This window comes from Sphingomonas sp. CFBP 13603, from assembly GCF_014892665.1.
Classification (GTDB): Bacteria; Pseudomonadota; Alphaproteobacteria; order Sphingomonadales; family Sphingomonadaceae; genus Sphingomonas.
Map to the genome: position 1 here is coordinate 170,152 of NZ_JADBIA010000001.1, position 111,763 is coordinate 281,914.

Here is a 111,763-nt window from a genome sequence, read left to right on the forward strand (position 1 = left end):
AGCCTGGTTATGCTCGATGGGCTGGGTCACTCGCCGCAGGTCGAGGACCCCGCGCGATTCGAGAAGGCGCTGCTTGCGGTGCTCGGGACCCGACCACGGTAGAGGAGCTGCGATCCTCCCCCGCCAGGGGGGGGGGTGGCTGGCCCTTGCCAGACGGAGGGGGAGGAAGGGGTAACGATCGTTACGTGTTCCTCTCTCTCCGTTACCTGCGGTGCCACCTCCCCCTAGCGGGGGAGGATTAGAAGGGGGTCGGCGGTCTCGCGTGAGCAATTGTCTCCGCCCACGAAACCAATCACCTACCCGCGCCCAAACCGATTCCGCCCCGTTGACCCGAGCCCCGTCCTGACCTATAGGCGCGGCCTGTTCTTCGGGAGTGTTTCCCGCCGGGCATGCTTGAACATTGCTGGATGCATTCCAGGACCTGAGGGGCGCTCCCGCGTTCCTATGGTCCTTTTTGTATTCTCAGGCGCCTCATGGCTCCAGCAAAGTAACCACTTGAAAGGTGAAGGCTTCAATGCCGACGATCAACCAGCTGGTCCGCAAGGGCCGCGATCCGCAGAAGGCCAAGTCGAAGGTCCCTGCGATGGAAGCAAATCCGCAGAAGCGTGGCGTTTGCACGCGCGTCTACACGACGACCCCGAAGAAGCCGAACTCGGCTCTGCGCAAGGTGGCCAAGGTTCGCCTGACCAACCAGCGCGAAGTCATCAGCTACATCCCGGGCGAGGGCCACAATCTTCAGGAGCATTCGGTTGTCCTGATCCGTGGCGGTCGTGTCCGCGATCTTCCCGGTGTTCGCTATCACGTCCTGCGCGGCGTGCTCGATACACAGGGTGTGAAGGACCGGCGTCAGTCGCGTTCCAAGTACGGCGCCAAGCGTCCGAAGTAAGCCGGTCAGGTATCTGATCATCAAGGCTGAAGTTTAGAAGGAATACAAAATGGCACGTCGTCGTCGTCCCGAAAAGCGGGTCATCCTGCCTGATCCCAAGTTCGGGGATGAGGTTCTGTCGAAGTTCATGAACAGCGTCATGCTGGACGGCAAGAAGTCCGTCGCAGAGCTGATCGTGTACGGTGCATTCGAAACCGTCGAGCAGCGCGCCAAGCGTGACCCGATCGGCGTTTTCCACGATGCGCTGAACAACGTGAAGCCGGGCATCGAAGTCCGTTCGCGCCGCGTCGGTGGTGCAACGTACCAGGTGCCGGTCGAGGTTCGCCCCGAGCGTGCACAGGCGCTGGCGATTCGCTGGCTGATCGGTGCGGCGCGTTCGCGCAGCGAGAACACGATGGCCGCACGGCTGTCGGGTGAGCTGATGGATGCCGCCAACAACCGTGGCAACGCGGTCAAGAAGCGTGAAGATACGCACCGGATGGCGGAAGCCAACCGTGCATTCTCGCACTACCGCTGGTAACAGCGGGCTTCCTGCCGCTGGTAACAGCGGGCTTTGAAGCCTAGCATTGCTATCCGTGTGACGGGCGGTCTTTCGTCTGTCACGCAAACACCTATATATTGGGGAGCCGGCACGTTCGGCTCCCCATATCCTTAAGGAAGCACGATCATGGCCCGCAGCCATCCGCTCGACCGTTACCGCAACATCGGCATCATGGCGCACATCGACGCCGGTAAGACGACGACGACCGAGCGCATCCTCTATTACACCGGCAAGTCCTACAAGATCGGCGAAGTGCACGAAGGCACCGCGACGATGGATTGGATGGAGCAGGAGCAGGAGCGCGGGATCACGATCACGTCGGCTGCGACCACCTGCAAGTGGCGCGCCGAAGAAGGTAAGGGCGAAGAGCACCTTATCAACATCATCGACACGCCTGGCCACGTCGACTTCACGATCGAAGTCGAGCGTTCGCTCCGCGTGCTCGATGGCGCGGTCGCATGCTTCGACGGCGTTGCCGGCGTCGAGCCGCAGTCCGAGACCGTGTGGCGTCAGGCCGACAAGTACGGCGTGCCGCGCATGTGCTTCGTCAACAAGCTCGACCGCACCGGCGCTGATTTCTACTTCTGCGTGAACTCGATCATCGATCGTCTCGGTGCGCGTCCGGCCGTGCTGTATCTTCCGATCGGCATGGAAGGCGGCTTCAAGGGCCTCGTCGATCTCGTCGAGAACCGCGCGATCATCTGGCTCGAAGAGAGCCTCGGCGCGAAGTTCGAATATGCCGAGATCCCTGAGGATCTGGTCGAGAAGGCCGCGAAGTATCGCAGCGAGCTGATCGAGATGGCCGTCGAGCAGGACGATGCCCTCATGGAGGCCTATCTCGAAGGTAACGAGCCGAGCGTCGCCGACCTCAAGAAGCTGATCCGCAAGGGTACGCTGAGCATGGCGTTCGTCCCCGTCGTTTGCGGTTCGGCGTTCAAGAACAAGGGCGTTCAGCCCCTGCTCGACGCCGTGGTCGACTATCTGCCTTCGCCGCTCGACGTTCCCGCGATCCAGGGTCTGAAGCTCGACGGCGTGACGCCGGACGAGCGTCCTTCGTCGGACGACGTTCCGTTCTCGGCACTGGCGTTCAAGATCATGAACGATCCGTTCGTCGGTACGCTGACCTTCGCCCGCATCTACTCGGGCAAGCTGGAGACCGCATCGCAGGTCACCAACTCGGTCAAGGACAAGAAGGAAAAGGTCGGCCGCATGCTGCTTATGCATGCGAACAGCCGTGAGGACATCCAAGAGGCTTTCGCTGGCGACATCGTCGCTCTCGCGGGTCTCAAGGATACCACGACCGGTGACACGCTCTGCGCGATGAACGCACCGATCATTCTCGAGCGGATGGAATTCCCCGAGCCCGTGATCGAGCTGTCGGTGGAGCCGAAGACCAAGGCCGACCAGGAGAAGATGGGCGTCGCGCTCAATCGTCTCGCACGCGAGGATCCTTCGTTCCGTGTGTCGTCGGACCCCGAGTCGGGCCAGACCATCATCAAGGGTATGGGCGAGCTCCATCTCGAGATCCTGGTCGATCGCATGAAGCGTGAGTTCAAGGTCGAGGCGAACGTCGGCGCTCCTCAGGTCGCATATCGCGAGTATCTGAAGAAGCCGGTCGACGTCGACTACACGCACAAGAAGCAGTCGGGTGGTACCGGCCAGTTCGGTCGCGTGAAGGTCAAGGTCACGCCGGGCGAGCGCGGTTCGGGCATCACGTTCAAGGACGAGATCAAGGGCGGCAACATTCCGAAGGAATATCTGCCTGCGATCGAGAAGGGCTTCCGCGAAACCGCCGCTTCGGGTTCGCTGGTCGGCTTCCCGATCATCGATTTCGAGATCGTGCTGTATGACGGCGCGTATCACGACGTCGACTCGTCGGCACTGGCGTTCGAAATCTGTGCACGTGGCGCGATGCGCGAAGTCGCACAGAAGTCGGGCATCACGCTGCTCGAGCCGGTCATGAAGGTCGAGGTCGTCACCCCGGAGGATTATCTGGGCGACGTCATCGGCGACATGAACAGCCGTCGTGGTCAGATCCAGGGCACCGACAGCCGCGGCAACGCGCAGACGGTCGAGGCGATGGTCCCGCTGGCGAACATGTTCGGCTACGTGAACTCGCTCCGCTCGTTCACGCAGGGTCGTGCGCAGTACTCGATGCAGTTCTCGCACTATGACGAAGTGCCGCAGAACGTTGCTGACGAGGTGAAGGCTAAGCTGGCGTAAGCCCGAGGCGCACCGAGCCGGGTTTTCCTGGCTCGGAGACGCCGAAAGGCCGGCTGGCTTCGGTCAGCGACCGAAGTTCGACGACGCGGAATTTACCTCCGCGTCGGCCTCTCCCCAAGCAGGGGCTGGCGCAACGCTTTAACAGCCGCTATTGGGCCGCGTTCGCGCGGTTCCCGGGGTGGCACCGGAATACGAATCAGAAGGTAGGAAACAATGGCCAAGGCAAAATTTGAGCGGAACAAGCCGCATCTCAACATCGGCACCATCGGTCACGTCGATCATGGCAAGACGTCGCTCACCGCTGCGATCACGAAGGTTCTGGCAGAGACGACCGGCGGTACCGCCGTCGACTTCGCCAACATCGACAAGGCTCCCGAGGAGCGTGAGCGCGGCATCACGATCTCGACCGCACACGTCGAGTACGAGACGGCCAACCGTCACTACGCGCACGTCGATTGCCCGGGCCACGCCGATTATGTGAAGAACATGATCACCGGCGCAGCCCAGATGGACGGCGCGATCCTCGTCGTTTCGGCGACCGATGGCCCGATGCCACAGACCCGTGAGCACATCCTGCTCGCACGCCAGGTCGGCGTGCCTGCCATGGTAGTGTTCATGAACAAGGTCGATCTGGTCGACGACGAGGAAATCCTCGAGCTGGTCGAGATGGAAATCCGCGAGCTGCTCAGCTCGTACGACTTCCCGGGCGACGACATCCCCGTCATCAAGGGTTCGGCTACCTGCGCACTGTCGGGTTCGAACCAGAAGCTCGGCGCCGACGCCGTCACCGAGCTGATGCAGGCTGTCGACGACTACATCCCGCAGCCAGAGCGTCCGCTCGACAAGCCGTTCATGATGCCGATCGAGGACGTGTTCTCGATCTCGGGTCGTGGTACGGTCGTCACCGGCCGCGTCGAGACCGGCATCGTCAAGGTTGGTGAGGAAGTCGAGATCGTCGGCATCCACCCGACCGTCCGCAAGACCACGGTCACGGGCGTCGAGATGTTCCGCAAGCTGCTCGATCAGGGCCAGGCTGGCGATAACGTCGGCGCACTGATCCGCGGCGTCGCACGCGACGAAGTCGAGCGTGGCCAGGTGCTCTGCAAGCCAGGCACGATCAAGCCGCACACCGACTTCAACTCGGAAGTGTACGTGCTGTCGAAGGAAGAGGGTGGCCGTCACACGCCGTTCTTCGCCAACTACCGCCCGCAGTTCTACTTCCGTACGACGGACGTGACCGGCACCGTCGAGCTGCCTGAGGGCACCGAGATGGTCATGCCAGGCGACAACGTGTCGCTCGGCATCAAGCTGATCGCACCGATCGCCATGGACGTGGGCCAGCGCTTCACGATCCGCGAAGGCGGCCGTACCGTCGGTGCAGGCGTCGTGAGCCAGATCGACAAGTAAGCGTCACCTCCTTCTGGAGTTGATCGAAGAGCCCGGCTTCTCGCGAGAGAGGCCGGGCTTTTTCGTGTTTGGGGAAGGAGGGTGAAAGTTAGTTCGGCAAGCTTGTCGAGGTGGTCCGCTTGCGCCCACAACCAGACATTAAGCTTCCCGTTACGGGAGGTGAAACAAACGGGGGCGTCGAGTGGACCTTTTAGGAAAAAGCACTGCGCTAGCGGCCATCATTGCGCTATCGCCGGGCTGCTCGCCCAAATGGCCCTCCGAGCGTTTTCCCCCTGAACTGGAGGTAAAGCGGACACTGTTCGTGGGCGGTCAGGGAGGGCTTCGAGAAACCTGCGAGGCCATGATCGTCGAGATTACGGACAGGTCTGCTAGCCGCACGTTCCGACTGAGAACGTCTAAGAATGGGATCAAGGCAGTGCTGCCCGCTGACTGGAAGAGCACACCTATAGCTGCCGGTGAAGAGCCGGCGTTCTACGAGGGCGCGTTCGGCGGCTGCAACAATAGCGGCGGCGTACCGCTTGGAGATCTGCCGGGTTGGCTGAAGCGCCCGGGCGCCTTCTACAAGGTTATCAACGGCGGCGAAGGCGTTGCGATCATCGTCCCACGAAGCAAGTTGGCCGGCTTTTATTACGTTGGCTGACGAGGAAGGGGCAACGTCCGCTTCCTCTCTCCAACTCATCCATCCAGCTTTTGGCTCAATCCTCCCCCGCTAGGGGGAGGTGGCGCCGTAGGCGTCGGAGGGGAAGGGGGCAATTAGCTCTCGATGGAGGTTCGGCGTTGGAGTGCGACGGACGTGATCTGGCGGACGACGTCGTCGAGGTTGGCCAGCATTTCGCGAGCTGGGTAGTGGGGGACGCGGATGTCTTGCGCGACCAGCCAAGCGTCGCGCGTTACGTCTCGGTCGGGACGATCGCCTCGGTTGTGAGCTTCGCCGTCAACTTCGATCGCGAGTCGGGCTGGGGCGCAGTAGAAGTCCAGGACGTAGGGGCCTGCTGCGTGTTGTTTACGGAAGCGGAGGCCTTCTTCATTGCCTCGTAGCGCCAGCCACGGGGCTATCTCTGGCGGGGTCATCTGTTTTCGCAGGCGCTTGGCGTTGCTTTGATCGTGTAGGGATCCTTCGAGCCGCATCGCATGCCTCCCCCTCCGTCGCCGTTGGCGACACCTCCCCCTGGCGGGGGAGGATTGATGAGTAGCATTTGTCGGGCGAGTTGAGCCGGAAAACCCTCTCCCCCCGGTTGCATTTCGCCCGACTCTCCCGTAATGGCCCGCCTTCGGTTTAAACATCAACCAGCAAGAGCCCGGAAACGGGCCCGCTCTTTCGCATCGGTAGGGACTATGGACAGCAATATCCGCATTCGTCTGAAGGCGTTCGATCACCGTGTGCTCGATCAGGCCACTGGCGACATCGCCGACACCGCACGCCGCACCGGCGCGCTCATCCGCGGTCCGATTCCCCTTCCGACGCGCATCGAAAAGTTCACCGTGAACCGCGGCCCGCACATCGACAAGAAGTCGCGCGAGCAGTTCGAGGTGCGTACGTACAAGCGTATGCTGGATATCGTCCAGCCGACGCCGCAGACGGTCGATGCGCTGATGAAGCTGGACCTCGCAGCAGGGGTGGACGTAGAGATCAAGCTGGCCTAAGGGCTGGCGCGGCGCGGTCGACCAGCAATGGTCCCGCGCCGCTCTACATTGGGATACCGCCGTCGGTGAAAACCGACGGGGCAGCGTCCCCCGTCACGCTTCCGCATTTGCAGAAGCACCAGCCCGGGACGGGGGCACGTTTCGTATTTACCGGGTTGAACCGACTCCATTCAGGGCTTTTGCCGGGGATGGGGTCAGGTGGACGCATCATGGAGTTCGCTCCGGACATGGTCCGCAAGCCCCCGAGGAATAGTCCGACGGGGCCTCTGTCTAGGAAGGGACAAGATCATGCGTACTGGCGTGATCGCGAAGAAGATGGGGATGACCCGCCTGTTCCAGGAAGATGGTCGGCACGTGCCGGTCACCGTTCTGGCACTCGAAGGCAATCAGGTCGTTTCCGTTCGCGAAATGGATCGTGACGGCTACACTGCCGTCCAGCTTGGTGCAGGTGTCGCCAAGTCGAAGAATGTCGCAAAGCCGCAGCGCGGCCATTTCGGCAAGGCCGAAGTGGAGCCCAAGGCTGTCGTCCATGAGTTCCGTGTGAACGCAGACGGCCTGCTCGACGTCGGCGCCGAGATCTCGGCCGACCATTACGTCGCAGGCCAGATCGTCGATATCCAGGGCAAGACCCAGGGTAAGGGCTTCCAGGGCGGCATGAAGCGTTGGGGCTTCGGCGGTCTGCGGGCAACCCACGGCGTGTCGGTCTCGCACCGTTCGCTCGGTTCGACCGGTCAGCGCCAGGATCCGGGCAAGGTCTTCAAGAACAAGAAGATGGCCGGCCACATGGGCGACAAGTATCGCACCCAGCAGAACCTCGAGATCGTGTCGACGGACGTCGAGCGTGGTCTCCTGTTCGTCAAGGGTTCGGTTCCTGGCTCCAAGGGCGGCTGGCTCTTCGTCAAGGACTCGGTGAAGGTTGCGCGCCACGCCGACGCACCGTTCCCCGCCGGTCTCAAGACCGCAGACAGCAACACCGCAGCAGACACGCCGGCCGAAACGACCGACGCACCTGCAGCCGACGGCCAGGAGGGCTGAGCGTGAAGATCAAGGTTTCATCTTTCGCCGGCACTGACGCAGCGGACATCGAGCTCAACGACGAGGTCTTCGGCCTCGATCCGCGCGCCGACATCCTGCACCGTGTCGTCACCTGGCAGCTCGAGAAGCGTCGCGAGACGGCTCGTGGCACCCGTGAGCGCGCAGACGTCGCACGCACCGGCAAGAAGTTCGGTCGCCAGAAGGGCGGCGGTACGGCTCGTCACGGCGATCGTCGCGCACCAGTGTTCATCGGTGGTGGTAAGGCTCACGGCGCACGCGTCCGTGACTTCAACCCGTCGCTGAACAAGAAGGTTCGCTCGCTCGGCCTGCGGATGGCTCTCAGCAGCCACGCCAAGGCGGGTTCGCTGGTCATCATGGACAGCCTGGCTGTCGAGGGTGGCAAGACCAAGACGCTGCAGGGCGATCTCGCAAAGCTCGGCTTCGGCAAGCGTGCGCTCGTCATCGACGGCGACATGGTCGACACCAGCTTCGCATTCGCTGCGGGCAACCTGTACGAAGTGAACGTGATGCCGGCTGCCGGCGCGAACGTTTACGACATCCTGAAGCATGACACGCTGGTGCTGACGCGCGCCGCTGTCGAAAAGCTGGAGGCGCGCTTCCATGGCTAAGAAGCAGAAGGCGGGCATCGATAATCGTCACTACGACGTTATCCTCGCCCCGCACATCACCGAGAAGACGACGACCCTGTCGGAGTTCAACGCGGTTGTGTTCAAGGTATCGAACGATGCCACGAAGCCCGAGATCAAGGCGGCCGTTGAGGCGCTGTTCGACGTGAACGTCGTCGGCGTGAACACGCTCGTCCAGAAGGGCAAGACCAAGAAGTGGAAGGGCACGAACTACTCGCGCTCCGACATGAAAAAGGCAATCGTGACGTTGAAGGACGGTCAGTCCATCGACGTGACGACGGGGATCTGAGGCCATGGCACTCAAGCATTATAATCCGACATCGCCGGCACGCCGCGGTCTCATCCTGGTCGACAAGTCGTCGCTCTGGAAGGGTCGCCCCGTCAAGGCGCTGACCGAAGGTAAGCACAAGACCGGCGGTCGTAACAACAAGGGCCATGTGACCTCGCGCGGCATCGCCGGCGGTCACAAGCAGAAGTACCGCTACATCGACTTCAAGCGTCGCAAGTGGGACGTCGAAGGCACCGTCGAGCGGATCGAGTATGATCCCAACCGCACCGCGTTCATCGCCCTGGTCAAGTACCCGGACGAGGAGCTCGCCTACATCCTGGCGCCACAGCGTCTGGCCGTCGGCGACAAGGTTCTCGCGGCCAAGAAGACCGACGTGAAGCCAGGCAATGCCATGGAACTCGGTCAGATGCCGGTCGGCACCATCGTCCACAACGTGGAGATGAAGCCGATGAAGGGTGGCCAGATCGCCCGTTCGGCCGGCACGTACGTGCAGGTCGTCGGTCGTGACAAGGGCATGGTGATGGTCCGCCTGAACTCGGGCGAGCAGCGCTACATCCGTAGCGATTGCATGGCGACGGTTGGCGCGGTCTCGAACCCCGACAACCAGAACCAGAACCTGGGCAAGGCAGGTCGTTCGCGCTGGATGGGTATCCGTCCTCTGACGCGCGGCGTCGCCAAGAACCCGGTCGACCATCCGCACGGCGGTGGTGAAGGCCGTACCTCGGGTGGCCGTCATCCGGTTACGCCTTGGGGCAAGCCGACGAAGGGTGCGCGCACGCGTCATAACAAGTCGACCGACAAGATGATCATCCGGTCGCGTCATTCGACGAAGAGGAAGGGCTAACATGGCTCGTTCAGTCTGGAAGGGCCCCTTCGTGGACCTTCATCTGCTCAAGAAGGCAGAAACCGCCCAGGACACCAACGCGCGTTCGCCGATCAAGACCTGGTCGCGTCGCTCGACGATCCTGCCGTCGTTCGTGGGTCTCACGTTCAACGTCTATAACGGCCGCAAGTTCGTGCCCGTCTCGGTCAACGAAGACATGGTCGGCATGAAGCTCGGTGAGTTCGCGCCCACGCGCTACTTCCCCGGCCACTCCGCCGACAAGAAGGGCAAGCGCTGATGTCTAAGCAAGTCAGCCCGCGCAAGGTCGCGGACAACGAGGCGCTTTCGGTCGGTACGCAGATCCGTGGTTCTGCGCAGAAGCTCGGCCTCGTGGCTGCGCTGATCCGTGGCAAGAAGGTCGGCGATGCGATGAACATCCTCGCCTTCTCGACCAAGGGCATGGCGATCGAAGCGCGCAAGGTGCTGGCCTCGGCCATCGCCAACGCCGAGAACAACCATAACCTCGACGTCGACGCGCTCGTCGTCGCCGAGGCTTCGGTCGGCAAGTCGATCACGATGAAGCGCTTCGCTACCCGCGGCCGCGGCAAGTCGACCCGCATTCTCAAGCCATTCAGCCGTCTGCGCATCGTCGTGCGCGAGCAGGAAGAAGCATAATGGGTCAGAAGAGCAACCCCATCGGTCTGCGTCTGCAGATCAACCGTACCTGGGATAGCCGCTGGTACGCCGAAGGCGCCGACTATGGTCGGCTCCTGCTCGAGGATCTCAAGATCCGCGCATTCATCATGAAGACGCTGCCGCAGGCCGCGATCTCCAAGGTGGTCATCGAGCGTCCGGCCAAGCTGGCCCGCATCTCCATCTTCGCTGCACGCCCCGGCGTGATCATCGGCAAGAAGGGTGCGGACATCGAGAAGCTGCGTTCGACGATCGGCAAGATGACGTCGTCGACCGTGTCGCTGAACATCGTCGAGATCCGCAAGCCAGAAGTCGATGCGCGTCTCGTCGCGCAGGGCATCGCCGATCAGCTCGAGCGTCGTATCGCCTTCCGTCGCGCCATGAAGCGTGCGGTCCAGTCGGCGATGCGTCTCGGTGCCGAGGGCATCCGGGTGAACTGCGGTGGCCGTCTTGGCGGCGCCGAGATCGCACGGTCCGAGAGCTATCGTGAGGGTCGGGTTCCGTTGCACACGCTGCGCGCGAACATCGATTATGCCGAGGCTACGGCGCATACGTCCTACGGCGTTTGCGGCGTGAAGGTCTGGGTCTTCAAGGGCGAGATTCTCGGCAACGATCCGACGTCGTACGACCGCATCATGATGGAGGCTCAGACCTCCGGCGTGCGGCCGCAGCGCGACGATCGTCGCTAAGGGGCAGGAACAGACATGCTGCAACCAAAAAAGACCAAGTTCCGGAAGGCCTTCAAGGGCAAGATTTCGGGCGATGCCAAGAGTGGCTTCTCGCTCAATTTCGGCTCCTACGGCCTCAAGGCGATGGAACCCGACCGGATCACCGCACGCCAGATCGAGGCGGCCCGCCGCGCGATCACGCGTCACATGAAGCGCCAGGGGCGTTTGTGGATCCGCATTTTCCCAGACCTTCCGGTCTCGGGAAAGCCAGCCGAAGTCCGCATGGGTAAGGGCAAGGGCGCGCCGGAATACTGGGCCGCTCGCGTCAAGCCGGGTCGGATCCTGTTCGAGCTCGACGGCGTCGACGGCAAGATCGCCGCCGAGGCGTTCGAGCGGGCGGCCATGAAGCTGCCGATCAAGGTAAAGGTCGTTGCCCGCCTGGGCGACACCTCGCATCTGGGAGGCGAGTAAGATCATGGCTCGTATCGACGACATGAAGACCAAGAGCGACGACCAGTTGTCGGAGTCGCTCGGCGAACTGAAGCGCGAGCAGTTCAACCTGCGCTTCCAGGCCGCCACGAACCAGCTCGAAAAGCCGAGCCGCGTTCGTGAGGTCCGCCGCGACATCGCTCGCATCAAGACCCTGCAGGCTCAGCGCACCAGCGCTGAAGCCGCGAAGTAAGGAACGTATCATGCCGAAGCGCGTGCTGACCGGTCTGGTCGTGTCCGACAAGGGCGACAAGACGGTGGTCGTGAACGTCGAGCGTAAGGTGAAGCACCCGCTCTACGGGAAGATCATCCGTCGCTCGAAGAAGTATCATGCTCATGACGAGAGCAACGAGTTCAAGCAGGGCGAGACCGTGCGGATCGAAGAGACCGCACCGATCTCCAAGCTGAAGACCTGGAAGGTGATCGAGCGGGTCAACACCCACGCGACGCCGGAGCGGGCTTCGGCCGAGGGCTGAACTGGTACGCTCCAAACCCCGTCATCCCAGCGAAAGCTTGGATCTCGTGGTGAGGGGCGATCGGCTCGAACAGGGATACCCCGGCTTTCGCTGAGGTGACGGGTTTGAGTTAAGAGGGCAGGGGGGAAACCTCCTGCGCTCTTGTTTTCGTAAACGGGAACGGCTAAGCGGCCGCTCCTCCCCGCTGCGGTTCGTCCGTGGCGGGGTGATTTTTTAGGCGGGGTTCGGTCGGTATCGACCCCAGAGACAGAGAAGGGATACGGATCCATGATCCAGATGCAGTCCAATCTCGACGTCGCTGACAACAGCGGCGCGAAGCGGGTGCAGTGCATCAAGGTGCTTGGGGGTTCCAAGCGTCGTGTTGCAGGCGTTGGCGACATCATCGTCGTCAGCATCAAGGAAGCGCAGCCACGTGGCCGTGTGAAGAAGGGCGACGTTCACCGCGCGGTGATCGTGCGTACCGCCAAGGATATCCGCCGTGCAGACGGTACGGTCATCCGCTTCGACGGCAACGCCGCGGTGCTGGTCAACAAGAACGAGGAGCCGATCGGCACCCGTATCTTCGGCCCAGTCGTTCGCGAGCTGCGTGGCAAGAAGCACATGAAGATCATCAGCCTTGCGCCGGAGGTGCTGTAATGGCGTCGCAGCGTATCAAGAAGGGTGACAAGGTCATCGTCCTGTCCGGCAAGGACAAGGGCAAGACCGGTGAAGTCACCGTCTCCATGCCGAAGACCGACAAGGTCGTCGTATCGGGCGTCAACATCGCCGTGCGCCACACCAAGCCGACTCAGGGTGACCCGCAGGGTGGCCTGATCCGCAAGGAAGCACCGATGCACGTTTCGAAGGTCGCGCACGTGACCGCCGACGGCAAGCCGACCCGCGTCCGCTTCGAGGAGCAGGACGGCAAGAAGGTCCGCGTCGCCGTCAAGACCGGGGAGAAGATCAATGGTTGATCAGAACACTGGCGCTGAGAACACCGGCACCGAGGCCGTCTACGTCGCGCGCATGCGCAAGCTGTACGACGAGACGATCATCAAGGCGATGACCGAGAAGTTCGGTTACAAGAACGTCATGGAGATTCCGCGGCTCGACAAGATCGTGCTGAACATGGGCGTCGGCGAAGCCACGCAGGACAAGAAGAAGGTCGACCAGGCTGCTTCCGAAATGGAGCTGATCGCCGGCCAGAAGCCTGTCGTGACGAAGGCCAAGAAGTCGATCGCACAGTTCAAGCTGCGTGAAGGCATGCCGATCGGCGTGAAGGTCACCCTTCGTCGTGAGCGCATGTACGAGTTCCTCGACCGTTTCATCACGATCGCTCTTCCCCGAGTCCGCGATTTCCGCGGCCTCAACCCGAAGAGCTTCGATGGCCGTGGCAACTATGCCTGCGGTATCAAGGAGCAGATCGTGTTCCCAGAAATCAGCTATGACCGGGTCGACAAGGTCCGCGGCATGGATGTGATCGTGACGACGACCGCAAAGACCGACGACGAGGCTCGCGAGCTTCTCCGTCTGTTCGGTTTCCCGTTCCCGATCGAAGACGACGCTGCCGACGAGAAGAAGGCAGCTTAATCTAAGTCCCCCTCCCGCTTGCGGGAGGGGTCAGGGGAGGGGCCTCGCGCCTAACAGGCGTTGGTCCTTCCCTCCCCCAACCCCTCCCGCAAGCGGGAGGGGAGCTAGCAAAGAAAGAACTTAAGTCGATGGCGAAACTGAGTTCAGTCAACAAGAACGAGCGCCGCAAGCGCATGGTCAAGCAGTATGCCCCGAAGTACGCGGCACTGAAGGCAATCGCAGCGGACAAGACGCTCGACGACGGTGAGCGTCTGATCGCTCGCCTCAAGATGGCGGCACTGCCGCGCAACGCGAACCCGACCCGCATCCGTAACCGGTGCGAGCTGACCGGTCGCCCGCGCGCCTATTACCGCAAGTTCCGGCTCTGCCGTATTCAGCTGCGCGATCTGGCCAACAAGGGCCTCATCCCCGGCGTCACGAAGTCGAGCTGGTAAGGACTAAATCATGGCAGTGACCGATCCCCTGGGTGATTTGCTCACCCGTATCCGTAATGGCCAGCGCGCGAAGAAGGACTCCGTCCTCACGCCGGCGTCGAAGCTGCGCGTCCGCGTGCTCGACGTTCTGCAGCGCGAAGGCTATATCCGTGGCTATAGCGAAGAGCAGATGGGCCCCGCGGCCGGCCTTCGCATCGAGCTCAAGTATTTCGAGGGCCAGCCTGCGATCAAGCATGTCGCGCGCGTCTCGAAGCCCGGCCGTCGCGTCTATTCCGGCTCGCAGGAACTCCCGCGCGTCCGTAACGGCCTCGGCATCACCATCGTCTCGACGCCCCGCGGCGTGCTGTCGGATTCCGAAGCACGCGAGCAGAACGTCGGCGGCGAAGTCCTCGCGGAGGTGTTCTGATGAGCCGCATTGGTAAGAAGCCGGTCACCGTACCGGCGGGCATCACGCCGACCATCGAAAACAAGCAGCTGACCATGAAGGGCCCCAAGGGTACCCTCAAGATGCCGCTTCGCGACGAGATCAGCTACACGATCGAAGACGGCGGCATTTCGGTGCAGCCGGCCAACGACACCAAGCGCGCTCGCGCGTTCTGGGGCATGCAGCGGACCATGGTGCAGAACCTGGTCACCGGCGTGTCGGAAGGCTTCACCAAGAAGCTGCTGATCACCGGCGTCGGCTATCGTGCCGCAGCGCAGGGTCGCAACCTCAAGCTGCAGCTCGGCTACAGCCACGACGTCAACATCGACGTGCCGGAGGGGATCGAAGTCAAGACCCCCGACAACACGACGATCGAGATCTCGGGTTCGGACAAGCAGATGGTCGGTCAGCTGGCCGCGGAAATTCGTCAGTGGCGCAAGCCCGAGCCTTACAAGGGCAAGGGTATCAAGTACGACGGCGAGTTCATCTTCCGCAAGGAAGGGAAGAAGAAGTAATGACCAAGGGACTTTCTCTTTTCGCCAAGCGGCGTCGCCGCAACCGTACCGCGCTCCGCGCACGTGCAGGCACCCGTCCGCGGTTGTCGGTGCATCGCTCGGGCAAGCACATCTATGCCCAGGTGATCGACGATGCCGCCGGCACGACGGTCGCATCGGCCTCGACGCTGGAGAAGGACGTGCGCGGCACGTCCGGCGCCAACATCGACGCGGCGACTTCGGTCGGCAAGCGCGTCGCCGAGGCTGCCAAGGCAGCGGGCGTGACCCAGGTCGTGTTCGATCGCGGCGGCTTCCTCTACCACGGTCGCGTGAAGGCTCTTGCCGATGCCGCGCGCGAAGCCGGATTGGAGTTCTAAGACATGGCTGACGAAAACAACACGCCGGCAGTAATCGCTCCCGAGACGACCGCACAGGACGTCACGGCCCAGAACGTTCCGCAGAGCACTGGCTACCAGGGCAACAACGGTGGCGGTCGCGGTCGCGGCGGTCCCGGCGGCGGCGGTGGTCGTGGTGGCCCCGGCGGCAACCGCAGCGGTGGCCCAGGCGGCAACCGCGGTGGTCGCGACGGCGGTCGCGGTCGCGACAATCGTGGCGGTCGTCCGGGTGCGGACGATGGTGGCGAAGAGCTGATCGAGAAGCTGGTGCACATCAACCGCGTCTCGAAGACGGTCAAGGGCGGTAAGCGCTTCGGCTTCGCAGCGCTGGTCGTCGTCGGCGACGGCAAGGGTCGTGCAGGCTTCGGTCATGGCAAGGCACGCGAAGTGCCGGAAGCCATCTCGAAGGCGACGGCTGCTGCCAAGAAGAAGATGGTTCGCGTTCCGTTGAAGGACGGTCGCACGCTGCATCATGACGGCAACGGTCACTTCGGTGCCGGCAAGGTCACGCTGCGGTCGGCACCTCAGGGTACGGGCATCATCGCCGGTGGCCCGATGCGCGCAGTCTTCGAATCGCTGGGCGTTGCGGACGTTGTGACCAAGTCGGTCGGCACGTCGAACCCCTACAACATGATCCGCGCCACGTTCGAGGCCCTTGGCGAGCAGACCTCGCCCAAGGCCGTCGCACAGCGTCGCGGCAAGAAGATCGCCGACCTGCTCGGCCATGGTGGGTCTAAGACCGCCGAGGCCGATGCAGCTGCGATCACGGAGTAAGCGATCATGGCAACCATCAAGATCACGCAGACCGGTTCGCCGATCCGCCGCGAGAAGGACCAGCGCGCAACGCTGATCGGTCTCGGTCTCAACAAGATGCACAAGACCCGCGAGCTGGAAGACAGCCCAGAGGTCCGCGGCATGATCCGCAAGGTGCAGCACATGGTGTCCGTCGAAGGCTGAGCCTTCACGCTACCTAGTGACAAATACCGGGAAGGGGGCTAACGGCCCCCTTCCTTATTTCCGGATTCGAACCCGGCGATTTCAAACCAGCGCGTAACAAGCGAAAGCGAGTGCATTACCATGAAGCTCAACGAACTCCGCGATAACGAAGGTGCCCGTAAGTCCAAGATGCGCGTCGGACGCGGCATCGGCTCGGGCAAGGGCAAGACCGCAGGCCGCGGCCAGAAGGGCCAGAAGAGCCGCGAGGGCGTGTCCATCGCCGGCTTCGAAGGCGGCCAGATGCCACTGCACATGCGTCTGCCTAAGCGCGGCTTCAACAACATCTTCCGCAAGGACTTCGCAGAGGTCAACCTCGGCGCGATCCAGCTCGCTGTCGATGCCGGCAAGATCGAGGCTAACGCCACGCTCGACCACGACGCGCTGAAGGCCGCTGGCCTGGCACGCGGCGGCAAGGACGGCGTCCGCCTCCTCGCCAAGGGCGAGCTGACCACGGTCCTCTCGTTCACCGTCGACGGCGCGTCGAAGGGCGCGATCGAAGCGGTCGAGAAGATCGGCGGCAAGGTCGAGGTGATCCACTTCGTCCCCGCAGCCGAGAAGGCTGCCGCCAAGAAGGGCGTGAAGTACAAGGAGCGTGCGGCGCACAAGGCGTCGTTCAAGGCCTGACCTTGATGGGGGAGGGGGTGCAGAGTGCGCTCCCTCCCTTTTTTGTTAAGTCCCTCTGAGTCGCTCCGCCGCGGCAACCCATACGATCTCTCCCCCATCCCGTTCGTGCCGAGTAGAGGTCGAGCGCAGTCGAGAACTCGTATCGAGGTACAAGACCCAAGCGGGTCAGTCCTTCGATACGCCGTCTCGACAAGCTCGACGGCTACTCGGGACGAACGGAATGGGGTGAGGGCAACAAGGCGGCGGAATTGAATGGACGAGGTGGTTCCGCCACCGATCCATATCCCACCTAGCCATTAGACAAGCGCGCCCGTGCGCCTATATGAGCGGCGGGGGCGGTCACAACGCATCCCGCCTTCTTTGTTTCCAGGACGATCACACGCATGGCATCCGCAGCCGACCAGATGGCGCAAAGCATCAGCCTTTCGAAATTCGCGAAGGCGACCGACCTCAAGAAGCGGTTGTGGTTCACGATCGGTGCGCTGATCATTTTCCGCCTGCTCAGCTATGTCCCGCTGCCGGGTGTCGACCCGACCGCGCTCGGCCTGCTCTCGCAGCAGACGCAGGGCGGCGTGCTCGATTTCTTCAACACCTTCTCCGGTGGTTCGCTCAGCCGCATGTCGCTGATCGCGCTCGGCGTGATGCCCTACATCACTGCCTCGATCGTGGTGCAGCTCGCGACGTCGCTGTCGCCGACGCTCGCCGCCATCAAGAAGGACGGCGAATCGGGTCGCAAGCGCCTCAACCAGTATACGCGCTACGGCACCGTCGGCCTGACCGCGGTGCAGGGCTATTTCATCGCCGTCGGCCTTGAGACGCTCGGCGCGGCGCAAGGCATCCAGGCGGTCATCGAGCCTGGCATGATGTTCCGCGTCGCCGCGGTCATCTCGCTGATCGGCGGTACGATGTTCCTGATGTGGCTCGGCGAGCAGATCACCAGCCGCGGCATCGGCAACGGTGTCTCGCTGATCATCATGGCCGGCATCGTCGCGCATCTCCCCGTCACGCTCGTCAACCTGCTCGAAGGTGGTCGCTCGGGCTCGCTCGACCCGATCAAGCTGATAGGCATCGTCGTCGCGGTGGTCGTGCTGATCCTCTTCATCTGCTTCATGGAGCGCGCGCAGCGCCGCATCCTGATCCAGTATCCCAAGCGCCAGACGCAGCGCGGCATGCAGGCCGATCGCAGCCATCTCCCGCTGAAGATCAACACCGCCGGTGTGATCCCGCCGATCTTCGCGTCGTCGTTGCTGCTGATGCCGCTGACGATCTCGCAGTTCGCCGGGCAGCGCGTCGCTGGTGAATCGAAGTGGGGTGACTTCATCATCACGCTCAACCAGTACCTTCAGCACGGTTCGCCCGTGTACATGCTGCTGTACGGCGCGGGCATCATATTCTTCTCGTTCTTCTACACCGCGGTCGTCTTCAACCCCGAGGAAACCGCCGACAACCTGAAGCGCAATGGCGGGTTCATCCCCGGCATCCGCCCTGGCAAGAACACCGAGAACTACTTCGATTACGTGCTGACGCGCATCACCGTGATCGGTGCGGCGTATCTGACGATCATCTGCCTGTTGCCCGAATATCTGGTGACCGCGTTGCAGATCCCGTTCTACCTCGGTGGCACGAGCCTGCTGATCGTCGTCAACGTGACGATGGACACGGTGACGCAGATCCAGTCGCACCTGCTGGCACACCAGTATGGCGACCTGATCAAGAAGGCGAAGCTCAAGGGCAATCGACTTCGTTAAGCTGCCGGTCTAACGCGGTAAAAATCCTGCACGAACGAGGGGAGTGCGTTTCGTGAATATCATCCTTCTTGGACCGCCCGGCGCGGGCAAGGGCACCCAGGCCGCTACGCTCGTCAGCGAGCGCGGTATGGTCCAGCTTTCGACCGGCGACATGCTGCGTGCAGCGGTCGCCGCCGGAACGCCGGTCGGCCTCCAGGCGAAGTCGGTCATGGAATCGGGCGGTCTCGTGTCTGACGAGATCGTCTCGGGCATCATCGGCGAGCGTCTCGATCAGCCGGACACGGCGAACGGCGTCATCTTCGACGGTTATCCGCGCACCGCGGCGCAGGCCGAAGCGCTCGACGGTCTGCTTGCCGATCGCGGTCGGACGCTCGACTACGTCATCGAACTGGGCGTCGACGAGGCCGCGTTGATCGACCGCGTCGTCGGCCGCTACACCTGCGCCAAGTGCGGCACGGGCTATCACGATCGCTACAAGAAGCCGGTCGTTGCCGGCGTCTGCGACGTCTGCGGCTCGACCGAGTTCAAGCGCCGTCCGGACGACAATGCGGAAACGGTCCACAACCGCATGGCCGAATACCGCGCGAAGACGGCGCCGATCCTGCCGATCTATGACGCGCGTGGCTTGGTGCACCGGGTTGATGGGATGGCGGATATTGCGCACGTCGGCTCGGCGATCGCTGCGATTCTAGACAAGAAGTAAGCGCGTTCCGCCCCCCTCTCCGTCATCCCGGCGAACGCCGGGACCCACGGATACGGCGGACCATGTGATGGCGCGCGACCACTACCCACTCCGCAACCATGGGTCCCGGCGTCCGCCGGGATGACGGGGAGGGGCATCGTGTGTCCGCGTCTTGAAATGCTTTATCTAACAACATCAACATGACGAAATTGTCACCCCTCGGTCATCGCCCTGACCCCCGCCCGATCCTAGAACGAACACGTGGCCAGCAACGGCAGCATGAGTTTCCAGAGATCGGTGCCCGTCACTCCCGGGGGTACCGTGGGGGCCGGCGGGAAGGGTTCTTTCCGCCGGCCTTTCCGTTTATAAGGGCAGGAGATGGTGACCGAAATCGGTGGCAGGGAAGGTGATACCGCGTTGAGCCGCAAGATCCTGATCGTCGAGGACGACGCCTCGACATCCGCCTATCTTGCCAAGGGCCTGGCTGAGGCCGGCCATGCAATCGAAGCCTGTGCAGACGGCCGCGACGGCCTGTTCCTCGCCAGCGAGGGCATTTTCGACCTTATCATCGCAGACCGCATGCTGCCTGGTCTCGATGGCCTGTCGATGGTCAGCGCGATCCGCGCCGCCGGTATCGCCACGCCCGTCCTGATCCTGTCCGCGCTCGCCGCCGTCGACGATCGCGTCGATGGCCTCAAGGCCGGCGCCGACGACTATCTGTGCAAGCCCTTCTCGTTCGCCGAGCTCTCCGCACGGATCGAGGCCATGCTGCGCCGCTCCGACCGTGCCGCGACGGAGCCTCAGAAGACCAAGCTTTCCGTCGGCGACTTGGAGATCGACCTGCTCGCCCGCGCCGTCTCCCGCGCCGGCCGCTCGATCCCGCTTGGCGCCCGCGAGTTCAACCTGCTCGAATTCCTTGCCCGCCATGCCGGCCAGGTGGTGACGCGCACGATGATGCTCGAGAAGATCTGGAACTACCATTTTGACCCGGGCTCGAACGTCGTCGACGTCCATATCGGTCGCCTCCGCCGCAAGCTCGAGGAAGGTTTCCCGACGCCGATCCTGCACACGGTCCGCGGCGCAGGCTATCGACTCGCCGTAGAAGGGTGATTCGCCTTTCGGTAACAGCCCGAATCGCGCTGCTCTCGATCGCGCTGGCGCTGATCTCCAACCTCGCGCTGGTCGGCTTCGTCTGGAAGACCACCAGCGCTGACGCGATCGACGCGATCCGGCGCGAGACCACCGAACAATCGGAAGCCCTCCGCGCGGTCTGGCGTAACGGCGGCCTCCCCGCGATCCGTCAGGCGATCGACAGCGCGGTCGTCCCCGGCGATGTCTCGCTCGTGCTTGCAGTGGTCGACCCGAAGGGCAGGGCCGTCGTCGGCATTGCGCCCGAACGCCTCGCGGTCCCCCTTCGCATCACGCAGTTCCGGATCGCACGACTCGGTGCGGACGAACTCTGGTCCGCGCGCGAGACCGGGTACGCGCTCCACCCGCTCGGCAGCTACTGGCTGCTGACCGGTCGCAATCTCGACCTGATCGCCGCAGAGGAACGCGCGATCGAGCGCGCACTCGCGGTTGCCGTGTTCCTGTCGCTCGCGCTTGGCGTGGTCGGAGGGCTTGTCCTAACGCGCTACGTCAGCCGCCGGCTTGACGGCATTGCAAAGGCGATCGAGGCGGCTGGCGAGGGCGATCTGTCGCGCCGCGTCGACATGATCGCGGGTGGCGGCGATGCGTTCGATCGTCTTGCCGCCCGCCTCAACGTCATGCTCGGCAAGCTCGAAGGCGTGATGGCCGAACTGCGGATCGTCACCGACAGCCTCGCGCACGACCTCCGCTCGCCGCTCGCGCGCTTGCGCACCAAGACCGAGCAGGCGGTGCTGATCGCCGATCCCGACGCTCGGGAAGCGGCGCTGGGCGGCCTCCTGGTCGAAACCGACCTGGTGATGCGGATGCTCACGATGGTAATCGAGATCAGCCGCTCGGGCTCGGTCTCACGCGATCGCTTCATCGAGGTCTTGCCCGCGAACCTGCTGGAGGAGATCGGCGAACTCTACGCGCCCGTCGCAGAGGACGCTGGCCTCGTCTTCACGATCGCGATCGACGACCGCCCACCGCCGATGAAGCTCCACCGCGAACTCATCAGCCAGGCGATCACCAACCTGATCGACAATGCGCTTCGTCACGGCGCTGGCGGCGGAGAAGTCACGCTGCGGATCGTCCACCGCACCGACGGCGTCGCGATCCAGGTCGAGGACCGAGGCCCCGGTATCGCGGCATCCGACCGAGCCCAGGCGTTGAAGCGCTTCGGCCGGCTCGACAGCGCCCGCTCGACCCCAGGCGCAGGACTCGGCATGGCGCTGATCGAGGCGGTAGCGCGGCTCCACGATGGCCATTTCGAACTCGCCGACAACGCCCCCGGCCTCGTCGCGCGGATCGTCCTCCCAGTCTGATCCTGCCCCGCAGGGGGGAGGTGGCTGGCGCTTGCCAGACGGAGGGGGAGGAAAGGCTAACCTCGGTTGCGTGTCCTCCCCCTCCGTCGCTACGCGCCACCTCCCCCTGGCGGGGGAGGATTGTAAGCGCAATCGGTTGACCGGAACCGCCTCCCCGGCGAGACCATGTCCATGACGACGCTCGCTTCCCATCGCCGCATCCTCGCCGCCAGCCTGGTCGGCACCGCGGTCGAGTTCTACGATTTCTATATCTACGCGACCGCCGCGGCCCTGGTGTTCGGGCCGCTGTTCTTTTCAGGCCAGTCCGCATCCGCGCAGTTGCTGCTGAGCTACGCTACGTTTGGCCTGGCCTTCATCGCCCGCCCGGTCGGCGCGATCGTGTTCGGGCATTTTGGCGATCGGATCGGACGCAAGTCCACCCTCGTTGCATCGCTGTTGCTGATGGGCGGATCGACCGTCGGTATCGCCTTCTTGCCAACCTATGCACAGGTCGGCTGGATCGCGCCGGCGCTGCTGTGCCTGATGCGGCTGGGGCAGGGGCTGGGCCTCGGCGGCGAATGGGGCGGGGCGGCGTTGCTGGCGGTCGAGAACGCGCCGCCGCACCGAAGAAACACCTGGGGCATGTTCCCGCCGCTCGGTGCCCCGGTGGGCTTCCTTGCCGCGAATGGGCTGTTCCTGATCATCGGTCTCGTGCTCGACGAGGCGCAGTTCCTTGCCTGGGGCTGGCGGATCCCGTTCCTGCTCAGCGCGATCCTTGTTGGACTCGGTCTGTGGGTACGCCTGAAGCTGACCGAGACGCCCGCCTTCCTGGAAGCCGAAGCTACCGAGGCGCTCCCGAAGGTGCCGATCGCGACCCTGCTGACGAAGCACCTGCGCGCGACCTTGGCCGGCACATTCGGGGTGATCGCGTGCTTCGCGCTGTTCTACCTCGCGACCGCGTTCGCGCTTGGTTACGGCACGAAGACACTCGGCTATTCACGCGAGGCGTTCCTCGGTGTCGAACTCGTCGCGATCTGGTTCTTGGCAGGCGGCGTGATCGTGGCCAGCGTGCTCGCGGACCGGCACTCGGCAACACGGATGCTCGCGATCGGGTTTGCCGGGTGCATCGGCGTCGGCGCGCTGATGGGGCCGATGCTGGGCTCGGGATCGCTGTTCACGGTGTGGCTGTGGCTATCGGGCGCGCTGTTCGCGATGGGGTTCGCGTACGGCCCGCTCGGTGGCTGGCTGCCGAGCCTGTTTCCGGCGGGGGTGCGCTACACCGGCGTGTCGATGACGTTCAATCTTGGCGGCGTACTCGGCGGTGCGCTGGCGCCGATCGTCGCGGAGGCATTGGCCCCGCATGGGTTGTGGCTGGTCGGCGGGTATCTGATGGCGGCCGGGGTGCTGAGCCTTGGCGGGCTGCTGATCCTCGGCCGCACGACCGACAGGTAGAACGCTCTCCCGCTTCTGCGGGAGAGCATTCCTTCACGCGGACACTGGCCGCAACAGCGTCAGCCGGGCCTTACCGTGCACGCGCGTGGCGTCGACCTCGAAGCCGGGGAGTTCGACGACCTCGGCCTTCGCCGTCTCCAGGCTGATCCATGTCGCCGGCCCGACCCAACCCAGCCGCGACAGCTTGTCGAGCGCGACCAGTCCGGCACCGGTGTTGTAGGGCGGATCCATCAGGATCACGTCGAGCGGCGCCGGTGCGGGCCCGAGCGCCATCACCGACGTCGCGCGGACATCACCGCGGATCTCCAGCTTGGCGAGGTTGGCCTTGAGCGCGTCGACCGCCAGCTTGTCCGATTCGACGAACATGCACGTCCCCGCGCCGCGCGAAAGTGCCTCGATCCCCAGCGCGCCCGAGCCTGCGAATAGATCGGCGACCGCCAACCCCTCGAAGCTCCCGACGCGGCTCGTCAGCATCGAGAACAACGTCTCGCGCATCCGGTCGGCGGTGGGACGGGTGGAGTCACCCTTGGGCGCGACGATCGGGCGACCGCGCCATTGGCCTGCGATGATCCGCATCAGCGCTTCCCTCCACGTGGTGCACGGGGCGGATGACCGCGCCCTCCCGACGGACCCTTGCCGGGCGCAGTAGGCCGTGTACCGCGTTCAGGCCGCGCCGGACCCTCCGAACGCACGGGCCGTGGCTCGGCACCCGGACGCCCGCTGGCACTCCGCGCCGCGCGCTTGTCGAGTGAACTGCGCCCCCGCGAATCGTCCGCCTGCGGACGGAAGCCCCGCGGCTGTTCCTGACGCTGGACGGTAGCGCCCGCACCGACTCGCGACGGCGCAGCGCGCTCCCGCGGTGGCTTGGCGGCGCGGAAATGCTTGATCTTGGGGTTCGTGCTCAGCTCCTCGCCGCGATCGGCACGCTCCTGCCGCACGTACGGCTTGGAGGTCTCGCCACTCGTCGGCCGGGCGTGATGCGTTCCCGTCGGCCGAGCGGCATTCCGCACATCCGGCCGCGCCCAGGGATCGTTGACGTCGCCGCGCTGCATCGCCGCGGTCGGACGGATCCGCTCGGGCCGCGCCGGTCGCGAAGGTCGATCGGTCGGTACCGCGCCGCTCGAAAAGCCAGAGCTTGCAGGTGCCGCATACGGACTGCGAACCGGCGTACGCACGCCAGTAGTAGGCCGCGCGCCCGAAACTGGACGCGCACCCGGCGCTGGCCGTGCCGTCGGTGCAGGCCGCGGCGCATTGCTGCCCCGCTGGCTAGACCGCGCGCCGATCCCGGCCCCCGCACCGGCACTCGCGCTGATCCCTATGTTCGCGCGCGCGCCCGGACCCTCGGGTCGACCCTTCGCGAGTTCCTTCTGGAACGCGACGACGTCGTGCTGCAGGACTTCGCCGATCTGCCCCGGCGGCAGGTCGCCGAGCACGAACGGGCCGTAGCGCGTCCGGATCAGCCGCGAGACCTGCAACCCGAGATGCTCCAGCACGCGGCGGACTTCGCGGTTCTTGCCCTCGGTCAGGATCATCTCGATCCAGACGTTGGCACCAGTACGCCGCTCGATATTCGCGTTGATCGAGCCGTAGCGGACGCCCTCGATCTCGATACCCTCGATCAGTTCCTCGAGCTGCGGCTGCGTGATATTGCCATACGCACGCGCACGATAGGCACGCTCGACACCCGTCGCGGGCAGCTCGAGCTGGCGCTTGAGCCCACCATCGGTGGTCATCAGCAACAGCCCCTCGGTGTTGAGATCGAGGCGGCCGACCGGCACCAGCCGTGGCAGATCCTGCGGCAGGCGGTCATAGATCGTCGTACGGCCGGCGGGATCGCGCTCGGTGACGAGCAGCCCGGTCGGCTTGTGATACAGGAACAGCCGAGCCGAACTCGGAGCCTCGACCGGGTCGCCATCGACCGTAACGCCGTTGAGGTTGCGCAGGATCGTCGCCGGCGTGTCGAGAATGCTGCCATTGAGCGCGACTCGGCCCTCGGCGATCATCCGCTCGATATCGCGGCGCGAGGCGATCCCGGCGCGTGCGAGCAGCTTGGCGATACGGTCCCCCTTGATCGGTGCGGCCGGCGTTTCGGGGGAGGTTGCGGGCGCGTCGTTCGACGGGCTGGCAGTCGGGTTATCGTCTTTTGAAGTCGTCATGGCGCGGCTGATACTATGGATCGGCGTCCAGCGCGAAAATATTTGCGACCGTTCGCCCGCAAGCGCGTTAGGACACGCGAGCGTAACGATCCTTCGTGCGCATCCGGGGGTCTTTCGGCGATGTTGTTCGGGAAGAAGAAGCGGCAGATCGTCCGGCTCCTCGTGGTCGAGGACGAACCGCTGGTCGCGTTCGACACCGAATATTTCCTGACCGACGCGAAGTTCACGATCGTCGCGACGATCGACCGGGTCGCGGAAGCCTTGCCGATCCTCGCCAGCGACACGGTGATTGACCTCGTGTTGGTCGACGTGAATCTAGCGGACGGGTCCGGCATCGACGTCGCGCGCGCGGCACAGGCCCGCGGCGTGCCGGTGATGTTCGTGACGGGAAGCTGCCCGGTCGAGGCGACCACGCTCGCCGCCGGTTGCATGGCCAAGCCGTATATGCCCCGCGACCTGATCGCGGCGATCGAGGCGATCGAGGCGATGCTCGGTGGCCGCAAGCCGACGCGCGTTCCGTCGGGTTTCACGTTGTTTCCGCGGACGGCGTGACGTTTCCCCACGCTCCGTCGCCTGACGGGTAGCGCATCCGCGATTTCCCGTTAGGGTCCCGCGCAAGCGAGTGGGAGCGTAAGTGCGATGAACGGAACCGTAGGCAAGCGCTGGAGCGACGGCTTCCGACCCTATGCGGAGAAGGCACCGCTGGCAGCATTGGCGCTCGGCATATCCTCGGGCTTTCCGTATGCGATGATCGGCGCGACGCTGACGACGCGGCTCGCGGCCAGCGGTATCGACAAGAAGACGGTGACGGCGTTCAGCCTCGCCTTCCTCGTCTACAACCTGAAGTTCCTGTGGGCGTGGGTGGTCGACGGCGTTCGGCTTCCGATCATCGGGAGACTGGGTCAACGCGTCTCGTGGCTGATCGTGACGGCTGCGCTGGTAGTTGCCGCGGTAGTCAATCTCGCTCTGATCGACCCGGCGGCCAGCATCACCTCCACCGCAACCGCAGCGATCCTCGTTGGTGCGGCTGGCGCAACCTTCGACGTCGTGATCGACGCATTCCGGATCGAGACGCTCGAACCGCGCCAATTAGGCGTAGGCTCCGGGATGAGCCAATATGGCTGGCGGATCGGCTCGGCAGGCTCGGGTGCGCTGGCGCTGGTGGTCGCCGAACGCGCCGGTTGGAACGCGGCCTATCTGGCGTGCGTCGTCTTTGCGTTACCCGCGGTCCTGGCGGGCCTAGTGCTGGGCGAGCCCGAACGCCGCCGTCCGCCAATCGAACGCCGCGGGCTCGCGGAGGGCTTTCGCGCGATCTGGGGGCCGTTCGTCCAGTTCTTCTCGCGCGAAGGGGCGTTCATCGTTCTCGCCTTCATCCTGATTTTCAAGGTCGGCGACACGCTCGCCAATCTGACGCTGCGACTGCTGTTCGACGACCTCGGCTTCACCGGCGACGAGATCGCGTTCTACGATGTCGGGATCGGTTTCATCGCCTATCTGGTGGGCATCTTCATCGGTGGCATCCTGTACGCGCGGATGGGCATGAAGCGATCGGTGCTGCTGTCGCTGGTGCTGATGGGCGTTTCGAATCTGTCGTTCGCGGCGCTGGCCGCCGCCGGGCACTCGAACTTCGGCATGGCGTCAGCGATCGGCTTCGAGAACGCGTCGAGCGGTTTTGGCGGCGTCGTCGTGATCGCGTACTTCTCGGCGCTATGCGATCTGCGCTTCACCGCAGCGCAGTTCGCGCTGATCTCGGCAGCAGCAAGCATCGTCGGACGGATCGTCACCGGCACCACTGCCGGCGCGCTGATCGAGGCGTTCGGCTATGTGGATTTCTATCTACTGACGACCGCCCTCGCGCTGCCGGGCATCGTCCTGTTCTGGTGGATGAGCCGGTCGGGGATGATCGACCGTTCGATCGGCAGCGCGGGCGTCGAGGGTGAAGGCGACGCCCGCGCCGGTGATCCGGTCTAGCCCGCCGCTACACCGTGATTGGGCGTCCCTCGTCGGCAAACGCCGCTGCGACCGCGGCGGCGCTGGCGAGGACGCCGTCGATGCGACGGACGCCGAGCAGGTCCGCCATAAGATAGCGTGCGATCTCGGGCGCAGTCTCGACGCGCGCGAGCACCGACAGCATCGCCGATTCCGCCGGCGTCATCCGCGCGCAGCAGCACGGGGCGATCGCGATCGTCCCCGCCGAAGTACCGGCAAGGTCCGCCATCAGTGCCCTCAGCAGGACCAGCGGGCGACGGAAGCCTTGTCCGAACGCAGTGAACATCGTGTGCGAAGCGCGGGCGTCGGCGAGGCCGTGTGCGCCCATCCGCCGCATCGCGAACAAGGCTATTCGCGCGTTTTCACAAGGCGGTAGCGCATGGGGCAACAGCGAGGTCGCGCTGGCGATGGTCTGTGTCGAGGCGGCCGTCGAGTTGGTCGTCGAATTGGGGCGGGTATCGGTCATTCACGCGACTCCGTGGTGGTGCCCACAAAGTCGCCTGTTGGTTATTGATAGTCAATAGCAATAAGAAGTCAGTCCGGCGGTTGGTCGTTTGCGGCGAGCACTTCACCGGCGAGGTAGAGCGAACCGGCGATCAGCACGAGTTGCCGCTGGTCGGTTGGTGCGGCGATCGAGGCTAGCGCTTCACTGGGCGTGGCGGCTGTTCCAGCGGTCTTTCCGAACGATCGGGCGAGCGTCGCAAGTGCCTCGGGCGCGTGATGAGCGTGGCCGGGGACGGGGATGGCGATGACGTGGCCGACCGATGGTGACAGGATGCGGATCACGGCGTCCGCATCCTTATTCGCGAGCATGCCGAGGATCAGTGTCACCGGCCGGCCCTTGGCGAGCGTCCTTAGCGCACGCGCGACCGGTTGCGCAGCGTTGGGATTGTGCGCGCCGTCGAGCCACAACTCGCTGCCCTCGGGCAATCGCGCGAGCAGCGGGCCATCCGACAATCGCTGCATCCGCGCCGGCCAGTGCGCCCAGTCCGCGGCGGCGCGCATCGCCGCTTCGGGAATGTGCAGTGCGCCCTGGTGACGAAGCATCGCGATCGCGAGCGCGAGGTTGCGCGACTGGTGCGCGCCGACGAGCCGGGGGCGGTTGGTGACGACCGAAAAGCCGGTATCCTCGTAGCGGACGGTCGATCGTGCGGTCTCGCTCGTCCAGGCTGTGCCGCGGGCGAACACCGGCGCGCCGGCGGCATCGGCGACCGCGGCAATCTTCGCGCGGAGGGCCTTGGGATAGTCCATCGTGACGAGCGGCACGCCGGACTTGGCGATGCCCGCTTTCTCGCCGGCGATCTCCAGCAGCGTGTCGCCGAGGAACGACTGGTGATCGATGCCGAGCGCGGCGATGCCGGTGACGACCGGATTCGGGATGATGTTGGTTGCGTCGAGCCGACCGCCGAGACCGACTTCGACGATCGTCGCTGCGGCGGGCGTGCGGGCGAAGGCGAGGAAGGCGGCGGCGGTGGTGACTTCGAAGAAGCTCGCCTGGAGGTCGGCGGCTTGGTCGAGCACTTCCGACAGCAAGGCGGCGAGCAACTCGTCTTCGATCAGCGATCCTGCGAGGCGGATGCGTTCGTTGAAGCGGACGAGGTGGGGCGAGGAATAGACGTGGACGCTGTGCCCGGCGGCTTCGATCGCAGCGCGGAGGAACGCGCAGGTCGAGCCCTTGCCGTTGGTGCCGGCGACGTGGAACACCGGGGGGAGATCGAGGTGGGGGTCGCCGAGCCGGCTTAGGAGCGCGGTGATGCGCTCAAGGCCGAGGATGTCGGCGCCGGGCGACAGTGCGGTGAGGCGGTCGAGTTGGGCCTGTACCGCGGGCGAGGAAGAAACGGCGTGGTCGGGCATTCTAGGCTCCCTCTCCCCTCCGGGGAGAGGGCTGGGGTGAGGGGCAGTTCCGAGCGCCGCGTCTGTGGCTGCCCCTCACCCCGACCCTCTCCCCGAAGGGGAGAGGGAGTGCGTTACGCGGCCTCGCGCGCGCTGAGATACCCGATCACCGTACCGAGCTGCTCGCGCAGGTCCTTCCGGTGGACGACCATGTCGATCATCCCGTGCTCGAGATAATATTCCGACGTCTGGAAATCCTCGGGCAGCTTCTCGCGGATCGTGCTCTCGATCACGCGGCGACCGGTGAACGCCAGCGTCGCCTTGGGCTCGGCAATTTGCACGTCGCCGAGCATCGCATAGGCCGCCATCACGCCACCCGAGGTCGGGTCGGTGAGCACGACGATGTACGGCAGCCCGGCATCGTGCAGCATCTGGATCGCGACCGTGCTGCGCGGCATCTGCATGAGGCTGAGGATGCCCTCCTGCATCCGCGCACCGCCGCTTGCCGTGAAGATCACGTAGGGCACGCGGTCCTCGATCGCCGCCTCGACGCCGCGGACGAACGCCTCGCCGACGGCCAGGCCCATCGAGCCGCCCATGAAGCCGAAATCCTGCACGCCGACGACGACTCGGTGGCCGTCGATCGCGCCACGTGCGTTGATCAGCGCATCCTGCTCGCTATTGTCGGTCCGCGCCGCCTTGAGGCGATCGGTATAGCGCTTCTGGTCGCGGAACTTCAGCGGATCCTCGGGCACTTTCGGTGCGGGGAGTTCGCTGCAGCTACCCTCGTCGAAGAGCTGCGCAAAGCGGATCTTCGGCCCGATACGGTCGTGATGATCGCATTTCGGGCAGACGTACAGATTGTCCTCGAGCTCCTTGGTGAAGACCATCTGCCCGCAGCCCTTGCACTTGTGCCAGAGATTCTCGGGCGTTTCGCGCTTCGCGACGAAGGGCAAGACGTTGCGGACGCTGTTGAGCCAGCTCATGCGGAGACCTTTCGGGCCGAGGCAACGGCGTCGGCGAGAGACTTGATATAGGCGCGGACCGGCTCGGCCGCAGCTGCACCGTGCTGCGCGACCAGTTCGACGATCGCCGAACCGACGACGACGCCGTCCGCGACGCGGGCGACGTTCGCCGCCTGCTCAGGTGTGCGGATGCCGAAGCCGACCGCGATCGGGATGTCGGTCTGCGCCTTGAGGCGAGCGACGGCGTCCTCGATCGAGGATTGCTGCGCCTGCTGGAGCCCGGTGATGCCGGCGACCGAGACGTAATACAGGAACCCACTCGCGCCATCGAGCACGGTCGGCAGGCGGGCAGCATCGGTGGTGGGGGTGGCGAGGCGGATCAGGTCGATCCCGGCGGCACGCAACTGAGGGCCGAGCGCATCGTCCTCTTCGGGCGGCACGTCGACGCAGATCACACCGTCGACACCGGCGTTGGCAGCCGCCTCGGCGAACCAGTCCGCGCCGCGCCGGAGCATCGGGTTGCCATAGCCCATAAGGACCAGCGGCACGTCCGGATGGCGTGCGCGGAACGCGGTGGCAGTGGCGAGGATGTCGGCGGTGCGCGTCCCTTGCGCGAGGCTGCGGATGTTTGCGGCCTGGATCGCGGGGCCGTCGGCCATCGGATCGGTGAACGGCATGCCGAGTTCGATCGCATCCGCGCCGCCTGCGACGAGCGCGTCGAGGATCGGGCCGGTGGCCTCGGTGGTGGGATCACCCGCGGTCACGAACGCGACGAGCGCGGCACGCCCGGCGGCGGCGGTGCGTGCGAAGGTATCGGCGAGGCGGTTCACAGCTCCCCTCCCGCTCGCGGGAGGGGTTGGGGGAGGGGCTGACATAGCCGCACATCCAAGGTCCGAGGAGCGAACAGGCCCTCCCCCGACCCCTCCCGCAAGCGGGAGGGGAGCAGAAGTGCGATCATATCGCCACCCCGAGTGCTTCGGCGACGGTGAAGATGTCCTTGTCGCCGCGGCCGCACAGGTTGGCGAGGATGATCTGGTCCTGCCGCATCTCGCGCGCCTTCTTCGTCACGGTCGCGATCGCGTGCGATGGTTCGAGCGCGGGGATGATGCCCTCGGTCCGGCACAGCAACTGGAACGCGTCGAGCGCTTCGGTGTCGGTGGCGCTGTCATATTGGACGCGGCCGATATCGCGCAGCCACGCATGCTCCGGGCCGATGCCGGGATAATCCAAGCCGGCCGAGATCGAATGCGCCTCGGTGATCTGGCCATCCTCGTCCTGCAACAGATACGTCTTGTTGCCGTGGAGCACACCCGGGAAACCGCCCGCAAGGCTCGCCGCGTGCTGCTTGTCCAGCCCATGACCCGCCGCCTCGACGCCGAGCATCTGCACGTCGGCATCGTCGAGGAACGGATGGAACAGTCCGATGGCGTTCGAGCCACCACCGATCGCGGCGACCAGCATGTCGGGCAGGCGACCGACCCGCTCCAGCATCTGCGCGCGTGCCTCGGTGCCGATCACGCTCTGGAAATCGCGGACCATCTCCGGATACGGGTGCGGGCCCGCGGCGGTGCCGATGATGTAGAAGGTGTCGTGGACGTTCGCGACCCAGTCGCGCATGCCCTCGTTCATCGCGTCCTTTAGCGTGTGTGCGCCGCTCGTCACGGGGCGGACTTCGGCGCCGAGCAGCTTCATGCGGAACACGTTGGGCGCCTGCCGCTCGACGTCCTTCGCACCCATGTAGATCACGCAGGGCAGGCCGAAGCGCGCGCAGACCGTGGCAGTGGCGACGCCGTGCTGGCCCGCGCCGGTCTCGGCGATGATCCGCGTCTTGCCCATTCGCATCGCGAGCAGGATCTGACCGATGCAATTGTTGATCTTGTGCGCGCCGGTGTGGTTCAGCTCGTCGCGCTTGAACCAAACCTGCGCGCCCCTCCCCTCGGGAGCGGACTCGCGGAGCGCCTCGGTCAGGCGCTCGGCGTAGTAGAGCGGGCTCGGGCGGCCGACATAATGTTCGAGCAGGTCGTCGAACTGCGCCTTGAAGGCGGGGTCGGCCTTGGCCGCGCGATACGCCTCGTCGAGTTCGAGGACGAGCGGCATCAGCGTCTCGGCGACATAGCGACCGCCGAAGTCGCCGAAATGGCCGCGCTCGTCGGGCTGGGCGCGGTAGGAGTTGGGGGCGAGGGTGGGAGCGTTCATGAGTGGGCGTTTAGCACTTCGTAAATCGCTGTCACCCCTTCCGTTTCCGCTAAAGGCCACCCCGGCGGAGGCCGGGGCCCGATTGGGAAAGGCTTTTTGGAGAGTCGGATGCTCCGTCACCTCGACCTTTCCAATTAGGCCCCGGCCTTCGCCGGGGTGGTGCTAGCGCGCGGCGACCGCCTTCAGAAACGCCGCGATCTTGGCTTCGTCCTTCGTTCCGGGCTCGCTTTCGACGCCTGAGGAGACATCGACCAATTCCGCCCCTGTCCGCCGGATCGCTTCCGCGACATTCGCCGGATCGAGCCCGCCCGACAGCGCCCAAGGCAGCGGATGCTTGAACCCGTCGAGCAGGTCCCAGTCGAACCGCAATCCCATTCCGCCGGGCAGCGCGGCCGAGTCCGGGGTCTTCGCGTCGTACAGTATCCGGTCGGCGACCCCGACGAACCCGTGCGCCGCATCCAGATCACCGCGCGTGCGAACAGCGACCGCGACCCAGGTCTCGATCCCGAACTTAGCGCGGATCGCGGCGGCGCGTGGCGGTGTCACCTTGTGGAGTTGCAGCACGTCCAACGCCGCCGAGCCGACCGCCTGTTCGAGCATGTCGTCCTCCGGATCGACGAACACGCCCACCTTGGCGACATGGCCCGGTACGCGCGCGGCAAGTTCGGCCGCCTTCGCAAACGTCACGTGGCGAGGCGAGGCGGGAAAGAAGACGAACCCGACATGACTCGCCCCGTGCCTGATCGCAGCGTCGAGCGTGGCGGGCGTGGAGAGGCCGCAGATTTTCGTTTTCTTCATGCGCGTCTTGCTAGTGCGTTCGTGGAGGCCAAACCAGTGCAGTCTGATCAAGACCATTCCACCGACCTGTCCGAATATCGTCAATTCGCGACGGGCGCGGGGCGCTGGATACTGCCGGTCGTCATCATCCATCTAGCCGCGATCGATGGATTGGTGCGGATTTATACCGGCTATTCGCTGACGTCGTGGTTGCCAACCGATCGGCTGGTAGCGTGGGCATGGGTAAATGGCGGTATGTTCACGATCGCCGCGTTCGCGGTTCGGCGGGGCCACTGGAACGTCGGCGCTGGGGCGTTGCGAGGCTGGCGGGCGCGGATGACGGCCATCACCTGGATCGCGCTCTCGGCCGTGTGGTTCTGCCTTCCCGAGATACTGACTGCTATCCGCGCGATTGCCGTCCCAACTGGTAACGGCGGCGAATGGTAAAGGGGGCTAGGTACGCCCCCTCGTCAGAGCGTCGCGGCCATTGCGCGGGCGGCGGTGTCGGGGTCCTCGGCCTGCGTGATCGGGCGACCGACCACCAGGATCGAGGCGCCGGCGTCCATCGCCTGGCGCGGCGTGACGACGCGTTTCTGGTCGCCGATCTGGCCATCGGGAAGGCGTACGCCGGGGACGACGAAGAACCCCTTCGGCCAGATCGCCTTGGCTGCCGCGACTTCGGCACCAGAGCATACGATACCGTCGACGCCTGCCTCGCAGGCAAGCTCGGTCAGGCGCGTGACCTGGTCGTGCGCGCTGCCGACTACGCCGGTCGCGGCGAGATCGGAGGCGTCGAGGCTCGTCAGCATCGTCACCGCGATGACCTTGGTGCCGATCGGGGCCGCTGCCTTGGCATCCTCCAGCATCGCGCGACCGCCGCTGGCATGGACCGTCAGGATCGCTGGTTCGAGCGCGCCTAAGGCCTGCACCGCCTTGGCGACCGTGTTCGGAATGTCGTGCAGCTTCAGGTCGAGGAAGATCGGCAGGCCGAATTCCGCCATCGCGTGCACGCCGGGCTGGCCATGCGCGGAAAAGAATTCGAGGCCGAGCTTGATCCCGCCGACATGATGGCGAACGCGGGTAGCGAGGGCCTTGGCGCGGGCGAGGTCGGGCGTGTCGAGCGCGACGAAGATACGGTTGGTCATCAGGCGACGCTCGGCGGAATGGTGGTTGGTGTAACGGTGGGCGGCGTCACGATTGCGGGGAGCTCTCCCGGCACCGCGACCGACGGCACAGCAACTACTGTCTCGGGCCGCGGCGTACGCAGGTCCGCCAGCGAACGCTCGCACGTCGCGAGGCGCTGACGCAGCCGCCACCGGATCGCGTGATTGTAGATCATCGTCGGGACGAACCCGATCAGGAACGTCACCAGCAGCAGCAGCGGCAGGTTCACGTCGGCGATCAGCCCACCCCAGAGCTGGATCTGCACCGCGTTCCAGTTGCTGATGGTGAACACTGCGGCGATGAACGCCAGCAGGCACCAGAACAGGATTTTCAGGAACTGCATGTGGCCACCTCTATCGCGTCCCTCGGTGCCGAAGCGCCGATGGGGACCCGAGAGCTACCGCCAGATCGCCCGTTTGGCCAGTCTCATGCCGAAGAAGTGCGGCCGTCAGCCGATTTCGGTCCGCAACTGCGCGATCAGCGGCAGTATCGTGGTCAGCCTCGGCTCCTCCACGTCGAGGATCGCCAGGAACGCGGAACGCTTGATCGCGGCAACGCGGCCGGGCTTCATCCGCACCGTCTGCGGCAATGTCGAGACGGTGATGTCGATCATGCGCTCGGCCCCGTGGAGGCGCCCCCAGAGATAATCATTCTCGCGGTAGGCGCGACTGAAGAACGCGCCGAACGTGCCGAACTGGATGCCCTTCAGCGTCGTCTCGGCTCCACCCGAGCGGATCGAGGTCGCATCGTCGGGCGCGATCCGGTCGACCTTGATCGGGTCGAACTCGTCGAGGCCTTCGCCTTGCAGCAGCGGCAGGGTCGCCGTGTCGAAATACGGGAAGCCGAGATAGGCGAGCAACAGCGTCCGCCGTGCAGGCTTCGCGAGTGCGGCGAACGCCTCCGCCAGCCGCAGGTCGGTCTCCGCATCGAGCCGGTCCAGATCGAACGTCCTGCCGAGCGTTTCCAGTACGGCGGTGGCGTCGCCTCTCATGGCGCGCACCGCGTCGTGCAGCCCGACGTGCATCTCGCCCCGCAGACGATCGAGGTAGGGAGACAGCGACTCGTAGATCGCGTCGCGCATCGGCCCCAGCTCGGGCTCGTCGGCGGCCGTTTCCACCTCCGACAGGCGCCGCGCCATCAGCCGCAGCCGGCGGATGCGAAAGCCGATGTCGAAGGTTCGCAAGAACGCGATCGACGCAGTGCTTGCCCCGCCCGCGTGCCCCGAACCGAGCAGGTCGGCGCCCGACGCAGCGACGTGCGCGACGATCGCCGCCCGGATCTGTGCCAGCCGCCGGGGCCGGTGGTGCTCTCCGGCATCGAACAACAGCAACGCCAGCGTCTCGATCACCGCGCTGCGTTTCAGATGGCCGTACGCGACGAAGCCATAGCCGGAACTTACGGCGGCCGCCTTCTGCGCACGCCGCCGCCATGCGATCAGCCGTGGCGCGGTCGGCCGGTCGAGGAACAATGTGTGGCCGAACAGTGATTCGACGTCCGCCTCCACCTCGGGGCGGATCGCGGTCAGGATCCCGCGCATCCGGTCGATCCGCGCCGAGCGTTCGGCGATCGCCTCCAGATTGTCGCGGATCGGCTGCTGGCGGGGAATGTCGCTGATCGCGCCGATGATCGTCTGGAAGAACCCCGGCGTGCCTTCGCCGCGATTGAGCCGGAGCTTGATGCCGGGGGAGGGGTCTATGTAGATGAAGCGCCGATCGATCTGACGGCGTGCAGGGCGTTCCTTCAGCGCATCCAGCGCCGGTCGGAACGGCGCGTTGGCGAGCACCGAGCCATCGATCAGCACGGCGGTCTCGGCGGCGTTGGCAGCGGTATGGCGGGGCAGGACGCGCGCAAGGAAGTCGCGGCGTTCGGGCCAGGCGATGTTGCGATCCTTCAGCACGCCGTCGAGTTCGGCCACCGTGAACGGCGGGAACGCGCCCGGAAAACTCGACGTCGCCCGCGCCGCAAAGGCGAGTTCGCCAGCAGGCGCCAGGGTATCGCAAACGCCGCCATTATCCGTGAAATCGACGACCAGGCGGTGTTCGGTCTCGACCACTTCGGGCGGGGAGTTGAGCTGCAACCGTTCCGGATGGCCCGAAAAATCCGTCACCGTCACGAACAGGTCGAGCGGCTGGCCCGGCGGCAACAGCCGCGGTCCGCGTTCGCTCGCCGCCATCGCATCGAACGCGTCGAGCAGCAGGTTGGTGAAGGTCTTCCCCCCGAACGGCGGCTCGAACCAGCGCGATCGGATGAAGTGCGACAGCTTGGTCCGCACCTCCTCGCGCGTCGGCTCGTCGAGCGCCTCGACCTTGTCGGTGCTGCGCCCTGCCGCCATCCACGCCAGCGGCATCGCCCAGGCCTTCGAGAATCGCGACTTGGGTGCCGCCTCGGTATCGATCAGCGCCTCGACGTCCGCCGACGTCATCCAGAGGTCGGTCAGCGGATCGAGGCTCTGCCCGGTCGCGATCGCCTGCGCGAGGAAGATGCCGTTGATACCGCCCGCACTGGCGCCAGCGATGATGTCGGCGAGCACGCGCACGCGGATCGATGCATGCTCTTCGATCTCCTGGAGCAGCGCGTGATAGACGCCCTCGCTGCCGCCCTTCGGGGTTTCGCCGTCGTGGAACGCGCGGCTCGCGCAGACCAGCCGCCAGATTTCCTTGGTGATGCCGTGCATGTAGACTGCCAGGCTGATCCCGCCATAGCAGACGAGCGCGAGGCGCAGTTCTTTCTCGCGCATTCTAGATCCTCGTCCCGTCTGCTCGTCGGTGTTCGATTATACGGGCTCCAGCATAGCCCAGATCGGTAGATGATCCGACGCTTTGCGCGCTGCCGCGCTGGCGTGCACGCCGCAATCGACGATCTTGAGGTCCCGCGACACCATGATGCGGTCGAGCCGTGCGACCGCGCGCCGCGAATGAAAACTCGCACCGGTTTCGGCAAACGCATAGTCGCGTCCGAAATCGCGCAAGCAGCCGGCACCCGCACTCCATTCGTTCAGGTCGCCCATCAACACGGTCGGATGACGATGCGCGCAGGTATCGACATGGTTCAGGATCGCCGCCGCCTGCTTGCGCCGCCAAAGCCCTGACAGATCCAGGTGCATGCCGAGTACGCGGATCGTATCCTCCGCGAGCCGCACGTCGGCCATTACCGCGCCGCGCGGTTCGAGTGCCGGCAGATGGATCGCCTCGCCGTCGACGACCTTTGCAGACTTGCGGACGAGAATGACGTTGCCGTGCCAGCCCATGCTTAGCGACCGCAGGCCGAAATCGACCGGCACCCAGTCGCTATGCTCCTCGAGCAGATGGTGCGGCAGGACGCAGGCCTTCGCGCCGAACCGCCGATCGGCCTCCTGCAACGCGATCACGTCCGCATCGATCTCGCGCAGCACCTCGACCACGCGCTCGGGGTTACGCCGTCGATCGAGCCCGATGCCCTTGTGGATATTGTAGCTGGCGACCTTGATCATGCGTGCGGCGTATAACGCCACGGGCGCGATCCGGGTTGCAGAATGAGGCTCGCGGACCGAAAAAGCGCCGGCCCCAGGCTTTATCTCGCAGCAGGATGCGTGGGGTGGAGCAGGGGCCGGCGTGCTGCGTTGTGCATTCTTAGGCCACGGGTCAGGTCATTGGGGGGAAATTTTGGTGCGTATTGTTTCGATCGGTGCATCGCTGCTGGCGATGACGGCTGCGCTTTCGGGCTGCGAGGTCAAGACGACGACCGCTGCGAACCAGCAGGTCCCTGCGGCGGCTGCGAAGCCGGCAGGCTGGACGAAGACGACCGCCGAGCAGTTGCGCAAGGCGATCGCGGCGCGTGGTGCCCATGGTCTGGACCGGATGAGTTTCGATGCGAGCGCGCAACCCGGCGCTGGCGACGCGGCGCTGACCAAGGCGGCGATCGCCTACGGCACGGCTTTGGCGCAAGGCGCGACGGACCCCGCCAAGCTGTTCGACGTGTACACCGTTCCCCGATCGAAGGTGGATGTCGCGCAAGGGCTGGCCGCCGCGCTTCAGGCCGGGGATATCGGCAAGTGGCTGTCGAGCCTCGCGCCACAGGACGACAATTACGCGCGGCTGTCGAAGGCCTATCTCGCATTGCCCAAGCAGGAGCAGCCGGCGGGTGAGGTCATTCCGGACAATGGCGAGGCGATCAAGCCGGGTCAGGCCGACCCTCGCGTGCCCGCGATCGCACAGCAGCTCGTCGCGTTCGATTATCTCGATCGTGCGGCGGCGCAGGGCGATCGGCTGACCCCCGCGATGATCCTCGCGATCAAGAAGATGCAGGCGGATTACGGGATCAAGCCCGATGGCATGATCGGCACCGCGGCGCTGGGCATCCTGAACTTGTCCGATGCCGACCGTGCGCGCGCGATCGCGGTCAACATGGAGCGGCTTCGCTGGCTCGATCGCAATGCGCCGGGAACGCGGATCGACGTCAACCTCGCCGCCGCCCGGCTGAGCTACTGGCGTGACGGCAAACTGGTCGACAGCCGCAAGGTCGTCGTCGGCGAGCCCGACAAGGAAACGCCGCAGCTCGGTTCGCCGATCTTCCGCCTCGTCGCCAACCCGACCTGGACGGTGCCGCGGTCGGTCGAGAAGAAGGAGATGGCGGGCAAGGGGGCCGCCTATCTTCGCGCCAACAATCTGGCGTGGAAGGATGGTTGGCTCGTCCAGCAGTCGGGCCCCAAGAACTCGCTCGGCCTCGTAAAGTTCGACATGACGAACGATCACGCGATCTACCTCCACGATACGCCCGCCAAGCAGCTGTTCGCCGAAATTCAGCGCCAGCGCAGTCATGGCTGCGTTCGCGTCGAGGATGCGCTCGGGTTCGCCGAGATGCTGGCCAAGGACGAGGGCGTCACCGATCAGTGGAATCAGGCGCGGGCGACCGGCAAGGAGACGTTCGTGAAGCTGCCCAAGGAAATCCCGGTCAGGCTGCTGTACCAGACGGTGCTGTTCGACGATGCGGGCGAACCGGTGATCCGCGCCGATCCCTATGGCTGGAACGACCGGGTCGCCGTAGCGCTCGGCCTCGGTTCGAGCGCGACCTACAAGCCGACTGCGCGCGACGCCGACGTCGGTCCGTAAATCCGCCGATCGATCGAGGAGGGGAGGGCCGGCGGCCTTACCCCTCCAGCGTGGTGGTCGACGGGTAGTGCTTGTCGAGATGGCGCTTGATGATCCGCAGGTTGCGCGTGTTCGAGCGGAAGAAGAAGTCCGGGATCGCGCCGACGAACGGGATCATCCCGAATGCCCAGTCGATGCCGATGTTGCCGAACATCCGCGCCATCTGGATCTTCGACATGCCGATGTTGCGGGCTTCCCATGCCATCCACGTGCCGACCGCGGCGGCGATCGTGCTGCCGGCAAACGGTATGATGTCGAGTATGACGTCCATGCCGACCTTGCGGTTGGTGCCGGGGATGACGAACAGCCCCTCCATCACGCGCTCCATCGCTTCGACGCGGCGGCGGACGGACAAGGCGTCGCGGCCCATGGGCAGGGCATTGAAGGTGATGCCGGGCGTTATGCGAGTTGCGCGTGGGTTCATGACTTCTAGTTGGTGTCGGCGCGCAACCGGTTCAACGGGTGCCACGCGCGACTATTGGCCTGCCACTGGCGAAGCCGGGCAGCGACCAGCGACCAGCGCAGCGGGCGGGCCAGCGGGATGAACGCCACGTCCTCGTTCATCGCCGCGTCGGCTGCCGCGATCCGCACGCCGCGTTCCGCCAGCGTCGGCGCTTCGCGCGCGGCTTCGAGCGCGGCCTGTGCGGCATCGCCACACGTCACGCAGGCGGTGGCGAGATACCAGCGCGCACTGTCGTAGGGCGCGACCGCATCGACCAGCTTCAGGTCCGCGGCATCGTCGATCCCGACGCGCACGGGCGTGATGCCGATCGCCATCAGCGAGGCGGCGACCTGTGCGTACAGCAATGTCGCACCCGGCCCGACGGGGAGCGCGATCCGCACCGTGATCGGCCCGCCCGTCCACGCCGCCACCCGCCGTCGCGCGGCGACGCGGCGTTCGTCCTGCGTCAACAGCGTCCAGGCGGGGACCTGCGGCAAGGATGCGGAGTCGAGGATGTCGGGCAGGATGCGGTCGGCGGGATCCCACGCGGACGCGATCGCCGTCGTGAGCGCGGTCCGATCGATCGCCTCCGACACTGCCGCGCGGTTGCCGGCATCGGCGAGGAAGCCGTCGCGGCGGACGATCGCCAGCCCGAACAGGCCGACCGCAGGGTCGACGCGTACGCTGGCTGGCGCCACGTCCGCGGTCGCCAGCAGCGGCCAGTCGACGAAACTGCCGCCGCTGACCAGATCGGAGTCGCGATTGGCAAAGCGCGCGATGGCGCGGGCGGCGCGTTCGCCGATCAGCCGCACGTCCTCTTGTGGCCGCGCTCCGCGCTGATCGTCGGGATCGGCCTGGCCTGGATCGAACGCAGGACGCAACAGCGGCGCGCGCCCGCGCTGCGCGATCCGGAACGGCCCGGTACCTCCCGAGGGTCGAAGTCGGAGCAAGGCGAGTTCGGGTTGCGCGAACAGCTTGAGCAGATCCGGGCGAGGTCGCGACAGCCGCACCTCTATGACCTGCGGGGTCATCACGACGATCTCGTCGATCGCGGTCAGGAATGGCGCCAGCGGGTTACGCGAATCATGGTGGCTGCCTCCAGCAGCGATCGCGCCGCCGATCTGGCGCTGGAGCATGGCGACGACCTGCTCGGCGGTGACTGGCGTGCCGTCTCCCCAATCGCCCTCGCGCAGGCGGAAGATGTAGCTCATGCCGTTGTCGATCACGATCCAGCGCTCGGCGATGCCCGGCTCGATCTGACCCGCGGCATCGAACCGGACGAGCCCTTGCGCGGTCGAATCCATCATCAGGCGGGCAGGGGTGTCGAGCGCGACGCGGCTGGCGTCGGCGAGGCGTGGCGCGGATCCGATCGCGCTGACGATCACCGCACCGGTATCGGGCCGCCGATCGCATCCGGCCAGCATCGTGGAGCCGGCCAGCATCAGGCTGCCGGCGAGCATCAATCGACGCGTACGCCGGGCAACTCGAATGGTGCGGACGGCGGGACTCGAACCCGCACTCCTAGGGAGGGAGATTTTAAGTCTCCTGCGTCTACCGGTTTCGCCACGTCCGCACACGGGCCCAACAAGACGAGGTCGCGCGCAGGGTCAACCCATCTTGCTCGAAGCGTCGCATATTCTCTGCCCCGACGCGCGCGCCGCGTTCGGGGTTGGTACCGCTCACACGTTGAGGCGCGAGCGCATTTCCTTGCCGGGTTTGAAATACGGCACGCGCTTGGCCTCGACCTCGACGACTTCGCCGGTTCGCGGGTTGCGACCCGTCCGGGCATCGCGTGCGCGCGTTGAGAATGCGCCGAAACCGCGCAGTTCGACCCGGCCGTCGGCGGCCAGTCGCTTCGATATCTCGTTGAAGAAGGTGCTGACGATCAGCTCCACTTCGTTAGGCTGTAGGTCCGGATGCGCCTCAGCGATCTTAAGGACCAGTTCAGATCGGATCATTCGAGCCCCCGCCCATCTAAAGCGCTTACTAATTGATACAAGTCAATCTGCGAGTCATTAGCACCAATTCGGGGACAGTCAAAAACCAAAAGCACTCAGACAAGAAAAAGCCCGGCATGTTCGAGACATGCCGGGCCAAATCTTCGTTAAGCCGTTGAGCTTACTTCTTCTCGGCGTCCGTGCGGGCCTTGAGAGCCTCGCCCAGGATGTTGCCCAGAGTCGCGCCGGAGTCCGACGAACCGTACTGAGCGACAGCCTGCTTCTCTTCCGAGATCTGCATAGCCTTGATCGAGAAGGTCGGCTTCTTCGAACGATCGAAGCCGGTGACCATCGCGTCGAACTTCTGGCCGACCTGGAAACGCTCCGGACGCTGCTCGTCGCGATCGCGACCCAGATCCGTGCGCTTGATGAAGCCGGTCGCGCCATCGTCGCCCTGCTGTACTTCGAGGCCCGCGTCGCGGACTTCGAGAACGGTCACGGTGACGATCGCGTTCTTGTTCAGCTTGTCGCCTGCTGCTGCTATGCCACCGGCCGATGGCCCGCCGCGCTCGAGCTGCTTCATGCCGAGCGAGATACGCTCCTTCTCGGCGTCGATGTCGAGCACGACGGCCTCGACGGTCTCACCCTTGCGATGCAGGTTGAGCGCGTCCTCGCCCGAAACACCCCATGCGATGTCGGACATGTGGACCATGCCGTCGACGTCGTTGTCGAGGCCGATGAACAGACCGAACTCGGTCGCGTTCTTGACTTCGCCTTCGACGGTCGAACCGATCGGATGAGCGGCAGCGAATGCCTCCCAGGGATTGGCCTGAGCCTGCTTGAGGCCGAGCGAGATGCGACGCTTCTCGGAATCGACTTCGAGGACCATGACGTCGACTTCCTGCGAGGTCGACACGATCTTGCCCGGATGGACGTTCTTCTTGGTCCAGGACATTTCCGACACGTGGACGAGGCCTTCGATGCCCGCTTCCAGCTCGACGAACGCACCATATTCGGTGATGTTCGTGACGCGGCCGGTGAGCTTCGCGCCGACCGGGTACTTGACCATCGCGCCATCCCAGGGATCGCTCTCCAGCTGCTTCATGCCGAGGCTGATGCGCTGGGTGTCCTTGTTGATGCGGATGATCTGCACCTTGACGGTGTCGCCGATGTTCAGGACTTCGCTCGGGTGACCGACGCGCTTGTAGCTGAGATCGGTGACGTGGAGCAGGCCATCGATGCCGCCGAGGTCGACGAACGCACCATAATCGGTGATGTTCTTGACGACGCCGTCGATGATCTGGCCCTCGGCCAGGCTGAGGATCAGGCCCGAACGCTGCTCTGCGCGCGTCTCTTCGAGAACGGCGCGACGCGACACGACGATGTTGCCGCGCTTGCGGTCCATCTTCAGGATCTGGAACGGCTGGGGGATATCCATCAGCGGGGTGACATCGCGCACGGGGCGGATATCGACCTGCGAGCCGGGCAGGAACGCGACGGCGCCGTTCAGGTCGACGGTGAAGCCACCCTTCACGCGGCCGAAGATCACGCCTTCGACGCGGGTCGTCTTGGAGAATTCGGTTTCCAGCTTGTCCCATGCGGCTTCGCGACGGGCGCGATCGCGGCTGAGCATCGCTTCGCCGTGGACGTTCTCGACACGGTCGACATAGACTTCGACTTCGTCGCCGACCTTGAGGTCAGCCTTCTGGCCCGGCGCTGCGAATTCGCGAAGCGGCACGCGGCCTTCCGACTTCAGACCGACGTCGATGACGGCCATGTCGTTCTCGATGCCGGTCACGGTGCCATGCACCACGCGGCCCTCGAAGCTGTCGGCGTCGCCGAGCGTTTCGTTCAGCATCGCCGCGAAATCGTCGCGGGTCGGCATTACCTGGGTTGCCATAGAATTCAGTAATCCTAGTCTGTTTCCGGCCAAGCGGTTGGGTCCGCTGGTCTTGGCCTTCGTTGCCGCGACGACCGAACGCCGGCGCAGCATCCGGACGGCACGAGGCGCGGAGGACGTAGACGCTGAATGCGAAAACGGCGCGTGAGACTCGAGGGTCTCCGCGCCTTCCTCCACGAGCATCGCTCGCCGGACGGTTCCGTATAGCCGAAACCCCGTCTCGGAGCAAGTTCGCCGCTGCTTCGTTAGGGGCCGCTCACAACAGGAGCGAAGATTTGAACGAACGCGGCATTCTCGTGCTGGGCTGGGTCGCCACCGTGACGGCGATCGTGATGTACCTGTCGTACATCGACCAGATCATGCTGAACCTGTCGGGTCAGAAGGGGTCGGTGGTCCAGCCCTTCGCGACGATGGTGAATTGCGCGCTGTGGGTCGGGTATGGGTTTCTCAAGGACAAGCGGGACTGGCCGATCGTCGTGGCGAATGCGCCGGGGGTGGTGTTCGGGGCGGTGGCGCTGGTCACTGCGCTTTAGGGCAGGGGTAACGGCGCTGTCCGCGGCGGGGATCGAAACTGGCGATAGCGCCAGCTTCCTTGTTCTCCCCCGAAGGCGGGAGCCCAGTCTGGGTCCCCGCCTTCGCGGGGAAACAATATTGAGCGCGTTAGCTCACCCCAACAGAGCAACCACCCCGGCGAAGGCCGGGGCCCAGTTGGGGGACGTTGCTAACGAACGATGGTCCGCTGTTACTGCGACCTTTCCACCTGGGCCCCGGCCTTCGCCGGGGTGGAGCCTTCTGGTTGGTAAGGCGTGGACGAAGGCCCTAAACCGAAGCAGCCTTCTTCGCCCGCTGCGCCTCAACCAACGCAACCGCCCTCTGCACCGAAGCCTCGATCGACAAAAAACTAGTATCCAGCAACGCAGCATCCGCCGCCATAACCAGCGGCGCAGTAGACCGCCCACTATCCCGAGCATCCCGAGCCCGAATATCCGCCAGAACCCGATCCTTGCTCGCCGTCCCGCCCCGAGCCTGCAACTCCGCATGCCGCCGCTGCGCCCGAATATTCGGCGTGGCCTTCACGAACAGCTTGGCGTCCGCATCCGGCGCGATCACGGTACCGATATCGCGCCCGTCGAGAATCGCGCCGCCCTCCTGCGCCGCGAACCGCTTCTGGCGGTGCAGCAACGCCGCGCGGACCAGCGGATGCGCCGAAACCACCGACGCAAGCGCGCCGATATCGTCGTCACGCAACGCCGGATCGCTCAACAGCGCATCGCTGAAATCGCACGCCGCCACCGCGTCGGCCTCGGTCTCCGGATCGAGCCCCATACGCGCCACGCTCAACGCGACCGCGCGGTACAACAGCCCGGTATCGAGATACGGCAGCTTGTAATGTTTGGCCAAGGCACGCGCGATGGTGCCCTTGCCCGATGCCGCCGGACCGTCGACTGCGATGATCATCTTAATTCCCCCGGCCGGTAAGCGCATCGAGCGACCGGAAGAACACGGGATAGCTCGTCGCCACCGGCGATACATCATCGATCGTGACGGGCTCGCGGCTCCCAAGTCCAGCCACCACCATGCTCATTGCGATGCGGTGGTCGAGTTTCGAGGCGATCCGAGCGTCACCGCGAATCGCCGCGCCGCCCGACCCGGTGATCGCCATGCCGTCCTCATACTCTTCGCAAGCCACCCCGCAGGCTTCGAGCGCGATCCGCATCGTCGTGATCCGGTCCGATTCCTTGACCCGCAACTCGTGAGCGCCGCGCGCGATCGTCGTCCCAGTCGCGAAGGCAGCGGCCACGAACAGCACCGGATATTCGTCGATCATACTCGGCGCGAGATCGGCCGGCACCTCGATCGCGGTCAGCGGTGCATGCCGCACCCGCAGGTCGGCGACCGGCTCGCCGCCAACGGTGCGCGGATCGAGCTCGGTAATATCCGCGCCCATCATCCGCAAAGCCGTGACGATCCCGATCCGCGTCGGGTTCAGCCCGACGTTACGCACGACGATGTCCGATCCCGGCACGATCGACGCCGCGACCAGCCAGAACGCCGACGACGATGGATCGCCCGGCACGACGATATCCTGCGGCTTCAGGTCCGCTTCGCCCGTGATCGATATGACGCGGCCCTGGTTCGTCTCCTCGACGGTCAGCTTCGCGCCGAACCCGGTCAGCATCCGCTCGCTGTGATCGCGCGTCGCGACCGGCTCGATCACCCGCGTGATCCCCGGCGTGTTCAGCCCCGCCAGCAGGATCGCCGACTTCACCTGCGCCGACGCGACCGGCAGCGTGTATTCGATCGGCACCGCCGGGCAGATCCCGCGCACCATCAACGGAAGCCGCCCGCCCGGCGACGACGTGATGTCCGCTCCCATCTGCGACAGCGGCTCGATCACGCGCCCCATCGGTCGCCCCGACAGCGACGCGTCGCCCGTAAAGGTACAGGTAATCGGATGGCTCGACACGAGGCCCATCAGCAACCGCGTCGACGTCCCCGAATTGCCCATTTCCAGCGCGGTCTCGGGCTGGAGCAATCCGCCGACCCCGACGCCGTCCACCACCCAGATGCCGTCCTCGCCACGCTCGATCGTCGCGCCCATCGCGCGCATCGCGGCCGCGGTGGCGAGCACGTCCTCGCCCTCCAGCAGCCCCTCGATCCGGCTGGTGCCAACCGCCAGGCTCGCGAACATCAAGGCGCGGTGACTGATCGACTTGTCGCCGGGGACCGCGATCGAACCGGTCAGGGGACCGCGCGCGACGACGTCCATCGAAGTGGGGAGGGGGTGTGCCATGGGGCCGGGCTTTTGACAGTGGCCTTGCGCTATGGCAAGGCGCGCCCACTTTGCGAGGGTATCCCCCCGCAATCCATTCATCCGAAAGGTTCTATCGGCATGATCAAGCCGGAATGGGGCACGAAGCGTTCGTGCCCGAAATGCGCGACGCGTTTCTACGACCTCGAAAAAGCCGACCCCGTGACCTGCATCGAATGCGGGTATGCGTGGGAGCCCGAGCCCATCCTGAAGTCGAAGCAGCCGCTGCCGTTCGAGGTCGCCAAGCCCGACACCAAGAAGCCCGACGCGGATCTCGAGGGTGACGAGGAAGAGGACATCGCCTCGATCACCGGCGAGGACGAAGAGCCGTCGGCGGACGACGAAGTCGATCTCGGCGGCGACGACGACCTCGGCGTCGAGACGCCGCAGGACGAGCACGAGCGTTAATCAGAATAAATTTGGCAGGTGGCATTTACGCCGCTTGCCAACCCGGGCGGGTCCGGTTAGTGACCCGCCTCCCAACGGGAATGGGGCCGTAGCTCAGCTGGGAGAGCGTTCGCATGGCATGCGAAAGGTCAGGGGTTCGATCCCCCTCGGCTCCACCATTTCCGTTGATGACCGGTCCGCCGGGACACCTTTTTACATAGCGTCAGTCGAGATCGTCGGCACCGGCCCCCGCCGCGTGCAGGTCCCTGAACGTCTCCTCGATCGCCGCGACCATGACGCTTCCCTCGATGCGCGAGGCGGAATCGCTCGCCACCAGCACACCTACGCGCCGCGTCGGATCGAAGCCCGTCAACCGAATCATCGCGATGCCTTCGCTCGCAAAACTCAAGGGCATGACCGTCATTCCCAGCCCTGCACGGACATAGGTCAGTGCGCGGTCGTCGCTGACGGTGCGGGCGGCCATGAAGGGGCGCACGCCTCGGGCGGTGAAGAAGCGGCTCGTTTCGGCCAGCGCTTCGCAGTGGCGGCGGACGATCATCGTTTCCTCCGCGACGTCGGCGACCGCGAGCGTGGCGCGTCCGGCCAGTCGGTGATCGTTCGCCACCGCGACCGCGAAGCCTTCCTCGAACAGCACGCGACCGCGCGCGTCGTCGCCGATCGCGCCGAGCATCACGTCGATCCGCCCGCGATCGAGCAGCGCGACGAGTTCGCTGCTCCGTCCCTCGACCACTTCGAGGCGTTCGGTAGTGGAGGCCCGTCGCGCCTGGCCCAGCGCGGCCGCGATCCTGGACGGCGGCAACGTCGTCGCGATCCCGAGCCGGACGAGCTTGGTCGGAGCCGTGTCCTGCAAATCCCGCTCAGCGGCGGCGAACTCGGCTTCGATCCGACGCGCGTGCACCGCGAACCGCGTGCCCGAGGGGGTAAGTTCGATCCGCCGGTTGGTCCGCAGGAACAGCGTCTGCCCGAGCGATGCCTCGAGTTTGGCGATGCCGACCGACAGCGTAGGCTGCGAGATCCGGCACTGCGCGGCGGCACGCGTGAAATTGCCCTGGTCGACGACCGCCAGGAAATAGCGCAACACATAGCGTTCGATCATCGCGGTACGACCATAGACACGATCTATCGCATGTGTTCGGTCGTATCAATTTCTCTGGAGGGCCGCGACCGAGTATCATGCCAGCAACGCAAGGTCTGGAGAGGCTGCAATGATACCCGATTTCGATTTCGCGCTCGGCGAATCCGCGGACATGATCCGCGAGAGCACGCACCGCTTCGCCACCGACAAGATCGCGCCGCTGGCCGCGAAGATCGACGCCGACGACTGGTTCCCGCGCGAACTGTGGCCGGCGATGGGCGAACTGGGGCTGCACGGCATCACCGTCGAGGAGGAGTTTGGCGGCCTCGGCCTAGGCTATCTCGAGCATGTCGTCGCGGTCGAGGAAGTCTCGCGCGCGTCCGCCTCGATCGGGCTCAGCTACGGCGCGCACTCGAACCTGTGCGTCAACCAGATCCGCCGCTGGGGCAATCCCGAGCAGAAGGCGAAGTATCTCCCCAAACTCGTGTCGGGCGAGCATGTCGGCAGCCTCGCCATGTCCGAGGCGGGCGCCGGCTCCGACGTCGTCTCGATGAAGCTCAAGGCGGTGAAGACCGACACCGGCTACGTCCTCAACGGCACGAAGTTCTGGATCACCAACGCGGCCTATGCCGACACGCTGGTCGTCTACGCGAAGACCGGCGAGGGTTCGCGCGGGATCACCGCGTTCCTGATCGAGAAGGACATGCCGGGCTTCGCGATCGGCCAGAAGATCGACAAGATGGGTATGCGTGGCTCGCCCACGGCGGAGCTCGTCTTCACCGATTGCGAGGTCCCGTTCGAAAACGTCATGGGTCCCGAGAATGGCGGCGTCGGCGTGCTGATGTCGGGCCTCGACTACGAGCGCGCGGTGCTCGCGGGCATCCAGCTCGGCATCATGCAGGCCTGCCTCGACGTCGTGATCCCCTATGTGCGCGAACGGAAGCAGTTCGGGACGGCGATCGGCCAGTTCCAGCTGATCCAGGCGAAGGTCGCCGACATGTACGTCGCGCTGAGTTCGGCGCGCGCGTACGTCTATGCGGTGGCGAAGTCGTGCGATGCGGGCAAGACCACGCGGTTCGACGCGGCAGGCGCGATCCTGCTGGCGAGCGAGAGCGCGGTGAAGGTCTCGCTCGAATCGATCCAGGCGCTGGGTGGGGCAGGGTACACCAAGGACTGGCCTGTGGAGCGGTTCATGCGCGACGCGAAGTTGCTCGACATCGGCGCCGGGACGAACGAGATTCGCCGGATGCTGATCGGCAGAGAACTCATCGGAGCCGCTCCGAAGGTGGCGCAGTGATGGCCACCGCAAATCCTCCCCGGCACGGGGAGGGGGACCGCGCAGCGGTGGAGGGGGCTCACCCCGCGCGCAACGCCGGCGGAAGCCCCCCTCCACCCTTCGCCCAAGCGGACGAACGGTCCCCCTCCCCGTGCCGGGGAGGATTGGCATGACCGCGCCCGTACTCACCTCCGCGCTATCCCCCGACAGCGAAACCTTCGGCGCCAACGCGACCCACAATCGCGCACTCGCCGAAACCCTCCGCGAAGACGTCGCCCGCACCGGGCTAGGCGGCAACGCCAAGTCCCGCGAGCGCCACACGTCGCGCGGCAAGCTCCTCCCACGCGACCGCGTCGAACGCCTGCTCGACCCAGGCTCGCCCTTCCTCGAAATCGGCCAGCTCGTCGCCAACGGCCTGTACGACGACGAAGTCCCCGGCGCCGGCCTGATCATTGGCATCGGCCGCGTCTCCGGTCGCCAGTGCATGATCGTCTGCAACGACGCGACCGTGAAGGGCGGCACCTACTACCCGCTCACCGTCAAGAAACACCTCCGCGCGCAGGAGATCGCGCAGGAAAACCGCCTCCCCTGCATCTACCTCGTCGACAGCGGCGGCGCCAACCTGCCGCACCAGGCGGAGGTCTTCCCCGACCGCGATCATTTCGGTCGCATCTTCTTCAACCAGGCCACCATGTCCGCGCTCGGCATCCCGCAGATCGCCTGCGTCATGGGGAGCTGCACCGCGGGCGGCGCGTATGTGCCCGCGATGTCCGACGAGACGATCATCGTCCGCGGGCAGGGGACGATCTTCCTCGCAGGCCCACCCCTCGTAAAGGCCGCGACCGGCGAGGTCATCTCGGCGGAGGAACTGGGTGGTGCCGACACGCACGGTCGCCGATCAGGCGTGGTCGATCACGTCGCCGAGAACGACGAGCACGCGCTGACGATCGTCCGCGACATCGTCTCGACGCTGCAACCCCAGGCGCAAACCGCGGTGAACCTCCAGCAACCCAGACCGCCGAAGTTCGCCCCCGAAGAGCTGTACGGCATCGTCCCCAGCGACGTCCGCGCGCCCTACGACGTCCACGAAGTCATCGCGCGCCTCGTCGACGGCAGCGAGTTCCACGAGTTCAAGGCGCTCTACGGCACCTCGCTCGTCTGCGGTTTCGCGCACATCTGGGGCATCCCGGTCGCGATCCTCGCCAACAACGGCGTGCTGTTCAGCGAAAGCGCACAGAAGGGCGCGCACTTCATCGAGCTCGCCTGCCAGCGCCGCATCCCGCTGCTGTTCCTCCAGAACATCTCTGGCTTCATGGTCGGCGGCAAGTACGAGGCGGAAGGCATCGCCAAGCACGGCGCCAAGCTCGTCACCGCCGTTGCCACCGCGACTGTCCCAAAGATCACGGTATTGATCGGCGGCAGCTTCGGCGCGGGCAATTACGGCATGTGCGGCCGCGCCTATTCGCCGCGCTTCCTGTTCACCTGGCCCAACAGCCGGATCAGCGTGATGGGCGGCGAGCAGGCCGCCTCCGTCCTCGCCACCGTCCACCGCGACGCGGACAGCTGGACGCCCGACCAAGCCGAAGCCTTCAAGGCGCCCGTCCGCCAGAAATACGAGGACGAGGGCAACCCCTGGTACGCCACCGCGCGGCTGTGGGACGACGGCATCATCGATCCCGCCCAAACGCGGGACGTACTCGGCCTCGCCTTCGCCGCGACGCTCAACGCTCCCATCCCCGAACGCGCCGCGTTCGGCGTGTTCAGGATGTAACCCGATGATCCTGCTGTCTCTTCTCCTCGCCGCCGGACAGATCACCCCGGTCCAGCCGATCGTCAAGGGCACCGGCCTGCCGCCAGCCGTCGCAACCGAGGAAGCCGGCGTCATGGTCCCGATCGACGCGCTCTTAGCGGCGCTCGCCGCGCGCGACGGGCAGGCCATCCTCGCCCAGGTCCGCCCGGACGGCGGCGCCACCGTCGCCGAGGAAAAGGCCGACGGCACGCGCACCGTCCGCCGCATGGCCTGGCCAGCGTTCGCCGCCACGATCAAGCCCGGCCCCGAACGCTACGCCGAACGGCTGACCGATCCCGCGGTCGACATCGACGGCGATATCGCGATGGTCTGGTCGCCCTACGTCTTCACGATCGATGGCAAGGTCGCGCACTGCGGCACCGACCATTTCGACATGGTTCGCGAAGCCGGCCGCTGGAAGATCGCCAACATCACCTGGTCCTCGCGCACCACCGGATGCGCGAACTGACATGCTCTGTCCTACACCGCCCGCATCGGCCTATGCCGGGGTCGCCATGCTGAAACAGCCGATCCCGTCCGTCGAAACCCGACCCCGCGCCGCCGTTTCCAACAGGAAGTATACATCGCGTGGGCGTCTACACTTTCTATACTTCACTCGGCTGAACCGATGATCGAATCGCTCCTGATCGCCAACCGCGGCGAGATCGCCTGCCGCATCATCCGCACCGCAAGGGCGCTCGGCATCCGCACGATCGCAGTCTATTCGGACGCCGACGCGAACGCACTCCACGTCCGCCAGGCCGACGAAGCCTTCCACATCGGTGCGTCCCCGGCGCGCGAAAGCTACCTCGTCGGCGACCGGATCATCGCCGCCGCGAAGCAGACCGGCGCCGAGGCCATCCACCCCGGCTACGGCTTCCTGTCGGAGAATGCCGACTTCGCCCAAGCCGTGCTCGACGCCGGGCTGGGCTGGGTCGGCCCCAACCCCGACAGCATCCGCGCGATGGGTCTGAAGGACGCCGCCAAACAGCGCATGATCGCCGCGGGCGTGCCCGTTACGCCGGGCTATCTCGGCGATGACCAGTCCCCCGAACGTCTGAAGGCGGAGGCCGACGCGATCGGCTACCCCGTCCTTATCAAGGCGGTCGCCGGCGGCGGCGGCAAGGGCATGCGCCGCGTCGATACGGCCGCAGAGTTCGCCGACTCCCTCGTCTCGTGCCAGCGCGAGGCGGCATCGTCGTTCGGCAACACCGACGTGCTGATCGAGAAATACATCCTCTCGCCGCGCCATATCGAGGTGCAGGTCTTCGGCGACAGCCACGGCAACGTCGTCCATTTGTTCGAACGCGACTGCTCGCTCCAGCGCCGCCACCAGAAGGTGATCGAGGAAGCCCCCGCACCCGGTATGGACGCCGCCACCCGCGAAGCGATCTGCGCCGCCGCGGTCAAAGCCGCCAAGGCAGTCGATTACGTCGGCGCCGGCACGATCGAGTTCATCGCCGACGCCAGCGAAGGCCTCCGCGCCGACCGCATCTGGTTCATGGAAATGAACACGCGGCTCCAGGTCGAGCACCCGGTCACCGAAGAGATCACCGGCCAGGACCTCGTCGAATGGCAACTCCGCGTCGCGTCGGGCGAGTCGCTTCCCAAGCGGCAGGATGAGCTGGCGATCGACGGCTGGGCGATGGAAGCGCGGCTCTATGCGGAAGATCCCGCCAAGGGTTTCCTGCCGTCGATCGGCACGCTCGAACGCTTCGACCTCGGCACCTCGGCTCGCGTCGATACCGGGGTAGAGCAGGGAGCTGAAATCTCGCCTTTCTACGACCCGATGATCGCCAAGGTCATCGTCTGGGGCGAAGACAGAGAGACTGCGCGCGAGGCCTTGGCATATGCGCTAGACGGTGCGGTCGTCTGGCCGGTACGCTCAAACGCGGGGTTCCTCGTCGAGGCGCTCGACCATCCCGACTTCGTAGCGGGCACGCTCGACACCGGGCTGATCGCCCGCGAAGGCGACGCGCTCATGCCGCCGACGCACCCGACCGAGGAGGCGTTGGCTGAGGCCGCCGGCGCGCTAGTGTCCGCCGATCTGATCGCCGGCTTCCGCCTCAATGCCGCGCCGCGCCGTAGTGCGACGTTTCTACTGGACGGCGAACCGGTCGAGGTCGATCTCGACGGACAGGCCAGTACGACGTCGGCGTTCGAAGACGTCCTGATCTCCGAAGCCGGCCAGACCTGGCAGCTCAAGCCGTGGCGTGCGTCGGGTGTCGCCGTGGGTGGAGCAGCGGACGGCGCGATCCTGTCCCCAATGCCGGGCCGCATCATCGCGGTCGACGTCGCAGCGGGCGATATCGTCGCGAAGGGCCAGAAACTCGTCACGCTCGAGGCGATGAAGATGGAGCACTCCCTGACAGCTCCGTTCGACGGCACCGTCGCGAACCTCAACGCAATCGAGGGCGGACAGGTGACCGAGGGCACCATGCTCGTCCGCATCGAGAAGGATTCCTAATGGCCGGCCGCTATTTCGACGACTGGAGCATCGGCGACCGGATCGAGCACGAGATCCGCCGCACGGTGACCGAGACGGACAACCTCCTGTTCTCGACGATGACTCACAACCCGCAGCCGCTGCACCTCGACATCGAGGCGGCGAAGGCGAGCGAGTTCGGCCAAATCCTCGTCAACGGCACCTTCACCTTCGCGCTCATGGTGGGACTGTCGGTCGGCGAGACGACGCTCGGCACGCTCGTCGCCAATCTCGGCTACGACAAGTTGATACATCCGAAACCCGTCTTCATCGGCGACACGATGCGCTGCGAGACCGAAGTCACCGAGCTGAAGCCCAGCAAGTCGCGCCCGAACGCGGGCATCGTCACCTTCACGCACCGCCTCATCAACCAACGTGACGAGATCGTCTGCCAATGCCTGCGCACCGCCCTGATCGCGCGGCGCGTAGCGGCTGGATAGCGGGTAAAGGTCGCCCGTTCAGCTCCGGACAGGTAAGATCAGGCACGCGGCCAGACCGCCAAGTTCGGCGGACCGGCCGAGCGTGAGTTTACCGCCGTTCAACTCGGCTAGCTCGCGCGCGATGGACAGGCCGAAGCCGTGCCCCCCCTCGCTCTCGTCGAGGCGGCGACCCGGCAGCAGCGCTTGTTCCACCGCGATCTCGTTCAGACCAGGTCCGTCATCGGCAATGGCGAGGGAGACGAAAGCGCCCTCCGCCACGGCAGTCAGCGCGATGGCCGTCGATGCATGGCGCCAGGCATTGTCGAGCAGATTGCCGATCATCTCGTCCAGATCCTGCGGATCGATCGCGACCGACATCTCGTCGGCGACGGCAATCTCGATCCGGAGCGGCCGCTCGGCGTGGATACGGCGCAACACGGCGACGATGTCGGTAATCGCGGGGGCGAGCGCGGTCTGCACGCGCGCTCCGCTGCCCGCAGCGTCGGCGCGAGCGCGGCCCAGATGATGGCGTATCCGACGATCGATTTGGTCGACCATATCGCGAACGTCGTCGTCCGCGTTCGCCTCTGCAAGCTTCAGCGAAAGCGCGGCAAGGGGGGTTTTCAGGCCATGCGCCAGATTGGCGACATGCTGGCGGGCATGCGCGAGCCCGGCGGCGTTCTGGTCGATCAGCGCGTTCAATTCGGTGACGAGAGGCTGTAGTTCGCCGGGCTGGTCGGCGGGCACGTGACGTTCGGTGCCGGCGCGTACTGCGGCGAGCGAGAGGCGCAGATCGCGCAGTGGTCTGAACCCGATCCGCAACTGCAAGAGCGTGGCGAGTGCCAGGCCGAGCCCAAGCAGCGCGAGCGAGCCAAGCAGCGGGATCATCGCTTCCCGTAGCGGCGCCTCGACGATCCGACGCGGGCCGAACGCCGCTATCGTCACGGGGCCGATCCGGGTCGTCACCGTCAGCGTTCGCGAATGGAGCCGTTCACCACGCATTCCGCGGCCTTCGCCGGGACGTGGGCCATTACTGTCGCGCCGACCGTCAAGACGTGGTGGCCCCGGCGCGATCTGGCCCGGCGCCATCCGGAGCGACATGACGGTGCTCCGCCAGCTGCCAGCGGGTCCTTCGACCTGCCAAGCCCACCCCGAACCGGGCTGGTCGAAACCGGGCAGGTTGACGATCCGGGTGCGGTCGAGGGTCGCATCCGGGCGGACCGCGCGTGCGAGCACCGACACCTGCGCATCGAGCCGGTCGTCGAGGCCGTGCATCACGAACCGTTCGAGGACGTGGCCGATCGTCACGCCCGCGAATACCAGCGCAAGCAACGTCGAGATCGCCGATATCGCGAGCATGCGTCCGAACAGCGACCGGGGAATGACAGAGCGGCGGCGCATCGTCATGGCGCCGTATCCGCGGTCAGGCGATACCCACGGCCGCGGACCGTCTCGATCATCTGCGGACCGATCTTCCGCCGCAGCCGGCCGATGATGACCTCGATCGAGTTCGAGTCGACGTCCGCATCGCCTTCGTAGACGCGTTCGATCAGATCTGCGCGCTCGATCACCACTTCCCGTCTCAACATCAGCGCGGAGAGGACGCGCCATTCGAAGGCGGTGAGTTTCAGCGGCAGGCCGTTCAGCTCGAACGTGCCGAGTTGCGCATCGAACGTCAGCGGCCCGCAGGTGACTCGCGATGCCGCGTGGCCGGCGGCGCGACGGACCAGTGCGCGGAGTCGCATGACGACCTCTTCGACGCGGAACGGCTTTACGACATAGTCGTCCGCGCCGGCCTTGAACCCCTCGACCTTTTCCGACCAGCCGTCGCGGGCGGTGAGGATCAGGACGGGCAGGTCGCGTCCCGCCGCGCGCCAGTCGCGCAAGACCGACAGGCCGTCGCGTTTGGGCAGGCCGAGGTCGAGCACGGCTGCGTCGTACAGTTCGGTCGCCCCCAGATGCCCGCCGTCCTCGCCGTTGCTGGCGACGTCCACCGCGAAATGCTCGGCACGCAACGCCCGCGCCAGCCCGTCGGCGATCGCCGCATCGTCCTCGACCAATAATACCCGCATGCGTCTGTCCCTATCCCTGAGACCCCAACGGAATCTGAACGGCTTGGTTCAGCGGGCGTCGGCAGCGCGGGCCTAGACGGTGATTCGTCAACCAACGAGAGGAACGACCCAAGTGACCGACCATTCCCATACCGCCCCGAAGACGCGCTTCGACTTCCGCCGCAACCGCCTTGCGCTCGCCGCGGCCGGCCTGCTCGTCGTCGGTGGTGCAGCCGGTGCCGTCACCGTCGCCGCCACGCGCCCGAGCGTGACGATGGCGCCTGCCACGCCAACCGCGATCCGCTCGCTCCAATCCGACGGGATCGTCACGATCCGCGGGCGGGTCGCCGAAAAATACGGCAACAAGTTCGTGATGGCGGATAGCACCGGCCGCGCGCTGGTCGATCTCGGACGTGATGGCGAGGGCGGCAATCTGGTTGCGGCCGGTCAGCCGGTAACGATCCAGGGCCGGTTCGAGGATGGCTTCGTCCACGCCTCGTTCCTGGTCGCGCCCGGCGGCAAGGTGACGGCGCTCGGCCCGGTCGGGGGCCCGCGGCATGGCCCGCATGGGCCTGGCCGCGATGGGCCTGATGGTCCCGGCCGAGATGGGCCAGATCGTGATGGACCCGGCCGCGATGGTCCTGGTGGTCCGGATCGCGGTCCGGGTGCTCCCCCGCCGCCGTCAGCCGGTATGGCACCGGCTCCGTCGACGGCGAATGGTGCAGTCGCTCCGGCGCCAGTTGCTCCTGCGGGGACGCCGGCGACTGCACCCGCCCGGCAGGCCACACCAGCGACCTGACATCAGCGCGGGGCCGGTATCATGCCGGCCCGCATTATCGGCGTATCGGTGCAGTCCGGAGTTGTTGGCGGCGCAGCACCGGTTCGGGCGCGCGGACCCAGTAGCGGCCGGTCACGACCAGCGGCAGCGCGAGCAGCAGGCCTGCGCCGACATCCCAGACGCCGTCACCGATCAGGCCTGCCCCGAGCCCGGCAACGGTCGACACGCCAAGCAGGATCGGCAACGCGAAAATCTGGCCGTTGGTCTTGTGAGTCATGCGATTTCTCCCGCCATCACGACTTCGCGGACGCGCTGGTCGCTCGGACCGCCGCGACGACGCAGCCAAAGATACAGCCCGCTGCCGAGCACGATGATCGTCAATATGTCGAAGAGCGCCCAGATGATCTTCATCGCGAGGCCGCCGTAATTCCCGAAATGCAGCGGCTGTGCGAGCAGCATCGCCTGCATGTACCACGGCATCGGCACGACCGCGTCGAGCCGTCCGGTCGCGGCATCGACGAAGCCGGGCAGCAACATCTTCGACGTCAGCGGCGTCGCGCCCTTCAGGAAGACGGCATAATGGTGGTGGCTGCTGAAGACGACGCCGGGAAAGGCGATGAACTGCGGCTTCATCTCGGGCGCCTTGCGTTGCACCGCGTCGAGCGCGGCCTGCACCGAGGCGCGCTGGGCGGGCAATGGCGTCCGCGCTTCGCTGGCGATGATCTCGGCAAGGCCGTTCGCCTTCCAGATGCCGGTGATCGGCACGACGAAAGTGTTGATCGTACCCGTCACGCCGACGACGCTAGCCCAGGCGAGCGTCACGATGCCGAGCAGATTGTGGCGATCGAGCCAGCCGAGCCGCTTGCTGCGCCCGCGACGCAACGTGCCGAAGTCGAGCTTGGCCATGAACGGGGCGTAGAGCACCACGCCCGATACGATCGCGGCGAAGAACAGCAGGCCCATCACGCCCAGGAAGATTTCCGCCCAGAAACCGAGGAACATATCGGTGTGGAGCTTCAGGATGAACGCCATCACGCCAGGGACATAAGGGGGCATCTTGGTACCGGTGCGCGCGTCGAACGCGAGGAAGTGCATCGCTGCGGGAGCTGCGTCGGGCGTCGGGCCGGTCGTCACGTAGACGATCGGGCGCTCGTCGTCGAAGCTGACGTAAAGCGGAATTTCGCCAGGGGCCGCCTTCGCCGCTCTGGCCAGAATGGCGTCTAGGGACAGCGACGGCGTGTTTGCTGGCAGCGTCGCCATCGGCGCCGGCGGGTCGAGCCAGCCGTCGATTTCCTCGTCGAAGATCAGCGGCAGGCCGGTCACGCAGAGCATCAGCAGGAACGCGGTGCAGATCAGGCTCGTCCATTTGTGGACGAGATACCAGGTCTTGATCGTGCCGCGAGTCATGCGCGGGGCGCGGTCTTGCCGAGGGGTATGATTTGCTGGGCGGTCACCAGCGCACAGGTACAGATTTGATAACGATGTGCAATAGCGGGATTGAGCGGGCCTCTTAGCTATCCTCCCCCGCCAGGGGGAGGTGGCACCGCAGGTGTCGGAGGGGGAGGAACGCGCAACGACGGTGATCCTTGCCTCCCCCTCCGTCTGGCAAGGGCCAGCCACCTCCCCCTTGCGGGGGAGGATAAGGGGGTCAGGCTACCCCAGCGCCGCCGGTAACGCCGTAGACTTCACCGGTGATGTAGCTGCCTTCTTGCGAGGCCAGCAGCACGTACACCGGCGCGATCTCGACGGGCTGGCCCGGACGGCCGAATTGGCTCTTCGATCCGAACGTCTCGACGGACTCCTGCGGCTGGCCACCGCTGGGCTGGAGCACCGTCCAGAACGGCCCCGGTGCGACGACGTTGGCGCGAATGCCCTTCTCGATCAGCTGCTTGGCGAGACCCTTGGTATACGCGACGATAGCCGCCTTGGTGGTCGCATAGTCGAGCAGATTGTCCGACGGATCATAGCCCTGCACCGACGCCGTCGTGACCACCGCCGCGCCGACGGGGAGATGCGGGACGGCAGCCTGCACGAACCAGTGCAAGGCATAGACATTGGTCTTCATCGTCTGGTCGAAATCGTCGGTCGAGATGTCGGCGACGGTCGGCCGCGTCTGCTGGCGCCCGGCGTTGACCACCAGCACGTCGAGGCCGCCGAACGCATCGACCGTCTGCTGCACGGCCGTACGACAGAACGACTCGTCCTTCACGTCGCCCGGCAGCGCGAGGGCCTTGCGGCCCTCCGCCTCGATCAGTGCGACGACTTCCTTCGCATCGGCCTCTTCGGCGGGGAGATAGACGATCGCGACATCGGCGCCTTCGCGCGCATAGGCGATCGCCGTGGCACGGCCGATGCCGCTGTCGCCGCCGGTGATGAGCGCCTTGCGCCCCGACAGCTTGCCCGAGCCCTTGTAGCTCGTTTCGCCGTGATCGGGCTTCGGGTCCATCTTCGACGCGATCCCCGGTGCTTCCTGCGGCTGTTGCGGGAAGGGGGGCTGCGGATATTGCGTGCGCGGATCCTGCATCGTGAGCCGGTCGGCCATGGGTTGCTCCTGTAAAGATTGAGCAGGGGCAACCCATGTCGGCGCGGATAGGTTGCGTCCTATTTGAGCAGGATCAACGCCTTCGACAGCGTCATGTAGATCCCCCAGAGGATCGGCAGCCCGACTGCCAGCCATGCGAAGACGACGATCGGCGATGTTCCGGTTGCCGCAGCAGCCGTACCGCCAGCCACCGTGTCGACCGCGATAGGACGGTCATCCGCCGCCATGTGGAACTTGGCAGCTACCGGCCGGACGAACAGGTTTGCGACGAACCCCGCAACTAGCATCGCCGCCAGCACCAGAAAGATCGGCGGGTAGATATCGCTGCGAGGCACACCCGCCGCGATCGCGCGGTCACGCATGTTCGCGACGAGCAACGGCCCGACCACGCCCGCGGTCGACCAGGCGGTCAGCAACCGCCCATGGATCGCGCCGACATATTTCGTCCCGAACAGGTCGGCGAGATACGCAGGCGCAGTCGCGAAACCACCGCCGTACATCGAGGCGAGGATGCAGAAGACCAGGATGAACAGGCCCAGCGTGGTCCCAGCCAAAGCCGGTGCGGCGAAACCGTAGAGCACCGCGCCTGCTGCGAGGATCGTGGCGAACAAGGGTTTGCGGCCGATCCGATCGGACAGCCAAGCCCAAAAGAACCGCCCTCCGATGTTGAACAGGCTGATCGCACCGACAAAGCCTGCGCCGACCGCTGCCGCCGCCTTCTTCTGGTCGTCGTCGAACGCAGTGAACAACACGCTCGGCGCGTCGATCAGGCGTCCGCCGAACAGTTCCTGCAACATCGGCGAGGCGATGCCGATGATCCCGATCGACGCGGAGACGTTGAAGAACAGCACCAGCCACACCAGCCAGAATTGCGGCGTGCGGTGCGCGTCCGACAGCGCGACGTTGAAGCGGCTGATCGAAGCCTTGGCGCTGGTCGGTGCAGTCCAGCCGGCGGGCGCCCAACCCTCGGCGGGCACGCGGTAGCCGATCGCGCCGGCCATCATGAACACGAAGTAGACGCAGGCGAGCACCAGGAACGTCTGCCATACGCCGACGCCTGCGGGACTCGCGAAATGCTTCATCAACAGGTCGGCGAGCGGTCCCCCGATCATCGCGCCGCCGCCAAAGCCCATGATCGCCATCCCGGTCGCCATCCCGCGCCGGTCGGGAAACCATTTGATCAGCGTCGAGACAGGCGAGATGTAGCCGAGCCCAAGCCCGATCCCGCCGATCACGCCCGAGCCGAGCCAGATCAGCCAGAGCTGATGCGTGGAAATGCCGATCGCGGCGATACCCATGCCACCACACCAGCAGAATGCGGCGACCACTCCGGCTTTCCGCGGGCCGGCGCGTTCGAGCCAGCCGCCCCAGATCGCGGCGGCGGCGCCGAGCACGACGAAGAACAGTGTGTACGTCCAGACCAGGTCGCTGACCCGCCAGTCGCAGGTCGTGGTGGTCAGCGCGCCGAGCAGCGAGAGATTGGGGCAGGCGACCGGATCGGTGATCCCGATCGCGCGCGACAGCGGCAGCCAGAACACGCTGAACCCGTACGCCATGCCGATGCACAGGTGGATCGCGAGTGCGCAGGGCGGCACCAGCCAGCGATTGAAGCCGGGTGCGGCGACGGTTCGGGCCCTGCTGAGAAAGCCCTCCGCGCCCAGGTCTCTCGTGTCCGGCATGCAACCCCCTGTTTAGTATCGTTTATGCGCCGGACGATGGGCGATCACGCGGCGAATGTCACCTCCAGTGTTTCGAACCCGTCGATCGTCGCGCGCACGGTCTGCCCGCGCTGGATCGGTCCGACACCGGCGGGGGTGCCGGTGAAGATCAAATCGCCCGGCGCCAGCTCGACGAAGGTGGACAGCGTCGCGATGATCTCGGGCACGCTCCAGATCATCATCGACAGGTCGCCGGACTGACGTGTCTCGCCGTCGATCGCGAGTGCGATGCTGCCCTTGGTTGCGGGCACGCCTGGCGTGAGCGCGCCGACGGGGGCGGAGCGATCGAAGCCCTTCGCCATGTCCCATGGCCGCCCGGCCTTCTTCGCCGCCGCCTGGAGGTCGCGGCGCGTCAGGTCGATGCCGACGCCAGCCCCGAAGATCGTCGCAGCGGCGTCCTCGACCGCAATATCCTTGCCGCCCGAGCCGAGCGCGATCACCAACTCGACTTCGTGGTGTAGGTCTTCGGTCTTGGGCGGGAAGGGCAGCGTGCTCCGGTTCGCGACGATCGCATCGGCGGGCTTGGAGAAGAAGAACGGCTCCTGCCGGTCGGGGTCGGAGCCCATCTCGCGGGCGTGGTCGGCATAGTTCTGCCCGACGCAGAAAATGCGGCGGACGGGAAAGCGGTCGGTGGTGCCGGCGATCGCGACGGTCGGCGCGGTGACGTGTGGGATGTGCATGATGGCTCCTTTGGCGGCCTTCATCACGCGTTGGCGCCCGGTTTGCAACGAAAGCGGAACGTCCGCCGGGGCAACGGGTTACCGATGCGTACCCCGAGGAGATATGCATGCCCAGCAACCCGCCCGTCCGTTTCGATCCGTCCGTGGAGACGATCGCGTCCGACGAGCAGGAGACGTTGCAGGGCCTGAAGGACTCGTTCCAGGATATCCTGGAGACCACGTCGCAGGATTACGGCCACGCGGTCCGCTCGGTGCATGCCAAGGCGCACGGCATCGCGCGCGGGACGTTCACGATCGCGGATAATCTCCCGTCCGAACTCGCGCAGGGTATCTTCGCGACGCCCGGCACGCACGAGGCGATCATCCGTATCTCGACCAACGCCGGCGACATTCTCGACGACAGCATCAGCCTGCCGCGCGGTCTCGCGCTGAAGATCCTGGACGTCGACGGCGTGCGGCTGCCGGGGTCGGAAGGCGATACGACGCAGGACTTCATCATGGTCAACGGCCCGGCGTTTGCCGCGCCCGATGCCAAGTCGTTCGCCAAGAACCTCAAACTCCTGTCGAAGACGACCGATCGGTTCGAGGGCGTGAAGAAGGCGATGTCGGCGACCTTCCGCGTGGTCGAGTCGGCGCTCGAAGCGGTCGGCGCCCAGTCCACGACGCTGTCCCGGCTCGGCGGCGCAAAGCCCGTCCATCCGCTCGGCGAGACCTATTATTCGCAGACGCCGTTCCGCCACGGCGACTATATCGCGAAGGTCGCGCTGTTCCCCGTCTCGCCCGGGATCACGCGTCTGACGGGCGACACCGTGAACGTCTCGGCACGGCCGGATGCCTTGCGCGAAGTCGTCGGCGAAGAGATGATCGAGCATGGCGGCACCTGGGAATTCCGCGTCCAGCTCAGCACGGACCTCGATGCGATGCCGATCGAGGATGCCTCCGCGGTCTGGGACGCGGAGCAGAGCCCGTTCGTGACCGTCGCAACGCTCGAAATTCCGCCGCAGCTTTCGTGGGAGCACGGGGTGACGGATCGCACCGACGACGCGCTGTCGTACAGCATCTGGCACGGCATCACCGCGCATCAGCCGCTCGGTGGCGTCAATCGCGCACGCAAGGAAACGTACAAGCAGTCGGCGGACTTCCGTGGCCAGTTCAACGGATGCCCGATGCACGAGCCCGCCAAGCTGTCCGAAATTGCCTGAGATGATAGAAACGGGGCGCGCCGGCTTGAAGCTGTTCCACGTCAGCGACGTGCATTTCGGCGCGGAGGACCCGGCGGCGATCGCCTGGTTCTCCGAGCGTGTCGCGGAAGAAAAGCCCGACGCCGTCATCATGACCGGCGACCTGACGATGCGCGCGACGAAGGACGAGTTCCAGCAGGGCGGCGACTGGCTGCGGTCACTCGGCGTGCCGGTGACGCTCGAGGTCGGCAATCACGACATCCCCTATTACTGGGATCCGTTCCGCCGGCTGTTCGCGCCGTACCAGCGCTACGCAGCGGTCGAGCAGATGATCGAGAAGCCGTTGGAGCTTCCCGGCGTGACCGTGGTTCCGCTCAAGACGACCGCGCGGGCGCAGTGGCGCTGGAACTGGTCGAAGGGCCGCGTCAGCCCCGGATCGCTCAAGCGCGCGCTGGCGATGATTGCCGACGTGCCGAAGGGCAATCTGATCATCATCGGTGCGCATCACCCGCTGATCGAGGGCGGCACCATGGGCACGGCGAAGACACGGCATGGCGACGAGGCACTGACGGCACTGGCCGAGGCCGGCGCGCACGCGGTGTTGTCGGGCCACGTCCACGACCCGTTCGACGTGCCGGTCGAGCGGGCCGGGCGGATTATCCGCATGATCGGTGCGGGCACGCTGTCGAAGCGCACGCGTGGCAGCCCGCCTGCGTTCAACGAGATCCGCGTCGAGGGGGGGCAGTTCGAGACGTTGGCGCGGACGCTGTCGGACGAGGCCAAGCACTCGATTACGAGTGAGATATGACTGAGGGCCTTTATCCTCCCCCTGGCGGGGGAGGGCAAGACGTTTGCCTAGTCTGGTGCCTTGCCCGAATTGAACTCGATATCGATCTCCACCCAACCGCCGAGAATCTGCTTCCCGCCAACGCGCGGGGGGCGGACGCGGAATTGCCACGCAGCCTGCCGCATGGCGCGGGCGAGCCCCGAACCGACCGGCGACTCGCTCAGCGCACGGCAGTTCTCGACCTGGTAATTCGCGATCATCCGGCAGGCGATCTTCGCCCAGCTGTTTGGCGGCGGGGCGCTCTTCAGATAGCCGTTGAGTTCGGCATCGGTCGGCCGGCGATACCATTCGACCTTGTACAGCCGCTCGCCACCCGGGCCTTCACCAGGACCATAGGCCGAACCACTGTCCTTACCCTTGCCCGACCCGCTACCACCGTCCCCCCCGGCAAGCTGGTCGTCGGGGTGCGAGGGTATCTTCGAGATATCGGCCGCGTCGAACATCTCCATCCCGCCGAGCATCTTGATCGGCAGCGGTGGCGGCGACTTCGGCGGGGCAGGGGGCGCCTGCGCGGACGCGACCCGAGGTGCCGCGCGCTGCGGCGAACCACCGCTCGCACGCTTCTGCTTGGTGGGTGACGGCGTACGCTTCTGGGGCGTCGACGCAGTCTGATCCGGGGCGATCTGGAACGTGACCGGCTCGCGGCGCTCCTCGGGCTTAACGACGGCGGAGGGCGCCAGTCGCAACAGCAGCAACAAAATGAGGATATGCGCGATGACGGTGAGCACGAACGCGCCGCTGCGCCGCCGCGTCGAACCGCGCGTCTCGATCGACGAAGGATGGTACGCCGACCGCATCGGCTGTTCGCCTAGCCGTGCGACACCTGCTCGGCAACCGCTCGCCGCCATGTGACGAAGACTTCATGCGCGCCGGGATAGGCATCGTCGCAAACGCTGGCGCATGAGATGTAGCGAAATAACCCGTGTGTCCTGCTTGGATACCGGTCGCCATCCGGCCTTCGGCACGATCGACGCGCTTACGGGAATGCATTACTGTTCGCTGTCTGCGACCGATCAACAGTCGAGGTCAACTCGACGCAATCCGTCCCTCAGCGCCAGCATCCAGGGTTCCTTCAACCCGGATACCAATCCCGTTCTCCGCAGGGCCAGCAGCACCCACCAGCCAGGATCGTGTTGCCCTGGTTCAAGACGAGCCGGGCAGATTCAGGCCACGCATGGTGATTACCATGCCAGGCTTCGCCAAACGTGATGAGCGCCGCAGCTGGCAGGTCATGCCCTTGGACGGCTACACCGTCGATGCTCCACCCCTGGGGTCCATTGCGATGCGTGATGTGGCCGACCAGCCAATGTCCCGTGACGCCGATCGCAATACGCACCGGTACGCCCCAGATCAGCCACGGTAGCCCACCTGCCCACAGAAACAGCAGTGCCCATGGGAGCTGTTGCGCCATCCATGTGCGTTCGAGAAAACGCAGCACGCCATCGTCACGCAGGCGTGGCTCAAGTTCGAAGCGAGGCGGGTGCGTGAGATCGAGTCGACAATGCATTTGCCACCAGGCGTCGCGCAGCAACGATGCCCGATGTGCATGCAGATCATGGCATTCCGCCTGCCGTTGCGCCCAATCCCGTGTGTCGTGCATCCGCACCATACCGAGTGGCCCGGCCATACCGACCAACGTGCCCAGGTAGGCTAGCAATCGCTCGAACCAGCGTGGCGCGTCGAGACTGCGGTGGATCAGCAGCCTGTGCAATCCAATCGAATGACCAAGGCAGAGCGTGACCGCCGAGGTGCCGAGCCAGAGCACCACCGCCCCCGGCGTGACGTATAATGGCGCCAGCAGCAGCGTGCAAAATGTCATGCCGCCTATCCAGATCGAGCGCACCGGCGCCCATCGTACTATGCCGTGCCGGGCGTTGCTGAGCGGCAAGGCGGTCATGCGGGCGGTAGACAGACAGGGCATTGATCATCCTTCGGTAATTAGGTATATGCCTAATCTAAGGGTTCGATTTGTCAATGCTTAGCTTATTGCCTAAATGCATGAGTCATGCAGCGTGTATTCGAAGCCCTGTCGTCATCCGTGCGACGTAAAATCCTGGCCTACCTTGCCCATGCGGAGCTGAGCGCGGGTGATATCGCCTCGCGCTTCGCCATGTCGAAACCATCGATTTCGCAGCATTTATCGATCCTGGAAGCGGCTGGCCTGGTGGCCAGCGAGAAGCGTGGTCAGTTCGTCTTCTATCGGCTTGTGCCGGAAAGCCTCGCGAATACGCTCAACGGCTTTGTCCAAGAGGTTTGCCCGGTATCACGCCCGCTGAAACGTGAGAGCGCGACGTTGGCACGCGAGGCGGAAGACGAACGCTGATCTGACCGGTCTTTCGGATGCGGAGCCGCCAGTTTTGCATTAGCTAGACGACCAGGAAGATCGGTCGCTGCCTCCGTGCAGAATTTGATGCGCCTCGCGTCTGGTCGATGACTCCATTTCTCACGATCCGGTGACGCGGTAGCGGTTAGGCAATCCATTCGAGCGCGTCCGAAAAGAGAATCGCTCCTGCTCCAAAACGAAAAAGGCCGCCGCCCGGTATCCCGGACGGCGGCCTTTTCCTTAGTCAGCGCCGCAGCGTCTGACGAAACCGATTACTCGGCTTCGTTCAGATACTCGCCGGCATCCGCGTCGGTGCCGGTGCCCGAGGTGACGACCGCTGCGAGCGGATCCTCACCGGTGCCGCCTGCATCACGCGGCGAACGAGCCAACTCGGCAGCGTGCTCGTCGGCAGCCGACATCGGTGCCACGATCGACACCTCCGCCATCTTGCGCTGCTGGACGCGCATTGCGGCGTCGCGGCTGTTGGCCACGACACGCAGGCGGTTGAGGCCTGCACCGGTGCCTGCCGGGATAAGCCGGCCGACGATCACGTTCTCCTTCAGGCCCATCAGCATGTCCTGCTTGCCCTGCACGGCTGCTTCGGTGAGCACCCGCGTAGTTTCCTGGAACGATGCCGCCGAGATGAAGCTGCGGGTCTGCAGCGACGCCTTGGTGATGCCGAGCAGGATGGGCTTACCCTGTGCGCGGGTCTGCTTCTTCTCGAGCTTCTCGTTGGTCGCGTCCATTTCCTCGCGATCGACCTGCTCGCCCTTCAGCAGCGTGGTGTCGCCGCCGTCGGTGATCTCGACCTTCTGCAGCATCTGACGAACGATCGTCTCGATGTGCTTGTCGTTGATCTTCACGCCCTGGAGACGATAGACCTCCTGGATTTCCGACACGAGATACTCGGCGAGGGGTTCGATGCCCATCGTCTCGAGGATGTCGTGCGGATCGGGCGAACCGCCAATCAGGTTATCGCCGCGCTTGACGTAATCGCCTTCCTGGACGTCGATCACCTTCGACTTCGGCACCAGATACTCGACGACGTCGCCGCCATCCTCGGGCTGGATGCCGATCTTGCGCTTCGCCTTGTAGTCCTTGCCGAACACGACGCGGCCCGAAATCTTGGCGATGATCGCCGAGTCCTTGGGGATGCGTGCCTCGAACAGCTCGGCAACACGCGGCAGACCACCGGTGATGTCTCGCGTCTTGGCGCTCTCGCGGCTGACGCGGGCCACGACGTCGCCGCCGAACACCTGTGCGCCGTCCTCGACCGACAGCGTAGCGCCGATTGCCAGCATGTAACGACCGGTCTCGCCTGACGTCTCGTCGAGCAGGGTCATGCGCGGACGCAGATCCTCCTTAGACTTGGTCGCCGCACGATATTCGATCACGACGCGCTGGGCGATGCCCGTGGCTTCGTCGGTCTGCTCGGTGAGCGTCTTGCCCTCGATCAGGTCGACATACTTGATCGTGCCCGGGTTCTCCGTGATCACCGGCATGGTGAACGGATCCCACTCGGCCATCCGATCGCCGCGCGACACGATGTGACCATCGTCGAACAGCACGTACGCACCGTAGGGGATACGATCGACCGAGAGCTCGCGGCCGTCCATGTCGACGATCGCGATTTCGCCCGAGCGGCTGAGCACCACGCGACGGCCACGCTGGTCGACGATGATACGCAGATCGCGGAACTGCACCGTACCGTCGGCATGCGCCTCAAGGTTCGACGTTTCGTTGAGCTGCGCCGCACCACCGATGTGGAACGTACGCATCGTCAGCTGCGTGCCCGGCTCACCGATCGACTGCGCGGCGATGACGCCGACAGCTTCACCGATGTTGACCGGCGTACCGCGGGCGAGATCGCGCCCGTAGCACTTGCCGCAGACGCCGATCTTCGATTCGCAAACCAGCGGGCTGCGGATCTTGCACGACTGCGTGCCGAGGCCTTCGATCGTCGTGATCATCGGCTCGTCGAGCAGCGTGCCCGACGGGATGACGACCTTGCCGGTCTTCGGATCGACGATGTCCTCCGCGGTCGTACGACCGAGGATGCGCTCGCCGAGGCTTGCGATCGTCGAACCACCCTGAAGAATGGCCTTCATCTCCAGAGCACGGGTCGTGCCGCAATCCGGTTCGATGATGACGCAATCCTGCGACACGTCGACCAGACGACGCGTCAGGTACCCCGAGTTGGCCGTCTTCAACGCCGTATCCGCGAGGCCCTTACGAGCGCCGTGGGTCGAGTTGAAGTACTCAAGGACGGTCAGGCCCTCCTTGAAGTTCGAGATGATCGGCGTCTCGATGATCTCGCCCGACGGCTTGGCCATCAGGCCACGCATACCGGCAAGCTGCTTGATCTGCGCCTGCGAACCACGAGCACCCGAGTGGGCCATCATGTAGATCGAGTTGATCGGCTTTTCACGGCCGGTCTCCTCGTCGACCTTCACCGCACGGATCTCGTCCATCATGGCGTTCGCGACCTGGTCGCCGCAACGGCTCCAGGCGTCGATCACCTTGTTGTACTTCTCCTGCTGCGTGATCAGGCCGTCCTGATACTGCTGCTCGAAGTCCTTCACGAGCGCCTTGGTGTCGTCGACCAGACCAACCTTGGCGTCCGGAATGATCATGTCGTCCTTGCCGAACGAGATGCCGGCGCGGAATGCGTGGCGGAAGCCGAGCGACATGATCGCGTCGGCGAACAGCACGGTCTCCTTCTGGCCGGTGTGACGATAGACCTCGTCGATCACGTCGCCCACGTCCTTCTTGGTGAGAAGGCGGTTGACGGTGTCGAACGGCACCTTGTGGCTGTGCGGCAGGCACTCGCCGAGCAGCATGCGGCCCGGGGTCGTCTCGTACCGCTTGAGGTACTGCTTGCCCTTCTCGTCGGTCTGCGGAACGCGGCTGATGACCTTGGTGTGCAGCGTGACCGCCTGAGCGTTCAGCGCCTGGTGCACTTCGGCCATGTCACCGAGCAGCATCCCCTGGCCCGGCTCGTTCTCCTTCATCATCGACAGATAATAGAGACCGAGGACCATGTCCTGCGACGGAACGATGATCGGCTTGCCGTTGGCAGGCGACAGGATGTTGTTCGTCGACATCATCAGGACGCGCGCTTCGAGCTGGGCCTCGAGGCTCAGCGGGACGTGCACGGCCATCTGATCGCCGTCGAAATCGGCGTTGAACGCGGAGCAGACCAGCGGGTGAAGCTGGATCGCCTTGCCCTCGATCAATACCGGCTCGAACGCCTGGATGCCCAGACGGTGAAGCGTCGGCGCACGGTTCAGCATGACCGGATGCTCGCGGATCACCTCGTCCAGGATATCCCAGACTTCCTTGCGCTCCTTCTCGACCCACTTCTTCGCCTGCTTCAGGGTCATCGACAGACCCTTCGCATCGAGACGTGCGTAGATGAACGGCTTGAACAGCTCGAGCGCCATCTTCTTCGGCAGGCCGCACTGGTGCAGCTTCAGCTCAGGCCCGGTCACGATGACAGAACGACCAGAATAGTCGACGCGTTTGCCGAGAAGGTTCTGGCGGAAGCGGCCCTGCTTGCCCTTGAGCATGTCGGACAGCGACTTCAGCGGACGCTTGTTGGCGCCCGTGATCGTGCGACCGCGGCGACCATTGTCGAACAATGCGTCGACGGCCTCCTGGAGCATGCGCTTCTCGTTGCGGACGATGATGTCCGGCGCACGGAGCTCCATCAGGCGCTTGAGACGATTGTTGCGGTTGATCACGCGGCGATACAGATCGTTCAGATCCGACGTCGCGAAACGACCACCGTCCAGCGGCACCAGCGGACGCAGCTCGGGCGGGATGACCGGAACGACCTCGAGGATCATCCACTCGGGGCGGTTGCCCGAATCGATGAAGCTCTCGACGACCTTAAGGCGCTTGATGATCTTCTTGGGCTTCAGCTCGGACTTGGTGACCGCGAGCTCTTCGAGCAGCGCGGTACGCTCACCGACGAGATCGAGCGATTCGAGCATGATGCGGACCGCTTCGGCACCGATACCGGCCGAGAACGCGTCCTCGCCATACTGGTCCTGCGCGTCGAGGAGCTCGTCCTCGGTCATCAGCTGGTACTTCTCGAGCGGGGTCAGGCCCGGCTCGATGACGATGTACGCCTCGAAATACAGCACGCGCTCGAGCTGCTTCAGCTGCATGTCGAGCAGCAGGCCGATGCGCGACGGCAGCGACTTCAGGAACCAGATGTGCGCGACCGGGGCGGCCAGCTCGATATGGCCCATCCGCTCGCGGCGGACCTTCGAGACGGTAACCTCGACGCCACACTTCTCGCAGACGATGCCCTTGTACTTCATGCGCTTGTACTTGCCGCACAGGCACTCGTAATCCTTGATCGGACCGAAGATGCGCGCGCAAAACAGGCCGTCACGCTCGGGCTTGAACGTGCGGTAGTTGATGGTCTCGGGCTTCTTGATCTCGCCGAACGACCACGAACGGATCTTGTCCGGGGACGCGATGCCGATCTGGATCTGGTCGAACGTCTCGGTCTTGGCGACCGGATTGGCGAAGGGGGTCATCTCGTTCATGAGCTGTCCTTAGGAAAAATCTTCCCCCCTACCGCTTGCGGGAGGGGGAGGGGCCCAGCCTCTTCAGGCTGGGAGGGGGTGGGCGCCCGGCATCGACGTCGCGCTTCGCTGCCGGCCGGGAGCCCACCCCTCGGTCCCCTCCCGCGAGCGGGAGGGGAGGGCAAAGGAACTACTCCGCCGCGATCTGGATGCCGTCGCTGTCGAAGCCGGGCTCCGACTGCTTCAGGTCCACATTCAGGCCGAGCGAGCGCATTTCCTTGACGAGCACGTTGAAGCTCTCCGGAATGCCGGCCTCGAACGTGTCGTCGCCCTTGACGATCGCCTCGTAGACCTTGGTGCGGCCGACCACGTCGTCCGACTTCACCGTCAGCATTTCCTGCAAGGTGTACGCCGCGCCGTAGGCCTGGAGTGCCCAGACCTCCATCTCGCCGAAGCGCTGCCCACCGAACTGCGCCTTACCACCCAGCGGCTGCTGCGTGACGAGGCTGTACGGCCCGATCGACCGTGCGTGGATCTTGTCGTCGACCAGATGGTGGAGCTTCAGCATGTAGATGTAGCCCACCGTCACCTTGCGATCGAACTGATCGCCGGTGCGGCCGTCGAACAGGTCCGACTGACCCGACGTGTCGAGGCCCGCCAGTGCCAGCATCGCCGAGACATCGGCTTCGCGGGCACCATCGAACACCGGCGTCGCCATCGGCACGCCACCCTTCAGGTTCTTGGCGAGCTCGACGATCTCGTCACCCGTGCGGGCGTCGATCTCGGCGTGATACTGCTCGCCGTACACCGTCTTCAGGCGATCGCGGACCGCCTCGGGCATCGCACCCGGCTTGGCGTCCGGATTCTCTTCGCGCCACGTCTCGAGAGCCGCGGTGATCGACTGACCCAGGCCACGTGCGGCCCAACCCAGATGCGTCTCGAAGATCTGCCCGACGTTCATGCGCGACGGCACGCCCAGCGGGTTGAGCACGATATCGACCGGCGTACCGTCGGCGAGGAACGGCATGTCCTCCGCCGGCAGGATGCGGCTGATGACGCCCTTGTTGCCGTGACGGCCGGCCATCTTGTCGCCCGGCTGCAGCTTGCGCTTCACTGCGACGAACACCTTGACCATCTTCAGCACGCCCGGCGACAGCTCGTCGCCACGCTCCAGCTTCTCGCGACGATCGTGGAACTTGTCCGTGATCAGCTTGGCTGCATCGTCATACTGGATCTTTACCGCTTCCAGATCGCTCTGGACCTTGTCGTCGGCGACCGCGAACTTCCACCACTCGTGGCGGTCGACGCTGTCGAGCAGATCCATGTCGATCACGACGCCCTTCTTGACGCCCTTCGGCGCCGAGGTGGCGGTCTGATCGAGCAGCATCTCGCGAAGACGCGACCAGGTCGCACGGTTCAGGATCGAACGCTCGTCGTCCGAATCCTTCTTCAAGCGCTCGATCTCCTCGCGCTCGATCGCCATCGCGCGCTCGTCCTTGTCGATGCCGTGGCGATTGAAGACGCGAACGTCGACGACCGTACCCGACACGCCTGGCGGCAGGCGAAGCGACGTATCGCGCACGTCGCTGGCCTTCTCGCCGAAGATCGCGCGGAGAAGCTTCTCCTCCGGCGTCATCGGCGATTCACCCTTCGGCGTGATCTTGCCGGCGAGAATATCGCCCGGCTCGACCTCTGCGCCGATGTAGACGATGCCCGCTTCGTCGAGGTTGCGAAGCGCTTCCTCGCCGACGTTCGGGATGTCGCGCGTGATGTCCTCAGGCCCGAGCTTCGTGTCACGAGCCATCACTTCGAACTCGTCGATATGGATCGACGTGAACACGTCGTCCTTTACGATCCGCTCGGAGATCAGGATCGAATCCTCGTAGTTGTAGCCGTTCCACGGCATGAACGCGACCAGGCTGTTGCGACCCAGCGCCAGCTCGCCGAACTCGGTCGACGGGCCGTCGGCGAGCACGTCGCCTGCACGAACCGCATCGCCCACCTTCACCAGTGGACGCTGGTTGATGCAGGTCGACTGGTTCGAGCGCTGGAACTTCATCAGCGTGTAGATGTCGACGCCCGACTTGCCGGCATCGATCTCGCCGGTCGCCCGGATCACGATACGTGCCGCGTCGACCTGGTCGACGATGCCCGCACGCTTTGCCGAGATTGCCGCACCGGAGTCACGCGCAACCGTCTCTTCCATGCCGGTGCCGACGAACGGCGCCTCCGCCTGGACGAGCGGCACGGCCTGACGCTGCATGTTCGAGCCCATCAGCGCGCGGTTGGCGTCATCGTTTTCCAGGAACGGAATGAGCGATGCGGCGACCGAGACGAGCTGCTTGGGGCTGACGTCCATCAACGTGATGTTGTCCGGCAGCGCCATCAGGAATTCGCCAGCCTGACGCGACGACACCAGCTCCTCGACGAAGCCGTTCGACGAATCGAGCTCGGCGTTGGCCTGCGCGATCGTGTGCTTGGCCTCTTCCATCGCCGACAGGTAGACGACGTCGTCGGTGACCTTGTGGTCGACGACCTTGCGGTACGGCGTCTCGATGAAGCCATACTTGTTCACCCGCGAGAAGCTGGCGAGCGAGTTGATCAGACCGATGTTCGGGCCTTCCGGCGTCTCGATCGGGCAGATGCGGCCGTAATGCGTCGGATGAACGTCGCGGACTTCGAAGCCAGCGCGCTCACGCGTCAGACCACCTGGTCCAAGGGCCGAAACACGACGCTTGTGGGTGACTTCCGACAGCGGGTTGGTCTGATCCATGAACTGCGACAGCTGCGACGAGCCGAAGAATTCGCGGACCGCGGCAACCGCGGGCTTCGCGTTGATCAGGTCGTTCGGCATGACGGTCGAGACGTCGACCGACGACATGCGCTCCTTAACGGCGCGCTCCATGCGGAGCAGGCCGACGCGGTACTGGTTCTCGAGCAGCTCGCCGACCGAACGGACACGACGGTTACCGAGGTTGTCGATATCGTCGATTTCGCCCTTGCCGTCCTTGAGGTTCACGAGCGTCTTGATGACCTCGAGAATGTCCTCGGTACGCAGCGTCGTGACAGTGTCCTCGACGTCGAGGTCCAGACGCATGTTGAGCTTCACGCGGCCGACGGCCGACAGGTCGTAGCGATCCGGATCGAAGAACAGGCCCGAGAACAATGCCTCGGCGGTCTCCAGCGTCGGCGGCTCGCCGGGGCGCATCACGCGGTAGATGTCGGACAGCGCCTGCTCGCGCTCCTCGGCCTTGTCGACCTTGAGCGTGTTGCGGATCCACGGACCCGTCGCGACGTGATCGATGTCGAGCAGGTCGAGACGCTCGATTCCTGCCTGGTCGAGCAGTTCGAGGTTCTCGGACGTAACTTCGTCACCGGCCTCGATGTAGATGCGGCCCGTCGACTCGTCGATCAGATCATAGGCGCTGTAGCGGCCGAAGATTTCCTCGGTCGGGATCAGCAGGTCGGTCAGGCCGTCCTTAAACGCCTTGTTCGCAGCGCGCGGGCTGATCTTCTGGCCGTTCGGGAATACGACTTCGCCGGTCTTCGCGTCGACGATGTCGAACATCGGCTTCTGGCCACGCCAGTTCTCGACCTGGAACGGAACGATCCAGCCACCCTGGCCGCGGACGAACGTCACGCGGTTGTAGAAATAGTTGAGGATCTCTTCCGACGTCATGCCGAGCGCGTAGAGCAGCGCCGTGACGGGCAGCTTGCGCTTGCGATCGATGCGGACGTTGACGATGTCCTTCGCGTCGAACTCGAAATCGAGCCACGAACCGCGATACGGGATCACGCGTGCTGCAAACAGATACTTGCCCGACGCGTGCGTCTTGCCGCGATCGTGATCGAACAGCACGCCCGGCGAACGGTGCATCTGGCTGACGATGACGCGCTCGGTGCCGTTGATGAAGAACGTGCCGTTCTCGGTCATGAGCGGCATGTCGCCCATGTACACGTCCTGCTCCTTGATATCGATGACCGACTTGGCCTCGGTATCGGGATCGACCTCGAACGCGGTCAGACGCAGCGTGACGCGCATCGGCGCGGCGTAGGTGATACCGCGCTGGCGGCATTCCTCGACGTCGAACTTCGGCGGCTCAAGGACGTAATCGTCGAAATCGAGATAGGCGGTGCCGGCGAAATCCTGGATCGGGAACACGCTGCGCAGCGTCTTCTCGAGACCCGAAACGTGGCCGATCGACTTGTCGGAGCGCAGGAACTGCTCGTAGCTCTCACGCTGGACTTCGATCAGGTTCGGCATCTGCACGACTTCGTGGATGTTGCCGAAAACCTTGCGGATACGACGCTTTGCAGTGCCGTGTTCGATCGCCTTGGATGCCATAGGTTTATTTTGCCTCGTCAGCCGAAAATTCGTGCTCGGGAACCCCCGAGCGGGACGCACGTTCACGCAAAAAGGCCGCGCGCATCAGGTGCGGCGGCTCTCAGCGTATGAAACCTCGGTATCCAATACGATCGACACGCTGCGCGACGGCATGTCATTTCCCGGATGCTGTGGTGAGATGCGGATATAGGCGCGCCGCGGCGTGATGTCAAAGGGTGGACTCGACACGGTCGTTTTGACACGGTCGCACTGCCCGAAATACTATAGCGTCAGCCTTGGTCGACGCTATTTGCGTCCGCATCAGGATGTAACGCGTATTTCTAGCATCAACGGGTGCCATTCGCTGGGGAGTAGGCGACGTCATGAACGATAGGATCGCAGTGCGGACAGCGTCCGACCAGGACCGTGCGAACTGGACCCGGCTGATCGACGATCACGAGAAGATCGCCGGGCAGTGTGCCGAACTCGTCGGCCTGGCGCGACAGTCGAAGTCGCAGAGCGCGCTCGCCTCGCGCAAACTGATCGAACTTGCCGTTACGGTTGCCGACCACCTCGGCGTCGAAGACGAAGTCATCGATCGCACCGTCGTGGCGATGGAGGCGCACTGCTCGGCCGATACCATCGCGATGATGGAAGAGGACCTCGACATCCTCCGTTCGGACTGGAAGGCGTTCATTGGCCGCTGGCTGCCGACGATCTCGCCGAAAGACTGGGCCGCATTCGGGGTTCAGGCGGAGTCGATGCTCGATAGATTGTCGCATCAGGTGAAGCTGGAGACCGAGCTTCTATATGACCATGCGCTGCGTGATGGCGTGGTCCGCCCGGGTGGGCTGGTGCTGCACTGAAGAGCGCGGGGCGGTTAATGGGATGGTTGCTCCCATTCTCGTCCCCAAAAAAGAGCTACCACCCCGGCAAAGGCCGGGGCCCAGTTGGAAAGGTGGCAATAACGAAGCGCTGCCCGTCATCAGCAACGTTCCCCAACTAGGCCCCGGCCTTCGCCAAGGTGGCATTGCTCTTGGGGTCCGTATCTCGGATCAAACCAGCCGTCCGTCTACCGCCGCTTCTTCTTCGACGGCACAACCACCACCGGAACCACCGGCACCGGCGGTTGCACCGTAACCTTCACGACCAACGGCAACACCCCCGGATCCGCCGGATACTCCCGCCGGGCCCGCGCGAACACGAACCGGGCCTTTGCTGCCCCAGGCGCACTCTCGTTCGCGCCGACCCAGCGCCAGTGCCACGGTTCCCATTTAACGTGTTGTTTGTTGCCGCCGGGGAAGCTCTGTTCGAAGCCGAACCGCGGGGCGTTCGCTCGCAGCCAGCGCGCGGCAGGCGTAGCGGCCATGCATGCCTCCGCATCGGGACACCCGTTCGCAGGACGTATCGCGAAGTCGAGAGCATAGCCGGTCGAATGCTCGCTATACCCAGGCGGCGCGACCGAGATCGCGCGGTCGGCCGCGCTGCTGGTCTCGCCGCGGCAGAACACGCTGCGCTGTCGAGCTATCGATCGTTGACACGACAAGGCGCGGAGTTGGCCCATCACCGAAGGATCGCCCTGCGCCGCCGCGAACAGCCGCAACAGGTCGGGCAATATGTCGGCGCGCACTACGCACGGATTGCCCACCGAATACTCGGACGACAGCGTCACCAGCTCGGTCTCAGGCGCATCGCCATATGGCAAATGTCCGAACGCACGACCGTCGGGCGCGATGGCTGCACTCTGTCCCTCGCACAATTGTGCTTCCGCGATCATGGGGGCGAACAGGAGCGCGAGAGCCAGCGTGCGGTGCAACATCGACGCGGGCTCTGGCACGCAGGCGCTAATGATGGCAAGGGCGGCGCCATGCATGGTGAACGCGTACTCTTCCTCGACGGCGAGGCCCTGGTGATCGACAAGCCCGCAGGGCTGCCGGTCGATCCGCCCCGCGATGGCTCGTTGAGCCTCGAAAATCATCTCGAAAGCCTGAAGTTCGGCTTCCAGCGCTGGCCCAAGGCGGTGCACCGGCTCGACCGCGACACGAGCGGCTGCCTCTTGCTGTCGCGTAACCCCAAGGCGCATGCCCGGTTGCAGCAGGCGTTTGAGCAGGGCCTCGTCTCGAAGCGCTACGTCGCGCTGCTCGACGGCGTGGTCGAAGGCACGTCGGGATTGATCGAGATGGCGCTGGGTAAAGTCAGCACGGCCGAGACCGGCTGGCGGATGGTCGAGGACCCCGAGGGCAAAAAGTCGCGCACCAAATGGCGTGTGCTCGAGATCAGGGACGGCCGCTCGCTGGTCGAGTTCCTTCCCGAGACCGGCCGCACGCACCAGATTCGTGTGCATGCCGCCAGCGGCCTTGGTGCGCCGGTGGTCGGGGACGGCGTGTACGGCAAGGCGGACGGGCTCGGCATGATGCTCCATGCGCAGCGGCTGATCGTGCCGCGTTCGGGCAAGCCCGACGTGCTCGCCGAAGCGCCATTGCCCGAGCGGTTCGCCAAGGCTGGGTTCGCCGACGAGGCGGCTCCGGTTGCCAATGCCGCACCGGTTGCCGAAGTTACGACGCCTGACTCTACCGGCGACTGATCGAGCCGAGGGCAGGGGCTGATGGTCGCGATCCCGATCACCCGATCGATCTCGATCGACGACAGCGAACTGATAGAGAGCACGACGCGCTCGGGCGGTCCCGGCGGTCAGCACGTCAACACCACCGACAGCGCGGTGATCCTGCGCTTCGACGTCGGCCTCTCGCCTAGCCTGCCGCTGGCGGTGAAGAACCGCATCGCCGTGCTGGCCGGATCGCGGCTCACGCGTGACGGCGTGCTGGTACTCCGAAGCGAAGGCTCGCGATCGCAACTGCTCAACCGCCAGGAAGTCCGCGAACGCCTCGTCGCGTTGATCAAGGAAGCGACGATCGTCCCCAAGGCCCGCCGTGCGACCAAGCCGTCGAAGGCGGCGAAGGCACGGCGGGTGGATACGAAGAAGGTGCGCAGCGGGGTGAAGGCGGGGCGGGGCAAGGTCCGCGACGACTGAGTAACGGCGCTCTGCCGCTCTCACCGGCCTATCAATGCCCGTCACCCCAGCGAAAGCTGGGGTATCCTTGAGGAACGGACAGCGGCCGCCAACATGGAGACCCCAGCTTTCGCTGGGGTGACGGGAAGTGGCGAGTGGTAGTGAGGCTTCGGTGTTGCTCGACCTCGCCCCACCGACCAAGGAAGACACCATGTACCAGTTCGATATTTCCGCCGGCACGAAGGCCGATCTCTACCGCGACCTGCTCGCCGCGCTCGATGCGCTAACGACGGACGAGACCGATCCGATCGCCAATATGGCGAATGCGGCGGCGCTGGTGTGGGAATATCTCCCCGACCTCAACTGGGCGGGGTTCTACCGGCTGGTGGAAGGTGAGCTCGTCCTCGGGCCATTCCAGGGCAAGGTCGCGTGCATCCGCATCCCGGTCGGCAAGGGCGTCTGCGGTGCCGCCGCCGCGACGCTGATGACGCAACTGGTCGAGGACGTGCATGCGTTCCCGGGACACATCGCCTGCGACGCGGCAAGCCGGTCGGAGCTGGTGGTGCCGGTGACCAGGGATGGCGTGCTGATTGCGGTGCTCGATCTCGACAGTCCGGAGTCTGCGCGGTTCGATGCGGAGGATGCGGCGGGCTGCGAGGCGTTGGCGACGTTGCTCGGTCAGCGGCTCGGCTAACGCCGGTCCGACGCGCCCCGTTTCGGGACAGCACGCCTGCTGGCGACTCCATCGTGCGCTTGGTAAGCAACACCTCAAGATATCCGGCGTTTGCGCTGGATCGGGTGGCAAACCAGGGAGACGGACATGCGGATGCTTTTGATCGCGGGCGCGGGGCTGGCGTTGGCAGGCGGCGCGGCAGAAGCGCAGCGGCCGACCCCGGGTGCGAGCTATCCTGCTCCCGGTATTGCGATGCAGGCGCCGATGACCCGCCCGAACCGCCCCGGTCCGATCGCCGCGCGCGCACCTGTCGTGCGGGCTCCGACGCGACCGGTCAACGCTCAGCGTACGTCGCGCTGGGGCAGTAAGATCGGCGGTCGCTGGTGGGGTGGTGCGAACGCCCCAGGCGGCTGGGCCGGGTATCGTCGCCCGCACCGCGGCTGGGCCGTGCCGGGCTATTGGAACACGCCGCGCTTCTACGTCGGCGACTGGTCGAACTACGGCCTCGCACAGCCCCCCCAAGGCTATAACTGGGCGCGCTACTACGACGACGCCGTACTGATCGACTCGCGCGGTTCGATTTACGACACCGCGAGCGATATCGACTGGGACCGCGCCGGGGGTGGCGACTACGCGGCGATCAGTCCGCACGACTATGCGGCTAACGACTCGGTTTATGCGGGTCCCGACAAGCGCGGGTACGCTCCGCCTTACGAGGATCGCCCTGCACCGCGTCGCGACAACGGTCTGGGTGGCGCTGCGATCGGTGCAGTGGCCGGCGGCGTCGCTGGCAACGTCATCGGCGGGCGTGGCAATCGTCTCGGCGGAACGTTGATCGGTGCAGGTGTCGGCGCCGCGGCCGGCTATGCGATCGACAAGAGCGAAGATCGCGGTCGTCGCGCACCGCCGCCTCCGGGATATGGCGCAGGATATGCGCCGCCCGCATACGCCAGCGATTATCCGCCACCAGCGCCAGCCTACGGCGCCGGCTATCAGCAACCGCGCGGGTATACCGTAGCGCCGGGCGGTACCTGGACGTCGCCTGATGGCGCGACGACGGTGACGACGACTAGCGGCGGCGCGTATCCGGCCGGCTCGACGACGGTGGTGGTGCAGTCCGTGCCCGTTACTACGACCACCACCACGACCGAATATTATGACGCAGTACCGTTTCCGCGGAGGAAAGTGCGGCGCCGCCGGTGATTCAGCCGAGCATCCCGGCATAGGTCTGCGGCGGCTGGGGCAACAGCACGCGCGCTGCAATGCCGCCGCCGACTACGATAACGAGTGCCCCTGCGCCGACCACGAGTATCTTGCGCGGCATGGGACGGTCGGCGAGTAGGACGCTCGCCACCGCGGTCGCGATCATTGGCCACAGATGGTAGCGCAAGTCGGACGCGATGCTCAGGGCTGCGAAGCTCGCCTCGAGCGCAATCGCGGACACGAGCAATGCCATGGCGAGATCGCGGGCCGGATCGCGCGGGCGCGCGAGGCTCGCGGCAAGCGCGGTGATGGCGACAACGATCCACGCGATCGGCCATCCGAGCGGCGTCTCGACGACCACTGCCGTCAGCGCTTCCCAACTCCGGGCTGCGGCACCGGGGTCGGCCAAGCCTAGCGTATTCGGTTCGGACGCGGCGGGCGGCGCCGCGCTCGGCCAGTGGAACGGGACCAGCCAGCGATCGGTGGAGTTCAGATGCGCGAAGCGGTGCCCGGCATAGGCGATCGGATGATGCAGCGCTGCGGATGCCAGCGTGACGTACAGCGTCGCGGTCGGCAGTGCGCGCAGACGCTCCATCGTCGTCGCGCAATGCGCGTCGTCGCCGAGCGGATCCCAAAAGAACGGCTTGGCGCAACGGCGGGCGATCACGGTTGTCGCTTCCGACCGGGTGAGGCCGGTGGTGTCGCTGCCCGGTGCCCGTGCGGCGATGCCGGCAAGGTCGTAGAGCGCCTGCGTTGCCTCGACGCCGCTTGGTTGTGCGCGGAGCATCTGGTGGTTCACTATCGGTGCGACGGCAAGCACGAGCACCACCGCGACAAGCCCAGTGACAAGTTTCGCGAGCGGGTGCGTCGGGCGCGGGGCAAGCGTCACGAGCAGCGGAACGACGATGAAGACGGCGTTGGCGCGGACCAGCACGGCGTAGGCGAGCAGCAGCGCGACCGGCACGCACATCGCGCGGGGAAGCGGACGGCGCGCAAGACGCCACCAGCCGATGATGCCGACCGCCCCGAGCAGCGCGCCGGCGAGTTGCGCGTCCTTGAGGACGACGCCCTGCCAGCCGAGAAAGGGTGGGAGCAGGCCGATCGCAAGGATCGCGACGGCGCTGCGGGGCCGCCCGACCCGGGCTAGCGCGGCGGCGATCAGGCCAAGGCCGAGCCAGTAGGTGAGGAGTTGCAGAACGAGCATCGGTCTCGCGCCGGAGCCGAGCGGCGCGATCAGCGACCAGACGCGCGCCATCGCGGGAGGGTGCCAATCGTCGTACACGCCCGACAGGACTTGCTGGTATTGCGTGACGGTGTCGTACATCGCGGTGCCCGGCCAGAAGATCGCGAGCGAGGCGATCCACAGCGCGGCCGCGCCGATGGCGATGTGGCGCTGCGTGAGGCGGGCGGCAGGTTCGATCGGCATTTGCGGGTCCTGCACCGTTGACTCGGAGGGCTACGAAATCCTGCTGGCGGGACCTCGTGGCTGGCGCGACCTTTCGATGCGGCATGCGCGAGGGTCAAGAGATATAGGGCCGAAACGGGATGGTTTGCCCGGATCGGTCGGCCGGTCGGGTATCGCGACCGTCGGAATGCCGTGTCCGACAAGAAACGTACGCCCCATGCGCCTAGTCACCCTGACGAAGGTCGGGATCCAGAGCCACCAGTAGCTGCGGGCGGTACCCTGGGTCGGACGGCGAAGGTCGCGGTATCGTGCTCGTATTTCCCGCTAGGGGAGGTGGCGCCGAAGGTGTCAGGGAGGGAGGGCACAGGCGAAACGTTATCGCCTCCGCCCCCTCCGTCAGGCTAAAGCCTGCCACCTCCCCTTTGCGGGGGAGGATCGATTGCTCAGTAGTGGATCGCGCGGCCGTAGGCGGCGAGGACGCTCTCGTGCATCATCTCGGACAGCGTCGGATGCGCGAACACCGTCTCCATCAGTTCGGCCTCGGTCGTCTCGAGCTGGCGCGCGACGACATAGCCCTGGATCAGCTCGGTGACTTCCGCACCGACCATGTGTGCGCCGAGCAGTTCGCCGGTCTTCGCATCGAATACCGTCTTGACGAAGCCTTCCGCCTCGCCAAGCGCGATCGCCTTGCCGTTGCCGATGAAGGGGAACTTGCCGACCTTCAGCTCGTAGCCGGCTTCCTTCGCCTTTGCCTCGGTCATGCCGACGGACGCGACCTGCGGGCGCGAATAGGTGCAGCCGGGGATGTTGGCCTTGTCCATCTGGTGCGGCGAACCGCCGGCGATCTTCTCGACCGCGATGATGCCCTCATGGCTCGCCTTGTGCGCGAGCCAAGGCGCGCCGGTGACGTCGCCGATCGCCCAGATGCCGTCGACGTTGGTGCGGCCGTATCCGTCAGTCTTGATATGACCGCGGTCGGTCTCGACGCCCAACGCCTCCAGCCCGATATTCTCGGTGTTCGGCACGATGCCGATCGCGATGATCGCGTGACTGAAGGTCTCTTCCGAAACCTTGCCGTCCTTCGCCTTGATCTTGGCCGTGACGCCGTTCGCGGATGGTGCGAGACCCTCCAGACCGGTCTGGGTCAGCAGCTTGATGCCCTGCTTGGTCAGCGCCTTGTCCATGAACGCGGAGACTTCCTCGTCCTCGACGGGAAGGATCCGCGGGAGCATCTCGACGATCGTCACGTCGGCGCCCATGTCGTTGTAGAAGCTGGCGAACTCGACGCCGATCGCGCCCGATCCGATCACGAGGAGCTTGGTCGGCATCTCGGTCGGGACCATCGCATGGCGGTAGGTCCAGATCCGCTCGCCGTCGGCCTTGGCGAACGGCAGGTCGCGCGCGCGCGCGCCGGTTGCGACGATGATGTTCTTAGCTTCGAGCTCGACGGTCTTGTCGCCCTGCTTGACGCTGAGCTTGCCCTTGGCGGTCACGGTGCCGACGCCTTCGACGACGGTCACCTTGTTCTTCTTCATCAGGCCCTTGACGCCCGCGTTCAGTTGGCCGGCAACTTTCCGCGAGCGGTCGACGATCTTGGCGAGATCGAAGCCGACATTGTCCGCCTTGAGGCCGTAGCTCTCGGCATTCTGCATGTAATGATAGATTTCCGACGTGCGGAGCAGCGCCTTGGTCGGGATGCAGCCCCAGTTGAGGCAGATGCCGCCCAGCCGCTCACGCTCGACGATCGCGACCTTCAGGCCGAGTTGCGACGCGCGGATCGCGGCGACGTAACCGCCAGGGCCGGAACCGAGGATGACGAGGTCGAAGGTATCAGCCACGTGGAAGTCCTTTGGATTAGTTGGTTTCGGGCGGCACGGGCCGCGGTTTGCGATCGTCACCGACCGCCACGAAGATAAAGCGCGCCTGGGTCACCTTGCAGCTGTCGTTGCTGTGACGCGCGCGGCGCCACGCCTCGACCTCGATCGTCATCGAGGTGCGGCCGACCGCGATCAAGTGGGCGTAAACCGACACCTCGTCGCCGACGACGACCGGCATGTGGAATTTCATCGCGTCCGCTGCGATCGTGACGGCACGGCCGCCGCTGCGCCGGGACGCGACCGAGCCGGCAGCAAGATCCATCTGGCCCATCAGCCAGCCGCCGAAGATGTCACCATATGGGTTGGCGTCGGCGGGCATCGCGGTAACGCGGATCGTCGGGGCCTTGTTGGGAGGCAGGTCGGTCACGCTTCACTCCTGCGGGTCGTTTGGTCGAGACGGCGGGCGCGGCGCAGCGGTCCCACGCCCATCAGCATGGTCGCCACCATCGCCGCGGCACCGCACGCCCAGATCACGTCCTGCCCGAGCGGATAGGACCATGCCGCCGCCCAGGTGATCGCGATTGCAACGACGAGGCCTGCGAGGATGTGCAGGATCTCGATGCTCGTCTGCTTCATAGCGAAGCGGAACCGCGCACCCCCGTTCGCCCTGAGCGAAGTCGAAGGGTGTGAGACTCACCTGCTTCGACTTCGCTCAGCACGAACGGGGTGGAGGGGCGGGGTGAGGCAATCATGCTTTCGAGTTTACGCCAGCATGCCCAGCGGGTTTTCGACCAGGTGCTTGAACGCCTTCATGAACTGCGCGCCGTCGGCACCGTCGATCGCGCGGTGATCGAAACTGCCGGTTGCCGACATCACGGTCGCGACGGTCAGCTCGTCACCGACGACGTACGGACGCTTCTCGCCAGCACCGACCGCGAGGATCATCGCCTGTGGCGGGTTGATCACCGCATCGAACTGCGTGATGCCGAACATGCCCATGTTGCTGATCGAGGCAGTACCGCCCTGATACTCTTCAGGCTTCAGCTTGCCGTCGCGGGCGCGTGCCGCAAGGTCCTTCATCTGCGTCGAGATCGACGACAGCGAGGCGGTGTCCGCCCCGACGATGATCGGCGTGATCAGCCCCGACGGCGTGCTCACCGCGACCGAGATGTCTGCGCGTTGGAAGGTAATGAGCTGGTCGGGCGTGAACATCACGTTGCAGGTCGGCACCTGCATCAGCGCGACGGCCTGCGCCTTGATCAGCAGGTCGTTGACCGACAGCTTCACGCCGCGCGATTCGAGGCTCTTGTTCAGCTCGCCGCGCAGCTTGAGCAGCGCGTCGAGACGGATGTTCACGGTCAGGTAGATGTGCGGGACGGTCTGCTTCGACTCGGTCAGGCGCCGTGCGATGGTCTTGCGCACGTTGCTGAGCTTGGTCGCCTCATGCGGGATATCCGGCACGGTCGCAGGCTTGGCGGCGGGTGCCGGAGCAGCGGACACGGTCGTCGCAGCAGCCTCGGTCTTCGCAGCAGCAGGAGCCGCACCCGGCTTGGCGCTGTCGACGTCGGCCTTGACGATGCGACCCTTCGGTCCCGAACCCGACACGGCGCCGAGATCGATACCCTTGTCGGCGGCAAGACGGCGCGCAAGCGGGCTTGCCTTGACGCGGTCACCGCTGGCGGCGGGCTTGGCCGCGCCGGCATCGTCGGGGCGACCATGGTCCTCAGCCGACGCCTCGGTGCGCTCGACTGGCTTGGACTCGCTGCCGGTGTCGTTGGGATCCTTCGGATCGGGCTTGGCTTCCGATTCCTTCGCGGCGGGCGCGGGCGTATCGCTCTTGGTCGGCGCGGAAGAGACCGAAGACGCATCCTCGCCCTCTTCGGCGATGATCGCGATGACCGTGCCGACCTTCACGTTGTCAGTACCCTCGGCGACGAGGATCTTGACCACGGTGCCTTCGTCGACGGCTTCAAATTCCATCGTCGCCTTGTCGGTCTCGATCTCGGCCATCAGGTCGCCGGATTTCACGACGTCGCCCTCCTTGATCAACCATTTGGCGAGGGTACCCTCCTCCATGGTCGGGGACAGCGCAGGCATCTTGATCTCGATCGACATGGATTTCCCCAGGGCGTGACGTAACGGCATGCCTACTCGCGCCCCCGTCCGCTCGGGTCAACCCCGGCGCACTTGCGTATCGACCCGCCTCGGCCCAATTACCGGCAATAACGGGGGCTAAAATGCGCATTTATCTGGTGGTTATCGACGATAGTCCGGAAGCTGGCATCGCGCTGCGGTTCGCGGCCCGGCGTGCGGTAAAGACCGGCGGCGGCGTGGAGATCCTCACCGTTATCCCGCCGCAGGAGTTCATCGCGTTCGGCGGCGTCCAGGCGACGATCGAGGAAGAGGCACGGCTGCACGCCGAGGGGTTGGTCGCCGGTGCCGCGGGTACGCTGATCGAGGAATCGGGACTTCGGCCGTCGATCACGGTGCGTGAAGGCGAGGCCGCCAAGATCATCCGCGAGATGATCGAGGCGAACCCCGATATCGCGGCGCTGGTGCTCGGGGCTGCGGCAAGCGGGGCACCGGGCGAATTGATCGCGCATTTCGCGGGCACAGACGCGGGCGCGCTACCCGTTCCGGTCATGATCATTCCCGGATCGCTGACCCGCGAGGCGATCGACAGGCTCAGCTAGCGATCGGCTTGGATAGCAAAGGGCTGCCAACGACAGTCTGGATAAAATAGCGCCTAGCTGACTTCCATTGCGGGCTGGGTTGCGAGCAGTCGTTCGATACCGTCGATGCCGGTCTGGGTGAGTTGCAGCGCATCGAGATCGGCGTGGGGCGGCTCGATCAGCGACCGGGTCTGGAGTACCCGGATCCATCGGCCGAGCGTCGCGCGGGACATGCCCAAGGTGTCGGCGACCATGCCGATACTGGCGATCCGACCTTCGGCTTCGGCAACGTACACGATCAGCAGCGTCGTCCAGGCGTGATCGGCGAACAGGTCTGAGCCAAGCGTTTCGTCGCGCGCGCGCATGACCCCGAGCAAGCTCTTTGCGCGTTGCCAGAGGCGGTAAGGCATGTCCGCGGGGTCGATGACGTCGACCGCGGTAGGGATGGTCGAGAGCGTGCCGACGAGATGGCCCGTCTGACCGCTGCCGAGTCGCGACACCTGAACTTCCAGCGTCAGGATATCGCCCTCGCCACCGATGTAGCGCTTCCTGATTTTCGCGGAATTTCCGTTGGGTTGCAACGCGATGACCTGCGAGCGGTTACGGGCAAGATCATCGGGGTGGGTGATGGCGAGATAGGACAGCCCGACCAACTGTTTCTGGGTGCGCTGCAACAATGTCGCGACCGTTTCGTCGACCGCCTGGATAACGCCGTCACCGTTCGAAATAGAGTGGCCAATGATCATCGTCGTTCCTGCAGCCCCACGAACATCTTTACCAACCACGCCAAAATTTCTGCAACATGGATTATGCAGTTTCGTTTCAAGCCATTGGTAGGACGTACGAATAGTTGCTGGCGTGCTAAATATTGGTCGATTGTAAAAATATCATGATCGCGGCTTGAGCCGCGGGTCGGTTCGATCCAAGATCGTGGAATGTCCATCCTTGTCGCTCCGCTGCTACTTGCAGCCGCCGCCGCGTATCCTGCTCAATCTCCGGCACGACTGGAGGCCGATGTCACGACGATGGTCGGTTTCGGCACGCGTCATACCGCGTCGACCACGACCGATCCGAAGCGCGGCATCGGTGCCGCCCGGACCTGGGCCGCTGACCGGTTCAACGCGATTTCGGCAACCTGTGGCGGATGCATCACCGTCGACCGCATCTCGCGGCGCTTCATCGGACCGCGCGCACCGACCGGTGTCGTCGTCGAGGACGTGCTCGGTATCCAGAAGGGCCGCGATCCGAACCGCGTCGTGATCGTCGGCGCGCATATCGACAGCCGTGTCACCGACGTGATGAACGTGACGTCGGATGCGCCCGGCGCGAACGACAATGCGTCGGGCGTCGCGCTGGTGCTGGAGGCCGCACGACTGCTGTCGCAGCGCCAGTTCGACGCGACGATCGTCTACGCGGTGTTCTCCGGCGAGGAGCAGGGCTTGTGGGGTGCCGAACTGCTCGCCGACACCGCCAAGGCTCGCGGCTGGCAGGTCTCGGCGATGCTCAACAACGATATCGTCGGCAACACGGTCGGGCAGGGCGGCGTGCGCGTCGCTGACAAGGTTCGCGTGTTTTCAGAAGGCATTCGCGCATCGGAGGATCTCGTCGCTCAGCAGGGGCGCAGGGCGGAGGGCGGCGAGGACGACGGTCCCAGCCGCGCCTTGGCGAAGGCGATCGACGGAATCGCACGCGGTATTCCCGGTGGACTGGATGTGATGCTCGATCGCCGGCCGGACCGGTTCGGGCGCGGCGGCGATCACGAGCCGTTCCTGAAGCTCGGCTATCCCGCCGTACGCTTCTCGGTCGCGGCAGAGAATTGGGACCGCCAGCACCAGGATCTGCGCACCGAGAAAGGCGTGGTCTACGGCGATACGATCGCCGGCATGGACTTCCCGTACCTTGCGAAGGTGACCGCGATCAACGTTGCGACGCTGTCGCGAATCGCCAGCGCACCCGCGGCGCCCGAGGAAGTGTCGATCGCAGGAGCATTATCCCGCGACACGACGGTGAAGTGGACTGCGGTACCGGGCGCTGCCGGCTATCGCGTGCGGTGGCGCCGCAACGATGCGCAGAGCTGGGCCGAGACCCGGGATGTCACAGGGACTGGGACGGTCCTGACGCAGGTTCCGGTCGACGACAATTTCGTCGGCGTGTCCGCGCTTTCGGCTGCGGGGGCGGAAAGTCTCGTGAGCTTCGCCGGGCGCGAACGGCGACGTTGAACGTCGCGTCCGTCAAGCTGCTCGCGGTCGATTAGGCCGCGGCTGACGCTCTCCAGCGCCGGTTGGCGAGCGCCCGCGCTTCCTCGACGGGCAGGGGGCGACCAAAGTAGAAGCCTTGGACCTTGGTGCAGCCGAACTCCTGGACCATGCGGTGTTCGGCCTCGGTCTCCACGCCCTCTGCCGTCGTCGCCATGTCCAGGCTCTTCGCCAGCGCGATGACCGCGTGGACGATCGCAACCGCCTCGCGCAGCCCTTTGGCGGCGTCGCGAACGAAGCTGCGGTCGATCTTGATTGACGAAAAGCGGGTGCGGCTGAGATAGCCGAGTGAGGAATAGCCGGTCCCGAAATCGTCGAGACTGAGGCGGACGCCAAGATCGAGCAGGCGTTCGAGCACCTTCGTCGCGCCAAGCCCCTCATGCATGAAGACGCTTTCGGTGACCTCGAGCTCGAGGCGCTCGGCCGATAGCCCGGTGTTTGCCAGCGCGGACGTGACGGTGGTCACGAAGCTCGGATTCTGGAGCTGATTGGCGGAGATGTTCACCGCGATGCGAATGTCCGACGGCCATTTGGCCGCTTCCTCGCACGCTGTACGCAATACCCAGGCTCCGATAGGAGCGATCAGGCGCGCATCCTCGGCGAGCGGAATGAACTTGCTCGGTGCAATGGTGCCGTACGCCGTGCTGACCCATCGCAGCAACGCCTCGAAGCCCAACAGGGCGCCGGTGCCGGCGTCGACGACCGGCTGGTATTCGAGATGCATTTCGCCATTCTCGACGGCGGTGCGCAGCGCCAGTTCCAGCACCCGGCGCTCCTCGGCCTTGACGTGAAGTTCGGGCTCGTACGTCCGGTACACGCCGCGCCCGGCATCCTTGGCACGGTACAGCGCCAGGTCGGCGGAGCGCACGAGCATCTCGGCGGTACGACCGTCACGCGGGCCGACCGCGATGCCGACGCTGACCCCGATGTACAACGTATGTGCGTCGATCTCGTAGGAATGGGATAGCGATTCGATGATCCGCTGCGCCAGGCGTTCGATCGCGACGGTATCGCTCGCATCGCGGACGATCACCGCGAACTCGTCGCCGCCGAGCCGGCCGCACAGATGATCGTCGTCCATCAACTGAGCGAGGCGTTCGGAAACCTGGCCAAGCAAGCGGTCGCCGATCGGGTGACCGAGCGTGTCGTTGACCGCCTTGAAGCGATCGAGGTCGAGCATCATGAACGCATAGCGGCCGCCCCAGATGTCCGCCTCCGCCATCGTCTTCACCAGCGTCTCGTTGATCATCAAGCGGTTGGGCAGGCCGGTGAGCGTATCGAACCGTGCCATGCGGTTGATCTTATCCGCCGATGCGCGCTGTTCGGTTACGTCGGAGCACACACCACGAAAACCCACAAATTCGCCGTCGTCGCCAAAGCGGGGCGAGGCCGCGAGTTCCCACCAGCGATCCTCGCCACCGATCTGCACCAACAACCGCAAATCGCGAAAGCTCTGCCGCATCTTCATCTTTTCGGCGAGCGTGCGCAGGCCGGCCGTGAAGTCGCCCGTATCCCAGCTTGGCCCCGCCAGCACCTGCAGGAACGGCATGCCCTCCAGGCCCCGCGCATCGAGCCCGCAGGCGAACGCGAAGCGCGACGACGCCCGGACGATCCGTCGTGCGACATCGGTTTCCCAGAGCCAGTCGGCGCCGGTTTCCTCGAACTCGCGCAGCAACAGGCTGACCGTCTGGTCGCGTTCGTCGAGTGCGATCTCGGCAGCGCGGATCAGGACGAGCGTCCGCGCGCGGCTGACGCAGACGATCATCAACATCAGCGTGAAGCCGAAGATCCCCACCGCGGCTGCGCTGGCGCCGGCCATCGCCAGCTGGACGACCATCGCCGTGCCGAGATACCCGAGGAAGATCAGCGTCGCGAGCGCGAGCGGCGCCATCGCGAACGCCGCCGCGATCATCAAGACCGCAAGCGTTATGCCGAGGCCCGCGGTCGTTCCCGACGGTGCGTGGGTACAGAACAGCACGGGCACGATCGACCATGTAAGACCGAGCGCGAGTCCCTCCCATCCGGTGTTCCGGACGTCGCGGACGCTGGCATAGCTATCGCCGCGATGATTCGTCGCGAGCCGACGAAATCCGACGACCAGTGCAACCGCGAGAATCGAGACGGCCCAGCCGACGATCTGCCAGGTCGGAACGAATCCACGCACCAGAAAGGCCGTGGTCAAGGTCGCGCAGATGTTCGCGACCAGCACGAACAACGCCAACCTGCGCCCCGCAAAGAGCTGCGCGGCACGGATACGGCTCCATTCGAGATGATCCACGCCGCCGCGCAATCCAAGCAACGTCGGCGTATCCACCGTGAACCGGCGTGATGGAGAGGGTGATCTGATGTTCACGGGGTCAGTGTAAAACAACCTGGTTAGCAGATCGTTGGTAATCCACCGAATTGGATGTAATTAACACCCGACATGATGCTAAGTGCTGGACGACACGTACTTTGTCGGCACGAACTTTTCTAGTGTCGGTCCGAGTCGGGATGGTTTCACGCTGCAATGTCATACGGCTTTATATCGCCGCTGAGGTAAAGATTACGCGCTTTCGCACGGCTGAGCTTGCCCGACGACGTGCGCGGCAAGGTGCGTGGCGGGATCAGTTCGATCAGGCAGTTCATGCCCGTCACCGAACGGACGCGCTCGCGGATCTCGTCGCGCAGGCGCAGGCGTTCGGCTTCGTCGGAGCTGCGGCACTGGACCAATACGGCGGGGGTTTCCTCGCCGCCGGGCGTCGTGATCGCGAACGCGGCGATGTCGCCGGCCTTGAAGCCGGGAAGCTGTTCCACTGCCCATTCGATGTCCTGCGGCCAGTGGTTCTTGCCGTTGACGATGATCATGTCCTTGGCGCGGCCGACGATGTAGATGTAGCCGTCCGACATATAGCCCATGTCGCCGGTATCGAGCCAACCGTCGGCCATGCACGCCTCGGTCGCGGCATCGTCGCGGAAATAGCCGACCATCACCGACTTGCCGCTGCACCATACCTTACCGATCGCGCGATCGGGGAGCGGCGTGCCGTCCTCTTCGCGGATTTCGATCTGCATGTCGCGGACCGGCTTGCCGCAGTTGACGATCGCGCGATACCGCTGTGGGCGGTCACCGCCGCGGCTACCCCCCGAGAGCTGGGTTTCCTCGACGAGTTCGACCCGGATGCCTTCGCCGGGCGGCATCAGCGAGACCGCGAGCGTCGCCTCGGCAAGGCCATAGCTCGGCAGGAACGCGCTGGCCTTGAAGCCGGCATCGGCGAACGCGTCGACGAACGACTGCATCACGTCGGGACGGATCATGTCGGCGCCATTGCCCGCGACGCGCCAGCGCGACAGGTCGAAGCGGTCGCTCGCCTTGGTCTGCGACGACATGCGGCGCGCGCAGATATCGTAGCCGAAGGTCGGCGAATAGCTGAGCGTCGTGCCTTCGTTCCGGCTGATGAGATCAAGCCACGCGAGCGGACGGCGCGCGAAATCCTCGGTCTTGAGGTAATCGGTCGAGACCTGGTTGGCGATCGGCGACAGGAAGCAGCCGACCAGCCCCATGTCGTGATACCAGGGCAGCCACGAGACGCAGCGATCGGTGTCGCAGACTTCCATGCCGTGGCTGTGCGCGGCGAGGTTGTTGAGCAACGCGGCGTGCGTGATGACGACGCCGTGCGGGAAACGCGTCGAGCCGCTGGAGTATTGCAGGTACGCGATGTCGTCGGGGTTTGCCTCGGGCAACGTCGCGGCCGGTGCCTCGCGCACGGCGAACTCGGACCAGTCGATGCCTACGGTACCCGACAGGCGTGCGGCCTCGCCGGCCATCTGTGCCAGTTCGGGCGGGAAGATCAGCATCTTCGGATCGCAGCTGGCGAGCTGGACGCGGAGCTGTTCGATGTACGAATCGCGGCCGCCGAACGAGGTTGGCAGCGGCAGCGGCACGGGCCATGCGCCGGCATAGACGACGCCGAAAAACAGCGCCGCGAACTCGGGACCGGTCTCCGCGACCAGCGCGATGCGATCGGCAGGCGCGACGCCGGCGGCGATCAGGCGATCCGCCATCGCACGCGCGTCGGTGCGGAGTTGCGAATAGGGGTAGGGCTGCGACAAAGTGCCGCGGGCGTCGTGAAAATTAAGCCCGCGGTTACCGCTTGCGGCGTAATCGAGCGCTTCGCCCAAGGTGCCGAAATCGGCGAAGCGGCGCGGCAGGGCGTCCTGGGTCGGCGTCGCGGTGATCGCGGTCTGGCCGTCCTTCTGAAGCGTCTCGGTCGTCATCGCAGTTCCTGTCTCTGGCGTCTTGCCCGGCATGGCGGCTGAGCGCACCTCGCCTATTTCTAGTCTAGCCGTTCAACTTCGGGTGTCAGTGTGGCACAATGATGGCGTGTCCGACGATGACGACCCCGATCGCGCGACAGGGCGCTCCAAAACCCGCGGTAAAGAGCGGTCCGCCGGCCGTGGCAATACGCGCAAGGCCGACCGCGCACCGCCAAAGCCGATCGATGCCGCCGCGCTGGAGCGGATGGCGCTGCGCTATGTCGAGCGGTTCGCGACCACGCGGGGGCGGTTAACCGATTATCTGATGCGCAAGATCCGTGAGCGGGGTTGGGATGGTGGCTCTGCCGCGGCGTTGGCCGAGCCTGGCGAGCTCGCGCAACGGATGGCCGATCTGGGTTATGTCGACGACCGTGCGTTCGCCGAGCAACGTGCTGCTGCGATGCAGCGCCGAGGGCTGGGCGCGCGGCGTGTCGCGGGAGCCTTTCGCGAGGCCGGGATCGATGATGGCGATGCGGAATCGGTCGCGCCTGCGATTGCCGATCGTGCGGTCGAATCTGCGCTCGCCTTTGCCCGTCGGAAGCGAATCGGACCGTACGGCAACGGCGAGGCGGACAGGAAACTTCAGGAAAAACAGCTCGCCGCGATGCTGCGCGCCGGTCACCGGTTCGACCTGGCGCGCAAAATTGTTGCTGCACCGCCGTCCGATACGCCGGAATTGGTGGATTTCGATTGAGTTCGGCAACGGATTCGTTGCGGTAGCGACGAAGCGTGCTATCTCGGCGTTCAGGGGTGTGACAATGCGTAACGACACGCAACAGGATGCGGACATGATAGTCGCGGCGGTATCGCCGGCCGTAGCGATGGCGACGCCGCTGGTGGGGCCGATGGTGGCGCCGATCGCTGCGACCGTCGCGAACGGTGAAGACGTGCGCGCGATCGGTGGCGTCATCAAATGGTTCGACGTGACCCGGGGCTTCGGATTCGCGGTCGCGGACGACGAAGACGTGGGCGATATCCTCGTGCATTTCTCGGTCCTGCAATCACATGGCCGTCGCAGCCTTCCCGAGGGTGCGCGCGTCGAGACACTGTCGGTCCAGCGCGGTCGCGGTTTCCAGGCGCGCGAGATCGTGTCGATCGACATGACCAACGCGGTCGAGGAGGTCGTGCGCGCCGTGTCCTCGCCCGATCGGGTCGATCCGATTGCGATGATCGACGCGGCGGGACCGTTCGAAGCGGCATCGGTGAAGTGGTTCAACCGGTTGAAGGGTTACGGCTTTCTGGTACGGAGTGCCGATGGCAGCGACATCTTCGTCCACATGGAAACGCTGCGCCGCGCCGGAATCGAGACGGTCGAACCCGACCAGCCGCTCCGCGCGCGCGTGGTCGAAGGGCGCAAGGGACCGCTTGCCGTCGCGGTCGAAGAGGATCCTGGATGAATCTGGTTGCGAAGGCCGTGTTGGCCGCGGTGCTGGCGCTGGGCGTCGGCGCCGGGGGTGTCGCGTACATGAATAGCAGCACCGACACCGAAGCGGCGAAGGACGGCACGCTTGGGCTGACGATCAAGAGCGCGAACGGGGCGCATGCGTTCCGGGTCGAGAGCGCGAAGACGGCGGCCGAGCAGGCGCGCGGACTCATGTTTCGCACCGACCTGAAGCCCGATCGCGGGATGCTGTTCTGGCCGTATCCCGCCACGGGAGGCAAGCCGGTGGAGGCCAACTTCTGGATGAAGAACACGCCGAGTTCGCTCGATATCATCTACATCCGTAGCGACGGGACGATCGCGCGGATCGCGGAGAATGCCGTGCCGTTTTCGGAAGTGCCGATACCGTCGGGCGAACCGGTCGGGGCCGTACTGGAACTGATGGGCGGACGGGCTGCGGAACTGGGGATCGCCGAGGGCGATCTGGTGACGTGGGACAAGGCGGAGTAGGCGCGGGCGGTTTGTCGTACGTCTAACAATTTCATCCGACCGCGCGATATCGTTGAAGGAATTACACCGCCCCGGCGAAGGCCGGGGTCCAGTTGGGTGACGTCGCCAACTGATGCTGCGCTCCGTTACCGCGGCCTCTCCAACTGGGCCCCGGCCTTCGCCGGGGTGGTGGCCTTGCTTGAAGCGTCCTCTAAAAGTTGCTGGTCGGTGAGGGCTAACCCTTCCAAGTAGAAAAGACTGTTTCCCCGCGAAGGCGGGGACCCAGACTGGGCTCCCGCCTTCGCGGGAGAACAAGGAAGCGGGAACCGTTGCAGGCAAGGGCCCCTGATCACAACGGCGAACCTCCACGATCCTCCCCCGCCAGGGGGAGGTGGCAGGCATAAGCCTGACGGAGGGGGAGGAAGCAGGCCACCCATGTTCCGTATCCTCCCCCTCCGTCTGGCAAGCGCCAGCCACCTCCCCCTGGCGGGGGAGGATCGAGAGTAGCGGCGGCCTTCCCCCAACGATCATGGTTGAAGCCCGTCGCCAGTCGGGTTAAGCGCCAGCCATGGGCTTTCTCGCATCGACTTTCACGTGGTGGAACGGCGCCACCCTCGGCACCAAATTCGGCTTGCGCAGCATGGCGAAGAAGGGCGAGGACGCGCTTGGCAACGTCTATTACGAAGGTGGCAAGGACACCGCCGGCAACCCGCGCCGCTGGGTGATCTACCAGGGCGCGACCGACGCGAGCCGCGTGCCGCCCGCGTGGTTCAGCTGGCTGCATCACCAGGTCGACGACGTGCCCGATCGCGCATTGCCGCCGATCCGTGCGTGGCAGAAGCCGGCCGTGCCTAACATGACGGGTACCGCGCTCGCCTATCGTCCTGCCGGTGCGCTCGAAAAGGGTGGCCACCGCGCCGCCGCGACGGGCGATTACGAAGCCTGGACGCCCGAAGGGTGATCATGCGCTGGCTCGCCGCGGCCGTGTTGGTCGTGGCGTTGGCGGTGGGCGGCTGGTTCGGATACCGCGCGCTCACCTCGCCGGCTGCGCCGGTCGCCACGGTTCAGCAGGACCTCCCCGGTCCGGATGAGGCCGGCACTTCGTCGATCGAGACTATCGAGACAGGTACGGCGGCGATCGCCAATGGCGGCACCCCGATGGCGCAGCGCGTGGCCGTGCTGGGCTTGCTCAACAAGCGTAACGGCGAAACCCATGACGTGACGCTCAAGCCGGGCCAGTCGACCCGGATGGGCGACGTCGTGCTGCGCCTCCGCGAGTGCGAGCAGACCGCACCGTGGGAGCAGGAGCAGCTGACCGGCGCCTTCGTGCAGGTGCTGGTGCGTGGCGTCGACACGCATTGGCGTCGGTCGTTCTCGGGCTGGTTGTACAAGGAACGCCCCGCGCTGAACGCGGTGCAGCACCCGATCTACGACGTCTGGACCAAGAGCTGTGCGATGACCTTCCCGGAGACCGGCCCCGATACTGCGCCGCCTGCGGAGGCCTTGCCTGCCAAGCGATCGAGTGCGCGGAAATCGCCCGCGGATGCGACGCCCGCCGCGGCCGACGCGCCGAGCGCGCCTTCGAGCGACGCGCCCAGCAACGCGACGTAATCCGCACGGTCGATCTCGATCGCGCCGAGCGAGGCGAGATGCGAGGTCTGGAACTGGCAGTCGAGTAGTGTGAAGCCGCCGGTCCGCAGGCGCGCGACGAGGTGCGCTAGTGCGACCTTGGAGGCGTCGGTGGCGCGGCTCACCATGCTTTCGCCGAAGAACGCGCGGCCCAGCGCGAGGCCGTAGAGCCCGCCGACCAGCTTGCCGCCGTCCCAGCATTCGACAGAATGCGCGAACCCCATCGCGTGCAGCGTCTGGAAGACGCGCTCGATGCCGTCGTTGATCCACGTCTCGGGGCGGCCCTCGACGCTTTCGGCGCACAGTTGCACGACACGCTCGAACGCGGTGTCGACGGTGACCTGAAACCGGTCCGCGGCGATCGTCTTCCTGAGCGAGCGGGAGAGCTGGAAGCCGTCGAGCGGGAGGACGGCGCGGCGGCGGGGTTCGACCCAATACACGCTGGCGGCGTCGCGACTGTCCGCCATCGGGAACACGCCGACCGAATAGGCGCCGAGTACGAGTTGGGGGTCCAGGACGTCGCTCATGCGGTTAGCCGGTGTTCGATCCGACGCCAGAGATCGGCGAACGCCTGCGCGGCGGTAGAGCGGGGGGCGAACGCACCGACCGGCGCGCGCTTGACCGCCATCGATTCGATCCCGCTCGCCATCGGGATGACCGGCCAGTCGGGGTGACGGGACAGCGCCTCGGCGTGCAGCGCGCGACGTTTGTCGACCATCACGTGGACGGGGAGCAACGGCGTGCGACCGCCGAGATGCTGGACGACCGCGTCGTACGCGCGGGTCGAGAGCGGGGAGGGGATGACGGGAATTACGATCAGGTCGGCGGCGCGCATCACCTGATCCGCCGTCTCGGTCAGGCCGGGCGGGCAATCGAGGATCACGCGGTCGTAGCTGGCGAGTTCGGACAGCAGCTTGGCGAGGCGCTTCTTCTTGTCCAACTCGTGGAACAGCTGGTCGAGACCGCGCAGCGACGCGTCGGCGGCGATCAGGTCGAGATGTGGGTAGGCGGTCGGTCGCGCCTGTTTGGCGACCGCGACGTCCTTCGAGAACATCGCCTGCGCCTGGTCGGCCTTGGCCCCGACTCCATGGGGTCCGCCGAGTACCCAGCTCGAGGCGGCCTGCGGGTCGAGATCCCAAAGCAGCGTGCGGCGCGCGGACAATGTCGCGGCGCACCAGGCCAGGTTCACCGAAAGCGTCGTCTTCCCGACGCCGCCCTTGAGGCTGTAGATCGCAACGGTTGCCATCGGTCTAGCGTGCCGGTCTGCGGCGATCAGGGCAAGGGTGCGCGGCGCAAAGAAAAACGGCCGGCGGATGATCCGCCGGCCGTTTCAGAACAAACAAGACGTCGAAGACTTACGCGTGGCAGGTCTGGGCGGACTTGCCGGGCGCGGTCAGCGTGACGTTGGTCTCGCTGCCGGTCATCGACCAGCCGCCCTCGGCGGTCTTCGGCGCACCGGCGACATCCGACTTCAGCGTCGTTGCGGGGCCATCCTTCTTGGTCTTGACGACGGCCTGCTTGTCGCCCTGGAAGAACGTCACGAACAGAAGGCTGTTGTCCTTGCAACGCAGCGTTGCCTCGGACTTGATCGCGGGCGGAAGCTCGACCGGCGCGGCGTTGGCGAGCGTATTCGCCATCGGATCGGGATTGCTATCCAGCACCTCGGGCGAAGCGGGCTTGGAGTTGCAGGCTGCCAGCACGAGCAGCGCGGCGACGGCGGTCATGGGGAGGATTTTCATAGCGGCCATCGCTTCGCGCATGCAGCATTGGGCGTCAAGGTTTATGGTTTACGCTACGGCCCGATCGCGATGAACGGGGCAGCCGATCCTCATGGGCCGGGACGTTGTCTGCCGCCGTTCCGATATCCGCTGCCGGTGCGTATCTCACTCGCGGCCCGGGCTATTGCGATCCATCAGACCGCCCTGCGGATAGAGCCGGGCCTCGACCAGCGCGAGCGGCGTCGCGATGTGCGCCGCGATCAGCGTGTCCCCGGCAGCTTCCATGACGTCCGAAGCCTCCTTCAGGAGGGCTTGGGCACGCAGATAGTTTTTCACGACATCCTTCTCCTGCTTCCGAGTCGGTCGGCTAACATAGATCATATCATCTATACTTCCGGGACGTGGTGCAATGGGATGCGGCCGCGGAGTTTTCGGTCGTGGTAATGCCCGTGAGGGCACGCCCATTTAACGGCGCAAACTTTCGCTCGCTTGCTCCTGGGGGAGTGCCGCGCCACATAGCGGGCATGCACACGACACCTGATACGCTCGCCCTCATCGGCAATACTCCGCTCGTCCGCTTGAAGGGGCCGAGCGATGCGACCGGCTGCGATATCTTCGGCAAGTGCGAATATGCGAACCCTGGTGCATCGGTGAAGGACCGCGCGGCGCTGTTCATCGTCGAGGATGCGGAGCAGCGCGGGTTGCTCCAGCCGGGCGGGACGATCGTCGAGGGCACCGCGGGCAATACCGGGATCGGCCTCGCGCTCGTCGCCAACGCGAAGGGCTACAAGACGATCATCGTCATGCCCGAGACGCAGAGTCGCGAGAAAATGGATACGTTGCGCGCGCTCGGCGCCGAACTGGTGCTGGTGCCGGCCGCGGCATTCTCGTCGCCATGCCATTTCGTCCACACGTCGCGGCGCATCGCCGAGGAAACGCCGGGCGCCATCTGGGCGAACCAGTTCGACAACACCGCCAATCGCCGTGCGCATATCGTCGGAACCGCGGAGGAAATCTGGTCGCAGATGGGTGGGCGAATCGACGGCTTTACCTGCGCGGCGGGAACCGGCGGCACGATCGCCGGGGTCGGGCTGGGGCTCAAGGCGAAGGACGAGAGCGTCTGCATCGCACTCAGCGATCCTCACGGTGCTGCGCTGTATAATTACTACGCTCACGGCGAGTTGAAGGCGGAAGGATCTTCGGTCGCCGAAGGGATCGGGCAGGGGCGTATCACCGCCAATCTGGAGGGAGCGCCGATCGATACGCAGTTCCGGATCTCGGACCAGGAGGGCTATGCCTGGGTCCGGCGACTGCTCGACGAGGAGGGGCTCTGCCTCGGGCTGTCGTCCGGGATCAACGTCGCCGGTGCAGTGGCGCTGGCCAAACATCTAGGCCCCGGCAAGCGGATCGCGACGATCCTGTGCGATACCGGATTCCGCTATCTTTCGACGCTGTACGATCCCGAATGGCGCCGGGCGAAGGGTCTGGCTTGAGCGGTCCGGTTCCCCAGAATCGACAGAAGCGCGGCAGTCGGGTATCGAGGTGGGGCAAGATGAAGTTACCGCACGAACCTTCCCAGACGATGCAGCGCATCAAGGTAGGCATGATCGGCCTCGCCGCGGTCGTGCTGCTGATCGGGCTCGCGAGCGCAATCATCGGTTCGACGAATCGTGAACGGCCGGTCGCGACCGCGGGTACGGCGCAGGCCGACGTGGTGGCGAACATGGGTGTTTCCAATGTCACCGAAGCCGCCGGTGCGGGTGAACCGCTAGCGGAGATGGGCGTGGCGCCGAGCGCCAACGCGCAGGCACCCGCACAGTAATCACCAGCGCAACGCTGCAATCCTTCGCTCGCTTTCCCTCAGGGAGGGGTGAGCGTCGTGCTCCATCGAAGTGTGCCTAGCCTCAGCTTCGGTCGGCTGCGGGACAAACGCTTATCGTGGCCCATCCCCGAATTTCCCCAGCGCTGATGACCGCTTGCTGCCGGTCACATCCAATTCGCCCGCAAATCCCCCCGAACTGAGCGTCGAAACCGGCGTCAAATCCGTCCAATCCCCAAAAATCCCGTTGCGTCCCCGAAGCGCTATGGTAGATGGAGGTTAATACAGGGGCATTTTCATCGTTCGCTGAAAACGCGGTCGAAACGTAGCGATGGCTGCTTTTCGAAGCGGTGAAGCGTGCGCGCCAGTTCGAAGGGTTTTGGCGTGTCGGTACGGGGTCGCTATCAAGGAGACGGTATCGGCCTTGTCGACGACAAGGGGCGGGTAGCCATCCCCTCGGCGCTTCGCACCACGCTCTCGGCAAATGCGCCCAAGGCGAACGGCAAGGACGGCGGGACCATCATCATCGGCGCGCATCAGAAGAATCGCTGCCTGGTCGCGTATGATCCCGGTTACGTCGACATCCTCGCCGAGCGCCTCGATCGCCGCGAATCCGAGAACACGTCCGAGAACGGCGAGTACGACTACAACATCAAGCGCGCCGCAGCATCCGGCGAAGCGGTGCCGTTCGACGGCTCCGGGCGCTTCATCATGCCCGCGTTCCCGCGCTTCTATGCGGGCATCAAGGGCCACGCGTTTTTCTACGGCGTGCTCGATTATATCGAGATCTGGGACCCTGCGACGCTGATCGCCACCGACGGCATGCCCCCCGTCGTCAAGGAGATGGCGCGCTTCTACATGGCCGAGAAGGGGGTGCAGCTGTGAGCGGCCCTGATGCTCCGCATATCCCCGTCCTGCTCGACGAAGTCCTGGCTGCGCTTTCCCCTGAGCCTGGCGAGACGATGGTCGACGGCACGTTCGGTGCGGGCGGCTACACGCTGGCGTTGCTCAAGTCGGGCGCGCGGATCGTCGCGTTCGACCGCGATCCAGACGCGATCGCCAATGGTCGCGCGATGGAAGAGGCCGAGGAAGGCCTGACGCTGATCGCCGCGGACTTCTCGGCGATGGCGTCCGAACTCGAATCGCGCGGCCTTGCCCCGGTGGACGGCGTGACGCTCGATATCGGCGTGTCGTCGATGCAGCTCGACCAAGCCGAGCGCGGCTTCTCGTTCCAGTCGGATGGCCCGCTCGACATGCGGATGGCGCAGGCCGGCATGTCGGCGGCGGACTTCGTCAACGAGGCGGACGAGAACGAGATCGCCGACGTGCTCTATCAATATGGCGACGAACCAAAGTCGCGGCGCGTGGCGCGCGCGATCGTCGCGGCGCGCCCGCTGACGCGGACCGGCGAGCTGGCGCACATCGTCCGCCGGGCGCTCGGCTACAAGGCGCACGACAAGAAGGACCCCGCGACCCGCGCGTTTCAAGCGATCCGGATCCACGTGAACCGCGAGTTGGGCGAACTCGCCGACGGGTTGCTTGCGGCCGAGCGCGTGCTGAAACCCGGTGGCCGGCTCGCGATCGTGACGTTCCACAGCCTCGAGGACCGGATGGTGAAGCGCTTCCTGCGCACGCGGTCCGGTGGGTCGCCTTCAGGTTCGCGTCATCTTCCGCAGGTGAAAGCCGTTGCGGAACCAAGTTTTTCTCACGTCGGCCGCGGTGTTCGCGCCGGCGAGGCCGAGATCGCACGCAACCCGCGCGCGCGCTCGGCAACATTACGGACGGCGCGGCGGACCTCCGCGCAACCCTGGACGGAAGAGGTGACGACATGACGGCGGCGTATCGGATGAAGGGTGTGGGCTGGTTCGGGGGCTGCGTGGCCGTCGTGCTCGGTTTCTACCTCGTGTCGCTGCAGGTCGCCGCCGAGCGCAAGAAGCTGGAGGCGGTCAATGGTCAGATCCGCTCCGCGCAGCGCGACATCCGTGCGCTCGAAACGGAGTTCGACACGCGGGGCAATCTGGCGCAGCTCGAGCGCTGGAATGGCGATACGCTGGCACTGTCGGCACCGACGGCGGGCCAGTTCGTCGTGAGCGAGGCTGCGCTCGCGGCGCTCGACGTCAACAGCCTGCGCGCGGACGGGATCCAGACCGCCGCGCTGCTCGTGCCGTCTGGGGCGGGGTCCGTCGTCTCCACGTCGATCGTCCCGGTCACCGCCGCTCCTGCCGTGGTGAAGCTTGCTCCGGTGCAGATGGCGCAGGTTACCGCACCGCGCGCGATGAACGTCGCGATCCAGGCTGCGTCGAAGACCGCGCTCAAGCCGGTCGTGATCCGCGCGTCGGTGTCGACGCCGCGCTCGGCCGAGGCCGCACTCGTCCGCGCCGCCAAGACCGAGCGCCTCGCCGCCGTCGCCAAGGTCCGGCCGCAGGCAGTGGCGATGCTCGACCGGAAGCTCCTGTCCGACACGACGCTGGGTGACATCATGAGCGGCGCCCGCTCCGAGAGCCGTAAGCGGCGGTGACCGCTTTGGTCGCCCGGCCCGTCTCGCAGCAACGTAGCGCCAACCAGCGTCATGCACTGGTGGCGACGGCGCACACGCGCCTGATGATGCTGATGTTCCTGTTCGGAGCAGCGGTGCTGGTGGTGGTCGGGCGGCTCGGGATGCTGGCAGTGCAGGCGTCGCTCGCCGATCCGCAGGCGCGCTCGGCGGCGATCGCCGCGCGCGGGGATATCGTCGATCGCAACGGCGCGCCACTTGCGCGGACGATCGACGCGTGGACGATCGCGGTACACCCGAAGAAGCTGATCGGCGATCCGACCGAGATCGCCAGCAAGCTCGCCGCGCTGATGCCCGAGGCAGGCGACCAGGCGCATTATTATGCGCTGCTGACGTCGGGCAAGAGCTTCATCTATCTCCAGCGGCGCGCGTCGCCGGCGCTGGTCGAGCAGGTCAATGCGATCGGCGAGCCGGCGATCGTGTTCGACCGCGATACGCAGCGGCTGTACCCTCAGTCGACGATGGCGGCGCACGCGCTGGGCTTCCTGTCGACCGCGGGCCACGGCATGAGCGGGATGGAGCGCGTGCTCGACGAGCGGCTGACCAATCCTGCGCTCAACGGTACGCCGGTCGCGCTGTCGCTCGACAACCGCGTGCAGGCGGCGATGGAGAGCGAACTCGGTCGCGCCATGACGACGTTCTCCGCGCGAGGGGCGGGCGGCATCGTCCTCGACGTCGCGACTGGCGAAGTGATCGCGATGGTCTCGCTGCCGACGTTCAACCCCAACCGCGTCGGCATGTCGGGCAGCGAGCAGCTTCGCAATATCACGACTCAGAGCGTGTTCGAGCTTGGCTCGACGTTCAAGCCGATCACGATGGCGACCGCGATGGATACCGGCGTCGTGACGTCGTTCGCGCGGCGCTTCGATGCGACGCATCCGCTCCAGGTCGGGCGCTTCACGATCCACGACGAGCGCGGCGATCCGAAGCGCTGGCTCAACATGGCCGAGACGCTGATCTACTCGTCGAACATCGCGACGGCGCGGGTTGCCGACGAGGTCGGGCCGGCGAAGATGCAGGCGATGTTCAAGAAATTGGGCTTCGATACCAAGCCCGATATCGAACTGCGCGAGAAGGGCCGTCCGTTGTGGCCGAAATACTGGGCGCGGACGACGACGATGACCACTGCCTATGGCCACGGCATCGCGGTGACCCCGCTGCATCTGGCGAGCGCGTATGCGGCGCTGGTCAATGGCGGGATCTGGCGGCCGGCGACGTTGCTCAAGGTCGCGCCGGGGCATGCGGTTGCTGGTCGTCGCGTGATCAGCGAGCAGACCAGCGCGCGGATGCGGCAGATGCTGCGGCTGATCGTGCAGCGCGGTACGGGTCGCAAGGGCGATGCGCCGGGCTACCGCGTCGGCGGCAAGACCGGGACGGCCGAGGCCGCTGTGTCGGGTGGCTACGATCATTCGCGCAACGTGGCGACGTTCGCCGCGGCATTCCCGATGGATGCGCCGCGCTATGTCGTGCTGGCGATGCTCGATTCGCCGCTCGGGACCAAGGAAACCGCCGGGTGGAAGACCGCGGCGTGGAATACCGCGCCGGTGGTCGGCCGGACGATCTCGCGCGTCGGTGCCATCCTGGGCGTGGTGCCCGACGCGCACCGCGACATCGACGAGTCTGACATCCTGCCTACTTTGTGGCAGGACCCGTCGCGTACACAGCCGACCGGGCAATGAGGACTATTGCATGAAACTCGCAGCGCTGACCGATGGGACGGAAGAGGCGCAGGTGACGGGGTTCGCGATCGATCACCGCAAGGTCGCGCCGGGCACGGTGTTCGGCGCATTCGAAGGCGCGCGCGTCAACGGCGAGGATTTCGTGGCCGATGCGATCCGGTCTGGTGCGATCGCGGTGGTCGCGCGGCCGGGGCTTACGGTCGAGGGCGCCACCTACATCGCCGATGACAATCCCCGCGAGCGGTTCGCGCAATTGGCCGCGAAGTTCTTTGCGCCGTTTCCCGAGACTTCGGTGGCGATTACAGGGACGAACGGGAAGACGTCGTGTGTCGAGATGACTCGGCAGCTCTGGCGGATGGCGGGTTTTCATGCGGCTTCGATCGGCACGCTGGGGGTTACGACGGCCGACGAGCGGGTGACGACCGGGCTGACCACGCCGGACGTGGTGACGTTCCTGTCGAACGTGGCGGGGCTCGCGCGCGAAGGCGTGACGCACCTGGCGTTCGAGGCGTCCAGTCATGGGCTCACGCAGTACCGAACCGAGGGGCTTAAGGTGGCTGCCGCGGCGTTCACGAACCTCAGCCGCGATCATCTCGACTATCATGGCGACATGGCGGCGTATTTCACTGCCAAGATCCGGTTGTTCTCGGAAGTGCTTTCGACTGACGGCGCTGCGGTGGTGTGGGCGGACGATCCTCAATCGGCGCGGGTGATCGACTTGGCGCGCGAGCGCGGCAACCGGCTGATCACGGTCGGGACGCAGGGCGAGACGTTGCGGCTGGTCGGCCGCGATCCGACCTTGCTGGGGCAGGGGCTGACGATCGAGGCGGAAGGCCAGACGTACAAGGTCACCTTGCCGCTTATCGGCGCATACCAGGCAGCGAATGCGCTAGTATCAGCCGGGCTGGTGATTGCTACCGGTGGTAACGTGGCCGGGACGATTGCAAACCTCGCGCGGTTGCAACCGGTCCGCGGACGGCTCGAACGCGCGGTGATCGCGAAGTCGGGTGCGCCGGTGTACGTGGATTACGCGCATACACCCGATGCGCTGGAGGCGGCAATCGCCGCGCTCAAGCCACATGCTGGCGGCAAGCTGATCGTGGTGTTCGGGGCAGGTGGCGACCGCGATACCGGCAAGCGCGAGACGATGGGACAGGTCGCGGTGCAACACGCGGATCGCGTCATCGTAACCGATGACAATCCGCGGACCGAGGATGCGCGGGCGATCCGGTGCGACGTCCTGAAGGGTGCGCGCGGGGCTGAGGAAATCGGCGACCGGCGCGCGGCGATCGGCGCGGCGGTGCGCGAGGCTGGGCCCGAGGATATCGTGCTGATCGCGGGGAAGGGGCATGAGCAGGGGCAGATCGTCGGCGACATGGTCCTGCCGTTCGACGACGTGACGGTCGCGCGGGAGTGCGCGGCGTGAGGGCGGCTATCTTCTTCCCCCCTCCCGCAAGCGGGAGGGGCCGGGGGTGGGCTCGCGGGTTCGGCAGGCGCTGCGCTTCGGCGATAGCGCGTGCCCACCCCCCGACCCCCTCCCGCTTGCGGGAGGGGGGGAAGTGAGTCTCTGGACTTCAGCCGAGATCGCTGCCGCTACCGGCGGCGGCGCGTCGGGTAATTTTTCCGTCAGCGGCGTCGCGTTCGACTCGCGCGAAGTCGGCCCCGGTGACCTCTTCATCGCGATGAAGGGTGAGGCCAGCGATGGCCACCTTTTCCTCGACCAAGCCTTCGCACAGGGCGCGGCTGGGGCGATCGTGTCGGAGCCTTGCGATCATCCGCACGTCCTCGTCGCCGACAGTTTCGCTGCGCTGAACGCGCTCGGCCGCGCCAGCCGCGCGCGCTCCACCGCCAAGATCATCGGCGTCACCGGTTCCGTGGGGAAGACCAGCGCGAAGGAAGCGCTGTTCGCGTGCCTCGACCGTGCATCCCCCGGCGAGGTGCATCGCTCGGTCAAGAGCTACAACAACCACACTGGCGTCCCGCTGAGCCTTGCCCGGATGCCGCGGGACGCGAAATTCGGTGTATTCGAGATGGGGATGAACCATGCCGGCGAACTCGCCGAGCTGACCCAGGTCGTGCGGCCGCACATCGCGATGATCACTGCGATCGCGCCTGCGCATACCGCGTTCTTTCCCGACGAGAGCGCGATCGCCGATGCCAAGGGGGAAATCTTCGCCGGGCTCGAACCCGACGGGACCGCGATCGTCCCCTATGACAGCCCGCACCGCGACCGCCTGCTCGGCCACGCCGCGCCGCATGCTGCGCATATCGTCACGTTCGGCAGCGAAAAGGGCGCAGACGTCCGCGCGATCGAGGCGATGCGGCTGCCGACTGGCGGGACGTTCGTCACCGCGCGGATGGGGCAGGGGGCCGAGCATGAGCTGAGCTTCACGATCGCGCAGCCCGGTGCGCACTGGGTGTCCAATGCGCTTGGCGTGCTTGCGTGCGTGCAAGCGGCCGGGGGTGATCTCGGGCTGGCTGGGCTCGCGCTGGCCGAACTCGGTGGCCTGCAAGGTCGCGGTGCGCGGTCGCTGGTGACCGTCGGCGAGGGCCAGGCGCTGGTGATCGACGAGAGCTACAACGCCAACCCTGCCTCTATGCGTGCGACGCTCAGCGTCCTCGGGCATGAACCCGGCCGCCACATCGCGGTGCTCGGCGAAATGCGCGAATTGGGCGAGGGCTCCGACGACTATCACGCCGCCCTCGCCGAGCCGATCCTCGCTGCACGCGTCGAAATGGCGCTGCTCGTCGGTGAAGCGATGGCGCCGTTAGCGCAGGTGCTTGAGGGACAGATCGAAACCGTCCATGTGGGCGACGCTGCGGCCGCGCTCGCGTCGTTACGGACGATCCTGGCGCCGGGCGATGTCGTGCTCGTCAAAGGATCGAACGGGGTTGGCCTCGCGCGCGTCGTAGCGGGTCTCCAGGCTGGCCTCAAAGGCGGGATTAACTGAATGTTGTACTGGCTCGCCGAGCATCTGGGGTTTCCCGGTCTGCTGAACCTCATCCGTTACCAGACGGTGCGGACCGGGGGGGCGGTCGCGACCGCGCTGATCATCGGCCTGATCATCGGGCCGAAGTTCATCGGCTGGTTGCGCGTGCGCCAGGGCAAGGGCCAGCCGATCCGCGCCGACGGCCCGCAGTCGCATCTGTCGAAGCGCGGGACGCCGACGATGGGCGGGCTGATGATCCTGACCTCGATGTGCCTCGCCATCTTCCTGTGGATGGACCTGAGCAATCCGTATGTCTGGGCGTGCCTGTTCGTGACGCTCGGTTTCGGGACGATCGGGTTCCTCGACGACTATGACAAGGTGCGCAAGGCGAGCACCGCGGGAATCAGCGGGCGCACGCGGTTGCTGCTCGAGTTCATCATCGCCGGCGTCGCCGCGACGATCATCATGTCGCAGAACGGTCCGCATCTGTATCTGCCGTTCACGTCGCGCATGTATCTGGATCTCGGCTGGTTCTTCCCGGTGTTCGCGGCGTTCACGATCGTGTCGTTCGGCAATGCGGTAAACCTTACGGATGGGCTCGACGGGCTGGCGACGATGCCGGTGATCATTGCGAGCGTCGCGTTCATGGTCATCGTGTACCTGGTCGGGAACGTGAAGTTCGCGGACTACCTCGGTATTCCGCATGTCCCTCGCGCGGGTGAGTTGGCGATATTCTGCGGGGCGATCGTTGGCGCGGGGCTCGCGTTCCTGTGGTTCAATGCGCCGCCGGCTGCGGTGTTCATGGGCGATACCGGGTCGCTGGCTTTGGGCGGCGCGCTGGGGACGATCGCGGTCGTCGCGCATCATGAGATCGTGCTGGGGATCATCGGCGGGCTGTTCGTGATCGAGGCGCTGTCGGTGATCATTCAGGTGTTCTTCTACAAGCGCACCGGCAAGCGCGTGTTCCGGATGGCGCCGATCCACCATCATTTCGAGCAGCTCGGCTGGGCCGAGGCGACCGTCGTGATCCGGTTCTGGATCATCGCGCTGGTGTTGGCGCTGGTCGGCCTTTCGACGTTGAAGTTGCGGTGATTGTTGCGAACGCCTGGCGCGGAAAACGCTACGCGGTGCTGGGGTTGGCGCGGTCTGGGGCTGCGACGGTGCGGGCGTTGGTGGCTGGCGGGGCGAGCGTGGTCGCTTGGGATTCGGATGAAGCTCGGCGTGACGCAATCCTCCCCGGTACGGGGAGGGGGACCAGCTCTGCTGGTGGAGGGGGGGCTGTTCCAGGCGTTTCGCTTGCGGATGCCCCCCTCCACCACCAGCCTGCGGCTGGCGGTCCCCCTCCCCGTGCCGGGGAGGATTTGATCGTCGCTCCGTTAGATGATCTCTCGGCCTTCGACGCGTTTGTCGTCTCGCCGGGCGTGCCGCTCAACACGCACCCGCTTGCCGCCGCGGCGCGCGTTGCCAGCGTGCCCGTCATCGGCGACATCGAGCTCTTCGCGCAGGCGCGGGGCGACCTACCTCCGCACAAGGTCGTCGGCATCACCGGCACCAATGGCAAGTCCACCACCACCGCACTCGTCCACCACATCCTCAAGACCGCCGGCATCCCCACGCTGATGGGCGGCAATATCGGCCTGCCGATCCTCGAACAGGAAGCGCTCCCCGAGGGCGGCGTCTACGTGCTCGAACTGTCGAGCTACCAGATCGACCTGACGCAGACGCTCGATTGCGACGTCGCGGTGCTGCTGAACATCACGCCGGATCATCTCGATCGGTATGACGGGTTCGAGGGCTATGCCGCTTCCAAGGCGCGGCTGTTCGCGATGCAGTCGGCCGAGCATGACGCGGTCATCGGCATCGGCGACACGCCGTCCGCGCAGATCGCGCGCGGGCTGTCGGCGAAGGGCGAGCACCTCACCAAGATCGCGCCCGGCGTGTGCATGGATCAGCGCGATTGGCCGACGCTCCAGGGACCGCACAACGCCCAGAACGCACTCGCCGCGATCGCCGTCGTCAAGGCGCTTGGTATAAGCGAAGTCGACATCGACCGAGGCCTCACCAGCTTCACCGGTCTTCCCCACCGCATGGAGCAGATCGCCTCGTACGACGGCGTCGCCTATGTCGACGACAGCAAGGCGACCAATCCCGAGAGCACCGCGCCGGCTTTGGCTGCGTTCGACCGGGTCCACTGGATCGTCGGCGGCCGCGCGAAAGGGGACGACCTCGACGCATGCAAGCCCGCCTTCGGCCACGTCGTCCACGCCTACACGATCGGCGAGGCTGGCCCGAAATTCGCTGAAATCCTGAAAGACTTCATGCCCGTCGATAACGTCGGTACGCTGGACGCTGCCGTCCGAGCCGCCGCCGCAAACGCCAAGCCCGGCGACACTGTCTTGTTATCCCCAGCCTGTGCTAGCTTCGACCAGTTTCTCGATTACGAAGCGCGCGGGGCCGCGTTCCGCGCGGCGGTGGAGTCGCTGGCATGACCGATATCCGCGCTGGTAGGATCGACGTTAGGGGCGATATGGGCACACCGAACACCAGCATCGTCGCGAAGATGAAGCGGCGCGGCGGGCGGGGCGATCAGTCGCCGCTCGGCACGTGGTTCTGGGATATCGACCGGATGCTGCTGCTGTTGACGCTGTTCCTGATCGCGATCGGGCTGATTGCGGTCGCGGCGGCGTCGCCGGCGAGCGCGGTCCGCTATTCGGGCGAGCACCACAAGATCGCGCCGCTCTACTATTTCTGGCGGCAGTTGATGTGGGTCGGCGTGTCGCTCCCCGTGTTGTTCGGCGTGTCGATGATGCCCGTGTCGATGGCGCGGCGGATGGCGATCGGCGGATGCGCGCTGTTCGTGCTGATGCTGATGGTGACGCCGTTCATCGGGGTCGAGGCGAACGGTGCACGCCGCTGGCTCGGCGTCGGGTTCGCGCAGTTCCAGCCTTCCGAGTTCCTGAAACCGCTGTTCATCGTCACGGTCGCGTGGCTGTTGTCGTTGCGCGCGAAGGATGCCGAGTTGCCGACCGTGCTGATCACCGGCGCGATGACCGCAGGTGTCGCGGTGCTGCTGATGCTGCAACCCGATTTCGGCCAGACGATCATCTTCTGCTCGGTGTGGATGGCGCTGCTGATGATCGCAGGGACGCCGGCCAAGGTGATGCTCGGCCTCGTCGCGATGGCGCCGGCGGGGCTCATTGCCGCTTATGTCTTTTACGGCGTGGCGCGGTCGCGGATCGACGCGTTCCTGTTTCCGGGTGTCGAGGGCGAGGGTGCAGGCGATCATTTCCAGACGAATGCCGCGCATAATACGCTGACCGCGGGCGGCTGGACCGGGACGGGGCCGGGCGCGGGTGCGGCGAAGTTCGGCCTGCCCGAGGCGCATACCGACTATATCTTCTCGGTGATCGGCGAGGAATTCGGGCTGATCGCGTGTTCGGTGATCGCGGTGATCTTCCTCGCGATCGTGGTGCGCGTGTTCGTCAAGCTGTTGGACGAGCAGGACGAATTCAAATTGCTGGCCTCCGCCGGCCTCGCGACGCAGTTCGGCGCGCAGGCGCTGGTGAGCATGGCGGTGAACACCGGCCTCGCGCCGTCGAAGGGTATGACGCTGCCGTTCATCAGCTATGGCGGGTCGTCGATGATCGCGTTGTCGGTCGGCATGGGGTTGCTGCTGGCGTTTACCCGGCGCAATCCGTTTCTCACGCGGAGCCCCTATGTCGTCCGCTGGAGTGGTGAATGAGTAAGCATTACGTCCTCGCAGCCGGTGGCACGGGCGGACACATGGTCCCGGCAGCGGCGCTCGCCGCCGAGTTGACCAAGCGTGGCCACCGCGTCGCGCTGGTCAGCGATGCGCGCGGCGTGCGGTTTCCGGGGCTGTTCGAGGATATCCAGACGCATGTCCTGCCCGCCGGACGCTTTACCGGCGGGCCGCTTGGTTGGGCTCGGGCCACGCGGGAGATGTGGCGCGGGCGGGCGATGGCGCGCGAGCTGTACCAGACCTTCAAGCCCGCCGCGGTGATCGGCTTTGGCGGCTATCCTGCATTGCCGGCGTTGCTGGCGGCGTTTGCGGAAAAGATACCGACCGCTGTGCATGAGCAGAACGCGGTGCTGGGGCGCGTGAACCGCTTCGTCGCGGGACGCGTCGATGCGATCGCGACCTCGTCCGAGCCGACCGAGCGCCTCGCGCCGAAGCTGCTGGGCAAGGCGCATCTGGTCGGCAATCCGGTGCGCGAGGCCGTGCTCGCGCTGCGCTCGCGGCCGTATCCATTGCTGGAGGAGGATGGGATTTTCCGCGTGCTCGTGACCGGTGGCAGCCAGGGGGCGAGCATCCTGTCTCAGGTCGTGCCTGACGGACTGGCGATGCTGCCGGTGACGTTTCGGCGGCGGTTGCAGGTGACTCATCAGGCGCGGATCGAGGATATCGATGCGGTCCGCGCGAAGTACGCCGAGCATCATATTCCGGCCGAGCTGGCGACGTATCTGCCGGATATGCCCGAGCAGCTGGCCTGGGCGCATCTGGTGATCGCACGCGCTGGGGCGTCGACGATTTCGGAACTGACCGCGGCGGGGCGTCCTGCAATCCTGGTGCCTCTGCCGGGCGCGACCGACGATCACCAGACCGTGAACGCGCGCGAGATCACGCGGGCGGGCGGCGCGCGGACGATCGCGCAGGGAGATTTTACCGCAGTGGAACTGGCCAAGCAGATGCAGAAACTCGGGCTCGATCCGGCGGCGTTGCAGAATGCGGCGGGCCGTGCGCGGAGTTGCGGGCGGCCGAACGCGGCGAGTGATCTGGCCGATCTGGTCGAGAGCCTCGACGCGCCGTTGTCGCGCATTCCGGTCGGTGCGCCCTCGAAGCCCAAGGCGCAGTTCGCATGAAGGGCGTCGCGACGGATATCGGCACGATCCATTTCGTCGGCATCGGCGGGATCGGCATGTCGGGCATCGCCGAGGTGATGAAGAACCTCGGCTACCGCGTGCAGGGGTCGGACGTGGCCGAGGGCTATGTCGTGCAGGGGTTGCGCGACAAGGGCATTCCGGTGGCGATCGGCCATGCCGCGTCGAACATCGGCGATGCGGCCGTGGTGGTCGTGTCGACCGCGATCGTGCGCTCGAACCCGGAGGTCGAGGCGGCGTTGAATGCCCGCGTGCCGGTGGTGCGGCGTGCGGAAATGCTCGCCGAGCTGATGCGGTTGAAGTCGACCGTCGCGGTCGCGGGCACGCATGGGAAGACCACGACGACGTCGATGGTGGCGGCACTGCTCGATGCTGGCGGGGTCGATCCGACGGTCATCAATGGCGGGATCATCAACTCGTACGGCTCGAACGCACGGCTGGGCGCGAGCGACTGGATGGTGGTCGAGGCGGATGAGAGCGACGGCAGCTTCCTGCGGCTCGACGGCACGATCGCGGTCGTCACCAACATCGA

At 65.5% G+C, this 111,763-nt stretch carries 115 protein-coding genes, 2 tRNA genes and 1 pseudogene (2 of these 118 running past the window's edge); 73 read left to right on the forward strand and 45 right to left on the reverse strand.

The features are described from left to right. From IFR23_RS00730 to IFR23_RS00755, 6 genes are all read left to right on the forward strand, one after another. Positions 1–102, forward strand: the end of a protein-coding gene (locus IFR23_RS00730) for an alpha/beta fold hydrolase (RefSeq protein WP_192974318.1). Its footprint begins 912 nt before the window's first position; the window shows 102 of its 1,014 coding nt (coding positions 913–1,014); its start codon lies beyond the left edge, outside the window; the stop codon is at positions 100–102. Between the two features lie 412 nt (positions 103–514). After that, on the forward strand, positions 515–886 hold the full coding sequence (rpsL, locus tag IFR23_RS00735) for a 30S ribosomal protein S12 (protein WP_010164594.1): 372 nt from the start codon (positions 515–517) through the stop codon (positions 884–886). A 49-nt stretch (positions 887–935) separates the two neighbouring features. Next, positions 936–1,406 (forward strand): 30S ribosomal protein S7, encoded by a 471-nt coding sequence (rpsG, locus tag IFR23_RS00740; protein ID WP_055872660.1) that lies wholly within the window; start codon positions 936–938, stop codon positions 1,404–1,406. A gap of 147 nt (positions 1,407–1,553) precedes the next feature. Next, positions 1,554–3,650: an elongation factor G gene (gene fusA / locus IFR23_RS00745; protein WP_056047600.1), complete on the forward strand. Its 2,097-nt coding sequence runs from the start codon at positions 1,554–1,556 to the stop codon at positions 3,648–3,650. Positions 3,651–3,863: 213 nt separating this feature from the next. Continuing rightward, a complete protein-coding gene (tuf, locus tag IFR23_RS00750) occupies positions 3,864–5,057 on the forward strand; it encodes an elongation factor Tu (protein ID WP_031393767.1) in 1,194 nt (397 codons plus the stop codon). A gap of 340 nt (positions 5,058–5,397) precedes the next feature. After that, the gene (locus IFR23_RS00755) at positions 5,398–5,697 is read left to right on the forward strand and encodes a hypothetical protein (protein ID WP_192145312.1); all 300 of its coding nucleotides are present in this window, start codon (positions 5,398–5,400) and stop codon (positions 5,695–5,697) included. 113 nt (positions 5,698–5,810) lie between these two features. Here the strand turns inward: IFR23_RS00755 and IFR23_RS20485 are convergent, their stop codons facing one another. After that, entirely contained in the window at positions 5,811–6,341 is a 531-nt protein-coding gene (locus IFR23_RS20485) for an endonuclease domain-containing protein (RefSeq protein ID WP_342344837.1), read from the reverse strand. Between the two features lie 51 nt (positions 6,342–6,392). Here IFR23_RS20485 and rpsJ point away from each other — a divergent pair, with 51 nt between their 5' ends. From rpsJ to IFR23_RS00890, 26 genes are all read left to right on the forward strand, one after another. Next, positions 6,393–6,701, forward strand: a complete 309-nt coding sequence (rpsJ, locus tag IFR23_RS00765; protein ID WP_007406109.1) for a 30S ribosomal protein S10 — start codon at positions 6,393–6,395, stop codon at positions 6,699–6,701. Positions 6,702–6,989: 288 nt separating this feature from the next. Further along, entirely contained in the window at positions 6,990–7,736 is a 747-nt protein-coding gene (rplC, locus tag IFR23_RS00770; protein WP_192974320.1) for a 50S ribosomal protein L3, read from the forward strand. Positions 7,737–7,738: 2 nt separating this feature from the next. Next, positions 7,739–8,365, forward strand: a complete 627-nt coding sequence (gene rplD, locus IFR23_RS00775) for a 50S ribosomal protein L4 (protein ID WP_056047616.1) — start codon at positions 7,739–7,741, stop codon at positions 8,363–8,365. Continuing rightward, a complete protein-coding gene (locus tag IFR23_RS00780; RefSeq protein WP_056047618.1) occupies positions 8,358–8,672 on the forward strand; it encodes a 50S ribosomal protein L23 in 315 nt (104 codons plus the stop codon). The genes rplD and IFR23_RS00780 overlap by 8 nt, the downstream gene beginning before the upstream one ends. Before the next feature lie 4 nt (positions 8,673–8,676). Further along, on the forward strand, positions 8,677–9,516 hold the full coding sequence (gene rplB / locus IFR23_RS00785) for a 50S ribosomal protein L2 (RefSeq protein WP_055872649.1): 840 nt from the start codon (positions 8,677–8,679) through the stop codon (positions 9,514–9,516). Between the two features lies 1 nt (position 9,517). Continuing rightward, complete coding sequence (gene rpsS, locus IFR23_RS00790) at positions 9,518–9,793, forward strand: 30S ribosomal protein S19 (RefSeq protein WP_031393761.1); 276 nt, start codon at positions 9,518–9,520, stop codon at positions 9,791–9,793. Continuing rightward, the gene (rplV, locus tag IFR23_RS00795) at positions 9,793–10,170 is read left to right on the forward strand and encodes a 50S ribosomal protein L22 (RefSeq protein ID WP_056047621.1); all 378 of its coding nucleotides are present in this window, start codon (positions 9,793–9,795) and stop codon (positions 10,168–10,170) included. Before rpsS ends, rplV begins: the two co-directional genes overlap by 1 nt. After that, on the forward strand, positions 10,170–10,877 hold the full coding sequence (gene rpsC, locus IFR23_RS00800; protein WP_055872646.1) for a 30S ribosomal protein S3: 708 nt from the start codon (positions 10,170–10,172) through the stop codon (positions 10,875–10,877). The genes rplV and rpsC overlap by 1 nt, the downstream gene beginning before the upstream one ends. Positions 10,878–10,892: 15 nt before the next feature. After that, the gene (gene rplP, locus IFR23_RS00805) at positions 10,893–11,327 is read left to right on the forward strand and encodes a 50S ribosomal protein L16 (protein WP_031393758.1); all 435 of its coding nucleotides are present in this window, start codon (positions 10,893–10,895) and stop codon (positions 11,325–11,327) included. A 4-nt stretch (positions 11,328–11,331) separates the two neighbouring features. Beyond that, positions 11,332–11,538, forward strand: a complete 207-nt coding sequence (gene rpmC / locus IFR23_RS00810; RefSeq protein ID WP_055872644.1) for a 50S ribosomal protein L29 — start codon at positions 11,332–11,334, stop codon at positions 11,536–11,538. A 10-nt stretch (positions 11,539–11,548) separates the two neighbouring features. Next, entirely contained in the window at positions 11,549–11,821 is a 273-nt protein-coding gene (gene rpsQ, locus IFR23_RS00815; RefSeq protein ID WP_031393756.1) for a 30S ribosomal protein S17, read from the forward strand. 267 nt (positions 11,822–12,088) lie between these two features. Continuing rightward, a complete protein-coding gene (gene rplN / locus IFR23_RS00820) occupies positions 12,089–12,457 on the forward strand; it encodes a 50S ribosomal protein L14 (protein WP_031393755.1) in 369 nt (122 codons plus the stop codon). Beyond that, positions 12,457–12,774 carry a 50S ribosomal protein L24 gene (rplX, locus tag IFR23_RS00825; RefSeq protein ID WP_056047623.1) on the forward strand — a complete coding sequence of 106 codons (318 nt, stop codon included), beginning with the start codon at positions 12,457–12,459 and terminating at the stop codon, positions 12,772–12,774. The genes rplN and rplX overlap by 1 nt, the downstream gene beginning before the upstream one ends. Before the next feature lie 52 nt (positions 12,775–12,826). Then, complete coding sequence (rplE, locus tag IFR23_RS00830) at positions 12,827–13,390, forward strand: 50S ribosomal protein L5 (RefSeq protein ID WP_082441396.1); 564 nt, start codon at positions 12,827–12,829, stop codon at positions 13,388–13,390. Positions 13,391–13,518: 128 nt separating this feature from the next. Continuing rightward, complete coding sequence (gene rpsN / locus IFR23_RS00835) at positions 13,519–13,824, forward strand: 30S ribosomal protein S14 (RefSeq protein ID WP_056015537.1); 306 nt, start codon at positions 13,519–13,521, stop codon at positions 13,822–13,824. Between the two features lie 10 nt (positions 13,825–13,834). Further along, on the forward strand, positions 13,835–14,230 hold the full coding sequence (gene rpsH, locus IFR23_RS00840; RefSeq protein WP_031393751.1) for a 30S ribosomal protein S8: 396 nt from the start codon (positions 13,835–13,837) through the stop codon (positions 14,228–14,230). After that, the gene (gene rplF, locus IFR23_RS00845) at positions 14,230–14,763 is read left to right on the forward strand and encodes a 50S ribosomal protein L6 (RefSeq protein ID WP_056047628.1); all 534 of its coding nucleotides are present in this window, start codon (positions 14,230–14,232) and stop codon (positions 14,761–14,763) included. Before rpsH ends, rplF begins: the two co-directional genes overlap by 1 nt. After that, on the forward strand, positions 14,763–15,119 hold the full coding sequence (rplR, locus tag IFR23_RS00850) for a 50S ribosomal protein L18 (RefSeq protein WP_031393749.1): 357 nt from the start codon (positions 14,763–14,765) through the stop codon (positions 15,117–15,119). The genes rplF and rplR overlap by 1 nt, the downstream gene beginning before the upstream one ends. A 3-nt stretch (positions 15,120–15,122) precedes the next feature. Next, complete coding sequence (rpsE, locus tag IFR23_RS00855) at positions 15,123–15,911, forward strand: 30S ribosomal protein S5 (RefSeq protein WP_120299318.1); 789 nt, start codon at positions 15,123–15,125, stop codon at positions 15,909–15,911. 6 nt (positions 15,912–15,917) lie between these two features. Continuing rightward, a complete protein-coding gene (gene rpmD / locus IFR23_RS00860; RefSeq protein WP_055872633.1) occupies positions 15,918–16,094 on the forward strand; it encodes a 50S ribosomal protein L30 in 177 nt (58 codons plus the stop codon). A 120-nt stretch (positions 16,095–16,214) separates the two neighbouring features. Beyond that, on the forward strand, positions 16,215–16,757 hold the full coding sequence (gene rplO / locus IFR23_RS00865) for a 50S ribosomal protein L15 (RefSeq protein ID WP_056047631.1): 543 nt from the start codon (positions 16,215–16,217) through the stop codon (positions 16,755–16,757). 383 nt (positions 16,758–17,140) lie between these two features. Then, positions 17,141–18,505: a preprotein translocase subunit SecY gene (gene secY / locus IFR23_RS00870; protein ID WP_055872627.1), complete on the forward strand. Its 1,365-nt coding sequence runs from the start codon at positions 17,141–17,143 to the stop codon at positions 18,503–18,505. Positions 18,506–18,557: 52 nt separating this feature from the next. Continuing rightward, positions 18,558–19,208, forward strand: coding sequence for an adenylate kinase (locus tag IFR23_RS00875; protein WP_056487096.1), 651 nt, complete (start codon positions 18,558–18,560; stop codon positions 19,206–19,208). Positions 19,209–19,604: 396 nt separating this feature from the next. Beyond that, positions 19,605–20,297, forward strand: a complete 693-nt coding sequence (locus tag IFR23_RS00880) for a winged helix-turn-helix domain-containing protein (RefSeq protein ID WP_056050249.1) — start codon at positions 19,605–19,607, stop codon at positions 20,295–20,297. Then, entirely contained in the window at positions 20,294–21,640 is a 1,347-nt protein-coding gene (locus IFR23_RS00885) for an ATP-binding protein (protein ID WP_192974322.1), read from the forward strand. The genes IFR23_RS00880 and IFR23_RS00885 overlap by 4 nt, the downstream gene beginning before the upstream one ends. Before the next feature lie 171 nt (positions 21,641–21,811). Next, positions 21,812–23,071, forward strand: coding sequence for an MFS transporter (locus IFR23_RS00890; protein ID WP_192974323.1), 1,260 nt, complete (start codon positions 21,812–21,814; stop codon positions 23,069–23,071). Between the two features lie 33 nt (positions 23,072–23,104). On the opposite strand, the gene rsmD is transcribed toward IFR23_RS00890, so the two are convergent. Together rsmD and IFR23_RS00900 are read right to left on the reverse strand one after the other, a co-directional pair. Continuing rightward, the gene (gene rsmD, locus IFR23_RS00895) at positions 23,105–23,647 is read right to left on the reverse strand and encodes a 16S rRNA (guanine(966)-N(2))-methyltransferase RsmD (RefSeq protein ID WP_192974324.1); all 543 of its coding nucleotides are present in this window, start codon (positions 23,645–23,647) and stop codon (positions 23,105–23,107) included. Beyond that, positions 23,647–25,227 carry a pseudouridine synthase gene (locus tag IFR23_RS00900; RefSeq protein ID WP_192974325.1) on the reverse strand — a complete coding sequence of 527 codons (1,581 nt, stop codon included), beginning with the start codon at positions 25,225–25,227 and terminating at the stop codon, positions 23,647–23,649. Before IFR23_RS00900 ends, rsmD begins: the two co-directional genes overlap by 1 nt. Positions 25,228–25,347: 120 nt before the next feature. Between IFR23_RS00900 and IFR23_RS00905 the strand changes: the two genes are divergently transcribed. Both IFR23_RS00905 and IFR23_RS00910 read left to right on the forward strand, forming a co-directional pair. After that, positions 25,348–25,779, forward strand: coding sequence for a response regulator (locus IFR23_RS00905; protein ID WP_093396871.1), 432 nt, complete (start codon positions 25,348–25,350; stop codon positions 25,777–25,779). An 87-nt stretch (positions 25,780–25,866) separates the two neighbouring features. Beyond that, complete coding sequence (locus IFR23_RS00910; protein WP_192974326.1) at positions 25,867–27,198, forward strand: AmpG family muropeptide MFS transporter; 1,332 nt, start codon at positions 25,867–25,869, stop codon at positions 27,196–27,198. Between the two features lie 7 nt (positions 27,199–27,205). Here IFR23_RS00910 and IFR23_RS00915 read toward each other — a convergent pair whose 3' ends face one another. The 6 genes from IFR23_RS00915 to IFR23_RS00940 all read right to left on the reverse strand — a co-directional run bounded on the left by IFR23_RS00915 (position 27,206) and on the right by IFR23_RS00940 (position 33,008). Beyond that, complete coding sequence (locus IFR23_RS00915) at positions 27,206–27,682, reverse strand: DUF6628 family protein (protein ID WP_244186687.1); 477 nt, start codon at positions 27,680–27,682, stop codon at positions 27,206–27,208. Between the two features lie 68 nt (positions 27,683–27,750). After that, the gene (locus IFR23_RS00920) at positions 27,751–29,070 is read right to left on the reverse strand and encodes a bifunctional folylpolyglutamate synthase/dihydrofolate synthase (RefSeq protein ID WP_192974327.1); all 1,320 of its coding nucleotides are present in this window, start codon (positions 29,068–29,070) and stop codon (positions 27,751–27,753) included. A gap of 113 nt (positions 29,071–29,183) precedes the next feature. Continuing rightward, complete coding sequence (gene accD, locus IFR23_RS00925; protein WP_056486848.1) at positions 29,184–30,035, reverse strand: acetyl-CoA carboxylase, carboxyltransferase subunit beta; 852 nt, start codon at positions 30,033–30,035, stop codon at positions 29,184–29,186. Further along, complete coding sequence (trpA, locus tag IFR23_RS00930) at positions 30,032–30,844, reverse strand: tryptophan synthase subunit alpha (RefSeq protein ID WP_192974328.1); 813 nt, start codon at positions 30,842–30,844, stop codon at positions 30,032–30,034. The genes accD and trpA overlap by 4 nt, the downstream gene beginning before the upstream one ends. A 124-nt stretch (positions 30,845–30,968) precedes the next feature. Then, a complete protein-coding gene (trpB, locus tag IFR23_RS00935) occupies positions 30,969–32,210 on the reverse strand; it encodes a tryptophan synthase subunit beta (RefSeq protein WP_192974329.1) in 1,242 nt (413 codons plus the stop codon). A gap of 162 nt (positions 32,211–32,372) precedes the next feature. Next, the gene (locus IFR23_RS00940) at positions 32,373–33,008 is read right to left on the reverse strand and encodes a phosphoribosylanthranilate isomerase (protein WP_192974330.1); all 636 of its coding nucleotides are present in this window, start codon (positions 33,006–33,008) and stop codon (positions 32,373–32,375) included. Between the two features lie 36 nt (positions 33,009–33,044). Here IFR23_RS00940 and IFR23_RS00945 point away from each other — a divergent pair, with 36 nt between their 5' ends. Further along, on the forward strand, positions 33,045–33,434 hold the full coding sequence (locus IFR23_RS00945; RefSeq protein WP_192974331.1) for a hypothetical protein: 390 nt from the start codon (positions 33,045–33,047) through the stop codon (positions 33,432–33,434). 23 nt (positions 33,435–33,457) lie between these two features. Here IFR23_RS00945 and pyrF read toward each other — a convergent pair whose 3' ends face one another. From pyrF to IFR23_RS00965, 4 genes are all read right to left on the reverse strand, one after another. Beyond that, positions 33,458–34,132, reverse strand: coding sequence for an orotidine-5'-phosphate decarboxylase (gene pyrF / locus IFR23_RS00950; protein ID WP_192974332.1), 675 nt, complete (start codon positions 34,130–34,132; stop codon positions 33,458–33,460). Beyond that, positions 34,132–34,494: a lipopolysaccharide assembly protein LapA domain-containing protein gene (locus tag IFR23_RS00955; RefSeq protein WP_192974333.1), complete on the reverse strand. Its 363-nt coding sequence runs from the start codon at positions 34,492–34,494 to the stop codon at positions 34,132–34,134. The genes pyrF and IFR23_RS00955 overlap by 1 nt, the downstream gene beginning before the upstream one ends. A gap of 105 nt (positions 34,495–34,599) precedes the next feature. Next, positions 34,600–36,888 (reverse strand): patatin-like protein, encoded by a 2,289-nt coding sequence (locus IFR23_RS00960; RefSeq protein ID WP_192974334.1) that lies wholly within the window; start codon positions 36,886–36,888, stop codon positions 34,600–34,602. 36 nt (positions 36,889–36,924) lie between these two features. Then, complete coding sequence (locus IFR23_RS00965; protein ID WP_192974335.1) at positions 36,925–37,620, reverse strand: endonuclease/exonuclease/phosphatase family protein; 696 nt, start codon at positions 37,618–37,620, stop codon at positions 36,925–36,927. A 175-nt stretch (positions 37,621–37,795) separates the two neighbouring features. Between IFR23_RS00965 and IFR23_RS00970 the strand changes: the two genes are divergently transcribed. Then, positions 37,796–39,238: a L,D-transpeptidase family protein gene (locus IFR23_RS00970; RefSeq protein ID WP_342344838.1), complete on the forward strand. Its 1,443-nt coding sequence runs from the start codon at positions 37,796–37,798 to the stop codon at positions 39,236–39,238. Between the two features lie 37 nt (positions 39,239–39,275). On the opposite strand, the gene IFR23_RS00975 is transcribed toward IFR23_RS00970, so the two are convergent. The 5 genes from IFR23_RS00975 to rpsA all read right to left on the reverse strand — a co-directional run bounded on the left by IFR23_RS00975 (position 39,276) and on the right by rpsA (position 43,556). Next, positions 39,276–39,701, reverse strand: coding sequence for a DUF4112 domain-containing protein (locus IFR23_RS00975; protein WP_192974336.1), 426 nt, complete (start codon positions 39,699–39,701; stop codon positions 39,276–39,278). Positions 39,702–39,706: 5 nt separating this feature from the next. Further along, the gene (locus tag IFR23_RS00980) at positions 39,707–41,179 is read right to left on the reverse strand and encodes an ABC transporter substrate-binding protein (protein ID WP_244655379.1); all 1,473 of its coding nucleotides are present in this window, start codon (positions 41,177–41,179) and stop codon (positions 39,707–39,709) included. 29 nt (positions 41,180–41,208) lie between these two features. Continuing rightward, positions 41,209–41,292: transfer RNA gene (locus IFR23_RS00985), tRNA-Leu, on the reverse strand. Positions 41,293–41,398: 106 nt separating this feature from the next. Further along, on the reverse strand, positions 41,399–41,677 hold the full coding sequence (gene ihfB, locus IFR23_RS00990) for an integration host factor subunit beta (protein ID WP_192974337.1): 279 nt from the start codon (positions 41,675–41,677) through the stop codon (positions 41,399–41,401). Positions 41,678–41,837: 160 nt separating this feature from the next. After that, positions 41,838–43,556 (reverse strand): 30S ribosomal protein S1, encoded by a 1,719-nt coding sequence (gene rpsA, locus IFR23_RS00995; RefSeq protein WP_056060414.1) that lies wholly within the window; start codon positions 43,554–43,556, stop codon positions 41,838–41,840. Positions 43,557–43,831: 275 nt separating this feature from the next. Between rpsA and IFR23_RS01000 the strand changes: the two genes are divergently transcribed. After that, entirely contained in the window at positions 43,832–44,089 is a 258-nt protein-coding gene (locus IFR23_RS01000) for a SemiSWEET family transporter (RefSeq protein ID WP_060526647.1), read from the forward strand. Positions 44,090–44,375: 286 nt separating this feature from the next. Here IFR23_RS01000 and cmk read toward each other — a convergent pair whose 3' ends face one another. Beyond that, on the reverse strand, positions 44,376–45,014 hold the full coding sequence (gene cmk / locus IFR23_RS01005) for a (d)CMP kinase (protein ID WP_056051420.1): 639 nt from the start codon (positions 45,012–45,014) through the stop codon (positions 44,376–44,378). 1 nt (position 45,015) lies between these two features. Then, positions 45,016–46,350: a 3-phosphoshikimate 1-carboxyvinyltransferase gene (gene aroA / locus IFR23_RS01010; protein WP_192974338.1), complete on the reverse strand. Its 1,335-nt coding sequence runs from the start codon at positions 46,348–46,350 to the stop codon at positions 45,016–45,018. Positions 46,351–46,449: 99 nt separating this feature from the next. Between aroA and IFR23_RS01015 the strand changes: the two genes are divergently transcribed. Then, on the forward strand, positions 46,450–46,776 hold the full coding sequence (locus IFR23_RS01015; RefSeq protein ID WP_031395784.1) for a TIGR02300 family protein: 327 nt from the start codon (positions 46,450–46,452) through the stop codon (positions 46,774–46,776). An 82-nt stretch (positions 46,777–46,858) separates the two neighbouring features. Then, positions 46,859–46,934, forward strand: a tRNA-Ala gene (locus tag IFR23_RS01020). A gap of 44 nt (positions 46,935–46,978) precedes the next feature. Here the strand turns inward: IFR23_RS01020 and IFR23_RS01025 are convergent. Then, positions 46,979–47,872 carry a LysR family transcriptional regulator gene (locus IFR23_RS01025; protein WP_192974339.1) on the reverse strand — a complete coding sequence of 298 codons (894 nt, stop codon included), beginning with the start codon at positions 47,870–47,872 and terminating at the stop codon, positions 46,979–46,981. Positions 47,873–47,981: 109 nt separating this feature from the next. Here IFR23_RS01025 and IFR23_RS01030 point away from each other — a divergent pair, with 109 nt between their 5' ends. The 5 genes from IFR23_RS01030 to IFR23_RS01050 all read left to right on the forward strand — a co-directional run bounded on the left by IFR23_RS01030 (position 47,982) and on the right by IFR23_RS01050 (position 53,841). Then, complete coding sequence (locus IFR23_RS01030; protein WP_107961668.1) at positions 47,982–49,148, forward strand: isovaleryl-CoA dehydrogenase; 1,167 nt, start codon at positions 47,982–47,984, stop codon at positions 49,146–49,148. A 148-nt stretch (positions 49,149–49,296) separates the two neighbouring features. Continuing rightward, the gene (locus IFR23_RS01035; RefSeq protein WP_192974340.1) at positions 49,297–50,898 is read left to right on the forward strand and encodes a carboxyl transferase domain-containing protein; all 1,602 of its coding nucleotides are present in this window, start codon (positions 49,297–49,299) and stop codon (positions 50,896–50,898) included. A 4-nt stretch (positions 50,899–50,902) separates the two neighbouring features. Next, positions 50,903–51,385, forward strand: a complete 483-nt coding sequence (locus IFR23_RS01040) for a hypothetical protein (protein WP_192974341.1) — start codon at positions 50,903–50,905, stop codon at positions 51,383–51,385. 159 nt (positions 51,386–51,544) lie between these two features. Beyond that, positions 51,545–53,383 (forward strand): acetyl/propionyl/methylcrotonyl-CoA carboxylase subunit alpha, encoded by a 1,839-nt coding sequence (locus tag IFR23_RS01045; protein WP_192974342.1) that lies wholly within the window; start codon positions 51,545–51,547, stop codon positions 53,381–53,383. Then, a complete protein-coding gene (locus IFR23_RS01050; RefSeq protein ID WP_192974343.1) occupies positions 53,383–53,841 on the forward strand; it encodes a MaoC family dehydratase in 459 nt (152 codons plus the stop codon). The genes IFR23_RS01045 and IFR23_RS01050 overlap by 1 nt, the downstream gene beginning before the upstream one ends. Positions 53,842–53,859: 18 nt before the next feature. Here IFR23_RS01050 and IFR23_RS01055 read toward each other — a convergent pair whose 3' ends face one another. Further along, positions 53,860–55,227, reverse strand: coding sequence for a sensor histidine kinase (locus tag IFR23_RS01055; RefSeq protein ID WP_244655380.1), 1,368 nt, complete (start codon positions 55,225–55,227; stop codon positions 53,860–53,862). Beyond that, positions 55,224–55,892 carry a response regulator gene (locus tag IFR23_RS01060; protein WP_192145265.1) on the reverse strand — a complete coding sequence of 223 codons (669 nt, stop codon included), beginning with the start codon at positions 55,890–55,892 and terminating at the stop codon, positions 55,224–55,226. Before IFR23_RS01060 ends, IFR23_RS01055 begins: the two co-directional genes overlap by 4 nt. A gap of 112 nt (positions 55,893–56,004) precedes the next feature. Between IFR23_RS01060 and IFR23_RS19990 the strand changes: the two genes are divergently transcribed. Further along, positions 56,005–56,670, forward strand: coding sequence for a hypothetical protein (locus tag IFR23_RS19990; RefSeq protein WP_197978227.1), 666 nt, complete (start codon positions 56,005–56,007; stop codon positions 56,668–56,670). A 34-nt stretch (positions 56,671–56,704) separates the two neighbouring features. Here IFR23_RS19990 and IFR23_RS01070 read toward each other — a convergent pair whose 3' ends face one another. The 5 genes from IFR23_RS01070 to IFR23_RS01090 all read right to left on the reverse strand — a co-directional run bounded on the left by IFR23_RS01070 (position 56,705) and on the right by IFR23_RS01090 (position 61,589). Then, positions 56,705–56,926: a hypothetical protein gene (locus IFR23_RS01070; protein ID WP_192974344.1), complete on the reverse strand. Its 222-nt coding sequence runs from the start codon at positions 56,924–56,926 to the stop codon at positions 56,705–56,707. Continuing rightward, positions 56,923–58,056: a PepSY-associated TM helix domain-containing protein gene (locus tag IFR23_RS01075; RefSeq protein WP_192974345.1), complete on the reverse strand. Its 1,134-nt coding sequence runs from the start codon at positions 58,054–58,056 to the stop codon at positions 56,923–56,925. Before IFR23_RS01075 ends, IFR23_RS01070 begins: the two co-directional genes overlap by 4 nt. Before the next feature lie 241 nt (positions 58,057–58,297). After that, positions 58,298–59,191 carry an SDR family oxidoreductase gene (locus tag IFR23_RS01080; protein WP_192974346.1) on the reverse strand — a complete coding sequence of 298 codons (894 nt, stop codon included), beginning with the start codon at positions 59,189–59,191 and terminating at the stop codon, positions 58,298–58,300. Positions 59,192–59,250: 59 nt separating this feature from the next. Further along, entirely contained in the window at positions 59,251–60,870 is a 1,620-nt protein-coding gene (locus IFR23_RS01085) for an OFA family MFS transporter (RefSeq protein ID WP_192974347.1), read from the reverse strand. 44 nt (positions 60,871–60,914) lie between these two features. Next, on the reverse strand, positions 60,915–61,589 hold the full coding sequence (locus tag IFR23_RS01090; protein ID WP_197978228.1) for a fumarylacetoacetate hydrolase family protein: 675 nt from the start codon (positions 61,587–61,589) through the stop codon (positions 60,915–60,917). Positions 61,590–61,696: 107 nt separating this feature from the next. Here IFR23_RS01090 and IFR23_RS01095 point away from each other — a divergent pair, with 107 nt between their 5' ends. Then, a complete protein-coding gene (locus IFR23_RS01095; protein WP_192974349.1) occupies positions 61,697–62,791 on the forward strand; it encodes a catalase family protein in 1,095 nt (364 codons plus the stop codon). A gap of 1 nt (position 62,792) precedes the next feature. Continuing rightward, positions 62,793–63,578: a metallophosphoesterase family protein gene (locus tag IFR23_RS01100; protein WP_192974350.1), complete on the forward strand. Its 786-nt coding sequence runs from the start codon at positions 62,793–62,795 to the stop codon at positions 63,576–63,578. 47 nt (positions 63,579–63,625) lie between these two features. Here the strand turns inward: IFR23_RS01100 and IFR23_RS01105 are convergent, their stop codons facing one another. Both IFR23_RS01105 and IFR23_RS01110 read right to left on the reverse strand, forming a co-directional pair. After that, complete coding sequence (locus IFR23_RS01105) at positions 63,626–64,414, reverse strand: hypothetical protein (RefSeq protein ID WP_192974351.1); 789 nt, start codon at positions 64,412–64,414, stop codon at positions 63,626–63,628. A gap of 275 nt (positions 64,415–64,689) precedes the next feature. Beyond that, positions 64,690–65,514 carry an acyl-CoA desaturase gene (locus tag IFR23_RS01110; protein WP_197978229.1) on the reverse strand — a complete coding sequence of 275 codons (825 nt, stop codon included), beginning with the start codon at positions 65,512–65,514 and terminating at the stop codon, positions 64,690–64,692. A 108-nt stretch (positions 65,515–65,622) separates the two neighbouring features. Between IFR23_RS01110 and IFR23_RS01115 the strand changes: the two genes are divergently transcribed. Further along, entirely contained in the window at positions 65,623–65,940 is a 318-nt protein-coding gene (locus tag IFR23_RS01115) for a metalloregulator ArsR/SmtB family transcription factor (RefSeq protein ID WP_192974353.1), read from the forward strand. 272 nt (positions 65,941–66,212) lie between these two features. Here IFR23_RS01115 and rpoC read toward each other — a convergent pair whose 3' ends face one another. Together rpoC and rpoB are read right to left on the reverse strand one after the other, a co-directional pair. Further along, on the reverse strand, positions 66,213–70,499 hold the full coding sequence (gene rpoC, locus IFR23_RS01120; RefSeq protein WP_056051382.1) for a DNA-directed RNA polymerase subunit beta': 4,287 nt from the start codon (positions 70,497–70,499) through the stop codon (positions 66,213–66,215). A 169-nt stretch (positions 70,500–70,668) separates the two neighbouring features. Further along, a complete protein-coding gene (rpoB, locus tag IFR23_RS01125; protein WP_060526672.1) occupies positions 70,669–74,823 on the reverse strand; it encodes a DNA-directed RNA polymerase subunit beta in 4,155 nt (1,384 codons plus the stop codon). A 362-nt stretch (positions 74,824–75,185) separates the two neighbouring features. On the opposite strand from rpoB, the gene IFR23_RS01130 reads away from it, so the two are divergent. After that, on the forward strand, positions 75,186–75,668 hold the full coding sequence (locus IFR23_RS01130) for a hemerythrin domain-containing protein (RefSeq protein WP_107961682.1): 483 nt from the start codon (positions 75,186–75,188) through the stop codon (positions 75,666–75,668). A gap of 206 nt (positions 75,669–75,874) precedes the next feature. Here IFR23_RS01130 and IFR23_RS01135 read toward each other — a convergent pair whose 3' ends face one another. Further along, positions 75,875–76,621: a M15 family metallopeptidase gene (locus IFR23_RS01135; protein WP_244655381.1), complete on the reverse strand. Its 747-nt coding sequence runs from the start codon at positions 76,619–76,621 to the stop codon at positions 75,875–75,877. A gap of 48 nt (positions 76,622–76,669) precedes the next feature. Between IFR23_RS01135 and IFR23_RS01140 the strand changes: the two genes are divergently transcribed. From IFR23_RS01140 to IFR23_RS01155, 4 genes are all read left to right on the forward strand, one after another. Next, positions 76,670–77,386, forward strand: a complete 717-nt coding sequence (locus tag IFR23_RS01140) for an RluA family pseudouridine synthase (RefSeq protein ID WP_192974355.1) — start codon at positions 76,670–76,672, stop codon at positions 77,384–77,386. Between the two features lie 21 nt (positions 77,387–77,407). Next, positions 77,408–77,833, forward strand: a complete 426-nt coding sequence (arfB, locus tag IFR23_RS01145; RefSeq protein ID WP_192974356.1) for an alternative ribosome rescue aminoacyl-tRNA hydrolase ArfB — start codon at positions 77,408–77,410, stop codon at positions 77,831–77,833. Between the two features lie 190 nt (positions 77,834–78,023). Beyond that, positions 78,024–78,506, forward strand: coding sequence for a GAF domain-containing protein (locus IFR23_RS01150; protein ID WP_192974615.1), 483 nt, complete (start codon positions 78,024–78,026; stop codon positions 78,504–78,506). A 126-nt stretch (positions 78,507–78,632) separates the two neighbouring features. Next, positions 78,633–79,688, forward strand: a complete 1,056-nt coding sequence (locus IFR23_RS01155; protein WP_192974357.1) for an RcnB family protein — start codon at positions 78,633–78,635, stop codon at positions 79,686–79,688. 1 nt (position 79,689) lies between these two features. On the opposite strand, the gene IFR23_RS01160 is transcribed toward IFR23_RS01155, so the two are convergent. The 5 genes from IFR23_RS01160 to IFR23_RS01180 all read right to left on the reverse strand — a co-directional run bounded on the left by IFR23_RS01160 (position 79,690) and on the right by IFR23_RS01180 (position 85,025). Then, complete coding sequence (locus tag IFR23_RS01160; RefSeq protein WP_192974358.1) at positions 79,690–81,114, reverse strand: hypothetical protein; 1,425 nt, start codon at positions 81,112–81,114, stop codon at positions 79,690–79,692. 422 nt (positions 81,115–81,536) lie between these two features. Further along, positions 81,537–82,931, reverse strand: coding sequence for a dihydrolipoyl dehydrogenase (gene lpdA, locus IFR23_RS01165; RefSeq protein ID WP_192974359.1), 1,395 nt, complete (start codon positions 82,929–82,931; stop codon positions 81,537–81,539). A 16-nt stretch (positions 82,932–82,947) separates the two neighbouring features. Then, the gene (locus IFR23_RS01170; protein WP_107952653.1) at positions 82,948–83,289 is read right to left on the reverse strand and encodes an acyl-CoA thioesterase; all 342 of its coding nucleotides are present in this window, start codon (positions 83,287–83,289) and stop codon (positions 82,948–82,950) included. Positions 83,290–83,333: 44 nt separating this feature from the next. Beyond that, positions 83,334–83,546, reverse strand: coding sequence for a hypothetical protein (locus IFR23_RS01175; RefSeq protein WP_192974360.1), 213 nt, complete (start codon positions 83,544–83,546; stop codon positions 83,334–83,336). Between the two features lie 126 nt (positions 83,547–83,672). Continuing rightward, positions 83,673–85,025: a pyruvate dehydrogenase complex dihydrolipoamide acetyltransferase gene (locus IFR23_RS01180; RefSeq protein ID WP_192974362.1), complete on the reverse strand. Its 1,353-nt coding sequence runs from the start codon at positions 85,023–85,025 to the stop codon at positions 83,673–83,675. 122 nt (positions 85,026–85,147) lie between these two features. Here IFR23_RS01180 and IFR23_RS01185 point away from each other — a divergent pair, with 122 nt between their 5' ends. After that, the gene (locus IFR23_RS01185; RefSeq protein ID WP_107961690.1) at positions 85,148–85,603 is read left to right on the forward strand and encodes a universal stress protein; all 456 of its coding nucleotides are present in this window, start codon (positions 85,148–85,150) and stop codon (positions 85,601–85,603) included. A 53-nt stretch (positions 85,604–85,656) separates the two neighbouring features. Here the strand turns inward: IFR23_RS01185 and IFR23_RS01190 are convergent, their stop codons facing one another. Further along, positions 85,657–86,328: a PAS domain-containing protein gene (locus IFR23_RS01190; RefSeq protein WP_192974363.1), complete on the reverse strand. Its 672-nt coding sequence runs from the start codon at positions 86,326–86,328 to the stop codon at positions 85,657–85,659. A 189-nt stretch (positions 86,329–86,517) separates the two neighbouring features. Here IFR23_RS01190 and IFR23_RS01195 point away from each other — a divergent pair, with 189 nt between their 5' ends. Next, the gene (locus IFR23_RS01195) at positions 86,518–87,801 is read left to right on the forward strand and encodes a M20/M25/M40 family metallo-hydrolase (RefSeq protein ID WP_192974364.1); all 1,284 of its coding nucleotides are present in this window, start codon (positions 86,518–86,520) and stop codon (positions 87,799–87,801) included. 31 nt (positions 87,802–87,832) lie between these two features. Here IFR23_RS01195 and IFR23_RS01200 read toward each other — a convergent pair whose 3' ends face one another. Both IFR23_RS01200 and IFR23_RS01205 read right to left on the reverse strand, forming a co-directional pair. Beyond that, entirely contained in the window at positions 87,833–90,190 is a 2,358-nt protein-coding gene (locus IFR23_RS01200; protein ID WP_446740878.1) for a putative bifunctional diguanylate cyclase/phosphodiesterase, read from the reverse strand. Between the two features lie 146 nt (positions 90,191–90,336). Next, positions 90,337–92,094, reverse strand: coding sequence for a fatty acyl-AMP ligase (locus IFR23_RS01205; RefSeq protein WP_192974365.1), 1,758 nt, complete (start codon positions 92,092–92,094; stop codon positions 90,337–90,339). 31 nt (positions 92,095–92,125) lie between these two features. Between IFR23_RS01205 and IFR23_RS01210 the strand changes: the two genes are divergently transcribed. The 5 genes and pseudogenes from IFR23_RS01210 to IFR23_RS20490 all read left to right on the forward strand — a co-directional run. Continuing rightward, complete coding sequence (locus IFR23_RS01210) at positions 92,126–92,827, forward strand: regulatory protein RecX (RefSeq protein WP_342344839.1); 702 nt, start codon at positions 92,126–92,128, stop codon at positions 92,825–92,827. Between the two features lie 151 nt (positions 92,828–92,978). Then, positions 92,979–93,530: a cold-shock protein gene (locus tag IFR23_RS01215; RefSeq protein ID WP_244655411.1), complete on the forward strand. Its 552-nt coding sequence runs from the start codon at positions 92,979–92,981 to the stop codon at positions 93,528–93,530. 68 nt (positions 93,531–93,598) lie between these two features. Beyond that, positions 93,599–94,024: a DUF192 domain-containing protein gene (locus tag IFR23_RS01220; protein WP_192974617.1), complete on the forward strand. Its 426-nt coding sequence runs from the start codon at positions 93,599–93,601 to the stop codon at positions 94,022–94,024. Between the two features lie 547 nt (positions 94,025–94,571). Beyond that, on the forward strand, positions 94,572–94,964 hold the full coding sequence (locus tag IFR23_RS01225) for an NADH:ubiquinone oxidoreductase subunit NDUFA12 (RefSeq protein WP_056060269.1): 393 nt from the start codon (positions 94,572–94,574) through the stop codon (positions 94,962–94,964). A 197-nt stretch (positions 94,965–95,161) separates the two neighbouring features. Beyond that, a pseudogene (locus tag IFR23_RS20490) lies at positions 95,162–95,395 on the forward strand (DUF2155 domain-containing protein); the annotation flags it as partial. Between the two features lie 35 nt (positions 95,396–95,430). Here the strand turns inward: IFR23_RS20490 and aat are convergent. From aat to IFR23_RS01250, 4 genes are all read right to left on the reverse strand, one after another. After that, a complete protein-coding gene (gene aat, locus IFR23_RS01235; protein WP_192974366.1) occupies positions 95,431–96,159 on the reverse strand; it encodes a leucyl/phenylalanyl-tRNA--protein transferase in 729 nt (242 codons plus the stop codon). Beyond that, positions 96,156–96,878: a ParA family protein gene (locus tag IFR23_RS01240; protein ID WP_192974368.1), complete on the reverse strand. Its 723-nt coding sequence runs from the start codon at positions 96,876–96,878 to the stop codon at positions 96,156–96,158. Before IFR23_RS01240 ends, aat begins: the two co-directional genes overlap by 4 nt. 109 nt (positions 96,879–96,987) lie before the next feature. After that, on the reverse strand, positions 96,988–97,356 hold the full coding sequence (locus IFR23_RS01245; protein ID WP_374956412.1) for a hypothetical protein: 369 nt from the start codon (positions 97,354–97,356) through the stop codon (positions 96,988–96,990). 159 nt (positions 97,357–97,515) lie between these two features. Beyond that, positions 97,516–97,686, reverse strand: coding sequence for a hypothetical protein (locus IFR23_RS01250; RefSeq protein WP_181321065.1), 171 nt, complete (start codon positions 97,684–97,686; stop codon positions 97,516–97,518). Between the two features lie 188 nt (positions 97,687–97,874). Between IFR23_RS01250 and IFR23_RS01255 the strand changes: the two genes are divergently transcribed. The 13 genes from IFR23_RS01255 to murC form a co-directional block, all read left to right on the forward strand. Beyond that, positions 97,875–98,843: a cysteine synthase A gene (locus IFR23_RS01255; RefSeq protein ID WP_192974369.1), complete on the forward strand. Its 969-nt coding sequence runs from the start codon at positions 97,875–97,877 to the stop codon at positions 98,841–98,843. Positions 98,844–98,902: 59 nt separating this feature from the next. After that, on the forward strand, positions 98,903–99,172 hold the full coding sequence (locus IFR23_RS01260) for a hypothetical protein (RefSeq protein WP_244655382.1): 270 nt from the start codon (positions 98,903–98,905) through the stop codon (positions 99,170–99,172). Between the two features lie 354 nt (positions 99,173–99,526). Then, positions 99,527–100,054, forward strand: a complete 528-nt coding sequence (locus IFR23_RS01265; RefSeq protein WP_247599619.1) for a division/cell wall cluster transcriptional repressor MraZ — start codon at positions 99,527–99,529, stop codon at positions 100,052–100,054. Then, on the forward strand, positions 100,051–101,001 hold the full coding sequence (rsmH, locus tag IFR23_RS01270) for a 16S rRNA (cytosine(1402)-N(4))-methyltransferase RsmH (RefSeq protein ID WP_192974370.1): 951 nt from the start codon (positions 100,051–100,053) through the stop codon (positions 100,999–101,001). The genes IFR23_RS01265 and rsmH overlap by 4 nt, the downstream gene beginning before the upstream one ends. After that, positions 100,998–101,687: a hypothetical protein gene (locus IFR23_RS01275; RefSeq protein WP_192974372.1), complete on the forward strand. Its 690-nt coding sequence runs from the start codon at positions 100,998–101,000 to the stop codon at positions 101,685–101,687. The genes rsmH and IFR23_RS01275 overlap by 4 nt, the downstream gene beginning before the upstream one ends. Beyond that, positions 101,684–103,402, forward strand: coding sequence for a peptidoglycan D,D-transpeptidase FtsI family protein (locus tag IFR23_RS01280; protein WP_060526690.1), 1,719 nt, complete (start codon positions 101,684–101,686; stop codon positions 103,400–103,402). Before IFR23_RS01275 ends, IFR23_RS01280 begins: the two co-directional genes overlap by 4 nt. 10 nt (positions 103,403–103,412) lie before the next feature. Beyond that, the gene (locus tag IFR23_RS01285; protein WP_192974373.1) at positions 103,413–104,828 is read left to right on the forward strand and encodes a UDP-N-acetylmuramoyl-L-alanyl-D-glutamate--2,6-diaminopimelate ligase; all 1,416 of its coding nucleotides are present in this window, start codon (positions 103,413–103,415) and stop codon (positions 104,826–104,828) included. 133 nt (positions 104,829–104,961) lie between these two features. Beyond that, a complete protein-coding gene (locus IFR23_RS01290) occupies positions 104,962–106,353 on the forward strand; it encodes a UDP-N-acetylmuramoyl-tripeptide--D-alanyl-D-alanine ligase (protein WP_192974374.1) in 1,392 nt (463 codons plus the stop codon). Next, complete coding sequence (gene mraY / locus IFR23_RS01295; protein WP_056051331.1) at positions 106,354–107,424, forward strand: phospho-N-acetylmuramoyl-pentapeptide-transferase; 1,071 nt, start codon at positions 106,354–106,356, stop codon at positions 107,422–107,424. Continuing rightward, positions 107,421–108,821 carry a UDP-N-acetylmuramoyl-L-alanine--D-glutamate ligase gene (gene murD / locus IFR23_RS01300; protein WP_342344840.1) on the forward strand — a complete coding sequence of 467 codons (1,401 nt, stop codon included), beginning with the start codon at positions 107,421–107,423 and terminating at the stop codon, positions 108,819–108,821. Before mraY ends, murD begins: the two co-directional genes overlap by 4 nt. A gap of 71 nt (positions 108,822–108,892) precedes the next feature. Continuing rightward, positions 108,893–110,074, forward strand: a complete 1,182-nt coding sequence (locus tag IFR23_RS01305) for an FtsW/RodA/SpoVE family cell cycle protein (protein WP_060526809.1) — start codon at positions 108,893–108,895, stop codon at positions 110,072–110,074. Beyond that, entirely contained in the window at positions 110,071–111,213 is a 1,143-nt protein-coding gene (murG, locus tag IFR23_RS01310) for an undecaprenyldiphospho-muramoylpentapeptide beta-N-acetylglucosaminyltransferase (RefSeq protein WP_192974378.1), read from the forward strand. The genes IFR23_RS01305 and murG overlap by 4 nt, the downstream gene beginning before the upstream one ends. Further along, positions 111,210–111,763: the 5' portion of a UDP-N-acetylmuramate--L-alanine ligase gene (murC, locus tag IFR23_RS01315; protein WP_192974380.1), read on the forward strand. It continues 865 nt past the right edge of the window; the window shows 554 of its 1,419 coding nt (coding positions 1–554); its start codon is at positions 111,210–111,212; the stop codon falls past the right edge of the window. The genes murG and murC overlap by 4 nt, the downstream gene beginning before the upstream one ends.

Bases quoted from the DNA above. Each gene is read 5' to 3' on its own strand.
- IFR23_RS00915 (WP_244186687.1), bottom strand. From the start codon at position 27,682: ATGACCGATACCCGCCCCAATTCGACGACCAACTCGACGGCCGCCTCG.
- rplE (WP_082441396.1), top strand. From the start codon at position 12,827: ATGCGCAAGCTGTACGACGAGACGATCATCAAGGCGATGACCGAGAAG.
- rpsC (WP_055872646.1), top strand. From the start codon at position 10,170: ATGGGTCAGAAGAGCAACCCCATCGGTCTGCGTCTGCAGATCAACCGT.
- IFR23_RS01110 (WP_197978229.1), bottom strand. From the start codon at position 65,514: ATGACCGCCTTGCCGCTCAGCAACGCCCGGCACGGCATAGTACGATGG.
- IFR23_RS01155 (WP_192974357.1), top strand. From the start codon at position 78,633: ATGCGGATGCTTTTGATCGCGGGCGCGGGGCTGGCGTTGGCAGGCGGC.
- IFR23_RS01130 (WP_107961682.1), top strand. From the start codon at position 75,186: ATGAACGATAGGATCGCAGTGCGGACAGCGTCCGACCAGGACCGTGCG.
- rpsN (WP_056015537.1), top strand. From the start codon at position 13,519: ATGGCGAAACTGAGTTCAGTCAACAAGAACGAGCGCCGCAAGCGCATG.
- IFR23_RS01135 (WP_244655381.1), bottom strand. From the start codon at position 76,621: ATGTTGCACCGCACGCTGGCTCTCGCGCTCCTGTTCGCCCCCATGATC.
- IFR23_RS01195 (WP_192974364.1), top strand. From the start codon at position 86,518: ATGTCCATCCTTGTCGCTCCGCTGCTACTTGCAGCCGCCGCCGCGTAT.
- rpsA (WP_056060414.1), bottom strand. From the start codon at position 43,556: ATGGCAACCCAGGTAATGCCGACCCGCGACGATTTCGCGGCGATGCTG.
- IFR23_RS01220 (WP_192974617.1), top strand. From the start codon at position 93,599: ATGAATAGCAGCACCGACACCGAAGCGGCGAAGGACGGCACGCTTGGG.
- rplV (WP_056047621.1), top strand. From the start codon at position 9,793: ATGTCTAAGCAAGTCAGCCCGCGCAAGGTCGCGGACAACGAGGCGCTT.
- IFR23_RS01080 (WP_192974346.1), bottom strand. From the start codon at position 59,191: ATGGCCGACCGGCTCACGATGCAGGATCCGCGCACGCAATATCCGCAG.
- IFR23_RS01305 (WP_060526809.1), top strand. From the start codon at position 108,893: ATGAAGCGGCGCGGCGGGCGGGGCGATCAGTCGCCGCTCGGCACGTGG.
- IFR23_RS01090 (WP_197978228.1), bottom strand. From the start codon at position 61,589: ATGCACATCCCACACGTCACCGCGCCGACCGTCGCGATCGCCGGCACC.
- IFR23_RS01095 (WP_192974349.1), top strand. From the start codon at position 61,697: ATGCCCAGCAACCCGCCCGTCCGTTTCGATCCGTCCGTGGAGACGATC.
- IFR23_RS00900 (WP_192974325.1), bottom strand. From the start codon at position 25,227: ATGACGACTTCAAAAGACGATAACCCGACTGCCAGCCCGTCGAACGAC.
- rpoB (WP_060526672.1), bottom strand. From the start codon at position 74,823: ATGGCATCCAAGGCGATCGAACACGGCACTGCAAAGCGTCGTATCCGC.
- rpsH (WP_031393751.1), top strand. From the start codon at position 13,835: ATGGCAGTGACCGATCCCCTGGGTGATTTGCTCACCCGTATCCGTAAT.
- IFR23_RS01075 (WP_192974345.1), bottom strand. From the start codon at position 58,056: ATGACTCGCGGCACGATCAAGACCTGGTATCTCGTCCACAAATGGACG.
- IFR23_RS00905 (WP_093396871.1), top strand. From the start codon at position 25,348: ATGTTGTTCGGGAAGAAGAAGCGGCAGATCGTCCGGCTCCTCGTGGTC.
- IFR23_RS01170 (WP_107952653.1), bottom strand. From the start codon at position 83,289: ATGCCCGCCGACGCCAACCCATATGGTGACATCTTCGGCGGCTGGCTG.
- IFR23_RS01225 (WP_056060269.1), top strand. From the start codon at position 94,572: ATGGGCTTTCTCGCATCGACTTTCACGTGGTGGAACGGCGCCACCCTC.
- IFR23_RS00755 (WP_192145312.1), top strand. From the start codon at position 5,398: ATGATCGTCGAGATTACGGACAGGTCTGCTAGCCGCACGTTCCGACTG.
- trpB (WP_192974329.1), bottom strand. From the start codon at position 32,210: ATGAACGCTCCCACCCTCGCCCCCAACTCCTACCGCGCCCAGCCCGAC.
- IFR23_RS01160 (WP_192974358.1), bottom strand. From the start codon at position 81,114: ATGCCGATCGAACCTGCCGCCCGCCTCACGCAGCGCCACATCGCCATC.
- pyrF (WP_192974332.1), bottom strand. From the start codon at position 34,132: ATGACCAACCGTATCTTCGTCGCGCTCGACACGCCCGACCTCGCCCGC.
- IFR23_RS00920 (WP_192974327.1), bottom strand. From the start codon at position 29,070: ATGCCCGACCACGCCGTTTCTTCCTCGCCCGCGGTACAGGCCCAACTC.
- IFR23_RS01275 (WP_192974372.1), top strand. From the start codon at position 100,998: ATGACGGCGGCGTATCGGATGAAGGGTGTGGGCTGGTTCGGGGGCTGC.
- rplR (WP_031393749.1), top strand. From the start codon at position 14,763: ATGACCAAGGGACTTTCTCTTTTCGCCAAGCGGCGTCGCCGCAACCGT.
- secY (WP_055872627.1), top strand. From the start codon at position 17,141: ATGGCATCCGCAGCCGACCAGATGGCGCAAAGCATCAGCCTTTCGAAA.
- IFR23_RS01205 (WP_192974365.1), bottom strand. From the start codon at position 92,094: ATGACGACCGAGACGCTTCAGAAGGACGGCCAGACCGCGATCACCGCG.
- IFR23_RS01210 (WP_342344839.1), top strand. From the start codon at position 92,126: ATGGCGGCTGAGCGCACCTCGCCTATTTCTAGTCTAGCCGTTCAACTT.
- IFR23_RS01025 (WP_192974339.1), bottom strand. From the start codon at position 47,872: ATGATCGAACGCTATGTGTTGCGCTATTTCCTGGCGGTCGTCGACCAG.
- tuf (WP_031393767.1), top strand. From the start codon at position 3,864: ATGGCCAAGGCAAAATTTGAGCGGAACAAGCCGCATCTCAACATCGGC.
- IFR23_RS01105 (WP_192974351.1), bottom strand. From the start codon at position 64,414: ATGCGGTCGGCGTACCATCCTTCGTCGATCGAGACGCGCGGTTCGACG.
- rpmD (WP_055872633.1), top strand. From the start codon at position 15,918: ATGGCAACCATCAAGATCACGCAGACCGGTTCGCCGATCCGCCGCGAG.
- IFR23_RS01115 (WP_192974353.1), top strand. From the start codon at position 65,623: ATGCAGCGTGTATTCGAAGCCCTGTCGTCATCCGTGCGACGTAAAATC.
- IFR23_RS00890 (WP_192974323.1), top strand. From the start codon at position 21,812: ATGACGACGCTCGCTTCCCATCGCCGCATCCTCGCCGCCAGCCTGGTC.
- mraY (WP_056051331.1), top strand. From the start codon at position 106,354: ATGTTGTACTGGCTCGCCGAGCATCTGGGGTTTCCCGGTCTGCTGAAC.
- IFR23_RS01035 (WP_192974340.1), top strand. From the start codon at position 49,297: ATGACCGCGCCCGTACTCACCTCCGCGCTATCCCCCGACAGCGAAACC.
- IFR23_RS00965 (WP_192974335.1), bottom strand. From the start codon at position 37,620: ATGATCAAGGTCGCCAGCTACAATATCCACAAGGGCATCGGGCTCGAT.
- ihfB (WP_192974337.1), bottom strand. From the start codon at position 41,677: ATGATCCGATCTGAACTGGTCCTTAAGATCGCTGAGGCGCATCCGGAC.
- IFR23_RS01180 (WP_192974362.1), bottom strand. From the start codon at position 85,025: ATGTCGATCGAGATCAAGATGCCTGCGCTGTCCCCGACCATGGAGGAG.
- rpsJ (WP_007406109.1), top strand. From the start codon at position 6,393: ATGGACAGCAATATCCGCATTCGTCTGAAGGCGTTCGATCACCGTGTG.
- IFR23_RS01240 (WP_192974368.1), bottom strand. From the start codon at position 96,878: ATGGCAACCGTTGCGATCTACAGCCTCAAGGGCGGCGTCGGGAAGACG.
- rpmC (WP_055872644.1), top strand. From the start codon at position 11,332: ATGGCTCGTATCGACGACATGAAGACCAAGAGCGACGACCAGTTGTCG.
- IFR23_RS01050 (WP_192974343.1), top strand. From the start codon at position 53,383: ATGGCCGGCCGCTATTTCGACGACTGGAGCATCGGCGACCGGATCGAG.
- IFR23_RS00910 (WP_192974326.1), top strand. From the start codon at position 25,867: ATGAACGGAACCGTAGGCAAGCGCTGGAGCGACGGCTTCCGACCCTAT.
- rplO (WP_056047631.1), top strand. From the start codon at position 16,215: ATGAAGCTCAACGAACTCCGCGATAACGAAGGTGCCCGTAAGTCCAAG.
- IFR23_RS01055 (WP_244655380.1), bottom strand. From the start codon at position 55,227: ATGACGATGCGCCGCCGCTCTGTCATTCCCCGGTCGCTGTTCGGACGC.
- IFR23_RS01015 (WP_031395784.1), top strand. From the start codon at position 46,450: ATGATCAAGCCGGAATGGGGCACGAAGCGTTCGTGCCCGAAATGCGCG.
- IFR23_RS01255 (WP_192974369.1), top strand. From the start codon at position 97,875: ATGCACACGACACCTGATACGCTCGCCCTCATCGGCAATACTCCGCTC.
- rplN (WP_031393755.1), top strand. From the start codon at position 12,089: ATGATCCAGATGCAGTCCAATCTCGACGTCGCTGACAACAGCGGCGCG.
- IFR23_RS01215 (WP_244655411.1), top strand. From the start codon at position 92,979: ATGGTGGCGCCGATCGCTGCGACCGTCGCGAACGGTGAAGACGTGCGC.
- rpsG (WP_055872660.1), top strand. From the start codon at position 936: ATGGCACGTCGTCGTCGTCCCGAAAAGCGGGTCATCCTGCCTGATCCC.
- rpsE (WP_120299318.1), top strand. From the start codon at position 15,123: ATGGCTGACGAAAACAACACGCCGGCAGTAATCGCTCCCGAGACGACC.
- IFR23_RS00975 (WP_192974336.1), bottom strand. From the start codon at position 39,701: ATGAACCCACGCGCAACTCGCATAACGCCCGGCATCACCTTCAATGCC.
- aat (WP_192974366.1), bottom strand. From the start codon at position 96,159: ATGAGCGACGTCCTGGACCCCCAACTCGTACTCGGCGCCTATTCGGTC.
- rplB (WP_055872649.1), top strand. From the start codon at position 8,677: ATGGCACTCAAGCATTATAATCCGACATCGCCGGCACGCCGCGGTCTC.
- IFR23_RS00780 (WP_056047618.1), top strand. From the start codon at position 8,358: ATGGCTAAGAAGCAGAAGGCGGGCATCGATAATCGTCACTACGACGTT.
- IFR23_RS01150 (WP_192974615.1), top strand. From the start codon at position 78,024: ATGTACCAGTTCGATATTTCCGCCGGCACGAAGGCCGATCTCTACCGC.
- IFR23_RS01140 (WP_192974355.1), top strand. From the start codon at position 76,670: ATGCATGGTGAACGCGTACTCTTCCTCGACGGCGAGGCCCTGGTGATC.
- rsmD (WP_192974324.1), bottom strand. From the start codon at position 23,647: ATGCGGATCATCGCAGGCCAATGGCGCGGTCGCCCGATCGTCGCGCCC.
- IFR23_RS01040 (WP_192974341.1), top strand. From the start codon at position 50,903: ATGATCCTGCTGTCTCTTCTCCTCGCCGCCGGACAGATCACCCCGGTC.
- rplP (WP_031393758.1), top strand. From the start codon at position 10,893: ATGCTGCAACCAAAAAAGACCAAGTTCCGGAAGGCCTTCAAGGGCAAG.
- IFR23_RS01100 (WP_192974350.1), top strand. From the start codon at position 62,793: ATGATAGAAACGGGGCGCGCCGGCTTGAAGCTGTTCCACGTCAGCGAC.
- rplF (WP_056047628.1), top strand. From the start codon at position 14,230: ATGAGCCGCATTGGTAAGAAGCCGGTCACCGTACCGGCGGGCATCACG.
- rplC (WP_192974320.1), top strand. From the start codon at position 6,990: ATGCGTACTGGCGTGATCGCGAAGAAGATGGGGATGACCCGCCTGTTC.
- IFR23_RS01060 (WP_192145265.1), bottom strand. From the start codon at position 55,892: ATGCGGGTATTATTGGTCGAGGACGATGCGGCGATCGCCGACGGGCTG.
- rpsQ (WP_031393756.1), top strand. From the start codon at position 11,549: ATGCCGAAGCGCGTGCTGACCGGTCTGGTCGTGTCCGACAAGGGCGAC.
- IFR23_RS01070 (WP_192974344.1), bottom strand. From the start codon at position 56,926: ATGACTCACAAGACCAACGGCCAGATTTTCGCGTTGCCGATCCTGCTT.
- cmk (WP_056051420.1), bottom strand. From the start codon at position 45,014: ATGATCATCGCAGTCGACGGTCCGGCGGCATCGGGCAAGGGCACCATC.
- fusA (WP_056047600.1), top strand. From the start codon at position 1,554: ATGGCCCGCAGCCATCCGCTCGACCGTTACCGCAACATCGGCATCATG.
- IFR23_RS01175 (WP_192974360.1), bottom strand. From the start codon at position 83,546: ATGAAGCAGACGAGCATCGAGATCCTGCACATCCTCGCAGGCCTCGTC.
- IFR23_RS00960 (WP_192974334.1), bottom strand. From the start codon at position 36,888: ATGCGCGAGAAAGAACTGCGCCTCGCGCTCGTCTGCTATGGCGGGATC.
- IFR23_RS01085 (WP_192974347.1), bottom strand. From the start codon at position 60,870: ATGCCGGACACGAGAGACCTGGGCGCGGAGGGCTTTCTCAGCAGGGCC.
- IFR23_RS00940 (WP_192974330.1), bottom strand. From the start codon at position 33,008: ATGAAGAAAACGAAAATCTGCGGCCTCTCCACGCCCGCCACGCTCGAC.
- murG (WP_192974378.1), top strand. From the start codon at position 110,071: ATGAGTAAGCATTACGTCCTCGCAGCCGGTGGCACGGGCGGACACATG.
- IFR23_RS01185 (WP_107961690.1), top strand. From the start codon at position 85,148: ATGCGCATTTATCTGGTGGTTATCGACGATAGTCCGGAAGCTGGCATC.
- IFR23_RS01030 (WP_107961668.1), top strand. From the start codon at position 47,982: ATGATACCCGATTTCGATTTCGCGCTCGGCGAATCCGCGGACATGATC.
- IFR23_RS00980 (WP_244655379.1), bottom strand. From the start codon at position 41,179: ATGCTCGCCGGCAGCCTGATGCTGGCCGGCTCCACGATGCTGGCCGGA.
- rpsL (WP_010164594.1), top strand. From the start codon at position 515: ATGCCGACGATCAACCAGCTGGTCCGCAAGGGCCGCGATCCGCAGAAG.
- IFR23_RS01190 (WP_192974363.1), bottom strand. From the start codon at position 86,328: ATGATCATTGGCCACTCTATTTCGAACGGTGACGGCGTTATCCAGGCG.
- IFR23_RS01260 (WP_244655382.1), top strand. From the start codon at position 98,903: ATGAAGTTACCGCACGAACCTTCCCAGACGATGCAGCGCATCAAGGTA.
- IFR23_RS01285 (WP_192974373.1), top strand. From the start codon at position 103,413: ATGAAACTCGCAGCGCTGACCGATGGGACGGAAGAGGCGCAGGTGACG.
- rpsS (WP_031393761.1), top strand. From the start codon at position 9,518: ATGGCTCGTTCAGTCTGGAAGGGCCCCTTCGTGGACCTTCATCTGCTC.
- IFR23_RS01045 (WP_192974342.1), top strand. From the start codon at position 51,545: ATGATCGAATCGCTCCTGATCGCCAACCGCGGCGAGATCGCCTGCCGC.
- rpoC (WP_056051382.1), bottom strand. From the start codon at position 70,499: ATGAACGAGATGACCCCCTTCGCCAATCCGGTCGCCAAGACCGAGACG.
- rplX (WP_056047623.1), top strand. From the start codon at position 12,457: ATGGCGTCGCAGCGTATCAAGAAGGGTGACAAGGTCATCGTCCTGTCC.
- IFR23_RS20485 (WP_342344837.1), bottom strand. From the start codon at position 6,341: ATGTTTAAACCGAAGGCGGGCCATTACGGGAGAGTCGGGCGAAATGCA.
- IFR23_RS00955 (WP_192974333.1), bottom strand. From the start codon at position 34,494: ATGCAGTTCCTGAAAATCCTGTTCTGGTGCCTGCTGGCGTTCATCGCC.
- arfB (WP_192974356.1), top strand. From the start codon at position 77,408: ATGGTCGCGATCCCGATCACCCGATCGATCTCGATCGACGACAGCGAA.
- aroA (WP_192974338.1), bottom strand. From the start codon at position 46,350: ATGGCACACCCCCTCCCCACTTCGATGGACGTCGTCGCGCGCGGTCCC.
- accD (WP_056486848.1), bottom strand. From the start codon at position 30,035: ATGAGCTGGCTCAACAGCGTCCGCAACGTCTTGCCCTTCGTCGCGAAG.
- IFR23_RS01245 (WP_374956412.1), bottom strand. From the start codon at position 97,356: ATGACCGCCGTCGCCGCGCTGCTCGTGCTGGCAGCCTGCAACTCCAAG.